Raw genomic sequence first — 115343 nt, forward strand, 5'->3', positions numbered from 1 at the left:
GCCGCAATACCAAATAAAAATACAATAGATGAAAATTGTATACCTCTCAAGAAAAATTTCTCTGCACTTGATGGATTATTAATTGAAACAGGTGCTGCATTAAAATGTCTTGCTCATTATACCCTTAACCAAATTCAAGCACAGCATGTAAGAATGGGAAATTCAATCCTTTTATATAATCAAAACATGTCAACGAGTGATACTGATATCTGTGTAACCTATAAAGCTCAACTGCTTGCTATAGGCACTATTGATCAAAACCAATTCAAGCCAAAAAAAATTTTTACCACTTTATAAATTCCTGTCCTAAAATAGCTTCAAAAAATAGTTTCTATAATCAACACATAAGATAAATTCATCCTCATTACTTCGCATTCAAATGTACACTTTAAAAGATTATTGGCCTGTAAAACCTCTAATGAATCATCAACTGTGATTATGTTGTAATATTGTTATGCTGCTCAATTACGCGCACTCTTGTATCACTGGGTACATTAATCGATTAAGATATTATGCACTTTTGTGCATCAGCTTTTGTAGCATAATGATGATAACAATAATAATCCTTCCCATGTTAGTAACATTTTGCTCAGGAAGATCTTTAAGGTTCTCTCACAAGGACTAGCATTTTGATTTTCTTTCTTGTATAAAATGGTCAGAGTGAGTGAGAATCTCTGCTCCTCTTGTGACCTAACGACCCCTGCTGAACGACATCTCGGCTACGGGTGATTTTGTTTCTTCATTGTTTGAAAGGATTATATGATGTCGATTACAGCTGAACGTAAACAAGAGCTTATTACAGAATACGCAACCAAAGCTGGTGATACAGGATCACCAGAAGTGCAAGTTGCTGTTCTTTCTGAGCGCATTTCTAATTTGACCAATCACTTCAAATCTCATAAAAAAGATAACCATTCTCGCCGTGGTCTTTTAAAGATGGTTTCTCAACGTCGTCGCCTTCTTGATTACCTCAAAGAAATTAATCATAATCGTTACCAGGTGCTTATCGAAAAACTAGACCTACGCCGTTAAAAAAGTGGATGTATATTTTTGTTTTACAAAAGCTACTCTCTTGATTTCAGTTTATTGCTTTCAGCCGAAAGCTAAAAATTGTCATATGGCAAGGTTACCAATAATCTCGTGTTTAAATCGTAATGTGCTTCTTCCCTTGTGAAAAACAAAAGCATTTTGTTGATTTTGCCCACTGCTTTAAAAACATAACATACAGAATTCAGAATATGTGCACCGAGTAATGTGAACACCTGGCCATTAAGGATAAAAAATGTTTAAAACCCATAAGGTAGAAATTGAGTGGGCCGGTCGGCCTCTCATCATCGAAACAGGAAAAGTTGCACGCCAAGCTGATGGTGCAGTTGTCGCTACCTACGGCGAAACGGTAGTTTTAGCAACTGTTGTTTCGGCTAAATCTCCAAAACCAGATCAAGACTTTTTTCCACTCACCGTTAACTATCAAGAAAAAACTTATGCTGTTGGCAAAATACCTGGTGGTTATTTTAAACGTGAAAATCGTCCGAGTGAAAATGAAACTTTAATTTCACGTTTAATTGATCGTCCGATCCGTCCTCTCTTTGTCGATGATTATAAAAACGACACGCAAGTTATTGTTTCCGTTATACAGCATGACTTAGAAAATAATCCTGATATCCTTTCTATGATTGCAGCTTCTGCTGCATTGACCTTATCAGGAATTCCTTTCATGGGTCCTATTGCTGGTGCTCGCGTTGGCTATTGTAATGGGCACTATGTTCTCAATCCTACTCTTGATGAAATGCCCGAATCAAAACTTGATCTTGTGGTTGCTGGAACAGAGAATGCTGTCTTAATGGTTGAATCAGAAGCACATGAATTATCTGAAGAAATCATGTTGGGTGCAGTCACATTTGGTCAAAAAGGCTTTCAACCAGTAATTGATGCAATCATTCAGCTTGCTGAAGTTGCTGCAAAAGAACCACGCAAGTTTATCCCCGAAGACTTTTCTAACCTAGAAAAAACTATGCTTGAAATGATCGAAAAAGATCTACGAAAAGCTTATACAATTACCGATAAACAACAACGTTATGATGCGATTGATGCCATCAAAACAGAAGTCCTCAACAAGTTGGCGCCAGAAATGGAAGTAAATTGCGAGCTAACTGCAGACAAAATCGCAACTGTTTTCAAACGGTTACAGGCAAGAATTGTTCGCTGGAATATTCTTGACACTGGAAAACGCATTGATGGACGCGATCTTTCGACCGTACGTCCAATTCAGTCAGAAGTTGGTATTTTACCTCGTACACATGGATCAGCATTATTTACCCGCGGAGAAACACAAGCGCTTGTTGTGGCGACATTAGGAACCAGTGAAGATGAACAATATGTCGATTCATTAACAGGTGTATGTAAAGAAACATTCTTACTCCATTACAATTTTCCACCCTTTTCGGTAGGTGAAACAGGACGTCTTTCTTCTCCTGGTCGCCGTGAAATTGGTCACGGTAAACTGGCATGGCGTGCTATTCATCCTATGTTGCCAACAAAAGAAGCTTTCCCCTACACTATTCGTACTGTATCGGAAATTACTGAATCAAATGGGTCTTCTTCAATGGCAACTGTTTGCGGCACTTCACTCGCGCTCATGGATGCTGGTGTTCCTTTAGCACGTCCTGTTGCTGGTATTGCAATGGGTTTGATTAAAGAAGGTGAACGCTTTGTTATTCTTTCCGATATTTTAGGTGATGAAGATCATCTTGGTGATATGGACTTCAAAGTAGCAGGTACAAAAAATGGTATCACTTCCTTGCAAATGGATATAAAAATTGATGGTATCACTGAAGATATTATGAAAATTGCTCTTGAGCAGGCTAAAGATGGCCGACACCATATTCTCAACGAAATGGCAAAAGCCTTAACCGATGCGCGTACTGAGCTCAGTGAATTTTCTCCGCGTATTGAAATGATGAGCATTCCTGTAGAAAAAATCCGCGAAGTTATTGGCTCTGGTGGTAAAGTCATCCGAGAAATTGTTGAACAAACTGGAGCAAAAATTAACATTGAAGATGATGGAACGATTAAAATTGCTTCTCCCGATACTAAATCCATTGAAGCTGCTAAAAGTTGGATTCATTCAATCATTGATGAACCTGAAGTCGGTACCATCTATCAAGGAACAGTTGTCAAAACTACAGAATTTGGTGCATTTGTAAACTTTTTTGGTTCACATGATGGGCTCGTTCATATTTCTCAGCTCGCATCGAAACGCGTTGCAAAAACAACCGATGTCGTTAAAGAAGGAGATAAGGTTTGGGTTCAATTAATGGGTTTTGATGAGCGCGGTAAAATCCGGTTATCGATGAAAATTGTCGACCAACACACTGGAAAAGAAATACCCCAGGATGACTTGATAAAAACAGAAAAAGAACAAAATCCTGATGAAAAGAATAAATCTGAAAAAAAGCGTCATAATAGGAAAAAAGAAGATTGATCTTCTTTTTTATCATAAAGTAGAACGCCCGTTTACAATGTTGGAATAATATTGCTCTTTGAAAGAGTTAAATATGTCACTGTTTTTGCCCTTTAAAAACTATGACCTCTCTCTCCCTAACCCAGACCAATGTTGGTTGGGTTTTGGTATCACTGAAGTCCCTGACAGACAATGGATACCAAATCTTGAAATTATAACTTCTTGGCGCCCAGATTTTTTAAAATTTATCGACGCAAAATTTTGTTGCTACCCCCAAATAAACAAAAATTGCACATATTATGATGGTGGGCTTCTACACCTAAATAAATATCGTTGTTTTAATCAAAACTGTTTTCTTGATTTGCTAACACATGTCAAACCAGGGGGATGGATTGTTATCAATGGAAAAAAGACCTCTGGTGCAGCCTCAATGATGAAATGGATTCAAAAAATTATTCCTATCAGCAATAAATTATCCAAAAATCATGGTCTTGTATTTTGGCTTCAAGTGCCGCAACAAATAAATCAAGACAATATCCAACATTTGCGCTTATTTCCGCTTAGTTTTGACAATAAATTTCAAACTACTTCTGGTATGTTTTCTCATGGTCGTATTGATCCAGGATCTGCTATGCTGGTACGTCATATGCCAAAAGTTATTTCTGGAAAAATGGCTGATTTTGGTGCTGGCTGGGGCTTTCTTTCTTATTCTGCTCTTGAAATGAGTAAAAGCTTAACAGCACTCGATCTTTATGAAGCAGACTATAATGCTTTAGAAGCAGCCAAACAGCATATAAAGCATATTACAAATCCTATCCCGATTAATTTTTATTGGCATGATATTGTTCATGAACCTATCGTAGACCTTTACGATACCATTATTTCAAATCCACCATTTCACACACCATGCACGACAGATATTTCATTAGGGAAGCATTTCATCACAAATGCTGCAAAATATCTAAAACCGGGAGGTCGGTTTCTTCTTGTTGCAAACCATCACCTCCCTTATGAAATATTGTTAAAAAGCCTTTTCCGCACAATTTTTATACATGAAGAAGCAAATGGCTTCAAAGTTATCGAAGCACGCCGATAAACAAATCATCGCGCCTAAAGAATAAAACGAGAAAGATCGACATCAGAAGCAAGTTCACCTACAGATTGTCTGACATAAGTAGCATCTACTTTAAATGAGGTACCGGCTTTATCAGGTGCTGTAAAAGAAATTTCATCTAAAACGCGTTCCATCACTGTTTGCAAACGACGGGCTCCAATGTTTTCAATCCTTGCATTTAAATCAACAGCAATATCAGCTAAAGTATCAATAGCATCGTCAGTAATTTCTAAATGCACATCTTCTGTTGCCATTAAAGCAATATATTGCTTAATCAAACTGGCCTCAGGCTCAGTAAGAATACGCCGTAAATCTTCTTTCGTTAAAGCATTTAACTCCACACGAATAGGCAAACGACCTTGCAGCTCTGGCAATAAATCAGATGGCTTAGATACGTGAAATGCACCAGAAGCAATGAAGAGAATGTGATCTGTTTTTATCTGCCCATATTTGGTAGCAACTATTGTTCCTTCAACCAAAGGCAAAAGATCTCGTTGCACTCCCTCACGCGAGATAGCAGCACCAGCTCCGCTATCTTGAGTCGCAATTTTGTCAATTTCATCAATAAAAACAATCCCATCATTTTCAGTAATGGACAATGCTTCTTGAATAATTTGATCTTGATCAAGAAGCTTTTCAGATTCATCATCAATTAATGGTTTGAAAGCATCCTTTACTGTTGTTTTACGTATTTTTGTACGACCACCAATCTTACCAAAAATATCTGACAAATTCATAATGCCCATTTGTGCACCTGGCATACCAGGAATATCAAAAGTTGGTGCACTATTACTGCTATTATTAGCTACTTCAATCTCAATTTCTTTGTCATCCAATTCGCCTGCACGCAATTTCTGACGAAAACTGTCACGTGTAGCAGGACTTGCCGTTTTCCCAACAAGAGCCTCTAAAACCCGCTCTTCAGCATTAATATGCGCTCTTTCTTGCACCTCATCGCGTTTTTTTTCACGCACAAGAGAAATTGCTATTTCAACAAGATCACGAATAATCTGTTCAACATCACGTCCGACATAACCAACTTCTGTAAATTTAGTAGCTTCTACTTTCACAAAAGGCGCCCCAGCAAGTTTCGCCAATCGACGTGCTATCTCTGTTTTACCGACTCCTGTTGGTCCTATCATCAAAATATTTTTTGGCATCACTTCTTCACGTATCTGCCCTTCAAGTTGTTGTCGGCGCCACCGATTGCGCAATGCAATAGCAACAGAACGCTTCGCATCCTTTTGGCCGATAATAAAACGATCAAGTTCAGAAACAATTTCACGAGGGGAAAACACAACGCACATTTAAATAACTTTCTCCAAAGAAGATGACTCTGTATCCAATGTTTCAATGGTAAAATTGTCATTGGTATAAACACAAATTTCAGCAGCAATATTCATGGCTTTACGTGCAATAGCTTCTGCATCTAAATCCATATCCATAAGTGCCCGCGCAGCTGACAGAGCAAAATTACCCCCAGAACCAATCGCCATAATCCCATCTCTGGGTTCTAACACATCACCAAGACCTGTTAAAACTAAGGTTGTTTTTTTATCAGCTACAAGCATCATTGCCTCAAGACGACGCAAATAGCGATCAGTACGCCAATCTTTTGCAAGTTCTACACATGCACGCATAAGCTGATCAGGATACTGATCAAGCTTCATTCCTAATCGTTCTAACAATGTGAAAGCATCAGCTGTAGCCCCTGCAAAACCAGCAATAACTGTTCCATCTTTCCCAAGACGACGCACTTTTCGTGCATTGTTTTTCATAATTGTTTGCCCAAGCGAAACCTGACCATCACCAGCTATAACAACTTTGCTACCTTTTCGTACAGTGATAATAGTTGTCCCATACATTGTATCAGGTTTATGTTCTTTCATAAACTACTCCTTAATATTACTTCCCTTCATTAGATATAAAATCTAACCACCAATGTCTCTATTTAAGAACATACACTAAAAAACACAAAGACTAAGCATCTCTCAATTTATTTGAATCAGAGACAATGACATAATTGTTGTTCATTCAAATTATTGCCAAATAACTCTTGTCAACAGCATGTATTGCTAACAGGAAAATTATGAGAAAGATAGCAATAGAAACATTGGATGGAACAATTGAAATGGCAACGGATAGCTGCGGAAAAATGCAGCCAATTGTAACCTCAGATGCACTAATTAATAATATTCCTGGTTTTAAAAATATTGCTTATATTCATGCGTAAACACTAATACAATTGCCAAGTGAATTTCTATCTTTTAAGGTCCTTTTTGATACAATAGAGTGGGCAACACAAAAAATCAAGGCTGGTGCAGATGGTATTGTTTTAACACACTGATACATTAGATAAAGACAGCTTTCTTCTTTCTCTTTATTGGAATAAACTTGAACCTCTCGTGTAACTGGTGCTATGCGTACACCCATTGACGCAAGTGCTTACGGCCCTGCTAACCTTTTGGTTGCGATTGACCAACGAAGCCGTAACAAAAGTGTCTTAGTTGTGATGAATGACACAATTCATTCACCTTACTGGGTACAGAAAAGCCATACCATCAAAGTAGAAATATTTCAATCAGGTCCAGCAGGAACTTTAGGAATAATTTTAGAAGGAAATTTTTTTACTTTAATACCCAATTTTTCCCAACAACTTTCGAGCGTCCTCACAATCATGACTACCAAGTAGCACTCTTATATTCCTTTTTATCGTCTGACACAAACCTCATAAAATTTTGTCTCGAAAGCAGACATTATGCAGGTCTCGTTATAGCTGGTTTCAGTTCAAGTCATTGCAATTTTCAAGAAGCCGATATTGTACGACACTATGCCCCTAAAATACCAACCATCATCGCGAACTGCTCTCATGATGGCTCAACTACCCGTACAACCTACGGCTACAAAAAAGGTTCAGAAATCGATATGATTGCTTCTGGTGTTCTGATGTCTGGCTAGTTATCAGCATTAAAAGTGCGTTTATTTTTATGGGCTTTTTGGGCACAAGGTTTATCGAAAGAATAAATTAGTATACATTGAAATGATTGAACTATCAGCTAAACAATATATTAAAAGAAAATGGGCTCAATAAAAGCTTTTTGAAAAAATAAGAACCGTCTTTTCATTTCCAATTATTGCCACTATCAAAACAACACCTCGGCAAAAGAAATTCTTAGCCAATAACAATGATTGAGATCTCTATGTCAAAAATTGATCAAGAAGATGACCTGATCCGGTGCATGTATGAGAAATATTCTCCTTATAAAGTCTTCACTGCACAAGAATGGTCTCAATTTCGCGCAGATACACCACTGACTTTAACCTTTGATGAAATTAAAAATTTACGATCACTTGATGATCCTGTCGACCTTGAAGAAGTGCAACGCATTTACCTCTCTTTGGCGCGTTTGCTATCATATCATGTTGAAACCATACAGAATCTATTCCAAAAGCATCAACAATTTTTACATCAAGAAAAGACAAAAAAAAATCCCTTTATCATTGGTATTTCTGGCTCTGTTGCAGTAGGAAAATCAACAACTGCACGTATTCTGCAAGAACTTCTGAAACGTTGGGCATTCAATCTGAAAGTCGATTTAGTCACGACTGATGGTTTTCTCTATCCTAATGCTGTATTGCAGAAAAAAAATCGCATGAATCGTAAAGGATTTCCTGATTCTTACGACATTAAAAAATTATTGCATTTTCTTTCTGCTATAAAAGCCGGCATTAGCAAGGTCAGTGCACCACTTTATTCACATATAACCTATGATGTATTAGAAGACCAAGAGGTTATCATTGACCGTCCTGATATTTTAATTGTTGAAGGTGTCAATGTGCTTCAAGTCAATCGTTTTCCTAATGATAAAAGAATTGTGCCTTTTGTATCAGATTTTTTTGATTTTTCGATCTATGTGGATGCTGAAACAGATATGATTCGCCACTGGTATCTGGAACGTTTCAAACGTTTACGTAAAACAGCTTTTCAAAATTCTGAATCCTATTTTTATAGTTACACACTATTAAGTGAAGAAGAAGCTTTAAAAATTGCTGAAAATATTTGGCGTACAATTAATCTAAAAAATTTACAAGAAAACATATTGCCAACACGATCCCGAGCTGACCTCATTCTACGAAAGGGAAAAAACCATTTAGTCGAATATGTCGCACTTCGAAAACTATAAAGGCCGAAAAATATGCAGCAATACCAAATCAACTTTACTTCAAAACGTGCGGACAACAGCTGTCCTATCTTCTTAGTGCGCCCAAAAAATCTTAATGATTTATCATTTAGTTCATCAACAACTGCGTGGATGAAAGTTAATGATTTTACTGGAAAAACAGGACAAATATTATTTGTGCCTCATGAAACAGGAACATTAAAAAAAGTTTTATTTGGGCTTGGCAATGATGAAGAGCCTTTCATCACTGGACTTATTGCGAAACACCTGCCCACGGGCCATTGGCATTTAGAAGGAATGGCAGCAAATGAAATGAATAGCTATCTGGGATTAGCCTTAGGAAGCTATCAATTTAACCGTTATCACCAAAACCCCTCTTCCAAACAATTATCAATCCATGTCAATAATGTCATTAATCTCGACGAACTCAAACGCATTTTTGAAACTGTCTTTTTTGTTCGTGATCTCATTAATTGCCCTGCAAATGATATGAATCCTGAAACCCTGGAAACAGTAACACGCCAACTGGGAAAAATCTACAATGCTCATGTGACAAGCATTTGTGGAGATGAGCTTTTAACACAAAATTTTCCAATGATTCATGCCGTAGGACGAGCAAGCAATATCGCACCACGACTCATTGAACTACAGTGGGGACAAGAAAATCACCCAAAAATAACATTAGTTGGTAAAGGTGTAACTTTTGATACTGGAGGATTGGACATTAAATCAGCCAACAACATGCTGCTCATGAAAAAAGATATGGGGGGAGGAGCACATGTTTTAGGACTAGCTAAACTTATCATGGATGCACAACTGCCTGTTCGTTTACAAATTTTGATTCCAGCTGTTGAAAACGCAATTTCTGCTAATGCCTTCCGACCAGGCGATATTCTTCAAAGTCGTAAAGGTTTAAGTGTTGAAGTTGGCAATACAGATGCTGAAGGTCGACTTGTTCTTGCTGATGCACTCACTTATGGTGATGAAAAAAGCCCTCAATTTATGATTTGCATGGCAACTTTAACAGGAGCTGCTCGCGTAGCATTAGGTCCAGACCTTCCTGCATTTTATTGTCACGATCCCCTATGGGCACAGGAGATTTCTCAATCTGCTCACTCTGTTGCTGATCCTCTTTGGCAAATGCCTTTTTGGAAGCCTTATAAGGAGAAATTATCATCACAGATTGCTGATCTCAATAACACAACGGGTGACAGCTTCGCTGGCTCTATAACTGCTGCTTTATTTCTTAACTATTTTGTTGAAAAAGCTGAACATTTTGCTCATTTTGATCTTTTTGGGTGGGTGCCAAAAGAAAAACCAGGCTATCCTGCTGGTGGCACAGCACAAGCTATACGCGCTCTTTATGAACTTTTTAAAAATAAACTATAAGATAAATGATTTATCAAAACCTAAAATTATATAAAATCAAAGTAATATTGTAATCCTGCCTTTAAAAGAAATGATAACATAACATTTATATCAAAAAAACATCAACATAACTTACTGTTCTGTTTTTTAAAAATGAAAGGTAACTTAGATGGAACATAAAGATCCGCGGTTATACGCATTCAGAGATGATCTTGCAGACCAACGCCTTGAGCAAGAAGTCACTGCCAAACGCTTCGTTCAAGGAGAAAAAAAGCGTGTTGGTGTAACTGTTGCTGGTTTGTTCAAAGATAAAAGTACAACAAGCGAAATGCAAACGGAGTGTCTTTTCGGGGAGGAGCTCTTGATATTTGAACAAGGGAAAACTCGGTCATGGGGTCAGTCGCTCAAAGATGGCTATGTAGGTTACATTGATACACAAGCTCTTGAGACACCAACAACAAAACAAACGCACATCGTTTCTGTGCCGCGAACCTTTCAGTATTCACAAGCTGAACTACGCAGCCCTGTAAAAAGAACTTTATCGATGGGAAGCAAGGTAAGTGTTGTTGATGAAGTTGAAGTCCGTGATACACTCTATTCTGTTCTTGAAGATGGAACGGCTATTATTTCCCGACATCTTCGATCCATTGAACATATATATGTATATGAAGATTATGTTGCCGTTGCACAAACCCTTATCCGTACGCCTTACCTTTGGGGTGGTGTTAGTGGCTTTGGAATTGATTGCTCAGGACTTGTTCAACTATCTATGATGATGGCTGGTCACACAGTTTTACGTGATGCTGACATGCAGCAAAAAACTATAGGAAAACAACTCTCAGAAAATGAAAATCTTCAACGAGGCGATTTAATTTTTTGGCAAGGCCATGTCGCTATCATGTTTGATTATCAAAATATCATTCATGCCAATGGTAACTCGATGTATGTTACAATCGAGCCTTTAGAAGAAGTAATCGCACGTATTGCCAAAAAAAATAGATATCCTATAGCAAAACGCCGTCCATTTTAAAAAAATACCATCAATATCGTTTATGACATCTCACATTATCAGACTGTTCCGAATCATCAGAGTCATGCGGTATGTTTTTACTTTCTTATATGCAAAAAAGCGTAGCTTTTTTTCATTGATACATCTGTTAACATAAAATTGAATCAAATATTTTATGTTATAGGTATATAATATCGAAAACCTTACATCTCTGCAGTTTTCATAAGAAAAAAACATGCATGACGATTATAATAAATTTTTGTTGATTCAATTTGCCAATTATTTATACCTCTTTAACTAGCTGTATGCTATAGCTTGAGTTAACTTTTAAGTATGCCTTCCAAATCTTATAACTACATATCTATATAAATAAAGACAATAAAGAGGTTTAAAAGTGAAAACTGCTCTCTTGTTTCGTTTTTTCGTACTCCTAACATGTGTGTTCATGATAGGAGGATTTTTATTCACTTCCCTTACCTTCTCATATGCAGAGGTTTTGAATAACAATGTGGGCCCTAGTGGTCTGCCACTCCCGCGATTTGTTTCAATCAAACCTGCTCGTGTTAATGTCCGCGTCGGACCCGGTAGCAACTACGCCATTGTCTTTACGTACCAAAAGAAAGGCTTACCTATTGAAATTATTCAAGAATATGATCAATGGCGTAAAATTCGTGATGCCGAAGGTGACGAAGGATGGGTTTATCAATCACTTTTATCGGGGAAACGAACTGCTATAACCATTCCCTGGCAAAAAGATAAAACAAAAAGGCTTATGTTACGCAAAACGCCAACAGATAATGCACCACTTGTTGCAGAAGTAGAACCTAATATTATCGGGAATATTCGTCAATGCAATGGACACTGGTGTGAATTGAGTATTGGTAAAGCCCGTGGATGGCTTCATCAAACCCAATTATGGGGGATTTATCCTGGTGAAAAAATTAAAAATTAACAAATTGTCCTAACAACCATTATGTTGAGTTTTTATCTCTTATCAAACGGACCTATTCCTGATCATCAGGTTAGATTTTGGGTTTTAACCGAATGATCAAATCAACATGCACAATTTCCATATCTTCAGGTGGTTGAGGTAGATTCTCAATAATAGGAGATCCTTCTACATTATAAGGAATATCAAGAATACGATTTTCGCCTTCAATGTAGAAATGATAATGATCAGATGTATTGGTATCAAACCAAGTTTTTGAACCTTCTACGGCAATAATCCGTAATAAACCGGCTTCAGTAAATTGATGAAGCGTATTATAAACAGTTGCTAAAGACACGGGTACGCCTGATCTAAGTGCTTCTTCATATAATTCCTCAGCAGCAATATGGCGATTGCCTTGAAAAAAAATCATATGAGCAAGCTCCAATCGTTGGCGTGTTAATCGCAAACCATTTTTACGTAAATGCTCTTCCAATTCAGATAAAGAATGATAATTCACAACTTTCTCACGGATATTTTTTTACCAAATTCTAAATTGTTTTATCCATTGACATATTATAAACTCCATCACATCTATATTTAATAGGTCTGAAATTCAATAAAATAAGGAGAGTACAAAATATGCACTTTTCGTTTTATGCAAAAATAGCCTTTCAAGTGTAAGATGCATAAAAAAAGATCTTTTGTCATTTTAAAATAGCATAAATCATTTCCTTCTCTTTAAAATTTGCTCTAAAAAGCAAGTTGATACGAAGCGCAGACAAAATTACGTAAATAAAGGGAATAACAATGGCTGAAAGAAAGTCCTGCTACACTTATGAAGAGCTTCTGAGCTGCGCTCGCGGCGAAATGTTTGGTAAGGGTAATGCTCAACTACCTGCTCCACCAATGTTGATGATTCATCGAATCACTCAAATCAATGAGACTGGTGGTGAATATGATAAAGGAATGGTTCGTGCAGAATTTGACATCACGCCAGATCTATGGTTTTTTGCCTGTCATTTCATTGGCGATCCTGTTATGCCAGGATGTCTTGGTTTAGATGCGATGTGGCAATTAACGGGTTTTTTTCTTGGTTGGTTGGGCGAAAAAGGAAAAGGGCGCGCTATATCAACGGGCGAAGTAAAATTATCGGGCATGGTAACTCCGAAAATTCAGCTGCTTGAATATGGAATAGATTTTAAACGTATTCGACGTGGAAATTTAGTCTTAGGAATCACAGATGGATGGGTAAAGGCAGATGGAGAAGCCATTTATAAAGCCAATGATTTGCGTGTTGCTCTATTTAAAGAAGATTGAGCATTATTTCAATCAGACAGAACATTGTGTCACTCTGTATGAAACAAGGAGATGTAAATGCATCGTGTTGTTGTAACAGGAATGGGAATCGTCTCAGCGATTGGGAATGGAATACAGGATGTTTTAGCTAGTTTGCGCGCAGCAAAATCTGGAATTTCCTACGCACCAGAATATGCCGAATTAGGATTCCGTAGTCATGTCTATGCTAAACCAAATATCGATATAGAAGCATTTGTTGATCGACGAGCTATGCGTTTTCATGGCCGTGGAACGGCATGGAATCACATTGCCATGAACCAAGCAATTGTTGACGCAGGTTTAGAACCTCACGAAGTTTCTAATGAGCATACCGGTATTATTATGGGCTCTGGAGGGCCTTCAACGCAATCAATTGTTGAGGCTGCTGATATTACACGCCAAAAAGGTCCAAAACGTGTTGGTCCTTTTGCTGTACCTAAAGCAATGAGTTCTACAGCTGCAGCAACTCTTGCAACTTTTTTTAAAATCAAAGGAGTCAATTATTCAATTTCTTCAGCTTGCGCTACATCCAGTCACTGCATTGGTAATGCTTATGAACTAATACAGTATGGAAAACAAAAACGTATCTTTGCAGGTGGCTGTGAAGATCTAGATTGGACATTATCTGTTTTATTTGATGCCATGGGTGCTATGTCTAGCAGATATAATGATGCACCAGACAAAGCTTCACGTGCCTACGACATGAATCGTGATGGATTTGTCATTGCTGGCGGAGCAGGTGTTTTGGTTCTTGAAGAGTTAGAAATCGCTAAAGCACGCGGTGCAAAAATCTACGGTGAGATTGTTGGTTATGGTGCTACATCAGATGGGCATGATATGGTTTCTCCATCTGGAGAAGGAGCAGAGCGGTGCATGCGCATGGCGCTCGCAACCGTAAATAATAAAATTGATTATATCAATCCTCATGCAACAGCAACACCTGTTGGTGATCCCCCTGAGATAGAAGCAATTCGCCGTGTCTTTGGAACAGGTGACCAGTGTCCTCCGATTTCCGCTACAAAATCTCTAACTGGTCATTCTTTAGGTGCAGCGGGTGTTCAAGAAGCAATTTATACACTGTTAATGATGAATCATAATTTCATTTGCGAAAGCGCACATATTGAAAAGCTTGATCCTGCTTTTTCAGATATGCCAATTATCCGTAAACGCTCTGATCATCAAGAACTTAATACCGTATTATCAAATACATTTGGCTTTGGCGGTACTAATGCAACGCTTGTTTTCCAGCGCTATGCATGAGTAGAAATTTTTAGATGACTGCAAAACATAGTCTTACGGAGAATAATATGAAAGGTTTGATGAAAGGCAAGCGTGGCCTTATTATGGGAGTTGCCAATGATCATTCAATTGCTTGGGGTATTGCATGTCAATTAGCTGAAGCTGGTGCTGAGTTGGCATTTACCTATCAGGGAGATGCTTTTGGAAAACGTGTCCAGCCACTAGCAGAAAAACTTGGTTGCAAATTATTATTTGAGTGTGATGTTGAGAAAATTGAAACCGTTGACCATGTTTTTAAGTGCCTTGAAAAAGAATGGAAAACTATTGACTTTGTTGTCCATGCCATTGGTTTTTCCGATAAAGCACAACTAAAAAGGCGCTATGTTGATGTTACAACGCGTGAAAATTTTGAACGCACAATGGTAATATCAGCTTATTCCTTCACTGAAGTTGCGCAATATGCTAGTAAGCTCATGCTTCATGGTGGTGCACTCCTAACACTGACATATGGAGCCTCGCAACAAGTTGTTCCAAATTATAATGTTATGGGTATTGCTAAAGCTGCATTAGAAGCTATGGTACGTTATTTAGCAGCAGATTTTGGTCCCCAAAATATCCGCGTTAATGCAATTTCAGCTGGTCCTGTGCGAACCTTAGCAGGTAATGGCATTGCAGCCGCACGAGCAATTTTTTCATATCAGCGTCGTAATTCACCACTACGCCGTACTGTAGATATCAATGAAATCGGGAAATCTGCTCTTTATTTGCTTTCTGATTTATCATCAGGTGTTACAGGTGAAATCCATTATGTTGATTCAGGATATAATATTATGTCTACGCCAACGCTTGAAGAATTAAAGCAAAGCGAAGAATCTCAGGAAGAATAAGAATAAATGATTCATAACATCGGAACATCGCCAAGAATTTTTATTTTAAAAACTCTTCAAGACTTTAAAAATATTTTGAATATGACTCCATACTAAGCAGAGTCATCTCTATATCTTTAAAATTAAAATATCTTATTCCTTGAAAGACAACGAATCCTCTAGTAACGTATTAACAGCTCTCTGACCCGTTTGGTAGTTGTCCTCTTGGCATTTCTATATCTGACGATTATTCCTTTAGCATCGGTGCATTTGGTAAACGATTTTCTGGCTCTTGCGTATCTAATGACTTTTCCTCTGGTATCTCTGCACTTGGAAACGACTCTTTAGGTGTCGTTACATCCATTTCTAATATCTCTGGCTCAACAATACGCCCTGATCCTCCCATCATATTATAGTTCAAATGAGAAATGGCCCACCAAGTACCCCCGATAATAATAGTGACACACGTCACTGCAAACCACAAAGCTACAAAATTCCATTTCGCATCTGGACCAGAATTCAAGTGCAAAAAGAAAATAATCTGCACGATAATCTGAATAATGGCCATACCGATAAGATAGATAACCTTTGTGCTAATTGCCCACCCTTCCAGCATACCGTACATCACAGGTATAAAAGAGCAAAAAGTGAAAATTACAGCCAGAATAAATCCAACTAAATAAGAGCGAATACTTGGATCATGTGTCTCGTTATGCTCACTCATTATAATGCTCCTAACAAATAAACCATCGTGAAAACACCTATCCAAACAATATCAAGCATATGCCAAAAAATTGAAAGGCATGATAAGCGTGTTTTATTATCTTGATCTAAACCGTTACGACGCAAATGAATAAACATCACAACCATCCAAAGCAGACCAGCACTCACATGAAGACCATGCATACCGACCAAAGAAAAAAATGCAGACCAATAAGCGGATAGAACTTCTCGTCCAAAAATTTGCTTACCTGTTTCAAGATCGATCCCAGCATAAGCAGTAGAATCATAATAGTATACTTCATGCAAAAGTTCATGAAATTCGTAAATTTCCATTCCAATAAAGATCAATCCAAGGACAAAGGTAACAGCCATCCATAAACGCACACCAGCAAGATTACACTTATGAACTTGTATCATCACAAATCCATAAGTCAGTGATGACAGCAATAAAATAGTGGTTTCAGCCAAAACAAAATTTAAATTAATAAATTCACTGCCAGCCTTTCCTCCGCCATAAGCAGCAGAAAATACAGCAAAACTGGAAAAGAGTGTTGAAAAAGCAACCAAATCCGACAGAATATAAACCCAAAATCCAAATATCATTGCCGAACTATCGTCGTGATGATGCTCATGCGGATGATTATCATGCATTGTTGTCACACTCATGCTTTTACTCCTTGTTCTTTAAGAACAGCTGTGAAAATATCTTCCGTTTTTTGCACCTCCTCAGCAGGGATATAATAACCATGATGATTACCTAATAATGAACGACACATAATCGTGGCAATAAAGCCAACGAGCCCAATCACCTCAAGCCACCAAATATGCCAAACCAGAGAAAAAGCAGCAATTAATGAGAAGAATGATGCTATAATTCCAGCCGATGTATTTGCAGGCATATGAATTTTTGAAAACCCACTTGTTGGACGCTGATAACCTCTCTTTTTCATATCCCAATAAGCGTCCTCAGCGTGCACTGTTGGAATAATTGCAAAATTATAGTCAGGAGGAGGTGAAGAAACAGACCATTCAAGCGTACGCGCATCACCCCAAGGATCATTAATAACTACTGGTAAGCGCCCTTTATGTTTAACACCATACCAAATTGCCAAAACAATTTGCAACACGAGACAGAGAATACCAACAAGGATAACACAAGCACCCAGTGCAGCAATAATAAACATCGGCTGCCAACCAGGTTCAATGTAATGTTGCAGACGACGCGTAGCGCCCATTAAACCGAGAATATAAACTGGGAAAAAAGCTAAATAAAAACCAATAAACCAGCACCAAAAAGATGCAATCCCCAAAGCGCGATTTGGTTTAACACCAAAAACTTTTGGAAACCAGAAAGCTAACCCACCCAAATAAGCAAAGACAACACCTCCAATAATTGTATGGTGGAAATGTGCTATCAAAAACAGAGAATTATGAAATTGCCAATCAGCTGGCACAATTGACATCAAAACGCCGGTTAATCCACCACCAACAAATGTAAATATCATTCCTATGCACCAAAGCATCGGAGGTTCAAAGCGAATCCGCCCCTTATACATTGTGAACAGCCAATTAAAAATTTTCACACCGGTTGGGATCGAAATAATCATGGTCGCAATACCAAAGAAGGTATTTACAGCTTCACCACCTCCCATTGTAAAGAAGTGATGTCCCCAAACAAGAAGCGAAAGAACCAAAATAACGACAATCGCCCAAACCATTGAGGCATAACCAAAAAGACGTTTTGAAGAAAAAGTTGGCACAATCTCAGAAATAATTCCAAAAGCAGGAATAACCAAAACATAAACCTCAGGGTGACCAAAAATCCAAACATAATTAATCCACACCATTGGATTACCACCAGCTGTATTGGTAAAAAAATTCATACCTAAATAACGGTCACCTGCCAATAATAGGAACGCCACAGCTAAAACAGGATAAATAACCACAATAAGAATATTACTAACGAAAGCACCCCAACAAAAAACAGGCATTTTTAGCATGGTCATCCCAGGAGCACGCATTTTAATTATAGTTGCTATCAAATTAACTGATCCCATAGTCGTCCCAATACCAGCAAGCTGAAGCGACCATAAATAATAATCTACCCCTGTATCCGGGCTATTTTGCAATCCCGAGAAGGGCGGATACATAAGCCATCCCCCCCGACCGAAATTGCCAATACCAAGCGATACGTTAATTAATATCGCTGCGGCAACTGTAATCCAGAATCCGAAATTATTTGCAAATGGAAATGCAACATCACGAGCACCAATTTGAAGCGGTATAAGATAATTGAAAAGACCAAATAAAATTGGTGTTGCCATGAAGAAAATCATAATAACACCATGAGCTGAAAAAATTTGATCAAAATGATCTGGAGGTAAATAACCTGATTTTTCACTCCCAAGTGCCAAAGCTTGATGTGTCCGCATCATAATTGCATCAGCAAAACCACGAAACAGCATGATAATGCCAAGAACGACATACATAATACCTATACGTTTATGATCAACTGTTGTGACCCAATTTCGCCAAAATACACCCCACCAACCAAGCACTGTTAAAGCAACAACAACGGATATACCACCGAGAACAATTGCAATACATGTATAAAGAACAATCGGCTCATGTGTCAGTGCATGAAAAGCACCTGCTGTAGGATCTGTGAGTCTTCCAAACATTTTTCAGCCCAATAAAAATAATTTCAGTTTAAAAAACCCTTCTTTTAAAAAGGGTTTTTACTCAATTAATAATCCCTAAATAGCATCCGGGTCAAAAACAGAACAAAGGGCACCCCAAAGTGTCTGAGCAGCAGCACGCTTCATTAAGTCCTCATTACATATCGTATTTTCGTCAACACACCGATTAACAATCCGATAATAAAGCCGTTTCTCAACAGGTGCAAAATAACGCACTTCAGCATCCTTTTCTTTTGCGGTAATATCATTCATACGAGGCGCAATAGCAAGCTGACGATAAGACATACGATCAAGCTTTTGACCATTATCTCGAACCTTGGTCACCCAATTATTGAAATCCTCCAAGGACACAGAATGCCAATGGAAACGCATATGTGAAAAACCATCACCGCTATAATTTGCTGAATTTCCATTGAATATTCCTTTTTCATCAGCAACTAAATGCAATTTAGAATTCATCTGCGGCATAGCATAAAGAACAGTACCAAGTTTTGGTACCCAGAAAGCATTAAGAGAACTTTCTGACGTTAACTGTAGTAACACCTGACGATCTTTCGGTGCATAAATCTCATTAATCGATGCAATACCGTATTCCGGATAAATAAATAACCACTTCCAATCTAAAGCTACAGCATTAACTTGCAAGGGCTTTTCCTCACCAGAAACTTCCACTGGAAGAGGATTTGAGGGTTCAAGCCTATAAGTATAATAAGCTGTTAAAGCACCTAGAATCACTATGATCGCAATTGGAACACCCCACATAAAAGCTTCAACTTTATTTGAATGCCCCCAATCAGGCAAATAATCTGCTTTCGTATTCGAAGCACGATATTTTATTGCCAAAACAATCACTGCAAACATCACAGGAAGAACAACGCAAAGCATAACAAAAACGCATATAGCAATCAAAATAAGCTGTTGGCGCGCAACATATCCCGCCGGCTGAAGAACATCGATCTTGCAACCAGATAAAAGCAACCCTACTCCCAAAATTGTGAGCACCTCTATCTGTTTAACAAAGCTTCTCATCTTACCTGTCCCATTATATGCATTGGAAATTACCGAAAACAATTATGGCATTATTATAGGCATACTTTATTTATTCAACAAAAAGTTATCAAAAATTCTAAATACTTACATTAACAGTGTTTGATTGCTTCTTTTTTATACCCATACCTAAGTTGTTTAGCGATATATTCAAGAGCGAACAAATATCCTTCATGACCACATCCAACAATGACAGCGTCTGCACTTGCAGAAACGTAAGAATGATGACGAAAAGCTTCACGTCGATAAACATTCGATAAATGAACCTCAACTATGGGCCCTGAAAACATATTTAATGCATCAAAAATCGCAATAGATGTATGACCATAAGCAGCTGGATTAATAATTAACCCAGCACTCATATCAATTGCTTCTTGTACCCACTCCACTAATTGACCTTCACAATTAGTTTGATGACATTGCACTATCAATTCAAGCTTTTTTGCATAATCTTGGCAAGATCTTTCAATATATTCCAAAGTTTCAGTGCCATAAATTTCTGGTTCACGTTTACCCAAAAAATTTAAATTAGGGCCATTTAAAATCGTTATAACCGTGGACATGATAAGCCTCTTCTTTTTCAATTATCAGCCTATATAACTTAAGTGCGTATCTATTCTTTTAACAAAGCTCCACCTTCAATTTCAAAAAATTCTGCTTGCCCTTTCAAGGAATCAAAGAAAATACGATCTGTCCCTGTCATAAATGTTTGACCACCTAGATCATCAAGAATATCGAATAAAGCAGCACGCCGATAAAAATCAAGATGAGCAGCCATCTCATCAAGAAGAAAGATAGGCGCCATATTCGACATTACACCTGTTAGATGCGCATGACACAAAACTAAGCCTGTTAACAAAGCTTTTTGTTCACCTGTTGAACATAATGATGCAGCTATATTTTTATCGGCATAAAAAACTTGCAAATCTGTGCGATGTGGTCCTTCCAGTGTCCGTCCAGCAGCACGATCCATTGCACGATTGCGACGCAATCGGTCTAAAAATTCCTCTTCAACATCTACTGCTGACATCTTCCTTAGAGCTTTCTCCAAAGAACCATCAATTTGTAAAAAAGCTCTTGGAAAAGGTATAGATTCTGACATTTGCACACACATATCATTCAAGAGCTGAACAACATCAATCCGTGCTGCTGCAATAGCTGTCGCAAGTTCAGCCATCTGCATTTCTAAAGCATTAAACCAAGCACGATCCTCATTTCCATCTGCAAATAAACGATTCCGTGCGCGCATAACCTTATCATAATCAGATACACGCCGACCATGCAAGGAATCAATAGCCAAAACCATACGATCCAAAAAACGGCGTCGATCGAGTGTAGGTCCTATAAAAAGCCCATCCATAGAAGGAGTTAATGCGCTAATATGACAATAATCTGTCAAACAATCACACGCTTCATTCTCGCCATTGATGTGTAACTTGCGATTACTACCACCAGCCTCTAAAGCTGTACCAATACTCACTTCACCATAGAGAGCACATTGAAGGCGAGCGAACACAACAAACCCGGCTCCCTCATCCCTAGAACAGCTGACATCAGAATAAGCTGCACGCCGTAAACCACGACCAGGAGCAAGAAAAGACAGTGCCTCTAGTAAATTGGTTTTACCCGCACCGTTACGACCAGTAAAAACAACATTCCGGCTTGAAAAATTAACATTTAAAAAGTGATAATTGCGATAATGCGCTAACTTCAGCTGTGTCACTGCCACTTTATGCACATGGCCAGCACTGCATTGCAAAACACATCATCCTTAAACACGAATAGGCATTAGCACATAAAGCGCATTTGCATCATGATTATCACGAATCAGCGCTGGCGCTCCAGCTTCATCCAACATAAAAACTATCTCTTCACCTGAAAGCTGCGCAGCAATATCCAGGAGATATCGTGAATTAAAGCCTATCTCAAGCGGATCAGACGCATAATCTGCAACCAATTGATCCTCTGCACTCCCTGAATCAGGGTTATTCACCATAAATCTTAACTGTCCATTTTTAATCGTCAACTTCACTGCACGTCCACGATCACTTGAAATCGTAGAAACACGATCAACAGCAGAAGAAAAATCCTGCCGATTTACAGTCAATTTTTTATCATTTCCAAGAGGAATAACGCGTTGATATTCTGGAAATGTTCCATCAATTAATTTTGATGTCAAAACCACAGACCCTACAGAAAAACGAATTTTTGTTTCTGAAAGCTCTATACACACATGATTATCAGCTTCCTCTGAAAGAAGCCTTTGTAATTCTCCCACAGTTTTACGAGGAATAATAACACCTGGCATACCTTCGGATCCCGAAGGAGCTTCCATATCAATTTGCGCTAAACGATGACCATCAGTAGCAACTAAACGCAATTTCAAAGCACCATCATCAACAATATGAAAATAAATACCATTAAGGTAATAACGTGTTTCTTCAGTAGAAATAGCAAATTGTGTACAATCAAGAAGATGCTTTAAATCTGATGCGAATAAAGAAAAACGAAAATTAAACTGACCTGGAAGGGATTCAGGAAAATCCATTTTAGGAAATCCTTGAAGCCGAAAATTAGAAAAACCAGAAATAACAGACATTGTGTTTGGGTGGGCTGCATCAACAGCTAATATAATCTCGTTACCATCAGGCAGCTTACGAACAATATCATAAAGCAAATGCGCTGGAACAGTGATTCCCCCTGTTTTCTCAATGTGAGGAACTGAAAATTCCGTAATTTCTAAATCAAGATCTGTTGCTTTTAAGCGCATACCATCACTATCTGCATCAATGAGTACATTCGACAAAATAGGAACAGTATTACGACGTTCAACCACACGGTGAACACAGCCAAGAGACTTTAAAAATTGATTGCGATCAATTGTAACGTGCATAAAAATCCCCGTTGATCATTGACTTCATAACTTTAGAAACTTGCTAAACTAAGAGTCTTTGATTCACTTAAAAGAATCACAAGTCAAATTTTATTCAATCTCTTTTAAAATAGCAATAAAGCACTGCATAAGCAAAAATAGTTAATCTCATCAACTTTCTTCATTCTCCTATTAAAGTTATCAACGCTATACAGTCTGCTCTCCAATTAATCGTTTAAGCAATTCAAGCTCTTTGGCTAAAGTCTGATCATCACAAACCAAATCTTCAATTTTACGTACTGCATGCAAGACTGTTGTATGATCACGTCCTCCAAAACGACGCCCAATTTCAGGCAATGAACGAGGTGTTAACATTTTTGCCAAATACATTGCTACTTGTCTTGGCTTAACAATCGTACGAGTACGACGATTAGATAATAAATCCTGCTTAGAAACATTATAATGGCGCGCAACAGTACGCTGAATTTCTTCAATTCGAATTCGCCTTAACTCACTTGAACGGGTCAAATGGCCTAATAATTCATCAACCCGCTGCAATGACAAATCAGTTTCAAAAGACTGACGAAACAATAATTGATTGAATGCTCCTTCAATATCACGACCTGATCCTAAAACCGTTTTAGCAATATACTCCAAAATATCGTCAGAAATCGCAATCATATTATCATCTTGTTGCGCTATCTTTAATCGTCGGCGTAACATTTCCAAACGCATTTCATAATCCGGTGCTTCAATCTCAAGAGCAACCCCTCCTTGAAGACGAGATCTAACCCGAAGATCCAACGATTCTAATTCTGCTGGCGGACGATCTGCTGCAACCACAACCTGTTTTGCACTATTAAGCAACATATTGAGTAAATGACAAAATTCATGCTGAATCGACTTTCCTTGTAAAAATTGCATATCATCAATAATCAAAAGATCAATATCACGAAGCTGTTCTTTAAAAGACAAAGCATCATTATCGCGAATCGCTGTTGCAAAACGCCACATAAAATATTCAGCCGTCAAATAAATAACCCGCGTAGGCGTCAAACGCTTTAAAGCAGCGGCAGCAATAGCCTGCAATAAATGAGTCTTTCCCAAACCAACAGACGCATGAATAAAAAGAGGATTAAATCGCAAAGCACTTTTATGCCCTTCAGCAATCGAACGCGCCGCTGCTAATGCAACACGATTAGAAGCCCCTTCAACGAAACTGTCAAAAGTATAGCGAGAATCAAGTGGTGAACCAAAAACCCCCGCTTGCGTATTCCTTGCTGAACTCTCTGTGTAATTCTCAACCAAAGGTGAAGTGTTTGATTCCTCCAACATAGGAAGAACAGGATTACCATTCGTTCTGCACACAACGTTTTTCGCAACACGCTTCATATCACGAACAATAACTTCAACACGAAGAATCGCAGAATTTTCTTGCTTCCACAAACTGGTTAAAAGAGAGCCATAATGATTATTAATCCAAGAACGTAAAAATGCTGTAGGAACAGAAAGTTTCACGAGATTACGATTATATTCGGAAAGCTTCAAACGGCCAAACCAACTGGTATAAGCTTCAATACCAACCTGCGTTTTCAACTGCGCCATCACACGTGCAAAAGCAGCTGCCCCTTCCTCTTCTGAAATAACCGGATATTCCACAGAGGCATTTGCACTAACTGGCTTACTGATATCCATCATTTTATTTATCATTTCCTCCGTCGATAAGATATCCACTGAAACTCTTTTTAAGGAACTAGCTTTAGAACTCAATTTATCCACCATTTTTCATCTCGATAAAAACCATACTCCTACCTTGCTAAACAAAGAAATTGAATAGCAGAGCAGAACGCCCTTCCCCAATAAGACTTCTCATCCTCCCCCAGGATATCACCCTCACGGCTTCATTGATAAATGATGACCAATAAATTTATCTCACACTGATCATACGATACGTTTTTCCATACGGAAATATATCAATAAAGGAAACTCAAAAACCAAACATAAAGCCTACTTAAATCAAAGATTTACACAACCATAGATTAAAAAATTTTCTACTCAACACCATAATACTGAGCTGACATAAATCTTGTGCATTTTCAATTTCCACAAAAACCATACAAAACAGCAGAGGTAAAATGCAAGAGGTCAAAATAAAATCAAAAGACCAAAAAAATCCGCAATAAATTTATAACTTTATAAAAGGATGAGAAAACTTATTGATTCAATTAACTTTTTTTTACACAAAATTTACCAATAATAAAAAATCCGCTTATGTTAAAAAAAATAAAAAAAAGCTTGACAAAAAAAGACTCTATTAAAATCCACAATGCTTGTGGATAACTATCTGAATCTCATAAATTTAGTATATTTTTCAATGGTTTATAGACACTTAGCAACATAACCCAGCAGTCAATAAAAAAAGCCAGTGCCTGCCATGAGGTACTGGCTTTTCATATCAAATGAAAAAAAGCTCTAGGCGCTGAGTGCTTTCAAACGTTTTACCAAACGTGATACTTTCCGTGCTGCAGTATTTTTATGCAAAACCCCTTTGGAAACTGCGCGCATAATTTCAGGTTCACAATTTCTAAATGCCGTTTCTGCAGATGCCTTATCACCCCCAGCCAAAGCATCATTAAACTTACGAATAAAGGTGCGAACGCGAGAACGGCGGGCCTTATTAACTTGCGTGCGTGCTGCGATCTTACTCACTGCCTTTTTAGCCGAAGGTGTATTCGCCATAAATGAATCTCTCTTTTTTTACTCATCGGTAAAATGAGTCTAAGCCACATCATATTATCGAAATAAATAATAATTAAGCTATAAAGCTATCTTCTAACTTATAACGTAACCTTAAGGTTGACGTCAATTAAATTCTCAAAAACTAAGAGTAAAATTAAAGTGTTTTTACCACAATTTTATCAAGCTCTTAAACAGATATGCTGTGTTTAAACCGCTAATTGACGCAAAACATACTGCAAAATGCCACCATGATGCAAATAATCTAACTCATCTTCAGTATCGATACGGCACAACAAGGGCATAATTTTTACTGTTCCATCCATAAAAGTGATTGTAGCTGTAGTCTTTTGACGAGGTTTCAAATCATTGATTCCCTCAATCGTTACTTGTTCATCTCCTTTTAAGCCAAACGACTGCCAACTTGCACCTTCTTCAAACATAAAGGGAACAATACCCATACCAACAAGATTAGACCGATGAATACGCTCAAAAGATTGAGCAATCACAGCCTTTATACCAAGAAGATTAGCGCCCTTAGCTGCCCAATCACGAGATGACCCATTGCCATATTCAATACCCGCAAAAACAACAAGTGGAACTCCGTTCTGCCTATATGCCATTGCTGCATCATAAATTGTTGTTTCCTGCTTTGATGGATAATGAATTGTATACCCCCCTTCACGACCATTTTCTCCTAGCATAAAGTTACGAATGCGAATATTGGCAAAAGTTCCACGCATCATAACTTCGTGATTCCCACGACGCGTTCCGTATTGATTAAAATCAGTGACTTTAACACCGTTGTCAGTCAAATATTTTCCGGCAGGGGAATCAAGCTTTATCGAACCCGCAGGGGAAATGTGATCAGTTGTAATTTTATCACCAAACAAACCCAAGATTCGTGCATTTTTAATATCTGCTAATGCACTAGGAACTTTTTGCATATCCTCAAAATAAGGGGGATTACGCACATAAGTTGACTGATCATCCCAGGAATAAGTTACACCAGAAGGAACCTGAACTTTTTGCCAATTTTCATCCCCCTTAAACACATCAGCATATTTCTCAACAAAAATCTCACGCGTAACATTTTGTTCGATAAATTCCTGTACTTCTTCAGAAGTTGGCCAAATATCTTTTAAATAGACCGGTTGACCGTCTGAACCTTCACCAAGAGGCTCCTTAGTTAAATCTCTACACACTGTTCCTGCTAAAGCATGGGCGACAACCAACGGTGGCGAAGCCAAATAATTTGCTTGCACATCAGGCGACACACGTCCCTCGAAGTTGCGGTTACCTGAAAGAACTGCTGCAGCAATTAAACTATTATCATTAATCGTTCTAGAAATGGCTGAATGCAAAGGACCGGAATTTCCAATACATGTTGTGCATCCAAACCCTACTAAATTAAATCCTAAAATATCTAAATCTTTTTGAAGACCTGAACTAAGAAGATAAGCCTCTACCACTTGTGAACCAGGTGCTAAAGACGTTTTAACCCATGGTTTACTTTTAAGACCTTTTGCAACAGCATTACGCGCCAAAAGACCCGCGGCAATAAGAACACTAGGATTTGACGTATTCGTACAAGAAGTAATTGCAGCAATCACAACATCCCCATGACCAAGATCATAGTGTTCATTCTCAACCCTATAACGATCATTGTGACCACTAACTTTCTTATAATCATCAACTAAGGCCATGCTAAAATCCTGCCCCACATTTTCCAATGCAATACGTCCTTCAGGACGCTTGGGGCCAGCCATAGAGGGCACAACGCTTCGCATATCTAATTCAATTGTATCACTAAAAACAGGATCAGCTGTGCTTTCATCATGCCACATCCCTTGTGCCTTAGAATAAGCTTCTACCAAAGCAATTCGATGTTCATCGCGCCCTGTCATATTGAGATAACGCACTGTTTCTTTATCAATGGGGAAAAAACCACACGTCGCTCCATACTCAGGTGCCATATTTGCAATCGTTGCGCGATCCGCTAGGGTCATATGCTCTAAACCAGGACCAAAAAATTCAACAAATTTACCAACGACACCCTTCTTACGTAGAATTTGCGTAACCATCAAAACTAAATCAGTAGCAGTTACACCTTCCTTCAATTTTCCTGTCAAACGGAAACCGATGACTTCAGGTAACAACATTGAAACCGGCTGTCCTAACATTGCCGCCTCCGCTTCAATACCACCAACACCCCAGCCTAAAACACCTAAACCATTAATCATCGTTGTATGCGAATCGGTTCCCACACACGTGTCAGGATAAACTGTCTGACAATCATTCTCATCCTTTATCCACACACATTGCGCCAAATACTCCAAATTGACCTGATGACAAATCCCTGTTCTTGGAGGAACAACACGAAAATTTTGAAAAGCCTTCTGTCCCCACTTAAGAAAACGATAACGTTCGCCATTACGTTCATATTCGCGCTCAATATTTTGACTAAACGCCTTCGGATTCCCAAAATGATCAACGATAATTGAATGATCAACAACGAGATCAACAGGAATAAGAGGATTGATTTTGTTAGCATCACCCCCAAGATTAACCATAGCATCACGCATTGCAGAAAGATCAACAACTGCAGGAACACCAGTAAAGTCTTGCATTAAAACGCGTGCAGGGCGATAAGCAATCTCTGCACCAGCACGACCTTTATCACTTAACCATTTAGCAATATTGAGGATATCCTCTTTCTTGACTGTGCGACCATCTTCAAATCGTAATAAATTTTCAAGAAGAACTTTCATCGAAAATGGCAAACGGGAAGCATTTTCAAGTCCATTTTTTTCCGCTTCAATTAAGCTATAATAAATATATTCTTTGCCATCAAAATTTAAAATTTTGCGACAATTAAAACTATCAACTTGAGACATGATTATTCACCCTCATACTATCAAATCACTTGCTTCCCAGAAGGAATAATACAAACACGAGCCAAGTCGCAACTTAAATGCGAGTATAACTTTTCCGCTATCCATTCCCCGTCTTCTTATTAGCAAATTTGGAGATTAACCTCAAAATCTGTTTCACATGAACCATTAATGTAGTGCATACTTTATAGAATTATTCTTAGAACTATTCTAGATACAATTGCACAAAAAATATGTTTTTTGCTTTATAACGCAATAAGAACTACAGAAACGAAGGAGAAAACAAGCAATCCATGATGTTATTGAGCAAAAATTTAGCAGCATATAGAAATGAAAAAATTCTCTTTCAAAGCCTTTCTTTTTGTTTATCCACGCAACAACTCATGACAATCACAGGTCCAAATGGCATTGGAAAATCTACATTGCTACGAATCATTGTCGGTCTTCTTAAAGCTTCTGAAGGTCATGTCGTGCTTCAAGACCAAAAACAAATATACCCTGTAGCAGCTGCATGCCATTATCTTAGTACCCAAAATGCCATGAAAGCTTTTTTATCAGTTATCGACAATCTGAAATTTTGGGCAGAATTTTATGGTCAAAATCTTTGCCAACCTTATGAAGCCCTTGCAGAAGTTGGCCTTGCCGATCTTGGACATTTACCCTTCAACGTTTTATCAACTGGTCAAAAAAGACGCGTAGCTATCGCTCGCCTTTTATTATCTTATCGCCCTCTTTGGATTTTAGATGAACCAATATCTGGGATGGATAGTTATGCTCAAGCTATCTGCGCTAATCTTTTTCAACATCATCTCAACCGAGGCGGAATGATTATAGCGGTAACCCATACGCCTCTTGGTCTTCCTGAAAACCATATAATTGCTCTAGAGAATTTTTTACCTTCCCAGGAGAACGTAGAATGAAAGCTTTATTCTGGCGCGATCTCAAACTAACCTTAGCTCCACAAAATTCTTTATTAACAGGGCTTTTGTTTTTCATTGCCATCATTATGATGACCCCTTTTGCTATAGGGTCAGATCCAGACATTCTTGCACGAATAGGCCCAGGCATGTTGTGGCTTGGAGCTCTTTTCGCAGGACTCCTCAACCTTAATAAACTGTTTCAAACTGACCGTGATGATGGAAATCTCGACCAATTTATCCTCTTTGACCAAAGGCAAAGCTTAGCATTAATTGTTTTTACCAAATGCCTTGCGCATTGGTTGGGAACCATGCTGCCCATCATTTTTGTGACTCCTATTTTAGCATTCATGTTCTATTTGGATATGACGACAATTTTTGTGACAATGCTTACCCTTTTATGCGGGACACCTGCTATCATTTTTATTGGCTCTATCGGTGCGGCATTAGCAATATCACTTTCACACAGTACTATCCTTATTTTTATCATCATTTTACCATGGACAATTCCAATATTGATCTTTGGCATTGCAACTGCCACAGCTCCAACAACACAAAATGTTTCTTTTTTTACTGCCTTGGCTCTTCTTATAGCTTTTTCACTCTTTTTTAGTGTATTTAGTTCTTTTGTAACAGCGATAACACTTAAATATTTATCAGAGTAATAAAAAAAATTGCCGCGAAACCAAAGTCTGCCTATTATAAAATCTATGGATAAATTATCGCACAATAAAAACACGAAATTGACCTTCGCAAATTCAACCCGTTTCATGCAGGTCAGCAGAACTATTTTGCCTTGGTTAGCTAGTATCACAGTGTTTTTGCTTATTCTAGGTCTAACTTTGGTTATACATTCTCCTCATGATTATCAACAGGGAATTACTGTCAGAATTATGTATATTCACGCACCATTTGCGTGGTTATCAACATTCTGTTACATCATGATGAGCGTCGCCGCACTCAGCAGCTTAGTTTGGGGTCATCACCTCGCTAGTATAGCCCTTAAATGTGCTGCACCTATTGGAACAATCTTTACAGCCTTGGCTTTAATGACAGGAGTTCTTTGGGGGCGTCCTACATGGGGAACATGGTGGGTATGGGATGCTAGACTGACATCAGTTTTGATCCTATTTTTTATCTACATCGCTATTGTCATGCTCTCGCGTGCTTTTCATAACCAGGTCAAAGCTGCATATGCTATAGCAATTCTGACACTCGTTGGATCCGTCAATATCCCCATTATCAAATTTTCTGTCAGTTGGTGGAATACACTCCATCAACCGGCATCATTATTACGTGCAGGAGGCACAACAATTGACAGTCCCATGTTATGGCCATTGATAACAATGACTCTTTGTTTTATTTTTTTGTTCATTATATTGCATTTACTGGCTATGCAAAATGAAATCACTTACCGTTATATACAAACACTTCAAAATAAAGCAGCCGACCGCACTCAGAACTAGGACACTTCGTTATGCTCGACCTCAATAACATCCAAAATCAACATTTGGAAAATTTTTCCCAACGCATTGATCGTCTCCTCGGTACCCTTCATCATGAACAGATTGTTGTCTTAAGCTATGTACTTTCTGCAATAATTCTTCTCTGTCTCATTGGACATATTATTTGTAAGAGTACACACCAAAAAAAGATCCTGCAACAACTGCAAACAAAAGAGCTGGTTTGGAAAGAAAAATACAATGAAAATCGCTCCATCCAAATCTAGAAAAAAAATGTCTTGGCTTGTTTTATTGAGCCTTTTTGGACCATTCTTGCTATTTCTCCTTCTGATCACATTTTTTTTTAGCTCTATAGATAAAAAAAATCTCTATGATGCCTCTTTCATTCCGAACGCATTCATTGGAAAACCAGCTCCTAAAATTCACCTTCCTTTATTAAATAATGAGAATTATTTAAATTCAGAAGAATTTAAAGGGCGCGTAACGTTGGTTAATTTTTGGGGATCTTGGTGTCCATCCTGCCGCCAAGAACACCCCATTCTCATGGAAATCGCAAAAGATCAACGTTTTGATCTTATTGGAATTAATTATAAGGATAATAAAGATAACGCCCAACGTTTTTTAAATAATTTTGGTAACCCTTTTAAATATGTTGGCTTTGACGCTTCAGGGTATACAGCTATCAACTGGGGCATATATGGATCACCGGAAATTTTTGTTTTAAACAAAGACAGCGTTATTATCGCTACACATATTGGCCCTTTAACATGGCAAATTTATCAGCAAAAAATCCTACCCAAAATTGAACAAGCCATAGCAACTATACAAAAATCGTCCAATGACACACCACTCATATTACCCAAATGAACTGTTAAAAATCGAACAAAGTAGAAATTCCGCTTTGATTTAAATTATGTATGCTTAAAAATATATGTCTATTTTTCTTGTTACACTCAAAACCTACTCGTTTTGTTGAAGAAAAGTTTCTCATCTTCATTTCAATAAGAAGCTTAAATAATGAAAATAACCGCATCTTCTCAAAGAAAGAAAACTTATATCCACAAAATTAAAACTTAATTATGCAATCTGATGTTCAACTCAAAATATATTGCGAGCATTACACTCTTGCTCGCCGTCTTTCTGAAATTGGTTGAAATGCTATCTTAGCATGAAAAGCACAATAAGGACTGCCTTCCCCGGAGTCAGCACCACAAAAATGAAAATCCGATAATAAAGGATCCCCAACCGGCCATCTACATGTATTCTCACTCAGTTGCAAAAGATTAAGATGACGCGCCATAGGAACAACGACTTTTGATGTTGCAGAAACATCATCTTTTGCTGTGTCATGCGTCATAAGATCTACTTTTAAAGCTGTTGTTCTAACACTACAAGACGGAGAAATTTCTGGTGTTACCGATGGTGTAACACGATGCACTCTAGATACTGACGGCACTATATCAGCGGTAAGTGTTTTTTGCGTACGCGACACTAGTTGCACTGTTTTAACACGTCCTGGTAATTTTAACCGATGTACTTTACCAATTACAGCATTCCTGCTAACCTCACCCAACTGAGCAGCGATTTGACTTGCGCTTAAACCTTCACTCCAAAGCTTCCTAAGCAGTTCAACGCGCTCATGTGTCCAACTCATACCAGAACTCCATTCCGATCATTCCATCGAGGTACATCCAAAAGCACCCCAAATGTATTAACCATATTTAAACAGTTTAATGAAGTATTCTAATACTTTGAAACAAAGCACTCGAAACTTCATTGAACCCGTGGAATTTGCAAACGGATACACAATCTCGTTTGCTAACTTAGACTACAATGTCTAACAACTCTATGACAAGGGCCTTTCCTTCTTGAAGTGTGCTTTTAAGATGTTTTCCCCAACTTGCAGATTAATATTATAAATAAATCTTTGTATTTATTTCAACTCTTGTATGCAAATACAGATTATTGAAAGCTTTTATTAATTAACGCGATAGTCTATCATTAATGCAGCGTTGTTTTATTTATTATAAACAGTGCTCAGAAAAAGGAAATAATGATGAGCATAACCTCTAGGCAGTCACTTTATAATAGCTTTAATCGACGTAATTTACATTTTACACAAGGCGATGGTGTATGGCTTATTTCTGATAAAGGAGAGCGTTACCTTGATTTTACATCTGGCATTGCTGTCAATGTCTTAGGATATGGTCACCAAAAACTGATTCATGCTCTTAAAACACAAAGTGAAAAACTCTGGCACATTTCTAATCTTTTTCAATCCCCTGAACAAGAGGCTCTTGCTATGCGTCTTTGTGCAAATAGCTTTGCTGATAAGGTTTTTTTCTGTAATTCTGGTGCTGAAACACTGGAATGTGCATTTAAAACTGCTCGCCGTTATTATTATACCCTAGGTCAACCAACACGTGTTGAAATCATTACTTTTGAAGGTGCATTTCACGGTCGTACACTTGCAACGCTTGCAGCTAGTGGACAAAAAAAATATCTTGAAGGCTTTGGTCCTAAAGCTGGTGGCTTTGTTCAAGTTCCCTTTAATGACGAAAAAGCTTTACGTAATGCCATTAATAACAATACAGCAGCCATCCTTATTGAACCCATTCAAGGAGAAGGAGGATTGCGGACAGTCCCTCATGAAACTTTAAAGTTTTTACGCAACCTATGTAATGAGAATGATCTGTTATTAATTTTGGATGAAATCCAAACCGGAATAGGACGAACAGGAAAATTGTTCGCTTATGAATGGAGTAATATCACTCCCGATATTCTTACCCTTGCAAAGGGACTAGGAGGAGGCTTTCCATTAGGAGCCTGTCTTGCAACAGATAAAGCTGCAAAATGCATGATACCAGGAACTCATGGCTCAACTTTTGGAGGTAATCTTCTTGGCATGGCTGTTAGCAATAGCGTCCTTGATATTGTCTTAGAACCAGGATTCCTTGATCATGTTCAACACGTAGCAAATAAACTAAAACAAGGACTTTCAACCCTTCTTGATACTTATCCTGACGTAATCAACGCGATTCAAGGAACAGGCCTTATGATAGGTGTTCAATGTGTAGTTCCTCAACAAGAGCTAATCACCGCATTAGAAAATGAACATATTCTAAGCGTTGGTACGAGTAAAAATGTCGTACGCTTTTTGCCCCCTCTTATAATAACTGAAGACGAAGTATGTGAAGGCCTGCATCGTATTGAAAAAGCAATTGCTCATCTTTCGCAAACTAACAAAGAAAGACAAATATAATATCATGACACATGCTCCTCGTCACTTCACCGACTTATCTATTTTAACTCCACAAACAGCACGAGCTCTTATCGATTACGCCAAAATCCTCAAAAAAACTTTTAAAGAAGGAAAAGCTTCAAAACCCTTTGTGGGAAAAACACTGGCAATGATTTTTGAAAAACCATCAACACGCACCCGAGTTTCATTTGATGTTGGTATGCGTCAACTTGGTGGGGACACGCTTATGTTAACAGGTTCAGAGATGCAACTTGGCCACAGTGAAACTATCGCTGATACAGCACGCGTATTATCGCGTTTTGTAGATATTATCTTATTGCGTACTGCAGCACATCACCGAATGCTTGAATTAGCGCAATATGCCCAAGTTCCTGTTATTAATGCCCTTACAGATGACACACACCCTTGCCAAATTTTGGCGGATATTCTTACTTATGAAGAACATCGTGGCCCCATTGCCGGCAAAATATTCGCTTGGGTCGGAGATGGCAACAATGTTCTCCATTCTTTGATTGAAGCAACAGTTCTTTTTGATTTTCACTTACGCTTTGCGACACCACAGGGGAGTGAACCACAAGCACGATATGTCAACTGGGCACGTGAACAAGGCGCTCATATTACATACACCCATAATCCGCAAGAAACCGTCGAAAATGTTGATTGCATCATCACTGACACGTGGATTTCTATGGGGCAAGAATTTCGTGCTCGCAATCACTCGATTTTTCAACCCTATCAAGTTAATGAAGCCTTAATGAAATTAGCGAAACCTAATGCTCTTTTTATGCATTGCCTTCCTGCTCACCGTGGCGAAGAAGTTGTAGATTCCGTAATCGATGGGCCACATTCTGTTGTATTTGATGAAGCTGAAAATCGTCTTCACACTCAAAAATCAATTCTTTCTTGGTGTTTACAAGATGCATTCTTCTCCACACAATAATTTGTCAAAACAAAACATAAAAAAGATATGAATAAAAAATCTGACCAGACTAAAAATGACATCTATTTTAATGACATTGACCTAAATAGAGAGGACGCTGTCATTCCCTTTCAAGTTGAAGGACTTGATATCCGTGGACGAGTTGTACAACTCGGAGAAATTTTAAACTCTATCCTTATACAACATCAATATCCTGAACCTGTCTCATATCTTTTAGCAGAAGTTTTAGTTTTAACCGTTCTCCTCGGCACATCACTTAAATTTGAAGGCAAACTTATTTTACAAACCCATTCCGATGGGCCAGTAAATATGTTGGTATGCGATTTTACTGCCCCTTCCAATCTACGAGGTTATGCTCGTTTTGATGAAGAACGCTTAAAACAAGCAATCATTGACAATCAAACATCTTCAGAAATACTTCTTGGGAAAGGCACTTTGGCCCTTACTATTGACCAAGGAGCCCACACGCAACGCTATCAAGGAATTGTTGCATTAGATGGATCAAATTTACAAAAAGTTGCTTGTACTTATTTTAACCAATCAGAACAAATTTCGACCGATGTCCGTTTAGCAGTCGCCACATTAATTCATCGTAATCAACAAAGACAAACGAAGAAAAGTTGGCGAGCAGGAGGTATTTTAACGCAACTCCTACCTCAAGCATCCTCTCATCAAAAAATACAAGAAGTCAAAACCCACGCCCAACTTGAAGACCAATGGCAAGAAGTTAAGGCACTTATGGAAACCATTGAAAATGCAGAACTTTCTGACCCTCAAGTGGGAACTGGACGATTATTATTCCGCCTCTTTCACGAACAAGGTGTCAAAGTTTTTAAAGCCCTTCCCATCGTAGCTAAATGTTCTTGTTCCCGCAAGAAAATTAAAGAAATATTAGATGGATTTTCTTCAGAAGAACGAATTCAAATAACAAAAAATGAAAAGATTTCTGTTACATGTGAATTTTGCTCAACAATTCATCATTTCAAACTACAAGAACTGTCTGAAATAAAAACGTAAAAATAATTTTCTGTGATAACAAACTTTGTTCTCTCATTGAAAAATAGCAAAAAAAGTACGGAATTTTGCACCTTTTCGGAGCATGAATATCAATGCTGTCTTTAATCTCTGCACTCAACCTACTACATGCCTATAAAATAAAAATAACTCATTAGTGTTACCTTAAATAAGAAATCAAGAGGAAACTTTAGAATTGGTTACAGATTAATCCCATGAAAATTTGTAGTTTTCCTATCGCTCACAAATATATCAAATTATTTTCATTGAAATGGATAGAACAAAATAATTTGTACTATATGAATCGAAAGAAACAAAACTGTAATATAAAAATCACCACCTTTTATACCCTACAGCGTCTCTTCAAAATATTCCCCGAAAGCATCATACTCAATGCAACTGATATCAAAAGCATTATGCCCTTTAGATAGAACGACGCAGCCAAACATAAAGCGCACCCCGACCACCATGCTGGGGACTAGCTTGCTCAAATGCATAAACATAGCATCGAAAAACCGTCGTTGATAACCAATGAGGAACAAACCGATACAAAGCACCATCACTCCCATGTGATCGGCCTTTTCCTGTTATAACCAAAACATGACTCAATCCACGCCGCTGAGAAGACTGAAGAAATTCTTTTAAAGAAAAATAAGCCTCATCTTGTACAAGACCATGGAGATCAATCCGTGCTTCGATAGGACGATGACCTCTTGCAATTTTACGATATATTGCGCGATTGAAATGCTGTATTTTTTCTGTTTGCGCAACCATCTCTTTTCTTCCCTTAACCATCGTTGATCTTTGTTGAGGTTCTTGAAAGAGTGGAACAACTTGTGTCACTTGTAATTTTTTATTTTCGATATTCTCAATATCTTTTTGCACGGAAGAAGAGAAATCTCTATGAAGAGGTGTAACAGTCTGACAAATCTTTTCCCACAACAAACGATCTTGTGCAATCAATGGCTTTAAGTTTTTCTTCCCATTCATTTCTAGCCACTTGATCTTCCAACTTTATTGGATCTTATTCAAAACACCAAATAAACGCAAAATTATTTTAACTTTCATCTTCCGTTGCAAAAAGCTTCCAATTTGGATTTTTCGATACACTGTCACGAACAAAAGTCCAAACATCTCTAATTTCTACAATAGTCTCAGGATCACCATCTATACGCTCTTCTTGCTCATTATAAGTCACAGAAATAATCTCACTGACAATACGCACGGTGAGCAACTCTTCTCTTTTTTGCATTCCTGCTGAAATAAATTCAACCTTATTAATCCCAACAAAAGTAAATTGAATTCTTTCATTTCTTTTTTCGCGCTGTTCAATAGCCTCACAAAAACTTTCAAAAACATTTTGAGAAAGAAGTTCTTTAAGCTGATCGCGATTGCCTTGCGCAAAAGCTGTCATGATCATTTCATAGGCAACTTGAACACCATTTATGAAAAACTGAGGAGAAAAACTAGAATCAGCCTGACGAATAGCCCGCAAACCATCATTCAATGCGCTTCCTTTTGGTGCAATTGCATCAATATCGCTAAAATCACCCTTTTGCGCATTAATTTGCTGAGGAAATGAAACAATATCACCTGTTGTATCTGTTTCAACCTGTTTTGTAGAATGACCAGAATAAGGATTGAAAGGAGGTCTTTCAAAACCAGTACGTTTACCTAATACATTACGTAATTGTACAAAAACAATAACCATAACAACAAGAGCAATCACAAATACAACATCAAATCCCATGATTGTCGTCAATCTCCAAACCTAAAAATGATCCATAAAAACATTGCAATCAATAACATCTATCAATACACATGTAAAATAAGTTAATTTGCCATTCAAAATAGTGTTAATCAAATCGTATTTATGCTTCCCTGTTTAAGTTAAAACAATAATGCTTATATAAATTCTTTCTATGTAAAATATTGAGAAGGGAATTTTCGTGTGACAAAATTTTATCATATAAAACCCCGCTTTTTACTGGTTATTGTCCTTTGCGCTCTTTTTGTTGAAATTGCTGGTTTTATCCTTGTTGGAAAGGAAATTGGGGTTTTAGCAACTTTGAGTTTAATCTTTTTAACAATGATAAGTGGAAGCATTTTACTCCGTATTTATGGCGTTAACCTCCTTAAAAATATACAACGTGGTCTTATTCAAGGGCATATGCCAACGCATAATATAAGCGATGAAGCTTTTATTCTTATTGGTGCAATTTTACTTATTATTCCTGGTTTTGTAAGCGATATTATAGGAATATTACTTCTTATAAAATCAGTACGCACTTGTGCTCAATCCTTCCTCTCATTATTAAATAATAAAATCAACGCTAATGCTAAAACAACGTCTCAAAATAAATTTGAAAATATAATTGAACTTAATGCAGAAAATTATCAAAGCTATAATGCGAAAGAATCTCCTTGGCATAAAAGCAATGATAATCATTCAAAAAACTTAACAGATACAAAAAAATAATAAAGATAATGAGGACGTTTCTTGCAACCTCTTGCAAGGCATGATAACCAATTTGTTTTTAGAGTTAGAACAAATTATCTAAGATAATGAAAGGTTTTTTAATATGGCTCAAGGTAGTGAAATAAATAATGACAATGAAAAACCTATTTTCGCTGTATTGACTCAATATTTGAAAGATCTCTCATTTGAGAATCCAAACGCTCCTCGGTCATTGCGTCCGCGAGAAAAATCACCCAAAATTGACATCAATATTAACGTTGATGCTAATCCAGTTGGTGATGATAATTACGATGTTGTCTTATCACTTTCAGTCAAAGCCGGTGATGATAATGATATATTGTTTCATGTAGAACTAGTTTATGGTGGTGTTTTCCATATTCAAAATATCCCACAAGAACACATTATGCCGCTGGTTTTTATTGAGTGTCCCCGTCTTTTATTTCCTTTTGTACGGCAAATTATATCTGATGCAACTCAAAATGGTGGCTTTCCACCTCTGTGGATCGATCCGATTGATTTTGTAACTCTATTTCAACGACGTATTGCTGCAGAACAAAAAGATAAACCTACACAATCATCCTAACAATCTTTTCGCACAATCATGTGTACTCTGCTGTTTCTTCTCTTGTCATTGGTAAGATCATAAAATTAGATATTTTTGCTTTTAAAGCAAGATTTACCGAGAATATGGGTAATACCATATTTATAAAATCTATATTGCATCCATTCAAAAGCTCATAATAGCTGCTTCATCAATAAGCTTGGAACATTGTGTTAATCATTTAAGGTAATGATTAGCCAAACTTCATAAAATGAATGCCCCCTGTTAATCTGCATTAAAAGATACTGCTACATCGCCTCTATAGAAGCTCCATTTATATAAAAAATAACAACACCTTTAAAATTCCATAGCCTTCTTGTTGTTTACAAAGCTGAAATTTTGGAATGCTTACAATATTTTTTATTCCTGATAATCCTAATCCATTGATAAAAGAAATTATCTCTTCAATGATCTCAGAAATTTTTTAGCACGACCAAGAGTATCTTAACCTGTTTTTTATTTCTGATGCTTAATAAACATGACGATAAACACCACCTATCATAAAAATGGATCACGCCTAGCATTCAAATCACGTTTATAAGCTTCTAAATTATTAATATTCTTTTTGGCAACACCACTTTCCATAGCTGCATTGGCTACTGCAGCTGAAACAACTGGAAGCAAACGAGGATCAAATGGAACGGGTATGATATAATCCGGACCAAATTTCAATCGACGGCCATTATAAGCTTCCATAACGCTCTCCGGCACTTCCTCACATGCCAAATCTGCAATAGCTTTTGCTGCAGCAATTTTCATGTGTTCATTAATAATTGTCGCACGGACATCAAGTACACCACGAAACATATATGGAAAACAAAGAACATTATTAATCTGATTAGGATAATCTGATCGACCTGTTGCTATGATAGCATCATCACGCACTTGCATAACCTCTTCCGGTGTGATTTCTGGATCAGGATTAGCCATAGAAAAAATAATTGGCCGAGGAGCCATTGACTTTACTAGTTTTCCGGTTAACGCGCCTTTCACTGAAACCCCAAAAAATATATCAGCACCCTCCATTGCTTCAGCGAGAGTGCGTTTATCTGTTTTAGTAGCATGAGCAGATTTCCAAGGATTCATACCCTCTTCACGACCTTCATACACAATCCCCTTCGTATCACATAATAGGATATTTTCAGGTCGGAAACCAATCTCCTTAAGCAATTGAATACAAGCAATACCTGCAGACCCTGCACCATTGCAAACCAACCGCGTATTCTCTATATTGCGTCCGGTTAAACGCAAAGCATTTATCATACCAGCAACTGCAACAATTGCCGTTCCATGCTGATCATCGTGAAAAACAGGAATATTCATTATCTCACATAAACGATTTTCAATAATGAAACAGTCAGGTGCTTTAATATCTTCAAGATTAATACCACCAAAAGATGGCTCCAAATGACGCACTAAATTGACAAAACTTTCTGTATCATTCGTATCAACTTCTAAATCAATGGCATCAACATCAGCAAAGCGCTTAAAAAGCACTGCTTTTCCTTCCATCACTGGTTTAGATGCCAAAGCACCCAAATTTCCTAAACCTAAAATAGCTGTTCCGTTTGATATAACAGCAACAAGATTACCTTTGGCTGTATAATCATAAGCCAGCTCAGGATTTTGAGCAATTGCTTTAACAGGCACAGCAACCCCTGGCGAATAAGCAAGTGCCAAATCATGCTGCGTTTTCATAGATTTTGTTGCAACAATTTCAAGCTTTCCAGGTTGACCATAACTATGAAAATCAAGAGCTTTTTGTTCATCTTCACTATAAACCGCTTTATAGGTTTTATAATCTTGCTCATCTTTTTTCATTTTACTTATTTTTCTCCCAAAATAGTACAAATCTTGCTTGGCTTATGGGTTCAACTATTTGATTTTAAATTTGATTCATAGTCCAGAAACCGTTATGCTTATTCTTTAACAGGTAATTTACCATATCTTTTCATTCACAAATAATGAAGATATGGACTGAAGTAAATAAAAAAGACGTATTGAAAGGGATAAGTGCAGAAAAATGGAAAAAGGGACGGAACATAAAAGTAACGTAACTCTACAGCCTTCCACCTCATCTAGCGCACACCAAGAACGTCTTACCCCCATGATGGAGCAATATATAGAAATCAAAGCAGTCAATAATGATTGCCTGCTTTTTTATCGTATGGGTGATTTCTATGAATTATTTTTCAGTGACGCAATTATCGCTTCTCAAGCTTTAGGAATTACACTTACAACACGCGGCAAACACTTAGGTAAAGATATCCCCATGTGTGGTGTTCCTGTTCATTCAGCTGATGATTATTTGCAAAAACTCATCGCCTGTGGTTACCGCGTTGCTGTATGTGAACAAATGGAAAATCCCACAGAAGCAAAAAAACGTAGCTCAAAATCAATCGTTCAACGTGAAGTTGTTCGCCTTATTACACCTGGAACCATAACGGAAGAAAAACTCCTTGATCCAACACGCGCAAATTACCTAATGACACTTGCCCGCATCAAAACTAATGATAAAGAAGAATTTGCTTTGTCTTGGATTGATATTTCCACTGGCATATTTCGTGTTACAGAAAGTCATCATGAAAAACTTCTAACAGATATCATGCGCGTAGACCCGCAAGAAGTGATAGTGGCCGATTCATTGTTGCATGACAAATCTCTGAAATCACTTTTTAATGTTCTTGGTCATCTCATCTCACCTCAACCAGCTACTCTTTTCGATACAATCACCGCTGAACATGATATTTGCAATTATTTCAAATTATCAACCCTTGAAGGCGTTGCTGATTATTCACGCTCTGAATTTTCAGCTATTGCTGCTGCTATTCGTTATATTGAAAAAACACAAATCACCCACCGTCCCCCTCTCATGCGTCCCGAACGCCAAAATGAAAAAGCGACTCTCTTCATTGATGCGGCTACCAGGCTTAACCTCGAACTTATTCGAACCACATCTGGCCAACGCGATGGAAGCTTATTAAAAACCATTGACCGCACAGTTACAGGAGGTGGTTCACGTCTTCTTGCTGATCGCTTAATTTCTCCTTTAACATCTCCTGAAGCTATTGATAAACGTCTTGATTCAATTTCCTTTTTCTTGCGTAATACTTCTCTTTCAGAAGCTGCCCATCTTATTTTGAAAGGGGGACCAGATATGTCACGTGCCGTTTCACGTTTGGCTCTTGGTCGAGGAGAACCACGTGATATCGCTACAATTCGGCGTGGTTTTGAAATTATTAGTGAACTAAATCAGCTACTCAATAATAAATTGCTTCCCCAAGAAATAAGTGATGTGCAAGAAGTGTTTTCACACTTACCTACTGCCTTGCATACGCGTCTCAATCAAGCATTGGCTGATGATCTTCCACTTCTTAAGCGTGACGGAGGATTTATTCGCCCTAATTATCACCAAGAGCTGGATAAAACGCGCAGTTTACGTGATGAATCACGCCGTATCATTGCGGAACTTCAAGCACGATATGCTAAAGAAACGGACATTAAAACACTTAAAATCAAGCATAATAATGTTTTAGGTTACTTCATTGAAGTTACAGCCTTACAAGCATCTACACTCACAAATAATCCACAAGCAAAAGCGCGTTTTATTCACCGACAAACAATGGCAAATGCTATGCGCTTTACGACGACAGAGCTTGCTGAACTTGAAAGTCGTATTGCCCATGCAGCGAATCACGCTATAATGCTTGAGCTTGAAATCTTCGATATGCTTGTAAATGAAATTATCGCACAAGCTGATTTCATTCGTAAAGTTTCCGAAGCACTTTCTGTTTTAGATGTATCCGTTGCTTTAGCGTATTTAGCTGAAGAACAAGGATATTGTCGTCCAATCATTGATAATTCTCTAACCTTTCGCATCACTGCAGGACGCCATCCTGTCGTAGAGCAAGCATTACGAAAACAAGCAATAGAACCATTTGTTGCCAATGACTGTAATCTCTCTGCAAAAAACAATCACCAATATGCAGCAATCTGGTTGTTGACAGGTCCAAATATGGGAGGAAAATCAACATTTTTGCGACAAAATGCCCTTATTGCTATTATGGCACAAATGGGCTCATTTGTGCCAGCTAGTTCGGCCCATATCGGTGTTGTTGATCGTTTATTTAGCCGTGTCGGCGCTTCTGATGATCTTGCACGAGGGCGCTCAACCTTTATGATGGAAATGGTTGAAACAGCAACTATTCTTAATCATGCAAGTAGCCACTCTCTTGTGATTCTCGACGAGATCGGACGCGGTACATCAACTTTTGATGGTCTCTCAATTGCTTGGGCGACTGTTGAATATCTTCACGAAGTTAACCATTGTCGTGCCATTCTCGCCACGCATTTTCACGAAATGACAGCACTCACCAAGACACTCGACCGCCTTCATAATGTAACCATGAAAGTCAAAAATTGGGAGGGTAATGTCATCTTTCTTCACGAAATAACTGAAGGAGCTGCTGACCGATCTTATGGAGTACAAGTTGCAAAGCTTGCTGGACTTCCTGAAGAAGTTATTACCCGTGCAACAGACGTTCTCCATCAATTAGAACAAAGCGAAATGGCTGAAAAAGGGCACAAATTAATTGATGACTTACCTCTATTTAATCTTCAAACAATATCCACTACACATAAAAAAACAGATAAATATGATGTAATTAAAGAAGCTTTAAAAAATATCCATCCTGATGAGCTTTCACCTAAAGATGCTTTAGAAGAACTTTATCGTCTTAAAAAACTTGAAAAAGAATCACCTCTTTAAGAAAAATTTAATAGCTATTATACAGCGCTTGTTAATCAGTACATAAACCTAATTTCAAATGTTTATGCTACAGAGAAAAATATACTGATATTTTTGGTGGAGCTAAGCGGGATTGAACCGCTGACCTCTTGCATGCCATGCAAGCGCTCTCCCAGCTGAGCTATAGCCCCACAAAAAGCAGCTTCTCTCTCAAAAACAAAATAAAGCATAAAAGAAGTTCTTAGAACGAGAAAAGCCGAAGATCAAGAAGAATTCGTCTTCAATAAAAAGAATACAAAATTCTCTTGCCTTTCTTAAACATCATCATCACTAGGAACACCATTACCAAGGATATCGGTCATATCGTCATCCTCATCTTTTTCATCATGAGACAAAAACGTATCTTTATCATCCCCAAGATCCACATCTTCATCCACTAAATCAGGAAGATCATCATCTTTAGAATCGTCAACACCTTCTTCAAGTAACATAAAGGCAGATTTTTCAAGCGCTGTATCAAGCTCCTCAGTATCAGCGTCTTCTTCACTATTTGCCTCAGCGGCTACAACCTCAAAATAAGATCGCGGATAAGAAATCCCTGTATAAGGTGACACTATAGGATCACGATTAAGATCATAAAACTTCTTTCCCGTTTCTGGGTCAACACGCTTAGTTCCAAGTTCTTTATTTGCCATGGACCGTGCCTCTTCGGTTAGCTATTTAAATGACAAGTTTTTTACGGTGCTTAAGCGAAAAACGATGTGTTTGTCAAAGATAAATGCATTATTCTGCACGGATTTTCTCATGACGCTTATCACAGTATGTGCTAACAAGCACCTAATTCTGTCAAATTTAGATAAAATCGATATAGTTTCCATGCAAAATGCAATACCAGCAACCGCTCAAAAATCAACTGCTCTTTCTGGAAAAATTAAAATACCAGGTGATAAATCAATCTCTCATCGATCTCTTATATTGGGAGGATTAGCAAATGGTGAAACACATATTCATGGACTTCTTGAAAGTGATGACATTTTGCATACAGCTGCGGCCATGCAAGCGATGGGTGCTCATATTCATAAAGAAAACGGTATCTGGATTATTCGCGGAACTGGTAATGGCTGCCTATTGCAAGCACAACAACCTTTAAATTTTGGTAATTCTGCAACAGGAGCCCGCTTAATCATGGGAATGGTTAGTTCCTATCACATGAAAACAACTTTTATAGGCGACGCTTCTTTATCCAAACGTCCGATGGAGCGTATTCTCAATCCACTGCGTTTAATGGGTACCAACATTGAAGCAACATCGAACCATTTTCCTTTAACACTCTATGGCCCCAAAATGGCTAATCCAATCTGCTACCGTCTGCCTATAGCCTCTGCCCAAGTTAAATCAGCAATCCTCCTTGCTAGTCTGAATACAGCTGGCATTACAACCGTTATTGAACCCATTCTTACTCGGGATCATACAGAAAAAATATTAGAATTATTTGGTGCTAAACTTGATATAGAAACAAATAAAGAAGGCACGCGTTTCATCCATATGCACGGCCAGCCACATCTTACTGGACAAAGTATTGATATCCCAGGCGACCCCTCATCTGCTGCTTTTCTACTCATTGCTGCTCTTCTTATTGAAGATTCCGATATCACAATTGAAAATGTTCTTATAAATAGCTCTAGAATCGGTCTTATCCAAACATTGTGGGAAATGGGAGCAAATATCGAATTTTTAAACCAACGCCAAAAAGATAGAGAGAATATTGCTGATCTGCGTGTTAGATCATCAGCATTAAAAGGTGTTACTGTACCAAAAGAACGAGCGCCCTCAATGATTGATGAATATCCTGCTTTAGCAGTAGCAGCAGCCTTTGCTGAAGGTAAGACGACTATGCTCGGAATTGAAGAACTGCGTGTTAAAGAATCAGACCGGCTTTCCATCATTGCGCAAGGATTAAAAATTAACCATGTAGATTGCGAAAAGGGTGTAGATTTTCTCATTGTCCATGGACAAAACTCACCCAAAGGTCTAGGTGGTGGATGCATCACAACACATCTTGATCATCGTATTGCAATGTGCTTTCTTGTTTTTGGGATGGTATCAGAAAAACCTGTTACTATTGACGATAGACGGGTAATTGCGACCAGCTTTCCAGCATTTATTCCCTTAATGAACCAGCTTGGAGGCAAAATTCATTGAATCCTTTTGTCATTGCAATTGATGGCCCAGCTGCTTCTGGTAAAGGAACTTTAGCACGCAAAATTGCTGCTCATTATCATTTTCACCATTTGGATACTGGCCTTACCTATCGTAGCGTTGCTTACGCACTTTTACAACAAGGATTGACTTATGATGATGAAAAAAGTGCCATTGCACATGCAAAAAAACTTGATCTTAACATTTTAAATCCAAATCTTCTCAATGCTCATGCAATTGGCGAAGCCGCTTCAAAAATAGCAACTATGCCAGCTATACGAGAAATCCTTGTCGCTAAACAACGCGATTTTATCAAAATTCCTCCAGGAAGTGTGCTTGATGGCCGCGACATTGGCACCGTTGTTTGTCCCGATGCAGATATAAAATTTTATGTTGTGGCTAATATTCAAATACGCGCAAAGCGCCGTTATCAAGAAATTTTAAAAAGAGGAGAACAAGCCGATTATCAAGGAATCCTTGCTGATTTAAAACAACGCGATGAACGTGATATGACTCGTCAACAAAGTCCTCTTAAATCAGCAGAAAACGCCCACTTGCTTGATACATCCGAATTGAGTATAGAAGAAGCATTTGCAACTGCTTGTACCTTGATTGATCCTCTCATAAAAGCCCGAGCAGCTCTGTAGAATCATCAAGGTGATTTCCATATATCTAGCGCTAATTTTTTTCCCGTTTATAAGAAAAAAATCATGGAATGATCCTATATCAACACTAACCCAGCGCTAATGCCTTTTGTAATAAAGGTATGTATCAGGAGTTTTTATGTCACAATACAATCCCAGGGTAGAGGATTTTGAAGCCCTTTTAATGGAATCTTTCCAAACCAACGACCTCAATGAAGGATCTGTTGTTAAAGGTCGTATCATTGCAATCGAAAAAGACATGGCCATTATTGATGCTGGTCTTAAGGTAGAAGGACGTATTCCTCTTAAGGAATTTGGTAGCAAAGGTAAAGACGGTTCGTTGCAAATCGGCGATGAAGTTGAAGTTTACATTGATCGCATTGAAAATGCGATGGGTGAAGCTGTTCTATCACGTGAAAAAGCACGTCGTGAAGAAAGTTGGTTCCGTCTTGAGGAAAAATTCAATGCAGGTGTACGTGTGGATGGAGTCATCTTCAGCCAAGTAAAAGGTGGCTTTACTGTTGACCTTGATGGTGCTGTTGCCTTTTTACCTCGTAGCCAAGTTGACATTCGCCCTATCCGTGATGTTGCCCCTTTAATGCACAATCCACAATCGTTTGAAATTTTGAAAATGGATCGTCGTCGTGGTAATATTGTTGTCTCACGCCGTACCATCTTAGAAGAAAGTCGTGCTGAACAGCGTTCAGAAATTGTTCAAAACCTTGAAGAAAACCAAATCGTTGAAGGCGTGGTTAAAAATATCACTGATTATGGTGCCTTTATTGATCTTGGTGGAATCGATGGCCTTTTGCATGTTACTGACATGGCATGGCGACGTGTTAGCCACCCCTCTGAGATCTTGACGATCGGTCAAACGATTAAAGTTCAGATTATTCGTATCAATCAAGACACACATCGTATCTCTCTTGGAATGAAACAACTTGAAAATGATCCGTGGAATAGCATTAGCGAAAAATATCCAGTGGGTAAAAAAATCACTGGTTCTGTCACCAATATCACAGATTACGGTTGTTTTGTTGAGATCGAACCAGGAATCGAAGGACTGATCCACGTTTCTGAAATGAGCTGGACGAAGAAAAACGTTCATCCTGGAAAACTCCTTTCTACATCACAAGAAGTAGAAGTTGCTGTTCTTGAAGTTGATCCTTCTAAACGGCGAATTTCCCTTGGTCTTAAGCAAGCATCCGAAAATCCATGGGTAGCTTTCTCCAATAATTTCCCTATAAATTCGCAAGTTGAAGGGGAAGTCAAAAATAAGACAGAATTTGGTCTCTTCATCGGACTTGAAGGTGATGTTGATGGTATGGTTCATCTTTCTGATCTTGATTGGAATCGTCCTGGTGAACAAGTCATTGAGACTTATAACAAAGGTGACATCGTTAAAGCTGTTGTCCTTGATGTTGACGTTGAAAAAGAACGTATCTCTTTAGGAATTAAACAGCTTTCCTCTGATAAAGTTGGAGAAGCAGCAGCTTCTGGTGAACTACGTAAAGGTGCTGTCGTTACCTGTGAAGTTATTGGAATCAATGACAATGGTATTGATATAAAATTGGTTAACCACAATCTAGAAACAACCATCCGTCGAACTGATTTGGCACGTGATCGTGATGAACAACGCACTGAACGTTTCTCTATTGGACAGAAAGTTGATGCCTGTATTACTGCATTTGATAAAAAAACGCGTAAGTTTTCAGCATCCATTAAAGCCTTAGAAATTGCGGAAGGGAAAGAAGCTGTTGCTCAATATGGTTCAACAGATTCAGGAGCTTCCCTTGGTGATATTCTCGGTGCTGCATTAAAAAAGCAAGAACAAAATTAATCATTAATCATTAAAAATGAAGACCGCCTATTGTTGGGTGGTCTTTTTTTATCCATCAATGAAACATCTTTTAAGATTTCAATTATTTGTCTGGTGATACAATTTCAAACACTTTTGGACAAAAAATTATTTTTTCTATGAACCGTTCATTATTAGGATAAAATACTAAAAATCTATTGAATAAAAAGGAAGATTGTATCTTTGAATAACAAAAATATTATGGTGCTCAAACAATTGTGCATGAAATGGCTCTTTTCCCGACAAATAAAGATCGGTTCTCTTTCTCAAACCAACTTTCCTATTCGTTCGACTTATAAATCGCAGGAAGAACTCTATAAATTAGGCCATGATATGGCCTTTGGACAAGAAATTTTACTTCCCGAATATGAAGAAAAAAACTACTTTCGTGAACGATTGGTTGAAAATTCTAAACTCATTCTCCACGCCTTTCGCACCAGTGATGTTGCAGCCAGAAACAACGAGACAATTGCACCTTCTGCTCAATGGCTCATCGATAATTATTATACCATCGACAAAACCATACAACAACTACGCTGTAACTTATCTAAATCATTCATAAAACAGCTTCCTTCTTATGAAAAAAAAACAGAAATTCCACGTATTTTTGCCTTAGCCTGGCTTTATATCGCCCATACAGATAGCATAATTTCACAAGAAACACTTACGGCTATAGTCAATGGCTTTCAAAAAGTTTGTCATTTAAAAATTGGCGAATTGTGGGCTCTACCCTCTATTATTCGTATGATTTTAATTGAAAATGTTCGCCGTCTTTCATCGCATATTGAACATGCTCAGCATATGCGCCATTGTGCCAATCAAGCAGCCGATAAAATTGCTCTCGCAAAAGATAAAAAAGATGAAGCTAGATTATATACTCTTTTCACTTTTTATGAAAAGTTAATCACTGATTCGACCTTTTCAGCCCATTTATTTTATCGTCTTCGGGGTTCCTCTATTGATTTAACAACAGCATTAACATGGCTCGAAAAAAATTTGTATCGTCATGGCAGTAGCCCAGAAATTACAACAGCCAATGAACATACCCGTCAAGCAGCAGACGGTGTCACCATGGGCAATATTATTCGTTCTCTCAAAACTATTGATGACATTGACTGGACAGTATGGTTTGAAACTGTCAGCTCTGTAGACCTTGTTTTGCGTGAAAACAGTGACTTTTCTGAAATTGATTCTCACTCACGTAATGCCTATCGAAAAGTGATAGAAAAAATTGCACGTCATTCGCCTCTGAGTGAACTAGATGTCACACTTAAAGCTGTAGAGATGACACAAACCTCTCTTGAATATATTTCTCATCAAAACAGTTCCTCCGTTGAAAAGCATTGCTCTATTGGGTGGTATCTTGTCGATGATGGACGCCATATTTTTGAAAAAGCTTGCGGATATAATCCATCCTTTCTCACGAAGTGGATGCGCATCTACAGCCGTTTACAGACAGGAATGATTGCAATCCCTGTCTCTATTTTAACGTTTGCTCTTTTGCTTGCAATTTATGCTTTCTTACGAACCTCTGGCCTCACACTATCCATGACTCTTCTTTTCACCATGTTAGCGCTTTTTCCTGCTATGGATGCTGCTTTTTCTTTCTTCAACACTGTTGTTTCATGGTTTATTCCACCGAACCAACTGATTGGTTATGAATATAAAGAGGGTATTCCTAAACACGCACGCACAATGGTTGTTGTTCCCACTTTGATAACATCACGCGATTATATTGATGAACAAATACGCAATCTTGAAGTCCATTATCTTTCTAACCCACAAGGTGCTATTCATTTTGCACTTATCACAGACTGGGTAGATTCCCCACAAGAAGAAACGCAAGAAGATCTTGATCTTCTATCTTATGCGCAGAAAAATATTGCTAAACTTAACCATCGCTACCACAAAGATGACACCCCCTTATTTTTTCTTTTACATCGCCGACGGCTTTATAATCCCAGTGAAAAATGCTGGATGGGGTGGGAACGTAAGCGCGGCAAACTTCATGAACTTAATCTTTTATTACGAGGGAATCAAAATACCAGTTTTTATCCTTCAGATCCTCATCTTCCCATGGATTGTCGCTTCGTTATGACACTGGATTCGGATACGAGTCTGACCCCTGAAAGCGTTGCTAAATTAGTTGGTAAACTTAACTATCCACTTAATCATCCTGTTTTTGATCCTAAACATAAAACAGTTGTAAAAGGCTATAGTATTTTACAACCCCGTGTTACACCTTCTCTCATAGCAGAAGAGGGAACATCTATTCTACAACGTGTTTTTTCTACCAATCGTGGTCTTGATCCTTATGTCTTTGCTGTTTCTGATATCTACCAAGATCTATTGAGAGAAGGCACTTTTACCGGAAAAGGTCTTTATTATATTGATGCATTTGAACAAGCACTGGCTGGCAAAATCAAAGAAAATGCTGTTCTCAGTCATGATCTTTTAGAAGGTGGCTATGCACGTGCTGCGCTAGTTAGCGATGTAGAAGTAATTGAAGACTATCCTACAGCTTATAATGTTAATGTTGCTCGCCATCATCGTTGGACACGCGGTGATTGGCAATTATTGCCTTATCTCTTTAAGAATCGTCACATTAACCTTATAACACGCTGGAAAATGCAGGATAATCTGCGCCGCTCTCTTACACCACTCATGTGGCTAATCGCTACAATTATAGGATGGTTTATTCTACCATTAAAGACAGCAACTATTTGGCAAACATTCTTGCTACTCAGTCTATTCGTTTCCCCGATTTTAGGAATGTTTCGATCACTTACACCGCCTGGTATTGAATATTCTTTACGCGGACAAATCCAATCAATTGTGAGTAGCATTGTTTCTACGATAGCCAATATACTCCTCAAAACAGCATTTATAGCCCATTCAGCTTATTTTATGACCGACGCGATCATCCGCACGCTTTACCGTATGCTCATTTCAAAAGACCATCTCCTTGAATGGAAAACATCGGCTGCAACAAAATCAATCCCGAACAGTCTAAAATTTTATACCCTGACAATGTGGCCAGCATCACTTATTGGTTTTTTCGCCGTAGCATTGCCCGTATCTTTGCATAATTCAACAAGCTTTATTGCTTTTCCTTTTGGCTTAGCATGGTTCTTTTCACCCTTTATTGCATGGTTTGTGAGCCAACCAAAAACATTTCAGGATACTCTGACACTATCTTCAGAAGATAAAAGAACTCTACGGCTTATTGGACGAAGGACATGGCTGTATTATGCAACCTTTGTTAACGAGCGTAATAACTATTTGCCCCCTGATAACTTTCAAGAGGATCCAAAACCGCTTATTGCCCAGCGCACATCGCCTACGAATATTGGAGTTTATCTTCTTTCTACTATTGCTGCCCATGATTTTGGTTGGATTAACTTTAATGAGACGCTTATACGTATTGAACGTACATTGAGTACCCTTGAAAAAATGGAAAAATTTCAAGGTCATCTCTATAATTGGTATGAAACAGATACTCTCAAACCTCTATCACCAACTTATGTTTCAACCGTTGATTCCGGAAATCTTGCTGGTCATTTAGTTACGCTTTCTTCAGCCTTAAATGAATGGGCTGAAATCCCCAGCATTTTTACACAGAATAATCTGTTAGGCTTATTGGATGTTAATGATATTCTTGAGGACACCTTAAAAGAAATTCCCAATAATCAAGAAAATTTACACTCTTTACGTCACCAAATCGAAGAGCGAGTCATCAATTTTCATACTGCCGTCAGTACTCTCATAGAAAAATCAGAAAAAATAACTGATTCTCTTCTCAGCCTATTGCCTATTGCCCACAATATCGGGCATCTAACAAATCAACTTGATCAAGAAATTCAAACAGTACAATCTGCTCATGCACTATCTTGGGCCAAATACCTTATTGAGACCTGCGAAGCCCATAATCACAAAACTACTGAGCGCTATGATACCGAAAAATTGTGTCAAAAACTCAATATCTTAGCTGCAAAGGCACGGCAAATAGCTTTTGATATGAAATTTGATTTTTTGGAACGGCCTGAACGACAACTCTTATCCATCGGCTATCGTGTTCAAGACAATAAACTCGATGAAAGCTGTTATGACCTCTTAGCTTCAGAAGCACGCCTTTCAAGCCTTTTTGCTATTGCTAAAGGTGATATTAAATTCAAACATTGGTTTCATCTCGGCCGATTTCTTATCCCAATTGGTTGGAAAGGTGCTTTATTATCATGGTCGGGATCCATGTTTGAATATCTTATGCCTTCTCTCGTTATGCATGAACCTTTAGGGTCAATACTCAATCAAACTAACCGATTAATTATCCATCATCAAATGCAATACGCTCGTAAACGGAAACTTCCGTGGGGTATTTCAGAAGCTGCATTTAATGCTCGTGATCACTTAATGAATTACCAATATTCTAATTTTGGTGCTCCGGGCCTTGGGCTTCAGCGTGGCCTATCACGTAATGCTGTCATTGCTCCTTATGCCAGCCTTTTGGCCGCACAATATATGCCAACCCAAGCTGTAACAAATTTAAAACGCTTGCGTAATCTTGGAGCTTTAGGAACTTATGGTTATTATGACTCTATTGATTTTACTCCTTCACGTGTGAAAAAAGGAGAAAAATATGCCATTGTACGCAATTATTATGCACACCACCATGGCATGTCCATTCTTGCTATCAACAATATCATTTTTGAAGAACGGATGCGCAATCGTTTTCACCGTGATCCAGCGATTAAAGCTGTACAATTGTTATTACAAGAAAAAGCACCACACCAAATTCCCGTCATTCACGCCAAAGTTGCCAATCCTATGCGCAATGATTTTGAGAAATTTGATGATACCTCTACACGCATTATTACGAATCCGCTTCTCAAGCCCCGTGCAACTTTGCTCTTATCGAATGGTGCTTATTTCACAATGTTAACAGCCAACGGCTCAGGTTATAGCCGCTGGTATAACTATAATATCACGCGCTTTATCCCTGATTCTACAGAAGATCAACAAGGCATTTTATTCTTCCTACGTGATATACATAATAAACGTTGGTGGTCTCTCACGGGTGAACCAACACGCGTTGTTGATGAAGAAATGATTAGCATTTTTACAGATGAAAAAGCTGAATATACGAAAACAGTTAATGGAATCAAATCAACACTTGAATGCCTTGTTGCCTCCGAAGGTGATGGTGAAAGTAGACGCCTCCAACTTATCAATACAACGAACAAAGATCGCTTCATTGAAATTACTTCTTACGGTGAATTAGCACTTGCAACAGTAGAGACTGATTGTGCTCATCCTGTTTTCTCACGCATGTTTATAGAAACAGAAATCACTGATTCAGGGAGAACAATTTTTGCCAAAAGGCGCAAACGTGCTCCTGATGAGCCTGATATTCATATTGCTCATTTTGTTATGGATACCTCTGGTATGATCCAAAAAGCAGAAGCTGAAACTGACCGCCGCCTTTTTATCGGCCGTGGTCGATCTCTTCATCGCCCAGCGGCCTTTGATAAAAATTCTCATTTCAGTGGTAATCAAGGCTGCGTTCTTGATCCAATCATTTCTATCCGTTGCTATGTAAAAATTCCAGCACATGAAAAAGTAGAACTCATCTTTTGGACTTTCGCAGCTCATGCAAAAGAAAGATTGCATGAGCATATTGAACATTATCGGCAACCCAATATGTTTCAAAGAGAATTCGCAATGGCATGGACACGCTCGCAAGTTGCATTATATCAGAGCAACATCCATCCCAAAGAAGCTATGACTTATCAGAAATATGCAACACCCCTTATTTATCCTGAGAGAACATGGCGTCTTCCTCCTGAAATATTAGCAAACACTCTTGGAAAACAATCTGATCTTTGGCCAATGTCTATTTCAGGAGACTATCCTATCTGCCTTCTCAGATTAGATAATGAAACAGGTATAACTGTATTACGCGAACTCCTAAAAGCTCATGAATATTGGCGTATACGTGGATTAATCGTTGATCTCGTTATCCTGAATGAGCAGGCAATTTCCTATATACAAGATACTCAACGCGCTATTGAATGGGCATGTGAATCCTACCGTCACCATCTCAACGAAAAAAATGAGCGCCAACATATCTTCACTCTTCAGCGTGACCAAATAAGTGAACAAAGTTTCAAAACACTCCTTGCATCAGCGCGTATTATCCTTCACGCTCAGAATGGATCTTTGTCTGAACAGCTCAAGCGTATGGAAAATATTGATTCTGATCGAACATTACGTAAGAGTGATCTAAAATCAAGTCAGCAACTCAACCACAGCAAGCACAACAAAAAAAAGCAAACAACCTTATTATCTGAGAAAAATGATTTTTCTTCTCCTGGCCTCGTCAGCCAACAAAAGTCATCATACTCTCCTGTCCATGGTGAAGATCTCAAATATTGGAATGGTTATGGTGGTTTTAACTCTCTTAACCATTACGTGGTGCGCCTTAATGGATGCACTACCACACCACATCCATGGATTAACGTGATTGCCAATCACAGCTTCGGCTTTCATGTATCAGCCGAGGGAACAATTTTTACCTGGGCTAACAATAGCCGCGATTATCAACTCACTCCCTGGACTAATGACCCCGTCTCTAACTGTCCTGGAGAAGCGCTTTATCTCATTGACCGTCTATCTTTAAAATGCTTTTCGCCAGTTTCTGCTGTTGAATGTGATGATAACGTTGTCTATGAAGCTTGCCATGGTTTTGGATTTTCAACTTTTAAATCTATACATTCAGATATCGAACTAGAACTGACTCACACACTTCATCGCGAAAAGCCAATTCGACTTTCCCGCCTTACCATCAAAAATAAAGGGAAAAAACCACGCAATCTACGCCTTTATAACTATGTCGAATGGGTTTTGGGTAATGTCCGTACAAAATATGCCCCTTTTATTATTCCTTATCATGATCCCAAACGTGGTGCACATTTTGTTCAAAATCCTTATCACCTCGAAAAGTCCCAACACGTTACTTTTTTATCAGCATCCCAATTGCCAACCAGCTTTACTACGGATCGCACAGAATTCATCGGTTCAACAGGAACAGTTCAACATCCCTGCGCTATCCGTAAAGCTGAAGCGCTTTCAAATACAGTTGAAGCAGGCTGCGACCCCTGTTCAGTATTAGCATATGATATTGATTTGCTGCCAGGTCAAACAAAAGAAATCATATTCTATCTTGGCAGTGCTGACACTATGCAAGAAGCCAAAAAATTATTAGACCAAATTTCTATGGATGATTTTCAAGCTCTTCTTGCAGAACAAGTAGAAAACTGGAACGATTTTTTCGCCCCGCTACAAGTTAAAACGCCGGATTCTTCTTTTGATCTCATGGTCAATCATTGGCTCCCTTATCAAATTTACGGATGCCGTATGATAGCTCGTGCAGCTTTTTACCAAGCCAGCGGTGCATTCGGATTCCGCGACCAATTGCAAGATAGCTTATCTCTGTTATTGCTTGAACCACACCTGGCACGTGAACAATTGTTAAACGCGGCAGCCCACCAATTTTTAGAGGGTGATGTGCAGCATTGGTGGATTCCTCATACCAATGCTGGTGTTCGCACGCTCATTTCTGATGATATCATCTGGCTTGCTTATGGAACAGCTCATTATGTCAATACAACTGGCGAATATGCATTCCTTGATATCCCCATTGCCTTCATTGAGGGAGATACTCTGAAAGCTGAGCAACACGATGCTTATTTTCAATCGATGCAATCTTCAAAAACTGCAACACTTTATGAACATTGTGCTTTAGCTTTAGATCTTGCTATCGAGCGCTCTGGTCAACATGGTCTCCCGCTCATTTTAGGGGGTGATTGGAATGATGGCATGAATTTGGTTGGAATTGAAGGAAAAGGTGAAAGCATTTGGCTTGGATGGTTTCTTGGAGCCACTTTACAACAATTTATTCCCCTCGCTAAAAACCGTGGTGACAAAAAACACTATAAAGCTTGGAGTCTATACCTTAAACGTTTAACAGAAGCTCTAGAAAAGAATGGTTGGGATGGTGCTTGGTATCGACGTGCTTATTTTGACAATGGAATGCCCCTTGGTGCTCAAACAAATGTTGAATGCCAAATTGATAGCATTACCCAATCTTGGGCTGTCATTTCTAAAATAGCCCCTCCTCATCGTCAAAAACAAGCAATGGCATCAATGCTTGACCATCTTTATGATGAAAAAGGCAATCTTTTACGTCTCTTCTGGCCACCTTTTAATGAAACTACCCTTAATCCAGGATATATTAAAGGTTATCCACCAGGCGTTCGAGAAAATGGTGGTCAATATACCCATAGTGCTATTTGGAGCATTATAGCGCTTGCTGAAATAGGTGAAATAGACAAAGCTTACACCCTACTTTCGATGATAAATCCAATAACCCATGGCCAAAATCCTGAAATATATCGTGTTGAACCTTATGTCATGGCTGCAGATATTTACGCTATTGAGCCATACCGTGGACAAGGCGGCTGGACATGGTATACAGGCTCAGCAGGTTGGTTCTATCACGCAGCAACACAAACTATTCTTGGGATTCACCGTCAGGCTAATCAATTATTTTTACGCCCACACTTACCTTCTTTTTGGCCTGAATATAAAGCAACAATAAAGATTCATGATGCCCTTTATACAATTAAAGTCAAAAGAACAAAAAAAGATAGCCTCAGTATTAATGGCAAAGAATACAACATTGATACAGGTATAGAACTTGAAAAAACAGGTCACTATGAAATCATACGTACCCTCAAATCTTGAGTATCATACAAAACAATCAGATTGTTTTATTATAGAATTATTATACTTCTTTCATTGCTTATGATAACACACATTGAGTATGCAATAATTTTAGACTTCATCATCTTTGAAAGAAAAAATATTATGAATCATACTGACATTGCTAAACGTGTTTACAACCATACCTGGAAACTTGATCCTATTGTTCGTTCGCTTCTTGATACAGATTTTTATAAGCTCCTTATGTTACAGATGATTTGGGGACTTTACCCCGATGTTAATGTTACTTTTTCACTTATCAATCGCAATAAAGCCATTCGTCTTGCCGACGATATCGATGAAAGTGAGCTACGCGCCCAGCTTGATCACGCCCTTAGCTTGCGCTTTACTAAAAAAGAAATAATTTGGCTTGCCGGCAATACATTTTACGGCCAAAAGAAAATTTTTAAACCAGATTTCCTTCATTGGCTTGAAAATTTCCAACTGCCTGACTATGAATTATCCCGTAAAGATGGCCAATATATACTCCATTTTCATGGCTCATGGGCTTACAGCTCCATGTGGGAAATCCCTGCTTTAACGATTATCAGCGAATTACGTTCTCGTGCTGCTATGAAAAATCTTGGTCGTTTTGCACTTGATGTCCTTTACGCTCGTGCTAAAACAAAAATGTGGAGCAAAATTGAACGTCTAAAAAAACTTCCTGATATTAAAATATCTGACTTTGGAACCAGGCGTCGTCATTCCTTTTTATGGCAACGTTGGTGTGTTGAAGCTTTAAAAGAAGGAATTGGCGCTTCTTTTACTGGAACATCCAATGTTCTTCTGGCCATGGATACAGATTTAGAAGCACTTGGCACAAATGCACATGAATTACCTATGGTTATTGCTGCTCTTACCAATAATGATGATGATTTGCGCAAAGCACCTTATCAAGTTCTGCAAGATTGGAATCGCTACTATGAAGGAAATCTCTTAATTGTTTTACCGGATACTTTTGGTACAGAAGCATTTTTACGAAATGCACCAAAATGGGTAGCGGATTGGACAGGATTTAGACCTGACAGTGCTCCACCTATTGAAGGAGGTGAGCGCATTATCCAATGGTGGCAAGAACAAGGGAAAAAACCACAGGAAAAATTGTTGATTTTTTCTGATGCCCTTGATGTAGATACAATTGAAAAAACCTATCACCACTTCCATGGGAAAGTGCGCATGATTTTTGGATGGGGTACTAACCTTACCAATGATTTCTCAAACTGCGCTTCTCAAGAAATCGCAGATCTTGACGTTACTTCTCTTGTCTGCAAAGTTACCAGCGCGAATGGTCGGCCAGCTGTAAAACTCTCAGATAATCCTGAAAAAACTATTGGAAATCCTCAAGAAATACAACGTTATCTGAATTTCTTTAGTCATTAAATAGGCAAATAACCACTACTTAAATATTATCCATCAAAGAGTACACCTTGATAAAATGGAAAAATATAAAATAGTTTACACACTATGCTGGTTATTTCAAAATTTCCAGGCAATCAAAATCAATTTAGAAAGTTAAAAAAAGCTGCATGATAAATTAATGCAGCTTTTTAATTACGATGCAGTATTTGGGATGAAAAAACCGCACCCATCCACCAAGCATTAGGAGGAAAATAACCTGGTCTAGTGATTTATATTAAGGAAAACAAGAACTAGAAACAACAGACAAAAACGCATAGTTGCCATGCTCAGGTTCGCTAAACTCAAATATCCCAAACCATTCTTCCAAAAAAGGAAGGAATATACAACAGGAATGAAATTAAATAATTACTGAAGAAAAAAAGGCTGCATAAACAAATTATAATGCAGCCTTTTATCACGATTACGAATGTAGTACTTAGGAGGAAAAATACTGCATTCATCTACCAGACTTTAGGAGGAAACAGCCCGGTGTTTTATATTTAAGGGAGATAAGCATTATAACAATAGACAAAAATGCATGGCTATCATGCGCAGGTTTATTATAGTTACATATCCTGCACCATTCTCCGACAAAAAAAGATCGATACAAAAATAACAATAAAAATTAGTGTTAAAACCAATACAATTGTTGAAGCAGAATCAGAACCAATAAATAAGCTCAGATAAATTCCTAGAAAACTAGAAAAAGCCGCAATAAATATAGCGACCCAAACCATAGAAAAAAACCGCTTAGTAACAAGATACGCAATAGCTCCCGGTGCAATTAACAAAGAAACAACGAGAATAATGCCAACTGCTTTTAAAGCCGCAACAATAGTCAAAGAAATTAATGTTAAAAGGGTATAATGAAGCACCGATACCCGCAATCCTATGGCACGTCCTTGAACTGAATCAAAAATATACAGCATAAAATCGCGCCATTTTGTTCCCAAAATCAAAGTGACAACCATAGCAATTATTGCTGTCTGGATAATATCAAGCCAGTTCACACCCAAAAGATTTCCAAATAAAATATGATTCAAATCTAAATGACTATGAATTGTTGTGGCTAAAACAAGCCCCAAACCAAACATAGATGAAAAAACAACACCCATAACCGTATCCTGTTTAATACGACTATTGCTCCCTAAAAAACCTGTGACAATGGCACACACCATGCCAGCGATAAAAGCGCCACAAGTAATTAAAATCATTGTAATATTAGCTGGGCGCACATGCTGAAACCAAGAAAACGGCAAAAAAGACAAAAGCGCTATCACCCACGGTGTCATTATATAGCCAATAACAACACCAGGAAAAACGGCATGAGAAATTGCATCTCCTAAAAGCGCCCATCCTTTCAAAATAAGAAAACAAGAAAGCATAGCCATTGGAATAGCAATAATAATAGTAATTATTATACCCTTAATCATAAAAGAAAACTGAAAAGGAAGGAGTAACTGATCAATCATGATATTAACACATCTTTTTTGCTTCTCTTATGCGTAAGCGCGCAGCAATAAAACCATATTTAGGAGAAAAAATAAAAGCTATCATAAATAAAAACGCTTGAAAAAGCACAACAACGCCACCAGTTTGTGCATTCAAAAAATAACTAACATAAACGCCAAGCATACTTGTTAGTGTTCCAATCACCACCGCAATCATCAGAAGATTTATAAAACGATCACTTAAAAGATAAGCCGTTGCTCCTGGTGTCACCACAAGACAAATAACTAAAAAAGCTCCAACCGTCTGCATAGCCGCAATCGTGCAAGCAGCAAGCAATGTAAAAAAGAGAAGTTTAAGCAACTTTACATTCAACCCAATGGCACGTGCATGATTTTCATCAAATAAAGAAACCAATAAATCTTTCCACTTTAAGAGCAATATAAAGAGAGAAATAAAACTAATAAAAGCTAACTGTATAATATCTGACGAACTGACTGCTAAAATATTCCCAAGAACAATTGTATTAATATTAACAGCCATTGGTTTTAGTGACTTAAGAAATAATCCAAGAGCAAAAAAAGAGGAAAAAATTAAACCAATAATGGTATCTTCTTTTAACTTTGTTCGATGATGAAAAAATAACATCACCACTGCAGCTAACCCACCAGAAAAAAAAGCACCAAGAGAAAAAGGTAATCCTAAAAGATAAGCTCCAGCTACCCCAGGTACGATCGAATGGGATAACGCATCCCCAATCAGAGACCAACCTTTCAACATCAAAAAGGCAGAAAGGAAAGCACAAACGCACCCAACCAACCCTGAAACCCACATTGCATTAACCATATATTGGTAGCTAAATGGCTCAAGCAACCAAGCAATCATGACAGAGGTTCCAGCTTTTGATTGCTGCTATCAAGAAACGTAGGATTTTTGTTCTCTGTAGCACTATGACTTTTTTTTGCATCCTGGAAATTAAAAATATGATGTCGCAAAGTACCATCAAAAGTTTTTTCAAGATTTTCCTGAGTAAAAACCTTCTCTGTTGGCCCACAAGCCAAAACAGTTCCCTTTATTAAAATTGTGCGATCACAAAATTCAGGAATAGAACCTAGATTGTGCGTAGAAACCAATATGACAGCACCTTCTTTACGCAAATCTTCTAACAAAGCGATGATTTTATCTTCTGTTTTAATATCAACCCCTGTAAATGGCTCGTCTAGTAAAATAGCTTTTGCCTGCTGTGCAAGAGCACGTGCCAAAAAAACACGCTTTTTCTGCCCGCCAGAAAGCTCACCAATTTGACGTTTTGCAAAAGCCAACATATCAACACGTTCCAACGCAACACGAACAGCTTCATGATCTTGCTTTCTCACATAACGAAAGAAATTCATGTGACCATATCGCCCCATCAAAACAACGTCTTCAACGAGTACAGGAAAATTCCAATCCACATCCTCACTCTGGGGAACATAAGCAATAAGATTTTTCTTCAAAGCCCTCTCAACCGGCAAACCAAAAACACGAATTTTCCCCTTTGAAGGGCACACAAATCCCATTATTGTTTTAAATAACGTTGACTTCCCTGAGCCATTAACCCCAACAAGCGCGGAAATAGAACTCTTTGGGCTTTCAAAACTCACTTCACGCAAAGCTGTATGCCCATTGCGATAAGTCACATTGATCCCTTGAGCAAATATTCCAGGCTCAATCTCAGACTTAATCATTGACTTTTAAACCCATCTGATAAAGCATGAGCAATACGCGCACTCGTAACACGTAATAAATCAATATAAGTAGGGACTTCACCATCTTCCTCACTTAGTGAATCGACATAAAGAACACCGCCATATTTAGCCTCTGTTTCTTTGGCAACCTGCTTAGCAGGTGCATCAGAAATAGTGCTTTCAGAAAAAACCGCTTGAATATTATATTTGCGAACCATATCAATAACATGTTTCACCTGCTGCGGCGTTCCCTGCTGATCAGCGTTAATTGGCCACAAATAAAGTTCTTTCAAACCAAAATCACGGGCCAAATAGCTAAATGCACCCTCACTGGTTACAAGCCAGCGTTTGTCTTCTGGTAAGGTTTCTAATTCAGTTTTGATTGGATCAATGCTTGAGCGGATCTTCTGCTTATAGATTTCGGCATTTTTTTCATAAATAGCCGCATTTTTAGGATCATATTTTACAAAAGCATCGCAAATATTATCAACGTAAATTAAAGCTGAAATCGGTGACATCCATGCATGAGGATTTGGTTTACCATTATAAGGCCCTTCGCCAATTTTAATAGGTTCAACACCTTTTGAAACGACAACACTTGGAACATTCTCAATATTTTGAAAAAACTTTTCAAACCAAAGTTCTAAATCTAATCCATTCCACAATATAAGATTAGCTCCCTGCGCACGCATAAGATCATGTGGTGTAGGTTGATATTCGTGAATTTCAGCACCTGGTTTAGTGATCGATTCAACATCAGCAATGTCACCTGCCACATTACGCGCCATATCAGCAATAATCGTAAAGGTTGTCACAGCCTTAAATTTATTAGCACTCAAAGCTAAACCTGGAATTAAAAAGATTGTGCTTAAAAAAATTGTGGTAAAAAACGCTTTTATTTTCATTGATTTCTCTCTATTGCAAATGATTTGCATTTAAATTTATAAATAGCAGCTAATATACATTGTTGCAATAGAAAGCTATTCTTTAAATAATAGCTTTTAAATTACCTGAAAAAATATTTATGATTTTAATAAGTTCTTATCAGTATGAAAAAATTTAAGCCCTTAATACTTATTTCTTAAATGCTTAAAAATAATAGAGAGCTCTTGAAAATGCTCCCTATTCATAAAATAACCAATTTTAAAAATAATCAGCTCTGCAAATTACACTAATTAACCACGCAAACATGCACCTGTCATTTTGGTAACATTGTCTACCACTTTTGATGCAAGAACTTCGAGATCTTCATCTGTCAAAGTTCGTTCAACAGGTTGTATTGCAACTTCAATCGCGACAGATTTTTTATCTTCACCAAGCATTAAATCTTCAAAAAGATCAAAAATTTGCACTGAATGAATAAGCTTTTTATCTGCTGCACTCGCAGCACGAATAATCAGAAAAGATGAAACTGTTTTATCAACTACAAACGCAAAATCACGCCGTACCATTTGGAAAGGAGATGCCTTTAAAGCAGGACGGATTTTTGTTACCTTTTTCTTTGGTTCAGGAATTCGATCAAGGAAAATTTCAAAACCACATAAACAACCATTAACATCTAATGTTTCTAGCGTATCAGGATGAAAAGTCCCAAAAAAACCAAGAATGATCTTTGGTCCAAGTTTAATAATACCTGAACAACCAGGATGATACCAATTAGGTGCTCCAACCTCAATCTGTACCTTGCTCACATCCACACCGCACGCTGTTAAAACAGCAAATGCATCTGCTTTGGCATCAAAAACATCAACTACTTTGGCATTTCCAGCCCAAAAGCGCCCAGCCCCTTCAAATTTCTCTGTTTCACGACGAATACCAGCAGCAACGCACTGTTGTTTATCCGGTGTATCACCTTCATAAATATTTGAGATTTCAAACAAAGCAAGATCTACAAAACCACGATCAGCATTTCGCTGTGCAGCCATAAGCAAACCAGGTAAAAGAGACGGACGCATAACCGACATATCTGCTGCAATAGGATTTGCTAATTTTAGCTGCGCTTGCCCCCCTCCAAAAGCACACGATTGACTTTCAGAAATAAATGACCAAGTTACAGCCTCCATCATACCCCGACATGCTAAAGCCCAACGAGCAGAACGTGAGCAAACCTGCGAAAATGTTAGAATTTTATTCTTTACCTCTACAAAATTTTCCAACGGCATAGGCTCAATCTTATCCAACCCATAAATCCTCATGACCTCTTCTACTAAATCAGCCTTACCAACAATATCTGAGCGCCATGTTGGTACTGTAACCGTAACGACATCTCCTTCTCCTGCAACGCTAAATCCAAGCTGTGTCAAAATAGTTACAGCTTGTCCATGATCGATTTCTAAATTAGTTAAACGCTTAATTTCAGAAAATGGAAAAACAATTTGTCTAGTTTTTGGCTTCTGATACCCAATAACCCGCATCATCGATGCTTCACCACCACAAAGACGCAAAGCCAATTCTGTTGCAATTTCAAGCCCTGATTTCATAAAAGCGGGATCAACACTTCGTTCAAAACGATAACGTGCATCACTCATCAATCCAAGGGCTCGACCCGTTTGTGTAATATTTTGTGAATCCCAAAGTGCAGATTCAATAATGACACGGTGTGTCATTTCATCACAGCTTGTTCTTTCACCCCCCATAATACCAGCAATAGAAACAACACCTTCATCATCTGCAATTACACAATTTTGCGGTCCTAAATTATAGATTTTGCCATTAAGTGCTTGGAGTTGTTCTCCTTTAAAACCACGACGGACTTTTAAAGCCCCTTTTACCTTATCCGCATCAAATACATGCAGTGGACGACCAAGATCAAAAGTCATATAATTGGTCATATCAACCAGTGCATTAATTGGTCTCAAACCAATTGCAATTAAGCGTTGTTGCATCCATTGTGGCGATGTACTATTTTTTACACTGCGCACTTCACACCAAGCAAAACCTAAACATAATGATGCACCAGATGAAAAATCTAAAGAAACCTGAGTTGATGTTTCAAAAGAGCCTGTCAACTGTGGCAAAGGTAATTCTTTCAATCGCCCAATTCCAGCTGCCGCTAAATCACGAGCAATTCCACGAACGCCAGTACAATCAGAACGATTAGGTGTTAAACCAACATCAATAACCGGATCATCTAATCCTGCATAGGTTGCAAATTGTGCCCCAATAGGAGCATCTTCGGGAAGTTCAATAATTCCATCATGCATATCTGGAAGCTTTAGCTCTTCCTGTGAACACATCATACCAAAGCTTTCAACACCACGGATTTTACCAACAGATAATGTAATATCCAACCCAGGAACATAAGTGCCTGGCAACGCAAGCACACTAACAAGCCCAACACGCGCGTTTTTTGCTCCACAAACAACTTGTATAGGTGTACCAGCCCCCATATCTACAGACAAAATTTGTAATTTATCGGCACCAGGATGCTTAGTAGCTGTTAAAACCTTTGCAATAACAAAACCTTCTAAAGAAGCACAATCAACATGGTCAACTTCAAGACCAATTGCCGTTAATTTATCACAAATTTCATCCAAAGATGCATTTGTCTCTAAGTGATCCTTTAACCAGGACAATGTAAATTTCATTTTAAAACCTCACATGAAAACTGTTACAAGATCACACATTGCCCAAACGAGCAAAAAGGGTGGGTATATCAAAACAGCGAAAGCCATAATGATCTAACCAACGCAGATCAGCATCAAAAAAAGCACGTAAATCAGGCATGCCGTATTTTAACATAGCAATACGATCAATACCCATGCCCCACGCAAATCCTTGATATTCATCTGGGTCAAAACCAACATTCTTTAAAACCTGAGGATGCACCATACCACACCCTAAAATTTCTAACCAATCATGCCCTTCTCCAAATTTCACTTCTGAACCAGAACGATCACATTGAATATCGACTTCCATGGATGGTTCAGTAAAAGGAAAAAAAGACGGACGAAAACGCATCTTCACTGATGACACTTCAAAAAAGGCTTTACAAAAAGTCTCTTGAATCCACATCATCTGGGCAATGTTAGAAGTTTTATCAATCACCAATCCTTCCACTTGATGAAACATCGGTGAATGCGTTGCATCGGAATCCATACGGTAGGTTTTTCCAGGAATAATAATACGTATTGGTGCCTGTTTTTTTTCCATTACGCGAATTTGCACTGGCGATGTATGCGTGCGCAGCACCTTCCGATCCCCTGTTGCATCTTTACCAAAAAAGAAGGTATCATGCATTTCCCGTGCTGGATGACCTTCAGGAAAATTCAACGCAGTAAAATTATAATAATCTGTTTCAATATCTGGCCCCTCTGCAATAGAAAAACCCATATCCGCATAAATAGCTATGAGCTCATCAATAACTTGCGAAATAGGATGGATGCGACCTCGCTCCATAGGTGAAGAGCGAACAGGTAAAGTCACATCCACCATCTCTTGGGAAAGGCGCAAAGCCGTTGCCTGGCGTTTAAAAATATCACGCTTTTGCGCTAATAATTCTAAAACAACTTTTTTTAACCCATTAAGTGCTGGCCCAACTTTATGACGCTCATCAGTGCTCATATTTCCCAATGCTTTTAATCGTTCAGAAATGCTGCCTTTTTTGCCTAACACTGCAATACGTACGGCTTCAAGTTCTTGTTCATTGCACGCAGCTTCTAAAGCTAAAAAAATTTCCTGTTCTAGACGCTCAATATCGCTCATATCCCTGCCTATTATTTCAACAAAAAAAGCCCGCACCAGCAACAACCAGCGCGGGATCCCAAAAATGAATGCTTTAAGAAAACGCGACTAGCTTACTTAACAGCTCCTTCGAAAGCATTAGGCGTTGTATCTTTCAAATATTCTAAAGCCTTCTTTGCAGAAGCTACCAAAGCAGAAAATGCTACAGGTTCATGAATAGCGATATCAGAAAGAACCTTACGGTCAATCTCAATACCAGCTTTCGATAAACCATCAATGAAGCGTCCATACGTCAAACCTTCCATACGAACCGCTGCATTGATCCGCTGAATCCACAGAGCACGGAAGGTACGTTTTCTGTTTTTGCGATCACGGTAAGCATATTGCTTTGAACGATCAACTGCTGCCTTAGCTGCACGAATAGTATTTTTACGACGACCGTAAAAACCTTCAGCCTGCTTTAAAACTTTTTTGTGCTTAGCGTGAGCTGTCACACCTCTTTTTACACGTGCCATGTGATAATCTCCTAAAAATCAAAAACGCAAAGCTTAAAGCCCATTCGGCAAATAACACTGAATGACTTTTTTAGCATCGGGTTCAGCGAGAATCATTGTTCCACGTGCATCACGAATAAACTTATTAGAACGCTTAATCATGCCATGACGCTTACCTGCAGCGGCCACCTTAATTTTACCTGTCGCAGTGATTTTAAACCGCTTCTTAGCGGATGATTTGGTCTTCATTTTGGGCATTTTGCTACTCCATATATCTAAATTTAATCAAGCTGACCAAAGCTTGAATAAGCACTTGAACAGCCACGGCATGCCCTGCCGGGCGGATCGAAATCCTCTTTATAAGCTAGTATATATAAAATAGCAATATCTACTGAAAAAAAACTGGTGCCCCATTGCCTTTAATTTCAACCAAAGGCGCTGGAATTACATTTGTTTTGATTGCTGCTTTGCAAAGATCCGCGATGATGCACTGTGTGCATTGTACTTTACGTGCCTTGCAAATATAACGGCCATGCAAAACAAGCCAATGATGCGCATAACGCATATAACAAGATGGAATAATCTTCTCCAACTTTTCTTCAACCATTTCTGGTTTTGTGCCTGGCGCCAAACCAAGGCGGTTTCCAAGACGAAAAATATGCGTATCTACAGCTATAGTAGGCTGACTAAAAGCAACATTTAAAATGACATTAGCTGTCTTGCGCCCTACACCAGGAAGTGCCATCAGTGCTTCACGATTGTCAGGTACGTGACCACCATATTGATCAATCAAAAGACAGCAAAGTGCATAAATATTGCGAGCTTTTGCACGCCAAAGACCAATGGCACGGATATGATGTGCAATTCCTTTTTCCCCTAATGCAACCATTTTTTCTGGTCTATCAGCAAGACGAAATAATTTTTGCGTCACTTTGTTAACACCAGCATCTGTAGCTTGAGCTGAAAGAACAACAGCTACCAAAAGAGTAAAAACATTGGTATATGTAAGATCACTTTCAGGCGTGGGACGCTGAATAGAAAAGCGACGAAATATTTCTGAAATTTCATCTTCTCTATATAATGTTTTAGTAATGTCTTGCACCTTTAGTGATTTTATTCTTTTTTCAGCCATTGAATTTCTATCGTCTTACTTGGAAATATCACGCACTTTTGCTATCAAAAACTGCACTTAATCTCAGTTATTGCTACATGCATTACTTTTGTCACTCTATAACATTATCGACAGAAAATATGGAAAATTCTCAAAAATACGCAATGATGCAATATTTTCATAATCCTCTAGCGTTGCCCACACACTCTTAATTGCTGATCGTAAAGTATAGCTGTTTTCTCCATATTCTGCGCTGCTCTTATTGCTTTCGCATTTCCAAGACCTCTGCTGCGCACATAAGCACCATGCCCCATATAATAATTTAAGTAAAGATTATAGGCATCATGATGCTTAACACCATTCCGCTGAACACTTTGACGATGATACCAAGCAACAAAATCAGCGGCATCAGAAAAATTAGTACGCCTTGCAAAAGACTGTCCTGTAGAGCGAAGATAGGCTTCCCATGTACCATCAAGCGCTTGTGAATAACCATAAGCTGTTGAAGAGCGCTTCCATGGAATAAAACCCAAAAGTTTCGTACGTGGAGGACGTGCATTATGACGAAAATTTGACTCCATACGAATCGTCGCAAGAATAATGGGCATTGGAATCCCATAACGCGTTTCTGCTTTTTTAGACGCTTTTCTCCAATTTTCAAAAAAACCATCTTTTTGAGCTAGAACAGCGCAAGCATTATTTGTGTGCATAGGAGGTTTTGTTGAACAACCACCCAAAAGAAAAACGTATACTCCCAAAAATAAAAAGCGCCGCATCATTCTTGTTCCTTTTGTCAATCGGTAAAAAGAAGTATCGATACTCAGAAACTCTCATTAACCAATCAAATGATTAAAATATACTTTATTGAGAGCTTTTTTATTCTTCATCAATCGAATGCAATAATTTTCGACTGTGCATGAGTTGTCACCGATGTTGAAAGAGGATCATCCTCCTTTAATTCAAAGGCTTCAATACGGTTAGCACGTTTCATAATTTTCGAAGATGATGTTAAAATCGCCTCAATATCGTCACTTGTTTTGTAAAAATGCTTCTGTAAAGCACGGACACGTACATCCATTCTTTCAAAATCTTCTATCAATTTAGCTACTTCTGACTGAATTAAGTGCGCTTGTTCCCGCATTTTTGCATCTTTCATAATAGTTTGTACAACTTGAACAGATAACATCAACAAAGATGGTGATACAATGATAACATGCGCCCGATTAGCTTTTTGCACCAATGGCTCAAACTCTTCATAAATTGTTGCAAAAATTGATTCCGATGGCACAAAAAGAAAAGCTGTATCATGTGTTTCACCAGGAATTAAATATTTCTGTGCAATATCGCGAATATGGACATCCATATCGGTGCGAAATTGGCGTTCAGCTTCTTGACGTTGTTGAGACGATGAAGCTTTCTGTATTGCATTCCAAGCTTCTAAAGGAAATTTAGCATCAATAACAAGATCTGGTGCCTTATTGGGCATATGAATGAGACAATCTGGTCGCTTTCCATTTGAAAGAATCGCTTGAAAAACATAAGCATTAGCTGGCAAAGCATCAGCAATAATTGCTTCCATCCGTCCCTGACCAAAAATGCCGCGCGTTTGCTTATTATTTAAAATAGCTTGCAATTGAATAACCTGCCCTGTAAGCGATTGAATATTATTTTGCGCTGCATCAATAACTGCTAAACGTTCTTGTAAGCGAGTCAAATTCTCATGAGTAGACTGTGTCTGTACCTGAAGGGTTTGGCCTAAATTGGTTGTCATTCCATTGAGCCTCTCACAAATAGACTGATTCAACTCTACTTGTCTTTGACCAAAGATTTCTGCTATTGTTTGCATACGTCCTTGCATTTCAGCCTGTGTTTTCAGCAACGTAGCCATCTGCATTTGCGTTTCACGAGCACGTTCAGCTACTTCACTTTCCAACAGTGCCTTTTTTCGATAAGAATGTATGATAACAAAGAGTCCTATGCCAATTAATAAAGGCATAGCCATAAATTCACTCCAATGATCACCAGAAGATATGAAAGAAAAAAACGAATCAAACATAAAAAGAAATATAGCGGTTTTATTGTAAAAAAACCTATGAAACAGTTCGATTAAATATTGACCCATTATAAACCATTGATTAAATTATAACCATGCCAATAAAACCTTTAGTTATTTTACCTGACCCCATTCTCCGTGAAATTTCAAAACCTATCGAGCATATTGATTCCACTATTCAAAAACTTGCTGATGACATGTTGGAAACCATGTATAATGCTCAAGGAATTGGCCTTGCTGCGATCCAAATTGGTATCCCGTTGCGTATGTTGGTTATAGATATTGTTGGACCAGATATTCCCAAAGATCCGCTTATTGTTATCAATCCAGAAATCTTATGGTTGTCGAATGAGCGCAATATTTGCAAAGAGGGCTGCCTCTCTATTCCTGGATATTCTGCAAAAGTTGAGCGCCCTAAACGCCTTTGTATTCGTTATAGAAATCGCGAAGGGAAACAAAAAGAAATTGAAGCAGATAATATTTTGGCCACTTGTCTTCAACACGAAATTGATCATTTGAACGGCTGTCTCTTTATTGATCACCTTTCAAAGATTAAACGTAATATGGTGATACGCAAATTTGAAAAACGAGCAAAAGAAAATAATATAAAGAAAGAAATTTTGTAAATGGCATTGCGACTAAGTTTTATGGGAACACCTGATTTTGCTGTTCCTGTTTTACATGCTTTGTTAAACGCAGGTCATGATATTGTAGCTGTTTATAGCCAACCTCCACGCCCAGCAGGACGGCGAGGTCTTCAACTAATTTCTTCACCTGTTCAAAATGCCGCAGAAGCAAAATCCATTCCTGTTTTTACCCCTCAAAGTCTTAAAACAGATGAAGAGCAAGCACGATTTGCAGCCCTATCGATCGATGCTGCTGTCGTTGTTGCTTATGGAATACTTCTACCAAAAGCTATCCTCGAAGCACCACGTTTTGGTTGTTTTAATGCCCATGCTTCATTATTACCACGCTGGCGTGGTGCAGCACCTATTCAGCGTGCAATTATGGCTGGTGACAAAGAAACTGGCATGATGATTATGCAAATGAATGAGGGGCTTGACACAGGACCCATTGCTTTGTCTCGTTCTATTGCTATCACTGAAAATATCACCACGGCTGAACTGTCAGACAAACTTTCACATATGGGAGCAGAACTCATCGTAGAAGCTTTATCTGCTCTTGAAAAAGGTCAACTTACATTGACCCCGCAATCACTCGAAGGCGTATCTTATGCCTCCAAAATTAAAAAAGAAGAAACCCAAATTGATTGGACAAAATCGGCAAAAGTTATTCACAAACATATCTGCGCGCTCTCTCCCTATCCTGGTTGCTGGTGCACAATGACTATCGGTGGCAAGCCAGAACGGGTAAAAATTCTTGGCAGTCGCTTAGTCACAGGAGATTCTCTTGGAATCGGTCGAATAGAAGCTAAACATTTGATTATCCATTGTGGACAAGGACGAATAGAAATAACTCACCTCCAAAGAGCCGGTAGTAGAATTCTTGATAGCACAACATTTTTGCGTGGTGCTAATATTTCTGCAGTTTTCTGATATGGCACGTTTTAAACTTACCCTTGAATATGATGGTTCAAATTACGCTGGCTGGCAACGCCAAGCAGAACTTCGCACCGTACAAGGTGCTGTTGAACAAGCTATTTTTCACTTTAGCGGCCAACAACTTACCATTACGACAGCAGGCAGAACCGATGCTGGTGTACATGCTACCGGGCAAGTTGCTCATGTTGATTTTGAAAAAGACTGGCATGTGAATACGATACATAATGCGCTTAACACTTATTTACGGAAACAAGGCGACAATATTGCTATCTTAAATGTAGAAAATATCCCCGATAGCTTTGATGCGCGATTATCTGCAGTTAAACGTCATTATCTTTTTAAAATTCTCAACCGTCGTGCACCGCCAGCTTTAAATGCCAAACGCGTATGGTGGCTACCGAGACCTCTGAATGCTGATGCGATGCATAAAGCCGCACAAAAACTTGTAGGAAAACATGATTTTACAACTTTCCGATCAGTACACTGCCAAGCTAAAAGTCCTATTCGCACTCTTGAATGTCTAGATGTTCAAAGAGAAGGAGAAGAAATTTTTCTTTATGCACGAGCCCGCTCTTTTCTTCATCATCAAATCCGTTCATTTGCGGGAAGCCTCATGGAAATTGGTATAGGACGCTGGACAGCTCAAGATCTTGAAAAAGCCCTCCATGCTAAAGATCGCGCACGCTGTGGCATGGTTGCACCTTCTTCAGGCCTTTATTTGACACAAGTTGATTATTAGCACATCTTAGAAAATTTATTCTCAAACTGTCATTAAGCAAGCTGATAAAAAGAACGAATTTCTTCAAACGCTTCTGCTGCTGTATTAACAAATGTCAATAAATCTATGTCCGTAGGAGAAATCATTCCTTGTTCAGATAAATAATCAAAATTGATAAGATTTTTCCAAAATTTCTTACCGAACATTAAAATTGGAACCTTTTGCATACGTCTTGTTTGCATAAGAGTTAAAGCTTCAAAAAGCTCATCCAAAGTCCCAAATCCCCCTGGGAAAACAGCCAAAGCTTTCGCCCGTATTAAAAAATGTGTTTTGCGCATTGTCAAATAATGAAAATTAAAACACAAATGCGGAGATACGTAAATATTGGGTATTTGCTCATGAGGTAAAACAACATTCAAACCTATTGTTGGAGCATCAACATCAACAGCACCACGATTTCCCGCTTCCATGACCCCAGGCCCTCCCCCCGTGACAATCACAAATTCGCGATATCCTGTAGTAGCAGAATAGCACGAACATAAACGTGCAAACTCTCTTGCTTCATCATAATATTGTGACATTGTTTGCAAATTTTTCTTTTGCGTTTCATTTTTTGCTGTCCAAGCATCTTGCCCAGGTTCAGGAATTCTAGCCCCACCAAATATAACAACTGTTGATTCAATATCACATTCCTGAAGCACTATTTCTGGCTTTAAAAATTCAAGGCTAATACGTTGTGAACGCAATTCAGGGCGCTTCATAAACTCTTGATCTACATAAGCTAAACGATACGTTAACGAACGCATTTGTGGTGTATTAGACAACTTTATTACCTATTCTTTCATTGTTGCAGATGGAAAAACTCCTTTTTTATCTTTTTTTTATAGCCTTTTCTATACCTTTGTCTTGATCTTGCAGCATTTTTGAATCCTTCTATTGACCACATACACTATAGATCATAATAACACAGATACGATACTTTCAACTTATTTAACGGAACTTTGGTATGACCGATTTGATACAACTTAAAATGATTATTGAAAAAGCATTTAATAATCACGATTCTCTTAACACAGCGACAAAAGGAGAAATCCGTGACAGTGTTGAGCATACCCTAAACATTTTAGATAAAGGTGAAATTCGTGTCGCAGAACGCCAAGAAAACGGCCAATGGCATGTTCATGAATGGTTGAAAAAAGCAGTTCTTATGTCCTTTCGGCTTAATCCTATGCATATAATTTCTGGTGGTGCAAATAAATCATTTTGGTGGGATAAAATACCTTCAAAATTTTCTGGTTGGCAGGAAACTGATTTTAAAAAAGCTAATTTTCGCTCAGTTCCTGGAGCCATTGTACGCCGTTCTGCTTATATAGCATCCAATGTCATCTTGATGCCATCCTTTGTTAATCTTGGTGCTTATGTAGATGAGGGAACGATGATTGATACGTGGGCAACTGTTGGTTCTTGCGCACAAATTGGTAAACATGTTCACCTTTCTGGTGGCGTAGGCATTGGAGGTGTTTTAGAGCCACTACAAGCAAGTCCAACAATTATTGAAGATCATTGTTTTATCGGTGCACGTTCTGAAGTTGTTGAAGGATGTATTATCCGTGAAGGTTCTGTTTTAGGCATGGGAGTCTTTATTGGAAAATCTACAAAAATTATCGACCGATCAACAGGTGAAGTGTTTATAGGTGAAGTGCCAGCTTATTCAGTTGTCGTTCCAGGTTCTCTCCCTGGAAAACCATTACCAAATGGTGAAGCAGGTCCCAACCTTTACTGCGCTGTTATTGTTAAACGAGTTGATCAAAAAACGCGAGAAAAAACATCGATTAATGATCTCTTGCGTGACTAAAAAACCCTCAAATACCTAAGCAATGAGCAGTACAGTAAGCAGTGAACCAATAAGGTAAAAAGGGAATATTTCCTATTTTTTGACTATTTATCCATTTTCAGTGCTTGAATAAAAGCTGACTGCGGAATTGTCACCTTTCCGAACTGGCGCATACGTTTTTTCCCCTCTTTTTGCTTTTCTAACAGTTTGCGTTTACGGGTAACATCACCACCATAACATTTTGCTGTCACATCTTTGCGCAACGCGCGAATTGTTTCACGTGCAATAATTTTACCACCAATGGCTGCTTGAATTGGAATTTGAAAAATATGTTGTGGAATAAGATCTTTTAGTTTTTCACACATAGAACGCCCACGTTTTTCTGCTATGCTGCGGTGTACTAGCATCGACAATGCATCAATCGGTTCTCCATTAATCAAAATAGACATTTTGACCAAATCCCCTTCAGCATAATCTGTCATCTGGTAATCAAAAGAAGCATATCCTTTCGAAAGCGACTTTAAACGGTCATAAAAATCGAACACCACCTCATTTAAGGGTAAATCATAGGTTACCATAGCGCGCGTCCCAACATAGCTCAAACTAACTTGTAACCCACGTCGTTCTTGGCAAAGTGCTAAAACTGATCCCAAATAATCATCAGGTGTCATAATTGTTGCACGAATCCATGGTTCTTCAATGGAAGAAATTTTAACAATATCAGGCATATCAGCTGGATTATGCAATTCCTTAATAGAACCGTTATTCATATTCATGCGATAAACAACTGAAGGCGCTGTCGCAATTAAATCCAAATTAAATTCGCGTTCTAACCGTTCTTGAATAATCTCAAGATGAAGTAACCCCAAAAAGCCACAACGAAAACCAAAACCCAAAGCCGCTGATGTTTCCATCTCAAAAGAAAAGCTAGCGTCATTTAAACGCAACTTTCCCATGGCGATACGTAAATCCTCAAAATGGGCTGCATCAACTGGAAAAAGACCACAAAAAACAACCGGCTGAACAGGTTTAAAACCTGGTAACATTTCTTCACAAGCGCATCGCTCTTCAGTGATTGTATCCCCAACACGTGTATCAGCAACTTCACGAATAGAAGCCGTAATAAAACCAATCTCTCCTGGCCCTAATTCATCAACCTGAATCATTTTTGGAGTAAACACTCCAATCCGTTCAATTGGATATTTTGCGCCTGTACCCATCATGCGGATAATTTGGCCTTTTTTCAAGATACCATCAATCACGCGCACCAAAACAATAACACCAAGATAAGCATCATACCAGCTATCAACCAACATCGCCTTTAAAGGTTTGGTAACATCACCAGTGCTAGGAGGTGGCAATTGCATTACAATTGCTTCTAAGACATCAATAACCCCTAAACCTGTCTTTGCTGATATTTCTACTGCTTCAGATGCATCAATGCCGATCACATCTTCGATTTGCTTTTTCACACGCTCAGGTTCTGCAGCAGGAAGATCCACCTTATTGAGAACAACAACTAACTCATGATTCTTATCAATAGCTTGGTAAACATTTGCTAACGTTTGTGCTTCCACCCCTTGGCTAGCATCCACCACCAGCAATGACCCCTCACAAGCTGCCAATGAACGTGATACTTCATAAGCAAAATCAACATGGCCAGGTGTATCAATAAGATTTAAGATGTATATTTCACCATTTTTTGCTTCATAGTGCAAGCGTACTGTTTGCGCTTTAATCGTAATGCCACGTTCACGCTCAATATCCATAGAATCAAGGACTTGATCTTTCATCTCTCGTGTCTCAAGGCCTCCTGTCATTTGAATTAAACGATCAGCCAAAGTTGATTTTCCGTGGTCAATGTGAGCCACAATGGAGAAATTACGGATATAATTACGATCTATTGTCATAGAGGGCGATTTAGCAAAGAATAACACAAAACGCAAAGACCAATTAAATCCCTCTTAAGAGCCTTGCAAAAAATATCAAAAAAATTCACTAATAAAATTGCCTTATTTTAACTTTTTACTCTTTATTAGAGCTTATAGATCTTTTAAAATGTCATACACTGACTTTTTTCAGGAAACATCATCGTACAAAAGAATAACCTAAAAACAAGAAACCTAATCGATCTTTTTGACCATTTTATCTTTTTTACACCATTGTGAAGGTTGTAACTCTGATACTATGATCCCAATCAGAATAAGCAAACCACCTAATAAAGCAGAAGCAGATAAACGCTCACCCGCTAAACGCCCAACAATACCAGCCCACACAGGTTCGCCTGCATAAATAAGTGTTGCACGAGTAGGCGAAATAGATTTCTGTGCCCAATTCATTGTTAATTGAATCACTGCACTCATAAGAGCTAACGCTATACCTATACTGAACCACACCCATGAAAATTCAGGAATAGTTTCATCCATCAAAGGCATACAGAAAAATGAAAAAAGACCTCCAAAAAATAACTGTACAACCGTTATACGCCGACTATCTACTCTTCCTGCGAAAAAACCTATCAGAATAATTTCTACAGCAATTGCTATAGCTCCTAACAGAGTAAGAATTTCGCCTATTGAAAAATTAATACCTTGTATTCCTTGCCCAGAAACAAGCATAAGCCCGACAAAAGCGAAAAGAATACCCACCCACCTCGCTACATGTGGGTTTTTTTTAAAAAAAATCCATTGCAATACTGGTACCACCGGCACATAAAGCGCCGTAATAAAAGCTGACTGACTACTGATAATCGTCTGAAGCCCTGCTGTTTGTAAAACATAACCAAGAAACATTCCCAGACCAATACACATACCAGCAAAAATTTCATAAATGGTTATGCCTTTCATCGATCGCCAAAAAATCATCCCAGAGATAAGTGCCGCAACCATAAAACGAAATCCTACAAAAAAAAGAGGACCGCTATAACGTACCGCAATATGAATGATTAAAAATGTAACACCCCAAAGCATTGTTGCGGCACACAAAGCTAATTCTTGCTTACTTAATAAAGGGTATTCAAACTGTTTTATTCTGACCATGAAAAGCTCCACCCTTAAACTTACCCTTACATATTACAAAACGATAAGCGTTCCAGCTCCATGCTCGGTAAATAACTCCAACAAAACAGGATGGGAGGTTTTGCCATTCAAAACAACCACACCTTCTACACCATTTTGAATAGCTTTAATACAGGTTTCAACTTTTGGAATCATACCACCTGAAATTGTTCCATCTTTGATGAGATTTTTAGCTTCAGCAATTGTTAATTCTTTTAAAACCTTCCCCTCTTTATCCAGAACACCAGGCACATCTGTTAAAAACAAAAGGCGTTTAGCTTCCAAAGCTCCAGCAATTGCTCCTGCAAAAATATCAGCATTAATATTATAAGTTTTGCCATCACGGCCCGGAGCGATAGGAGCAATAACCGGAATCATTTCAGAACACGCTAAAAAATCTAGCAATGTTCGATCAATTTCAACAGGCTCACCAACAAATCCCAAGTCTAGAACACGTTCACTATTCGAATTAGGATCGATTACCGTTTTATGCACCTTTTCAGCAAAAACCATATTACCATCCTTGCCGCAAAGTCCAATCGCCCATTCACCTTCAGCATTAATAAGCGCTACAATTTCTTTATTAATTGATCCTGCCAAAACCATTTCAACGACTTCAACGATCTTTTCATCCGTCACGCGTAAACCACTTTCAAACCGTGATTCGATCCCCATTTTCTTTAAAGTTTCAGCAATTCGTGGACCACCACCATGAACGACAATAGGATTAACGCCAGATTGCTTCAATAAAGCAATATCACGTGCAAACGCCTGCCCTAAAGCGAGATTGCCCATAGCATGTCCGCCATATTTTATAACGACCGTTTCATTTTCATATTTTTGCATATAAGGTAAAGCAGATGACAAAAATGCCGCTTGTTTTTCCAAAACATCTACATCATTATTTGCAACATTATCCATCAAAAGAACCTCTTTATTATTTTTTCCTTCTCTTAAAGGAATTTAGGAAAATAAAAACAGATTTTAAAATAAACTTCTCTTTACTCAACCTACGACAATCATCAATTTTTCCTTAAAGCCGTTCCCTAAACACTCTTGAGATCAGACACAAGAAATTTCTTTCTTCATACTAATTGATACTGAAGAACTTTCAGGAAATATAGAATATCACTATCCGATAATCTTTTATAAGCAAAAAATACGAAAGAATTTTGGAGAAACAGTGCACAATTAGCAAACGAATATGCACCATATAATACGAAATATATGATACCGAGCATTCATTGTTGCGCTTATTCAATTAACTCATGCTATTTGCAAATCCCCCAACATACTCTATGACATCTCCTATTAAATAATATAGTCAAGCGTTTTTATATTTTCTGTTCCCCACTTAAAAATTTAATGACTTTTTTGAAGAAAAATTTGCTTGTCTATTTGATAGAATATTCTGACAAATCTTTTTTCAATCACTATTGTGTATTTTTTATCACTTTCCTAAATTCACATAGATTCATTAATGCTGACTAGAAATATTTTCAAAAAATTCTTTCATACGCGAAAAAAAACCATGTGATTGTGGTGAATTTTCATGATTTGAAAGCTTATCAAATTGTTGTAACAATTCGCGTTGCTCTTGCGTCAATTTCTGTGGTGTCTCAATGGTAATATGAATGTAAAGATCACCTCTTGCCTGTTGGCGCAATATAGGCATTCCTTTACCTTTAAGGCGGAATTGACGTCCATTTTGTGTTCCTTCTGGGACTTTAACCCGTGATTGAATACCTTCAAGATCAGCAACCTCAAACTCTCCTCCTAAAGCAGCTGTAGTCATTGAAATAGGAACGCGGCAATGAAGATCTGCTCCATCTCGTTGAAAAAATTCATGCGGCTTAATGGAAAGAAAAATATACAAATCACCCGCAGGGCCACCACGACTACCTGGATCACCTTCACCAGAAAGACGAATACGAGTCCCATCTTCAATACCCACTGGAACACTCACACGCAACGAACGTGTTTTTTCCACGCGCCTTGTCCCATGACATTTCAAACACGGATCTGTAATAATTTCGCCACGACCATGGCATTTTGAACATGTCCGTTCAATAGAAAAAAATCCCTGCGCAGCGCGTACACGTCCAGTTCCATGGCAAATTCCACAAGTTTGTGGCTCATAACCTTTTTTTGCACCTGATCCTTCACAAGCATCACACATAATCAAACTTGGAATATTAATTTGCACAGTTTTTCCTGCAAAGGCTTCTTCCAATGTCACTTCCATATTATAACTTAGATCCGCACCACGTTCACGGCCATTACTCCGTTTCCGGTGCCCACCCCCCATAACTTCGCCAAAGAAATCTTCAAAAATATCAGCAAACCCACCACTTGCAGAAAATCCACTGCCAAATGGGCTAGCTCCTCCACGACTATTGTTGTCAAAAGCCGCATGACCAAACCTATCATATGCAGCCCGCTTCTGAGGATCTTTCAGAATTTCATAAGCTTCACCAATTTCCTTGAATTTCTGTTCTGCTTCTTTATCCCCTGGATTACGATCAGGATGATATTGCATTGCAAGTTTGCGAAAAGCAGATTTCAGCTTTTTATCATCACATTCACGTGTTACGCCAAGAACTGCATAATAATCGACTTTCATCATATATTCCTGATAAATTTTCCGTTATTCATTTCATGAATAATATTTGTTTCAATGTATATTTCATCAGCAACAGAATGACAACTGCTCCCCAACAATAAGCCCAGCCTGTGAAACATGAGGCTGGGCTTATTAACCTATCAATCCATTGGTTTCAACTATTTCTTTTTATCATCAATTTCTTCGAAATCAGCATCAACTACATCATCATTTGTTGAACCTACTGTAGAATCAGCCTCTGCAGATGCATTAGAAGCCTCATACATAGCTTGTCCGAGCTTCATACTGACTTCTGCTAATTTCTGCATTTTTGCTTTCACTTCTTCAGAATTGTCCCCATCAAGAACAGCTTTCAAATCTGCTATTGCTGCTTCAATCTGACCTTTATCTTCAGCCAATACCTTATCGCCATATTCAGTTAATGACTTTTCAGTTGAATGAATGAGGGCTTCTGCCTGATTTTTGGCTTCAACACTTTCACGACGCTTTTTATCCTCAGCAGCGTGTGATTCTGCATCTTTAACCATATTTTCAATATCAGCATCACTTAAACCGCCTGATGCCTGAATACGAATCTGATGCTCCTTACCAGTGCCTTTATCCTTAGCCGAAACATTCACAATACCATTTGCGTCAATATCAAAAGTAACCTCAATTTGAGGAACGCCACGCGGTGCTGGTGGAATACCAACAAGGTCAAATTGAGCCAATAATTTGTTATCATTGGCCATTTCGCGTTCACCTTGGAAAACACGAATAGTTACTGCATTCTGATTGTCATCAGCTGTCGAAAAAGTTTGAGATTTCTTAGTCGGAATAGTGGTATTACGTTCAATTAAACGTGTAAATACCCCTCCTAACGTTTCAATACCTAAAGAGAGAGGCGTAACATCCAGAAGCAAAACATCTTTTACGTCACCCTGCAAAACTCCACCCTGAATTGCTGCACCCATAGCTACAACTTCATCAGGATTGACGCCCTTGTGGGGATCTTTACCGAAGAAGTTTTGCACTACTTCTTGAATCTTAGGCATGCGAGTCATACCACCCACCAAAACAACCTCGTCAATCTCACCAGCGCGTAATCCTGCATCTTTCAATGCAGCTTTACAAGGTTTGATCGTGCGCTGAACCAAATCGTCAACGAGAGATTCAAATTTTGCTCGGGTTAATTTCATCGTTAAGTGCTTAGGACCAGACTGATCAGCAGTTATAAACGGCAAATTAACTTCAGTTTGCTGTGAAGAAGAAAGCTCAATCTTTGCTTTTTCTGCTGCTTCTTTCAAACGCTGTAAAGCCAATTTATCATTTTTGAGATCAATTCCTTGTTCTTTCTTAAACTCATCGGCAAAATAGCTCACCAAGCACATGTCAAAATCTTCACCACCTAAGAACGTATCCCCATTGGTTGACTTAACCTCAAAAACACCATCTCCAATTTCAAGCACAGAAATATCAAACGTACCACCACCAAGATCGTACACAGCAATAGTTTTGCCATCCTTCTTATCCAAACCATAAGCCAAAGCAGCAGCTGTAGGCTCATTGATGATTCGTAACACTTCAAGCCCAGCAATTTTACCGGCATCTTTGGTCGCCTGACGCTGTGCATCATTGAAATAAGCAGGAACAGTAATAACAGCTTGCTCAACCTTTTCACCAAGATAAGATTCTGCTGTTTCTTTCATCTTTTGCAAAATCATTGCTGAAATTTGCGATGGAGAATATTTTTTACCGTTTTCTTCAACCCATGCGTCACCATTGTCACCTTTAACAATTTTGTAAGGTACAAGCGCTTTATCTTTCTCAACCATGGGATCATCAAAGCGGCGTCCAATCAAACGCTTAACTGCAAAAACTGTTCCCTCAGGATTAGTAACTGCCTGTCGTTTAGCAGGTTGCCCCACAAGTCGTTCACCGCTATCAGTAAAAGCAACAACAGAAGGTGTTGTCCGTGCTCCTTCTGAATTTTCAATAACCTTTGCATTTTTGCCATCCATGACAGCAACACAAGAGTTGGTCGTCCCCAAATCAATACCAATTACTTTTGCCATATTTTAATCTCCATTCAGCAAGCTGTCTAAATCTTTATCAAGCATCTTTCCAAGACAGCTCCTTATTATTCAACGCTCATATTTGACTCCAAATCACATACAACAATTTGAGAATCACAACGAGTCTTTTTTGGTATATAAGAACAGCCTTTCATCCCTACAAGAGAATAACAAAAGAAACATTCCTAAAATGAAAATTTTCTTTTAAAATAAGTATTTCTACTGCTTTAAACACCATAGATACAGATATTATATCATATCTTACCTTAAATTTTCACGAAAATGTAAATACATCATAAGTATTGAAAAAATAAAACTATTATTTAGTTTTTTATTTGTATTTTATATTTCAAAATTACAAAAAATATTTAAATAATACCTTTATTAAAGTATATTTTTAAAACAATAAAATTATAAAAATATTATATATATTTATAATTTATACTAATCAACAATCTTTATATTCATTAATTAATAAATACAGAAAATTCTGCATTTATTGTAGTATTAAACACACATTTTTAAGAAAAAATGAACTGCCTATTCTTAATGAATTTTCTTAACTATTTTAATTTTTTAAGCCAATATAATTTGAACAATACCATCTTTCATGCTTATATAATCAAAGGCTTAGTTCAAAATACAAGAAAGCATTGATGAAAGTAAGTTCAATGCATAAGGATTCAGTCAACTACAACATTTATTGTTTGCAGAATGGAAAATTTTATGTCTACACCGATTGCTCACGCACAATATGCACTCAAAAAGTTTATCACCAATATTGGGTGTATTGTTCTTATCTCTGTTTTTGTAACTTTACCCATAACCGCAAACGCTCACCAGTATAAAACTGGTGATATAGAAATCGTGCATCCTTGGATACGTGCAACGTTAAAGGGGACAAAAATCAGCAGTGGTTATTTTCACATTATTAACCACGGAAATACCCCCGATCGACTCATCTCTGTTGAAACAAATGGAGTAAAAACAACAGAAATTCACTCTATAGCAATTAATAATGATATTATGCAAATGAAACACCTTACCAATGGTATTGAAATTCCAGGATCTGGCGAAATTAAACTGAAACCTGGTGGTGATCATATAATGTTCATAGGACTTTCACAACCATTCCAAAAAGGTGACAAAATTAACGCAAAGCTGACATTTGAAAAAGCTGGTGTCATTGATATTTACTTTAATGTAGATGCTTCATATAATTATCCACCCCCTATGACACACTGAAAAATATAGGAAAATTCTATATTCTCCCTTGGCTTAAGCATAGATTAAAATGAGCAGTTTACTATTATAAAAAAGCTTGTTCACTGATTTGTTAAGCTTGGGCACATTTCAGACATGCACAAAATTTTTCTAAGATCAAGTTTCGTCAAGAAAATTTAATGTAAAGCTCTCATATTCAAAATTGTCTCTTTCAGTTTAATGATTGGCCAAAATCAACCATTTTAACAAAATAAAAACCCATTCATCTTCTTTCATGGGATGGTGACCTTTTGGTCTTATCATCACAATACTTTCTCTCACTATTTTTAATATATAGGTAGATTTTATCAACTTGAACTTATTGAAAATAATTCCATCTACTTCTTAGATGAAAACTACGGTAAATTTCGACAAGAAAACATCACAATAGAATTTTCTAATTTGTACAGGAATCTTAAATTAGCAAAAAACATTACAAATTTGCAAAATAAAATAGCTTTTCACTGTGAAAATAAAAGACTTTTGACTCTGCCACAATTTGCACCATATTTGTTTTGCAAAAAAAATGTAAATCTCCATATAATTTAATGTGGTCAACGTCTTATTAAAGAAACAGAGAGGTTCAAAAAACCATGAAGAATACTCCAACAGTCACCCAAACGATTGTACTTGTTGATGATGACCGCAATATTTTGACATCCTTATCTTTTGCACTTGAAACAGAAGGGTATCACGTTGAAAGCTACACAAATGGAGTATCTGCACTTAAATCTTTAACACTGCATCCTCCACATTTGGCTATTTTTGATATTAAAATGCCACGTATGGACGGTATGGAACTTCTGCGTCGACTACGCCAAAAATCTGATATTCCAGTTATCTTTCTTACCTCTAAAGATGATGAAATCGACGAACTTTTTGGCCTCAAAATGGGAGCGGATGATTTTATTACCAAACCCTTCTCTCAACGTCTTCTCATCGAGAGAGTCAAAGCTATTTTGCGCCGTTTCAACATTCGTAACCAACCGGTACCAACAGGTGTATCCCCTACCTCTTCCTTTAAACGAGGAGACCTGGTAATGGATCAAGAACGCCACACCTGCACATGGAAAGATAGACCTGTCATCTTAACGGTCACAGAATTTTTGATTCTTCAAACTTTAGCACAACGTCCAGGAGTAGTTAAAAGTCGTGATGCTTTAATGGATGCGGCCTATAACGATCAAGTCTATGTAGATGATCGCACTATCGATAGTCACATTAAGCGTTTACGTAAAAAATTTAAACAAGTGGATGATGATTTTGCAATGATTGAAACACTTTATGGTGTAGGTTATCGTTTTCATGAAGTGTAAAACCATTTCACTGAAAAAGCTTGCATAACAATGAAACTAATGAAAAAGAATATTCAGCCAAGTACTCTTACAAATGAAACGCTAAGTGTTCTTCCTCCAACACGCTTTTTTATACTAGTTGATTTACATCAGCGAATACAGCACCTTTTTAAAAAATTATTTCTTTCCAGCCTTACACGCCGTATTGTCATTTTAAACCTTGCTGCTCTTGGTATCCTGGTTACAAGTATTTTATATCTTAATCAATTTCGTGATGGTTTAATTGAAGCGAAAATTGAAAGTTTGCGTACTCAAGGGGAAATTATTGCTGGAGCTATCGCTGCTTCTGCAACAATAGATACAAATTCTATTTTAATTGATCCTCAAAAGCTTCTAGAGTTACAAATTGGAGAAAGTGTTGCTCCAACACCTCAATCAACAGATACTTGGGATTTCCCTATTAATCCTGAACAAATTGTACCATTGTTACGCCGACTCATCGCACCCGAAACAACAAGAGCGCGTATCTATGACCGTGATGCTACTTTGCTTCTTGATTCACGCGTTCTTTATTCTAGTGGCAAAGTTTTCAGCTATGATTTACCACCTATTGAAACCAAAAAAACCTTATGGAAATCTCTATGTTCATGGTTTTCAAATACACTTTATGGCAATGGTCTTGCCCTTGATAGAGAGCAAGCCAAAAGTTACATCGATATCCACCCGGAAGTTTACCAAGCATTAAATGGCTCTTCCGCAACCGCTAAACGACGTAACAGACAAGGCCAATTAATCGTTTCAGTTGCTGTTCCTGTTCAGCGTTATCGTGCAGTCGTGGGTGCTCTTCTTCTTTCAACCCTTGGTTCAGATATTGATGATATCGTAAAAGGTGAAAGACTCATAATTTTTAAAGTTTTTGCGATCGTTGGGAGTGTTCTTTTAGTACTTTCTCTATTTTTAGCGCATACAATTGCTCATCCATTGAGCAAACTATCTGCTTCTGCCAATCGTGTACGTTATGGTAACAACAAACGAGTAGAAATTCCTGATTTTTCCGAACGTGAAGATGAAATTGGTCATCTTTCAACCTCTATACGTGATATGACAAATGCTCTTTACATGCGCATTGAAGCCATTGAACGTTTTGCTGCAGATGTGAGCCATGAGCTAAAAAATCCTCTCACTTCGCTACAAAGCGCTATCGAGACGCTACCACTGACCAAAAATAAAGCAACACAGGAAACATTGCTTAAAATTATTCAACATGATATCCGCCGTCTTGATCGTTTAATTACTGATATTTCTGATGCTTCGCGGTTAGATGCAGAACTTGCTCGTGAAACTGCACAAACCGTTGATATGAATCTACTTTTAGAAAATCTCATTTACGCTGTTCGTGAAGTATATTCTAGTCAACAAACAATCGATATCAATCTTAATATCGTCCCCCGTCCTCATAATAAGCATTATTTTGTTTTAGGACATGAATTACGGTTAAGTCAGGTTATTTCTAATCTCCTTGCGAATGCACGTTCCTTCGTTCCTCATGATAACGGAAAAATCTGGATTACTATGACAGCTAAAGTTTCCACTCTTATTTTAACAGTTGAAGATAATGGTCCTGGTATTAGTTCAGAGAATATTGATCATATTTTTGAACGTTTTTATACTGACCGACCAAATGAAGACACATTTGGACAAAATTCAGGACTGGGTCTTTTTATTAGTCGGCAAATTATTGAAGCTCATAATGGAACACTCACCGCTGAAAATATTATTGATCCCACCCTTGAAAATAGCAAAATTGGTGCACGATTTATCATTATGCTTCCCCTTGCAAAGGTAAATTCTCTAAGCGAAGCAAAAAACAGAACAACAAGGTGAAAAACTACACCACATTCCTTTCAACGGGAAGAGAAAAGTCTATCAGCAGGGCAAGCTTCTACGCGACCCCTCTAAAATTTATCAACTATCAAAATAAACACCCTTAATAGCATAAAAGTCAACACCAATGCAGCTTCACACTAAAAATGCTTTATTTATTGATATTTTTATGCTGAATTGGCCTCAGTAGAATTTTCTTTAGGCCCCCCCTTAGCCACACCAACCATTGCTGGGCGCAAAACACGCTCACCAATGATATAACCGGCTTGAACAACCTGCTGTACAGTATTATCTGGAACATCAGAATTGGAAATTTCAAACATTGCCTGATGAAAATTAGGATCAAATCTTTGCCCTTCTGGACAAATTTTCTTAACTCCATGATGTTCTAAAGCGGCCATCATCGCACGTTCAGTCATTTCCACACCTTCAGCTAACATTTTTAAATTTATATCACTTTCACGTGCATCCGTTGGAATAGCTTCTAAAGCACGATTAAGATTATCAGAGACAGACAACATATCACGAGCAAAATTGGCAATTGAATAAATTTTTGCATCAGCTACATCACGTATCGTACGACGTCGAAGATTTTCCATATCTGCAGCAAGACGCAAAAGTTGATCCTTCAGCTCTTTATTTTCATCCTGTAAAGTGGCTAAAAGATCCGTAGACTCATTTCCTTCTTCTTCAATGTCTGTGCACACCTCTTCTTTTCCTTTGTGCATTTTTAAAAGCTCATCAGCAGCCTGTTTAAGGGTATCATGATCAGCTGGATTTTTTAAATCGCAATTTTCAAATGAAGCGTCAGTAAATTTGTTTTTTTCATCAAACATAAAAGTTGCATTCCTTTATAAGGTTTATTGCTCTTGATATCGAAATTTTGTCATCAAAAATCAAGAAGTATTTGTGCATCTCAACACGAATGAATATCTATCAACAAAATGTCTAACACATACACTAACGCAGTAAAGACATAAACTGAGCTATATAATTAACTATAGGCACAATGCTTCACAATTAAGCCGTTTTGACCCCACTAACGCTTAGAGCACCCACCCTTGCTCGTGCATCACAATAAGACATTACCACTAAACGAAGAATCAGAAAGTGAAAATAACTTATTTTCTAAATTAATAAAAATACGCGCTCCTAAACCGTCATCTGCCAAATTAAGGAGCTATGCCATACTTTCACGTATTTCAAAATCATCAAATAAATATCTCAACCGCTCTAAATCCTCTTCTTGCCTTTATGTACTCAAGCAAATTGCTCTGCCTACAAACGATACAATGCATTTTATGATCTGCCTCTTGTCCTCCCTAAAGAATTAACCCGGTCTCAACAAAATGATGAAACAATTCATCAAGAGCTGCCCGTGTTTTTTAAGCATGAGCACGCCAATTTTTATTTTAGCTTCACTGGAGTGTATGACCCTGAATGTGGACATTGAGAAAATTTTTTGCTTTCGTTAATTGTGCATAACCAACTTCTTTGATGTATGTATCAATATTTTCGCGCTCTTCAATGGGTAAATCATTCACTTCCGTAAATGCATCAACAAAAATCGTAATCCTGATTGTGTTGGCATTTATCCTACAAATACATGAGGTGATAGATTAAACTCAGATGCTCAAAACCACTTACCGCATTACGAATCGTCGCAGACGATAAGGTTTTTGTAAAAGTTGTGAAAAATTACGCAATCCTACAGGTTCACCATCATTAAGATAAACTTCAAACACTATGAAAAATATCAAGAGAACGCTCATCAAATCCTTTTAATTTATCAGCAATAGATGTTTATTTTACCACTCTTGCGTCACCGTTGAAAAATATCTTCCTCTTACATAATTTTTTCTAAAATCTAGTTACCTAAATCAGTCTGAGAAACATATTATACATTAGTATTGTAAAAGTACCATTGCCAAGAAAAAAGTAATTTATGTATTTTTTCAATCACTACTCTTTAATCAAACTCAAACACTTGCTTTTGAATGATATATCAAAAAATTTGCAAAGGAATAACATTTATAAAATTTTATAATGTTCACATTTTATAACTGTTTGCACTCCGTCGCAAACACAGAAAATATATGCTCCACAACAAAATCTTTAAAAATCCTTTTGATACAAAATTCTTACGATTTCTACAAAAAATACCCGTTATTGATTTTAATTATAATAATTTATAAACATCAAACCGACTAACGCTGATATGACAGTATATAAAACTCTTGTAAATGTTAAGGAAACTACTAAAGATGAGCTTTCAGTAACGCTACATTTTTCATTTTATCAAACTGGTATTGCCAAGCGTTTTACCCTGTCAAAACAAACCTCTTTACTCAAATAAACAATGAATTCCTCATTTTAGGAGAAATGGGCATGAGAAGTATAATTGGTAAAAAACTCGTCATTGCTACACATAATACCGGTAAATTACACGAAATCACCACATTAGTTGCCCCTTGCAATTTAACAATACAATCAGCAGCAGAGCTTAACCTCCCTGAACCAAAAGAAACAGGAACAACATTCGAAGAAAATGCTTATATCAAAGCCTTTGCAGCTGCAAAAGCCACAGGACTTCCTGCTCTCTCTGATGATTCAGGCATGGAAATTGATGCGCTAGACAAGGCCCCAGGAGTTTATACAGCTAATTGGGCTATGCAACCCGATGGTACGCGTGATTTTTCAAAAGCTATGCAAAAAGTAGAAAATGAACTGCAAAAAATCGGAGCCGTTGAAAAAAATCAAAGAAAAGGCCGATTTGTATCTGTCATCTGTGTTGCATGGCCTGACGGCTATGCGGATTATTTTCGTGGTAGCATTGATGGCACATTCATTTGGCCACCACGCGGAAATAACGGTTTTGGCTTTGATCCCATTTTTTTACCAGATGGGTATGACAATAGCTTTGGAGAAATGTCAACAGAGCAAAAACATGGTTGGCAACTCAATAATGAGATACCTCTTTCACATCGCGCACGTGCTTTCAAGCTTTTTGCAGAGAGTCTTTTGGTAGTTTCATGATTGAACCTTTTGGTATTTACATCCATTGGCCCTTTTGTACTGCTAAATGTCCTTATTGTGATTTCAATTCACACGTTCGCGTCAAGGGTGTAAATCAACCACGTTTTGTCAAAGCTTTTGAACGCGAAATGACAACACAATATCATGAGATAGGCCCACGTCATATTACCAGTATTTTTATCGGAGGAGGCACTCCTTCCCTGATGACTCCTTACACAGTCGATGCCTTATTACAATCTGTTGCCAAAAACTGGACAATTGATGATAAAATCGAAATTACCCTTGAAGCCAATCCTTCCAGTGTGGAAGCAGAGCGCTTTCATGGCTACCGTACAGCAGGAGTTAACCGTTTATCTTTAGGTGTACAAGCACTCAATGATAAAGCACTGCAACAACTTGGCCGTCTCCACGATGTTAAACAGGCCCTTCATGCTATTAATTTAGCACGCAAAATCTTTCCACGTCTCTCCTTTGATCTTATTTATGCTCGCCCTGAGCAAACGCTCAAACAATGGAAAGATGAACTTCTAAAAGCCATTGATCTGGCAGCAGACCATCTTTCCCTTTATCAACTCACCATTGAAAAAGGAACCACCTTTAAGCGGCTTCATGCTGAAGGAAAACTTATCCTCCCCGAGCCAGAATTAGCAGCAGACCTTTATAATTTTACTCAAGAAATAACGACACTGCACGGCCTTCCAGCCTATGAAATTTCAAATCATGCAATTTCTGGTGCAGAATCGCGTCATAATCTTCTTTATTGGCGTTATCACGAATATGCAGGTTTTGGCCCAGGTGCACATGGACGCTTTACGAAACATTCCCTTACCCTTTCAGAAAGGCCTTCATCTCAACAGACACGTCATGTGACAATTAATGAAAAACATCCCGAACGTTGGCTCAAATTGGTAGACACACAGGGTCATGGTTGCATTGAAACAGAAGAATTAACAGGAGAGCAGCAAGCTGATGAAATGCTGCTTATGGGTTTGCGTCTTTCAGAAGGCTTTGATCTTACACGTTATGAAACTTTAAGCACCAAAAGCATATCATCAGAAAAACTCACTAATTTACAACAACAAGGATTAATAGAAATGATTGATAACCAGCGCTTAAAAGTGACGAAGACAGGGCGCATCCTGCTTGACCATATCATCAGCCAACTCGCTCATTAAAATTTCCAAAATTGCAGCCTACCATTCATTGTACCCGTAGAGTAATCACTTTTTTTACGCAAAAAAATCAATGATAAAACGTTCATAAATAACCGTGAGACTTTCCATAGCATCAAGAGTGACACATTCATCTACCATATGCATTGTGTGCCCTGGCAAACCAAATTCAACAACTGGACAGTAATCTTTAATAAACCGCGCATCGGAAGTACCACCAGAAGTTGAACATTCTGGCCTTTTTCCTGTCACTGTTTCAATAGCATTCGACAATATTTCAATTAAGTGATCATTTTTGATCAAGAAAACACTGCCTAAATTTTGTATCCATTCAAGCTGATAATAGGGGTATTGATTGCTATTATTTTCCGAATACACCAAAGCAAGACGCTTTTCAATTTCGGCAATCAGCGCCTCCTTTGTCCAAAGATCATTGTAGCGAATATTAAAACGAATTACTGTTTGCGCTGGAATAATATTGGTAGCAGAATTTCCTGTATCAATAGTTGTCAATTCCAGATTGCTTGCTTGAAAATTCTTTGTTCCTTGGTCCAAAGCAGTCTCTGTCAACGCTTGAATCAGTTTATGTGCTAAAGGCAATGGGTTAGCCGCGCGCTCAGGAAACGCAACATGTCCCTGCTGACCTTTAACTGTAATGATGCCAGAAATTGATCCCCGACGACCAATCTTAATCATATCACCAACATGTTTTACACTCGTTGGTTCACCGACAATGGCTGCATTCCATTTTTCGCCTTTTTGTGCTGCCCATTTTAGAAGTTTTACTGTACCATTAATAGCAGGACCTTCTTCATCGCCTGTAATCAAAAGACTCACAGCCCCTTTTATAGGTTGTTTTTTAAGGACTCGGGCCAGTGCTGCAATAAAACAAGCTATTGCGCCCTTCATATCAACAGCACCTCGCCCATATATTTTACCCTGATGAATTATCCCCTCAAAAGGAGGATACATCCAATTATCTAATTCACCAGGTGGCACGACATCACTATGGCCAGCAAACATAAGATGCGGCCCCTTATTCCCCATCTTCGCATATAAATTTTCAACATCTGCTGTATTTTTATCTGAAAAAATGGGACGCTCAACACTCAATCCCATTTTTCTTAAAAACTGTTCCAAAATCGATAAAGCGCCAGCTTCATTAGGTGTAATAGAGGGGCAACGAATAAGCGCCTGTAACAACTGGACAGGATCTGTAAAGACAGGCATAAAATTCTTCCAATCTGAACTAAGAATTGTAAAATGTTAAGATGAATTATAAAAAAGATAAAGTAAAAACATTGTAAAACCTCAAAAAATGCCCCTGCATATTATCCATTATCAGTGAAAATTGATCTTATGCAATGTATAACCATTTTTCTTCAACCAAGCGTGATACATTTTATAACCAGAGCAAAGTCTTTCACAAAGGGTCCAAAATTTCTCTCCATGATTCATTTCGATAAGGTGAGCGACCTCATGTGCTACAACATATTCAACAACTTCTTTTGGTGCCATAATAAGGCGCCATGAAAAAGAGAAACGCCCATCTGTTGAACAAGATCCCCAACGGCTTTTTGTATCTTTATAATGGATTGATTTGACCTTGCGCCCTACCTTATATGCATAATGAGCTACCAACGGCGTTATTGTGATCTCAGCCTGTTTTTTCAAAAAATCCGCAACACGCCTTGGTAAATATTCTAATTGACTATAGATGATGATTTGCGGTTTTTGTTCTTCATTACCTGAAACAACTTCAACGACCCCACGTCCTTCTTTACGTGTTACGATGTGTGAAACACCCAATAAGGGAATCGTTGCACCTTCTTTAATATGCAAATTTTCGCAAGAAATGGATAAACGAGCAAGGCGTTCTTCAATCCAAGACTGATGCTTTTCAATAAAATGCTGCACGGCACAAGAACTTACCGCCGGCGGTATTGTCAGGCTAATCTTCTGCCCACTTGCATCAATACGCAACGTAAAACGGCATGCTCTTCGGTGTTCTCGCACCCATAAAGGGACAATGCGATCACAGAAAATAAAATTCCGTTCATAAACTGCCATACATCACGTCTTTAATAATAAAATCAATGTTTTTGATAATAAATGAAGCTCGCTTTTATTCTGCGTGAATCTGATCAATCAATGACATCAATATTTTTTCAAAGCAATTCAAATCTTGCGGACGTGAAAACCGGTGATCTGCATCACGAACAAGTGTCAATGTTACATTATTTAAAGGTAAATAATCAAGTAAACCTAATGTATGTTGATAAGGAACCTCTTCATCATGCATCCCTTGTAAAATATGAATTGGACATCCAATATCAATACACCCTTTCATAACCCTGTTGTTTCGCCCATCCTCAATCAATGCTTTTGTAAATGGTGTTGGTTCCAAACCATAAGCTGAAGGCCATTCAAAATAACCTTTTTCTTCCAAAGCCTTCCATTCTTCTGTACCCAAAGCCGGTTCAATCAAATTTTGCGTAAAATCAGGAGCAGGGGCAATCAACACCATACCAGCTAGTGCCTTTTTTTTCTCTGCCAACATCATAGCGAGTTTTATGGCGATCCATCCTCCCATAGAGGAACCAATCAAAATTTGTGGTCCCTCACAATAAGCTTCAAACACAGCTAAACTTTCTTTCACCCAACGTGAAATGGTTCCTTGAAAAAAATCCCCTTCAGATTCTCCATGGCCAGAATAATCAAAACGTAAACAAGATAAATCATTTTTTTGAGCAAAAGCATCAACAGTCATCGCTTTGCTCCCCAGCATATCAGATCGATAACCAGATAACCAAACTACCCCTGGAGAACGATTACCTTTGCGATGACGTACAGCAAGAGCTGTATTATCAAACGAAAAAAATTGGCAAAGAATATTTTGATCCATTATTATCTTTCCTTGAATAAGATACCTTGTTAATTAAAAACTACTATCCTTAAAAAAATAAATCAAAAGCATTTATCAAAAGCCTGAAAAAAGCATCAATTCTAGTTGTTTTTCCAGACATAATTGTATATTAAAATCTTCGTTAATTAATCAAAATTAAGGAGCATAAATCATTCGCCGGCCATTTAAAATGACGCCTAATCAAAAAGATGGGCCACGTTCAAATCAAGAAATTCGGGTTCCTTGCATTCAACTTATTAACGATGAGGGGCAAAATCAAGGAATAGTTTCGACACAAGAAGCACTCGCTATGGCTGCAAATGTCGGGCTTGATCTCGTTGAGATCGTACCAAATGCAGAACCTCCTGTATGTAAGATTATTGATCTAGGTAAGCTAAAATATCAAAATCAGAAAAAAGCAGCTGAAACGCGTAAAAAGCAAAAAATCATCGAGGTCAAAGAAATCAAAGTGCGACCGAATGTTGATGTCCATGATTATGGAGTTAAGCTTAAAGCTATTCATCGTTTTATTGAGCATGGCAATAAAGTAAAAATTACTTTGCGTTTCCGTGGTCGTGAAATGGCACACCAAGATCTTGGAATAAAGCTTCTTGAACGAATAAAAGAAGATATAAGCGAAATTGCTAAAATCGAATCTGAGCCAAAACTTGAAAATCGTCAGATGATGATGGTGATCGTACCTAAATAATCCATAATTCAAAAAGCGCATTGTATAAACCTCATTTAGCATGCAAACGCATAGTCTTAAAATAACATGCTCTCTAAAGTGTTTGAGTAGTTTTTGAGAATTAATTAATCGATGCACAAAATTTCTTTATACAAAGCGCTTTTTGTTTGCTAGAAAAGTTAAATCTTTTCCATAGAGGATATCCAATCTTGTCTAGAATAATGATAGGAGATATAAGGCTTTATGGTAAAAAAACAAACATCCTCTTTCGATAAGCATCTTATCATCCGCCTTTTGCGAGAAAATTTTCAAAAACATGTGCACTGGTACAGTGCTGCGATTGTTTCAATGATTATCATTGCCTTAACCACTGCAACTAGTGCGTGGATCATGCGCGATGTTGTCAATCATATCATTGATGCAAAAAATTTTAACGTAATTGTTCTCACTTCCGGTGCTATTGCTTTTATTTTTACTCTTAAAGGAATTGCAACCTTTGCTCAAACTTATTTTCTCAGCAAAGCAGGCAATAGTATTGTTGCTGAACAACAACGCAAAATTTACGCCAGACTTATGCAACAAGGAGTTGCCTTTTACTATAATAATACCTCATCTGATCTTCTTATTCGTGTAACCCATAACGCGACAGAAGCCCGTATTGTCATTGACACAATTATCACAACTTTTGTGCGTGACTTACTTTCTGTTATTGGGCTCCTATTTGTTATGTTCATTCAAAATTTCACATTAATGACTATTAGTTTAACTGTTGGACCATTAGCATTTTTAGGGGTTCGAACGGCTTTAAAGCGTGTGCGCAACCTTATGGAGAAAGAACTTCACTCGCTTGGTGAAATTATTAAAGTCATGCAAGAAACTGCTATCGGTATTCAAGTGATTAAAGCTTTTTCGCTAGAAGAATTGATGAAAAAACGCATGAATGAAGCCATTAGTGATGTCGAACAAAAAGCAAATAGTATCTCAACACTTGAAGCTGCAACAAGTCCTATTATGGAAACACTCGCTGGTATCGCAATCGCTGTTGTTATTTGTTTTTCTGGTTACCTTGCAAACCAACATGCAGGTGTTCAAGGTGAACTAATGTCTTTTATTGTAGCTTTACTTTTAGCTTATGAACCTGCCAAAAGATTAGCGAATGTTCGTGTTAAAATTGAATCTGGTTTGGTGAGTATCCGAACAATGTTCGAAATACTCGACTACCCCTTAACTATTATAGAACATAAAGAGGCTAAAAACCTTAATAAAACGCAATATTCTATTCGCTTCGAACACGTTTCTTTTGCTTATATAGACGGTCAGGAAGTGCTCAATGATATCAATCTGGAAATAGAAGCAGGAAAAATGACAGCATTGGTAGGGCCATCTGGTTCAGGAAAATCAACCCTTATTAATCTCATTATGCGCCTTTATGACCCTACACAGGGACATATATTCATCGGTAATCAAGATATCCGCCACATCACATTTCATTCCCTTCGTAATCTCATATCTTATGTAGGACAGGATACTTTTTTATTCCAAGGAACTATCAAATATAACATCGGACTTGGCAAAGAAGGAGCCAGTAACGACGATATTATAAAAGCAGCAAAAGCAGCCAATGCCCATGATTTTATTATGGATTTTCCGAATGGTTATGATACACAAATAGGTGACAATGGTAATAATCTTTCAGGTGGACAAAGACAACGTATCGCTATTGCCCGAGCAATGCTTCATGATGGCGAAATCTTGATTCTTGATGAAGCAACAAGCGCTTTGGATTCACACGCTGAAGCACAAATCAATGAAGCACTTCATCGCCTCACCAAGGGACGTACAACAATTGTCATCGCCCATCGCCTTTCAACGATTGCCCATGCTCATAAAACTATTGTGATACAAAGTGGACAATTGGTTGAGCAAGGAACTCAGTCAGAATTACTAAAAAAGAAAAACAGTCTTTACAAAAAGCTGCACGATATTCAATTTAAAGAGCAAGAATTGTAAGTGATCCTCCTTTTAAATATGATCTTTAATAATCCTTCTCATAGAATAGACCAAAACTAGAGTTCTTTTCATTGCCTATAGCAGTTTTCACTTTGAAACGGCGTGAAATATCCAAATTAACTGTTCCTTTTGTTGCCCCATCCGGTCCTGCTTCAAAACCTAAGTAAATATTATCACGGATATAGCGTCCAATACGTAAACCTGTATTCCCTTTTTCATCAACAACAATATCAAGATCATCAAGATCAATTTTATTACGTAAAGCGCTTAATAAAGATGCGTTAGTCGCACCTGCAAGTTCAGCTACAGCAGTGGCAAGTTGAGCAATTTGAAAGGCCGATAATTCGCTAAGAGAACGGTTAAAAATTAAACGCGCCAAAACCTCATCCTGCGGCAAAACAGGCTGTGAAGTAAATTTAATATCGAGATTATCAATAGTTCCGCTCACCGTTACCATAACATTAACATCAGCATTATCACTGTTGGTCACAAAATAAACAGTAGGGCTAAGATAACCATTAAAGTTTACTCGCCCTTGATCAAAACTGAGACGTCGTGAAAGAATATCAAAACGTCCACGTATCATCTGTAACTCACCAACTGGATATACGTCATGCAATGGACCAGTTAAATTAATATATCCTCCCAATTCAGCATCTAAACCTCGGCCACGTACAAAAAACTGATTACGAGCCTTAATTTTCATATCCAAATGTATAAGAGAGGAAGATTGTTCAGAAACATTGTGATTTTGGCTATCAATTTTAATATTGGCATATTCAAGCGTTTTTCGAATTGGCGTAGTCAAATTTTTCTGTTTAATATTAAAAAATGTATTATTTCGAAAATGATCAGGAATAAAAATTTCAGCCTTTTCAACGGTAATATCACCACCAACAACAAGATCATCATGTAAAACACGACCAGTTACTGTCATTTCACCTGTTAGGGTTGCCAGAATAGACCCATTATTATAATTGGCACGATTGAGCTTAATCACTAAGTCTGTTTGCAAATCATTAGAAATACGACCTGTAGCAGAAATAGCTCCCCCACTAGATGAAGTAGCATGGGCGTGCTCTAGAATCATATGATTGCCATTTAATTTACCCTCAAGTGTTATATTGCGCAGTCCCAAATTTGTTTGTGAATCGGAAAAATTACCATGAATTACAGAAATTTGACCCACCAATTGTGGTTGCGACAAAACACCATTAATAGTCGCGTCAACTTTTGCTGTTCCTGTTATATGTGCCCCACGCTCAGCCAAAAATTGATCAATAAAAACGAGAGGCATTGTTCCTTTAATATTCAATCCTATTCCCGCATCATATAAAGAAACATACCCTTTTACAGCAAAATCCAATTCCTTAGATCCGGTCGCTATCAGATGGTCAATATGAAGTATTGATTGTTCATAGGAACCATGAGTATCTATATTAACCGATACACTCCTCTTATGTGCTGTAGAATTAAAAATTAAATCATGACCTAAAAATTCAAAATGCGCAGATGGATCTTTTAATGTTCCTCTAATATCGATCTTGCCTGTTACCACTCCTCCAAAGGTTTGATTGTTCATCAAACCATTGGCAAAATGCGCAGGTAAGTTTTTTAAATGAACATGTAAATCAAGCTTGTTGCTCTTTAAAGCTACAGTCCCTTGTGTCTGTGCTTGCAACCCCTCTCCTAATAAATTTGAGTTCACAGTAAGGATTCCACCAATCATTTTCCCCGTAGCAGAAAGCACAAAAGGTGTTATTTTTTTCTCCTTGAGAGCAGCAATGGTTAAGCCCTGACCTTTGACATCATAGGTCACATCAGGCTTTTCCAAATGACCGCTCATCACAACTGTCCCTGTCAAAGTTCCATCAGCACCAAGATCAGGTTTCCACAGATTGGCTAAAGCAACAGGGATAGCATTCATTGAGAACTGTAAATCAAGAGTATCTTGCAAATTTCCTGCAAGCATAATCTTGCCTTCATTGATAGCAAATTCTAACTTGCCCATTGTCATCCCGTCTTCATTAAAAATAATTGCAACCGGTTTGAGTAATGTTGCATGAAAATCGGATTGCTCCACATTTACAGTTTCAAGTTGAATTTTTTTCTTCACACCTTCTGGCAACCCTTTTGTCACTATAGAGCCAGAAAGCTTTGCATCCGCATCATTATGCAACATTGCCTGAACATGAAAAGCTGTCTGCCCATGACTGCCATTGGCATAAGCACTTAAATGATTAACCATCATCAACGGTGTCTGAACTTGCTCTGCATTAACAAAGCCTTTAACTTGAATCGTACCAAAAGGATCGAATATATCCGCTTGTATCTCTAACTTTTTGATTTCATTTTTTGCAAATATTAAATGATCAATATTGGCTCTTAGATTGATGCTTTGTTTACCATTTTGTTCATCAAAAACAACATCCCCTTTCACATCTCCGCTACCTTCTTGTAAGACCAGTGCAGAAATTATTGAAATGTCATCAGCATCAATATGCAACGCTCCCTTCATAAAGCCTTTAAGCGTTCGCGCAAGACTACCTGTTATACTTGCATAACCTCCTTTAATATCAATATCCTGAAATTTCCAAAAGTGATCAGAATTGTTAAAAGCAACAGATAATTGCAGTGGTTTCTCAGCAAAAGTTCCCTTTCCTTTTACAAAACCATTGAAGTAGGAAATAGCAGGTGATGTATTATCTATAAGTGCATTGATATTCAGGGTTGCATTTTGCAGTTTTTTACCTACAAAAAGCGCTTCAGAAACATCAACATGCGTGCTAATCGTTATGAAATTATTGTGCCCTCTAGCAGCACCCTTTATTGTAACCGCTCCCCCCAATCTTGGATCTAAAATGGCAAGATCGGATATTTGAGCAGAAAAATCCATCTCAGCGTTTAAATTTGAAAAATGACCATCAGCTCTTACATTTGCGTGTTGATTTTTTAAGTGTAAATGACGGACAATCACACCTTTCGTATTCCGAATAACAGCAGCTGAAACAACAAGATTCCCCTGCATAAAACGATCAACTGCCTCTACTCCCATTTTCACTGTATTAGTAGTCCCTGATAGTTCAAGATTAAAAACACCACCAATTAAATTTATGGTTCCCCTCGCTTCAATATCTGCACTACCAGAAAATGGTTGCCCACTTAAAAAACCAAATGGTGCAAGTGTTTTTGCTTTTAAACCAAGATCACCTTTAAAAACGAAACGATCTATTTCTCCTTTTAGCCCAACGGAAAAATCTTGAGCTGTAACACTAAAATCACGAATCAATATAGGCTTACCAGCAAAAATATCCGCATCCATCTTCACATAAATCGTTTGACTATTATCCGCAGACTCATCCCCAAAATTCACAACACCTTGAAGAGTACCATTAATCTGAATACCGACATGACGAGAAGCTACATCATCAAGATTTTCGCTTACTCCTCCCATATCAAAGACTGCATCATTAATATGAACATTTCCACTGCTTAAATGGTGAATGTGAAGCTGGCCTTTCCAAGCTTGTTGCCCTTCACCACCATAATCAATGGTTAAAGCAAGATTATCTGCACGCGCTTTTCCCTTTAACATTGGTAAACGGACAGATTCACCGTGTTTATTCAAGTCTATTTGGCCATCAACAAAAAGACGCCGTAAAAATCCATCAGCTGTTATTTCAGTGTTAGCAACAACGTTAATCACATCACCTTGAATCATCATATGATCAAGGCGCAGTGTACCTTCTTTTGTCATCACCGCTTCTGCTTTTAATGCAACATCAGACTCAAAAAAGCTGCGGTATTGTGCAGGTGTTAAAAGACCAATTTTTCCTGCTAATTCAGTAAAAAGACGGTAACCTTCTGAAACACTGGCAAGAACAATATTACCATTCAAAATAGATTGATGATCAGCTTCCAAACGAAGTGCAATATTCAAATCATCAAAAGTACCATCGCCTGTAACGACGAAATTGAGTGCAGGACGCTTATCAACACGAAGAATATTGGCTAAAATACCATTTTGGGGCTCATCAGTAGTAATACTAATCTTAGCTGTACGGCTGCTATTCAATAGCTTTGTTAGAATAGAAAAATGACCAGGCGCATCCAAACGATCAATCGCTATATCCGCATCAAAATCACCATTGACTAGGTTTACATGTCCTTTTAACGACACATCAGAAGAAAGACCAAAAAAATCTTGTTTAAAATTTATATGTTCTGCAACAAACGTATTGATGGAGATATCTATAGGTAATTCGGGTATGGAAAATTGGATAGAACTGAAGGAAGAAATTGATGAAGAATCTTGAGGTTTGCGTAAAAACGTAATCTGTTCCGCTGAAAGCTGATCAATCTGAACATGCCCTTTAAGCAAAGCTAGACGATTCCAATCTATCTTAGCATTGATAATTTCAAGCCAAACGCCTTGATGATCACTGACAGTAATAGCATCAACGGACGTCTTAGAAAACAGGATTCCTTGCACATTGTTCAAGCGAATTTGGCGATTAGGCGTTGAAAGTTTACGTTCAATAAAAGAAACAAACCAAAAATGGTTATCTACTGCTGCTTCAAGAGAAGATGAACGATCCCTCTGTATAAACATGAAAAAACTTATCACAAGAAGAAAAACACCAAATAAAATTCCCCCTAAATATAATATTTTTTTCATTAGAACGCCTGCCCTATCCCCACATAAATCCCTACGCGAGGATCACCTTTTTCCCGCTCAAGAGGCCAGGCTACATCAAACCGTACAGGACCAAGACCTGTCATATAACGTCCTCCAATACCCATTCCCCATTTGATTTTTTGTAAAAAACCAAAATTTGCTTTTTCTCCTACACGACCACCATCAACAAAACTGACAAGCCCTATATCATCATTCAAAGAAAAACGTAATTCCGCCGAACCTTCTATAAGTGAACGCCCGCCAATAATACTATTTTCTGTTTTAATACCAATATTATGATACGCGTAACCACGAACAGATCCACCCCCACCAGAGAAAAAAAGCATATCTGAAGGCAATAAAATCTTATCACTCCCGATGAGTGTGCCAAGCTTTGCCCGCATTGCAAAAATAAAACGATTTTTCGCGTCAAGCGCCCAATAAGAACGACCTTCTATTGCCATTTTTGTCATAAAATTGTTGAAGTTCATTTCGTAAAAAGGATTAAGGATCACTTCACTATACAAACCTTTTGTTGCATTAAGCTTATTGTCGCGGCTGTCATAAATTAAATCATTTTGTAACCCAATTATCGTGAAATTGCGGTTTCTAAGATAATTATCACGTAAATGACCTCTAGAAACAATCATAGAAACCCGTCCTGATAAATTATCGTTGACGATATGTGTAAGACTCAACTTTCCTTTAATGGCTGTTGTGATATAATTACCTGAGATGTCTCGTTGCACTTTTAGTTCTGCCCCCAAATCTGTATCAGGAGTGATAATACCAGGCTTAATAAACGTTACCCCCAAAAGATAATCGAAATTCTTTGGATGATAAGATTGCTCTTTATGACGACCAATACTGTTTATCTTGGTTTCAATTTTAAAACGTTCTGCATGACCAAAAAAATTACTATGGATCCAATAAATTTGACCACTACCACCATCTAATGTTGAATAGCTACCCCCCATGCCCAAACGTCTTAGCTTACGCTCTTCTACAACGACTGTAAGCGGTAAATGGCTATCAGAATTAATTGTATCTGCTTCACGCACATCGATAGAACGAAAAACATCAAGCCGTGCAAGTCGTTTATTCGCTTTGGCCAAAGCCTCAGAATCATATTGCTGCCCGAGCTTCAATCCTGTCATCCATACGACATACATTGGATCCATGTGTGGGGGTTCACTTACATTGCGCACATTTATCGAACCGTAATAAGCTTTTTGCTTAGGATCAACTACAATTTGCGCATCAATTATACGCCTAGCATGATCCGCAACGATATCACGACTGATAACATCTGCTTTCGCATAACCTTGCTGACGCCACCCTTCAATTGCCCATCTTTCTGCATTAAGAATAGTTTCTGATTTTGCCAAAGCACCAACTTTATAGCCTAAATCCTCAACTGAAATCATTCCACCTGTTTTATACTTTACAAACGGAGAAGCCTTATTGATGCGCACAGCATTAAAAACATATTGTGGACCCGCATCAACCGTAATGACAATAGTCGATTGATCGGGCAATTCAGCTATGGGAGATACATCAGCAACTTCCAATCCATTGATCTTAATACTAATAACACCACCATAATGCCCATTCGCATAAAAAGCAGATAGAATTTCCCTATAATTTGAACGAGCTTTTGCCAACAAACCTGCAGAACTAGAAACAGTTTTATCTTTATCCACAACAAGAGAAGAAACAGTTTTTACTATCTTCACGCCCTCTAGTGGTGCACCTGGCGGCGCAACAACATCAACTTTATAGGATTTTTGTGCACCACGCATGCCATCTGAAGGAGCATTTGACTTTTTTTCACCAAATAAATGAATGCCAAAAATTTCAAATGCTGCAAGCGACTGCGGAAAAGAAAAGACTAAACACAAACCTAAACACGCAGTGCGTAAGATTCCTGATTGCAACAAAACCTTTGCCCGACATATCATCAAATCAGATACTCTTAAACAAATACTTAGTACTGTTTTCCTTAAAATAACGCCAAAAGAGTAATATAAACATATCTATTTCGAGATTCTTACCCATTTTAATGGGAGTAATAGCACTGTCACCTACAATGTTTTTTCTCTTATGCTCAAAAACCTAACCCCTCATTAAACAAAATAGTCGTCTTTTTCTCTCTATAACATATTCACTGACTTAATCTAATATATATTTTTCGGCTGTATATATTAGTTAAATTTATACAAATTATAACGGCACCATAAAAAGCGTGCTTATTGCTTACATATAGATCTTTTTATCAAAAAAATATATAGACATTTCTTGATTTTTATAAGCAAATATGGTTGTTTCTTAACAATCATCAGGGGGGAAAATCAATTAATGATTGCCTGTGTTACGACAGTTGCTTTTCGTGGTTTAGAGGCAATCCCTGTTGATGTGCAGGTCATGATTTCTTCCGGAAAAATAGGAATGGCTATTGTTGGGTTAGCGGATAAAGCCATCGCAGAAAGCCGTGAACGTGTGCAAGCAGCTCTCTACGCTTGCGGACTTTCAATGCCTAACAAACGAGTTACCATTAATCTTGCTCCGGCTGATTTACCCAAAGAAGGATCGCATTATGATCTACCCATTGCTATCGGCTTAATGCTTGCTATGGAAGTTTTACCCTCCGAAATCATAAAAAACTACCTCATTTTAGGGGAATTATCACTGGATGGATCTATTACTGCTGTCAATGGTGTTTTACCAACTGCAATGACAGCTTTATCACTTGATAAAGGTCTAATTTGTCCTCGCCAATGCGGACCTGAAGCTGCATGGGTTAATGCAGATATGGACATCCTAGCACCCGATACTCTTCTTACGATAATTAATCATTTTAAAGGAATTCAAATTCAAAAACGACCACAACCGCGACAATACACAATCCAAACTGAACTACCAGACCTTTGCGAGATTAAAGGACAAAAAACCGCCAAACGTGCTTTAGAAGTTTGCGCAGCTGGGCGACATAACCTCCTGTTTGTAGGCCCTCCTGGAGCAGGAAAATCTATGTTAGCCCAATGTTTACCTTCTATTCTACCACCTCTTGATAGCCGTGAGCTTTTAGATGTCTCTTTAATTGCTTCTATTGTAGGGGAAACAGCCTATAATACCCTCTCACTTCACTGCCCTTTTCGTGCTCCACATCATTCTGCTTCTATGGCAGCAATGATTGGCGGTGGCCTTAAAGGACGACCAGGAGAAGTATCTCTCGCTCATAATGGCATTTTATTCCTTGATGAACTTCCTGAATTTGCTCCTCAAGTCCTCGATTCTCTTCGTCAACCTTTAGAGAGTGGAGAATGTATCATCGCCCGTGTTAATCATCATATTAGCTACCCCGCGCGTATCCAACTTATTGCTGCAATGAACCCATGCCGATGCGGAATGGCAGGTGAAAAAGGTTATGTTTGTGCCAAAGGGACACGTTGCCAAACCGATTATCAGGCTCGTATTTCTGGTCCCCTACTCGATCGAATTGATTTGCGCATTGATGTCCCTGCTTTAACAGCAATGGATCTTATGCAGCCAGAACAATCCGAAAAAAGTTGTAATGTTGCAAAACGCGTCGCACGAGCCCGTGCTATTCAAGCTAAACGGTTTGCTAAAATGGATCTTACCCATATTCGCACCAATGGTGATTGTCCTGCAAAAATTATTGAACAGATTGCCATCCCAGACCAAAATGCAGCTATCTTACTACGGGATGTTAGTGAAAAAATGCGCCTTTCTGCACGTGCTTATCATCGTATTCTCAAAGTTGCACGCACTATTGCTGATCTTGATGAAACGCAGCAACTTTCTCGTTATCATCTCGCAGAAGCTATTTCTTATAGATTGGGCAATGAAAGGCTAATAGCTCTCACCTAAACGGAATCTTTTATCAAAAAAATGAAATAATCAGAAAAATAAAACCCTGTAACAATGCCATCATGTTTTAAAAATTTCTGTATATTTAGTAAGTATATTTACTGATATTATTTTTCCCGCAATACCATTGTGGAGTAGTAAAATGCTATCATACTCTCTCAATTAAAATTACTAATCGTAAAAATACCAGAAAATCTTTTTGATTTTCTTCTAATCTAATAAACATAAAAAATAAGAAGATTGATATCATTTGTGTATGCACAAATCATTCCATTATTATAATTGGCAAATGTTGAACATCTGAGTGATATACGGTAAATGTCAATGTGATATTTCATCAATAACTTATTTGAACAATAAACCTAAAAAGAGCTAATAAACTATAAAACAGAAATGGATTGACTTATGAGTGATGAAACAACCTCACCGACATCTGGTGACTATGGTGCCGCTTCCATCAAGGTTCTCAAAGGTCTTGATGCTGTTCGTAAACGTCCTGGTATGTATATCGGTGATACCGACGACGGTTCAGGCTTACACCATATGGTTTATGAAGTCGTCGACAACGCTATTGATGAAGCATTAGCTGGCTACGCAACTTTTGTAAATGTCACGCTTCATGCCGATGGATCCTGTTCTGTTTGTGATAATGGACGAGGAATTCCAACTGATATTCATCCAACAGAACATGTATCAGCTGCTGAAGTGATCATGACGCAACTTCATGCTGGTGGAAAATTTGATCAAAATTCTTATAAAGTTTCAGGGGGGTTACACGGCGTTGGTGTCTCTGTTGTTAATGCACTATCGGTTTGGTTGCGATTGCGAATCAAACGTGATGGTAAAATTCATGAAATGTCGTTTACCCATGGAGTGGCTGATGCTCCACTCAAAGTCGTTGATCAATGTGGTACAGAAAGTGGCACAGAAATTAGCTTTTTACCAAGCTCCGAAACTTTTACCATGGTTAAATTTGATTTCGAAACATTAGAGCGGCGTCTTAGAGAATTAGCCTTTTTGAATTCTGGTATACACATTCTTCTCGTTAACCAACGCCATGCTGATGTTCAATCAGTAGAATTATGTTACGAAGGTGGATTAATTGAATTCATCAAATATATTGATCAATCAAAAAAACCATTAATTGATACACCGATTTACATTACAAGCGAAAAAGATGGGATTAGTGTAGATGTCGCTTTATGGTGGAACGATTCTTATCATGAAAAAGTATTGTGTTTCACCAATAATATTCCTCAACGTGATGGAGGAACCCATTTAGCAGGGTTCCGCAGTGCCTTAACACGTCAAATTAACGGTTATGCTGAATCCTCAGGCATTGCAAAAAAAGAAAAAGTTAATTTAACTGGCGACGATTGCCGTGAAGGACTGACAGCTATTCTTTCCGTTAAAGTTCCTGATCCAAAATTTTCTTCACAGACAAAGGATAAATTGGTTTCTTCTGAAGTCCGTCCAATTGTTGAAAATTTGGTAAATGAGGGACTTTCAGCATGGCTAGAAGAACATCCTAATGAAGCAAAAATTCTCATTAAAAAGGTTGTAGAAGCTGCTGCAGCGCGCGAAGCAGCACGCAAAGCACGTGAACTTACACGGCGAAAAGGAGCCCTCGATATCACTTCTTTACCAGGTAAACTTGCTGATTGTCAGGAACGTGATCCTACAAAATCAGAAATTTTTATCGTCGAGGGAGATTCAGCTGGTGGTTCAGCTAAAAGCGGACGTTCACGCCAAAATCAAGCAATTTTGCCTTTACGCGGTAAAATTCTTAATGTCGAACGAGCACGTTTCGACCGAATGCTTTCATCCGAAATGATTGGCACGCTTATTACTGCCCTTGGAACCTCTATTGGCAAGGATGAATTTTCACCTGATAAATTGCGTTATCACAAAATCATCATTATGACAGATGCAGATGTTGATGGTGCTCATATTCGCACCTTGCTTCTCACTTTCTTTTTCAGACAAATGCCTGAATTAATTGAACGTGGTCATCTTTATATTGCACAACCACCTCTTTATAAAGTATCACGTGGTAAATCCTTTCAGTACATTAAAAATGAAGCAGCATTTGAAGATTTCTTAATTGATAGTGGTTTGGAAGAAACAACATTAGAATTATCAAGTGGTGAGGTTTGTGCAGGCATTGATTTACGCCAACTCGTCCAAGATGCCCGTTTGTTACGCCAACTCTTAAATGGTCTCCATACCCGCTATGACCGCAATATCGTTGAGCAAGCAGCAATCGCTGGTGCTTTTAATCTTGAGACTTTTGCAGCATCAGAAACAGCACAAAAAATAGCGGATACGATAGCACAACGTCTTGATTTAATTGCTGATGATATGGAACGTAGTTGGAGCGGTCAATATACATCAGATGGAAGTTTACGCTTTGAACGCGTTCTGCGCGGAGTTAAAGATATGATTACTCTTGATGCAGGGCTTATAAGTTCAGCAGATGCACGCCAAATTGGTCAGATTGCCAAAAATCTCAAAGATATCTATCGTGATCCTCCTCTTTTGCGTCGCAAAGATAAATCAGAACGCATTTTTGGTCCCACGAGCTTATTGGAAAGTATTTTTATAAACGGTAAAAAAGGTATTACTTTACAGCGTTACAAAGGTCTTGGAGAAATGAATGCTGATCAGCTTTGGGAAACAACTCTTGATCCTGATGCGCGTTCTCTTTTACAAGTTAAAATCAATGACGCAACCGATGCAGATTCTCTCTTCTCCCAATTAATGGGTGATGAAGTTGAACCACGGCGAATTTTTATTCAAAAAAATGCCTTAAATGTTGCTAATCTTGATATCTAAGTGTGCTTTTTGTTTTAAGCTGTATCAACCGTGGTTGTTGAAATTATTTTCTCGTATTTGGCATTTTCTCTATCCTGCGTCTACGATAAAAGAAAAATAAGAAGGATCAAACACATGACAGCTGAAACAAAACGTGTAGGAGCTACAGGTGGCATGGAAAATTCTTTTGGCCTCACACAGGTTGATGAAACAAAAAAGCAGTCCATGGTTGATGATGTATTTCATTCTGTTGCTGAAAATTATGACAAAATGAATGACATCTTATCTCTTGGACTACACCGTATTTGGAAAAATTCCATGATTGCATGGCTAGCTCCACCAGCGATATCTGGCTGGAAAGCACTGGATGTCGCCGGGGGCACTGGTGATATCGCGTTTCGCATCCTCAACGCTTCACGCAAAAAAGCTCATACCACAGTACTTGATATTAATCATTCGATGCTTAACGTCGGCAAAAAACGTGCACAGATAAATGGTCTTGCCCCTTTTATTGACTTTGTTGAAGCAAATGCAGAACAACTCCCTTTTGCAGATCAGAATTTCGATGCCTACACGATTGCCTTTGGAATTCGCAATGTACCACATATTGATAAAGCTCTCTCTGAAGCTTTTCGTGTTTTAAAACCAGGGGGACGTTTTTTATGTTTAGAATTTTCAAACGTTGAAATGCCTCTGCTTGACAAGCTTTATGACCTTTGGTCTTTTCATGCTATTCCTAAACTTGGTCAGCTAATTGCAGGAAATAGTGATGCTTATCGCTATTTGGTTGAATCCATTCGTATGTTTCCTAAACAAGATGATTTTGCATGTATGATCAGTCATGCAGGTTTCTCACGGGTATCTTATCGCAATTTCACGGGCGCCATTGCAGCTCTGCATTCAGGTTGGAAAATCTAAATAATGGCGCGAATTTCCACTTATTTCCAAATTATACATGCAGGATGGGTTTTAACACGTGAAGGAGTTATAAGTGCTCTCCCCAGTGATAGCCTGCAAGGCTTTCCAGCTTTCTGTCATCGTATAGCCAGTATTTTAGCGCGAAGCAAAACAAAAAAGAAGCGCCGAACTGAAAATATCTCATATGCCATAAATAAACTTGGCCCCTCTTATATCAAATTGTGTCAATTTCTTGCAACCCGACCTGATATTGTTGGACACGATATTGCAACAGAATTGTCACAACTCCAGGATCGTGTTCAAATATTTCCTTGCACTGCAGCCATTTCCCAAATTGAAAATTCACTTGGCCGCTCTATCAATGATTTATTCCTAAATTTTCATCCACCGATTGCGGCTGCTTCTATTGCTCAAGTCCATCCAGCTGAATATTATGATGAAATGGGGAATAGAAAAAAATGTGCTGTTAAAGTTATTCGCCCTAAGATCAGAATACGTTTTGCTAAAGACCTTAAAGGCTTTTATCTTATTGCCCATTTACAGGAACGTTACATACCTGCTTCCCGGCGCCTACGTCCTATTCGTATCGTTGACACGTTAGCACAAACCACACAGATGGAAATGGATTTACGCTTAGAGGCAGCAGCCATATCAGAAATGGCTGAAAATACTCAAAATGATGTAGGTTTTCGAGTTCCTGCTATTAATTGGGAACGAACAGGGCGTAATGTTTTAACAATGGAATGGATTGACGGCATAAAAATATCTGATATTCCAGCACTCAAAAAAGCTGGTTTTGATTTGAAAGCCTTAGCCGCTACACTCATTCAATCTTTTCTCCGTCATACTTTACGCGATGGTTTTTTTCATGCTGATATGCATCCTGGTAATTTGTTTGTGGATCAACAGGGATGTATTGTTGCTGTTGATTTAGGAATTACAGGACGACTTGGTAAAAAAGAAAGACATTTCCTTGCTGAAATTCTTTATGGTTTTATCACGCGCGACTATTATCGTGTAGCACAAGCACATTTTGCAGCAGGCTATGTACCAGCGCATCATAATATTGAAAGTTTTGCTCAAGCCAACCGAGCGATTGGTGAGCCCATTCATGGACAATCAGCGCAAAGCATTTCCATGGCTAAATTGCTCACACTCTTATTTGAAGTTACTGAATTATTTGACATGCAAACAAGACCTGAATTGTTGTTGCTACAAAAGACCATGGTTGTTGTTGAAGGGATTGCCCGTACGTTGGATCCAAATTTTAATATGTGGAAAGCTTCTGAACCTATTGTCAAAGAGTGGATTAGCAAAAATTTAGGGCCTGTAGGACTTGTAAAAGATTTAAATGAAGGAGCACAAGCACTGCTTTCATTAGTACGTCAAACGCCGCAATTAGTACAAAATTTTGAGCGTATAGAAGAAGGCTTAAGCCAAATGACAAAAACAGGGCTTTATCTTTCCCCTCTTACTCTCAAACAGCTTGCTTTTGAACAAAAACGCATTAATCATTATAGTCGTTATAGTCTATTCATCATTGCTCTTTGTTGTATTCTTTCAACCTGTTTGCTTTTTTTTCATTTTGTCTAACCTGCTTAACATGCTAAAAAAATGTAGCATATGAAATCGTTGAAATTATTTTATTTCTTAGATGCATTTTATGTTTAGTATGACCATTCACAGTCTTTGCATCGAAAGCCAGAGAATTTTTATGCGTATGCACGCTACGAAAAAGGGATTTCTATGTCTATGAAAAAAGAAACTCATTACCTGCTCAGTACCATCAAAGGATCATCCATATCAAAAAATCAAGAAGGTATCGCAGAGATGCGATCACTGCAATCAAAATCGATTCTTCTTATTATTGGTGGTGGTATTGCATCCTATAAAAGTCTTGATTTGATCCGTCGTTTACAGGAACGTGGAGCGCACTTGAATGTTATTATGACACAAGCAGCGCAAAAATTTATTACCCCTTTAGCTGTTGAAACCTTGAGCCATGGTAATGTGTATTGTGATTTATTTTCATCTGAAAAAGAATTCGACATTAGCCATATTCGATTAGCACGTCATGCTGATTTAATTATTTTAGCACCAGCCACTGCCAACCGTATTGCAAAAATAGCCAACGGCATAGCAGATGACTTAGCTAATTGTATTCTTTTGGCAGCACGCTGCCCGCTTTTAATTGCACCAGCTATGAATCCAGCTATGTGGACACATCCCGCAACCATGCGCAACATTGCCAGATTGCAAGCAGATGGAATGCATATGGTGGGACCAGAAAACGGTGAAATGGCCGAACGCGATGAAAGTGGTTATGGGCGAATGAGTGAACCCTTAACTATTGTAGCCTCAGCAGAAACTCTTTTACGTGTGAAAAAAAAACCTCTTGTCAACCGTCATTTCATTGTGACTTCTGGCCCTACCCATGAACACATCGATCCGGTACGTTATCTTGCTAATCGCTCATCAGGCAAACAAGGCCATGCCATTGCAGAAGCCTTGGCTCACTTAGGTGCCATAGTAACACTTATTTGCGGTCCTGTTAATCTTCCTGATCCTCAAGGAGTAAAAACTATTCACGTTGAAACAGCCTTGCAAATGTTACAGGCTGTTCAAGCAGCTTTGCCTGCTGATGGTGCTATTTTTGCTGCTGCTGTGTGTGACTGGCGAAGCCAAACGCACTCTTTTAAAAAGATCAAAAAGAAAGCAAATACAACACCACTATCCTTACATATGGTCGAAAATCCTGATATTTTGGCAACAATCGGTCATGCCCTCAACCGCCCTCCACTCGTGATTGGTTTTGCAGCTGAAACATGTGATATCATCATCAATGCGAAGGAAAAATGTATCCAGAAAAAAGCAGATTTTATTCTTGCTAATGACATTTCTCTCCATGCTGATGGTACAAGCGTTATGGGTTCTGATACAAATACAATATGTCTCATCAGCAAAGACAATATTGAACAATGGCCACGTATGAGTAAACGACAAGTAGCCCAAAAATTGACTGACGTTATCATATCATTTTTTGACTCTTCTGCTCTCACTGATTAAGAAAAACAGAACTTTTTTGTTTTAAATGAAAACAAATAATCTTCAGAAATTTGATGCAACCCAAATAAACACATCTTACATACAGCCTAAAAGGACTTTTTATAAAAATTAAGAAATTTCTTCTCATTTTAAGAATTAGCGATTATTCCTGTTATATTTGATGACGAAATTGGGCCATCTTCTTAGTGATCGCAAACTAAAAATCACTTTCATTCGTCAATAAAGGAGTAAAAATTACACTCAATAAAACTTTAAAATTATTTTGCATTTTTCATTATGTAAAATTTAAGCTAATTCATATAATTAACAAAATAATTAAAAATTAAAAAATTATATAAAATCTTCCATAATTCATCTCTTGTTTTTTACTCTTTTCTTCTTATTTACCCATTTATGATTTTTTCTGCCGCCCACTATGCCTTACAGCGCCTTTTTACTAAACAATATCGTTCTATCCTCTTGAAAATTTTAGGACTTACTTGTGCTTGTCTTATAGCCCTATGGCTATCGGTATATAAACTTTTTATAGTTTATTTTTGGCCTTGGACTATCCATTTTTTTCCTGATTTTCCAGATTTAGCAGGATGGCTAGGACTAAGTATGCTTATCATTTTTAATGTCGGCCTCGTTTTCCTTATGGCCTTTTTGATTGCTCCTATTACAGCTATGATGGGCAGTTTTTTTATTGATGATGCAGCTGAAATTATTGAAAGAGAAGATTATCCAAATGAACCTATAGGGCAAGCTATGTCCTTTAGCTGTTCTCTTGTTCTTTCACTAAAATTTGTTCTTTTAAGCCTTTTAGGAAATGGAATCGCTCTTATATTGTTTTTCGTACCAGGTATCAATTTGATCGCTTTTTATGTTATTAATGGCTATCTATTTGGTCGTGAATATTTTTTATTTGCTGCTTATCGTTTTCAATCCGAAAAAGAAGCTCATACCTTCTTACGCACCCACTGGATAACAGTATTTGGTGCAGGTTTGTTAATCGCATTTTTTGTTTCTATTCCCATTTTAAATTTAGCAACACCACTTTTCGCAGCTGCCTTCATGACATATCTACACAAAATGCTCTTCTGTTATATCCCCGTGCCCGTTTCATCGAAATAACAACTATCAGATAAATCAATTTAGAAGCATTTTCTTAAAAAACTCTCTCAACCTTAATACAGTTTTGCAACATTAGAAATATTTGTTAACAAGTTGCAATAGACAATTTGAATTGCGTTGAAACCATTAATGCTGCAATTAAAGCTGTACATATATTGATAAAAGAATTAAATGAAGCATCCATACGGCTAGCAACTAGCAAAATGAACCCAACCGTTCAGTCCTATATTCCTTTGAACCATACAAAACGTAAAATTTTAAGGAGAGACTACAAAAATGAACTGGATTACAAATTACGTTCGTCCTAAAATTAATTCCATATTAGGTCGTCGTGAAATTCCAGAAAATTTGTGGATCAAAGATCCTACCAATGGCGAAATGATTTTCCATAAAGATCTGGAAGCTAATCAATATGTGATTCCTGCTTCTGGTCATCACATGCGTATTAGCACCAAAAACCGTCTCATGCATTTTTTTGATGATGGTGTATATACACCGATTGAAAATCCAAAAGTGGTAACAGACCCATTAAAATTCCGTGATACAAAACGCTATATTGACCGATTAAAAGAGTATCGCGCCAAGCTTGGTGTTGACGATAATATTTTAAGTGCACGAGGCACCATTGAAGGTTTATCAATCATTGCTACCGTTCAAGATTTTTCCTTCATGGGTGGATCGCTTGGTATGGCATCAGGAGAAGCTATCATCGAAGCTTTTCATACTGCCATTGCAGACAAATGCCCTTTAGTTCTTTTTGCTGCTTCAGGAGGAGCTCGAATGCAAGAAGGAATATTATCCCTCATGCAAATGCCTCGTACAACAGTAGCAATTGAAATGATGAAAGAAGAAAAGCTTCCCTATATTGTAGTGCTGACTAATCCTACAACCGGTGGTGTAACCGCTTCATATGCCATGCTTGGTGATGTTCACATTGCTGAACCTGGCGCCATGATTGGTTTTGCAGGCCCACGTGTTATTCAACAAACGATTCGAGAAACTTTACCAGAAGGTTTCCAAAGCAGTGAATATCTTCTTAAGCACGGCATGGTTGATATGGTCGTGTCGCGTTTGGATATGAAAGCTACAATTGCAAAGCTTTTACGCCTGATGATGAAATTTCCGGCAGCGCATGAACCTTCTCATGCATTCTCCAAAGACTCTCAAATAAAGATTTCTAAAACAAAAGCCGCTTAAATTATGGAAAAAAGCCATGTGCAAAAGGTGGTTGATGATCTACTGGGGCTATCCCCAAAAAAACTGGATCTTTCCTTAGATCGTATTATCCGCCTCTTAAAGCATCTTGGTAACCCACATTTAAAGCTTACCCCTACTATTATCCATATTGCTGGAACAAATGGTAAAGGATCGGCTTCAGCAATCTGTCGTGCTCTTTTAGAAAGTGCAGGCTACTGCGTTCATGTATACAGCTCACCACATTTGGTAAATTGGAATGAACGCTGTCGACTAGGCCAAATAGGAAGTGGCCAACTTATTACAGATAATCAACTGCTTGATATCATTCGTCACACCATAAAAGTGAATCGTCAAGAGCCAATTAGCGTTTTTGAAATTTTTACTGCTGCAGCCTTTACTCTATTTAGCACCCATCCAGCTGATGCAATCATTTTAGAAGTTGGATTAGGAGGGCGTTTTGATGCAACCAATGTTATTAAAAATCCAGCTGTATCCCTTATTATGCCTATTGACTATGACCATGAAATTTTTCTAGGCAACACAATTGCGCAAATTGCCTTTGAAAAAGGGGGAATCATCAAACCAAAAATTCCTGTTGTAATTGGCAAACAAAACCATGATGTTACTCTTTCTGTTTTACGTAGCCTTATTGACAAAAACAAAGCACCTTACTCTATTTTTGACCAAGACTACCAAAGCTATGAAGAACATGGACGTATGGTATTTCAAAATAACCATGGTTTAATGGATCTATCACTTCCTAACCTTATCGGTGCGCACCAAATTGCCAATGCTGGTGCTGCTATTGAAGCAGTTTACCAAGCAGGTTTTCAACTTTCGGAACAAGTCATCAACCAAGCTTTACGCAATCTTTACTGGCCAGCACGCATGCAGCATCTGACCCATGGCCAATTGGTTAATCAACTTCCTCCCCGTACAGATTTATGGCTCGATGGTGGCCACAATCCTGCTGCTGGTAAAGCTGTTGCAGCAGAATTTACTCGATGGAAAAAAAAATCAAACCGCCCCATTGTTATGATCGCTAGTATGCTCAAAACTAAAGATAATGTCGGTTATTTTCGTCCTTTCAAAAATCTTGTCAATGAAGTCTATACAATCCCTTTAACCTCTAGCGACGCAGGTCTCTGTCCAAAAATTTTAGCAAAATTAGCACAAAAAGCAGGCCTCATTGCTAACCCACAAGCGGATCTTCAAGAAGCCCTTCATAAA

The 115343-nt window shown here is 38.1% G+C and carries 85 protein-coding genes, 1 tRNA gene and 4 pseudogenes (2 of these 90 running past the window's edge); 47 read left to right on the plus strand and 43 right to left on the minus strand.

Annotated elements, in window-relative coordinates; genetic code table 11:
• The 4 genes from truB to H710_RS00485 form a co-directional block, all read left to right on the plus strand.
• Positions 1–297 carry the final stretch of a tRNA pseudouridine(55) synthase TruB gene (gene truB, locus H710_RS00470; protein ID WP_041848901.1) on the plus strand. Its footprint begins 666 nt before the window's first position, so only the last 297 of its 963 coding nucleotides appear in the window; its start codon lies off the left edge, out of view; its stop codon occupies positions 295–297.
• A gap of 465 nt (positions 298–762) precedes the next feature.
• A complete protein-coding gene (rpsO, locus tag H710_RS00475) occupies positions 763–1032 on the plus strand; it encodes a 30S ribosomal protein S15 (RefSeq protein ID WP_041848902.1) in 270 nt (89 codons plus the stop codon).
• A gap of 250 nt (positions 1033–1282) precedes the next feature.
• The gene (gene pnp, locus H710_RS00480; protein ID WP_041848903.1) at positions 1283–3484 is read left to right on the plus strand and encodes a polyribonucleotide nucleotidyltransferase; all 2202 of its coding nucleotides are present in this window, start codon (positions 1283–1285) and stop codon (positions 3482–3484) included.
• A 73-nt stretch (positions 3485–3557) separates the two neighbouring features.
• The gene (locus tag H710_RS00485; RefSeq protein ID WP_041848904.1) at positions 3558–4559 is read left to right on the plus strand and encodes a class I SAM-dependent methyltransferase; all 1002 of its coding nucleotides are present in this window, start codon (positions 3558–3560) and stop codon (positions 4557–4559) included.
• Positions 4560–4573: 14 nt separating this feature from the next.
• Here H710_RS00485 and hslU read toward each other — a convergent pair whose 3' ends face one another.
• Positions 4574–5884, minus strand: coding sequence for an ATP-dependent protease ATPase subunit HslU (gene hslU, locus H710_RS00490; RefSeq protein ID WP_041848905.1), 1311 nt, complete (start codon positions 5882–5884; stop codon positions 4574–4576).
• Entirely contained in the window at positions 5885–6466 is a 582-nt protein-coding gene (gene hslV, locus H710_RS00495) for an ATP-dependent protease subunit HslV (protein ID WP_041848906.1), read from the minus strand.
• Positions 6467–6666: 200 nt separating this feature from the next.
• Here hslV and H710_RS00500 point away from each other — a divergent pair.
• From H710_RS00500 to H710_RS00520, 5 genes and pseudogenes are all read left to right on the plus strand, one after another.
• A pseudogene (locus H710_RS00500) lies at positions 6667–7601 on the plus strand (asparaginase domain-containing protein).
• Between the two features lie 215 nt (positions 7602–7816).
• Complete coding sequence (gene coaA / locus H710_RS00505) at positions 7817–8761, plus strand: type I pantothenate kinase (protein ID WP_196295842.1); 945 nt, start codon at positions 7817–7819, stop codon at positions 8759–8761.
• A 12-nt stretch (positions 8762–8773) separates the two neighbouring features.
• Entirely contained in the window at positions 8774–10147 is a 1374-nt protein-coding gene (locus tag H710_RS00510; protein WP_041848908.1) for a leucyl aminopeptidase family protein, read from the plus strand.
• A gap of 148 nt (positions 10148–10295) precedes the next feature.
• The gene (locus tag H710_RS00515) at positions 10296–11156 is read left to right on the plus strand and encodes an NlpC/P60 family protein (protein ID WP_041848909.1); all 861 of its coding nucleotides are present in this window, start codon (positions 10296–10298) and stop codon (positions 11154–11156) included.
• A 424-nt stretch (positions 11157–11580) separates the two neighbouring features.
• Complete coding sequence (locus H710_RS00520) at positions 11581–12087, plus strand: SH3 domain-containing protein (protein ID WP_414946125.1); 507 nt, start codon at positions 11581–11583, stop codon at positions 12085–12087.
• A gap of 70 nt (positions 12088–12157) precedes the next feature.
• Here H710_RS00520 and irr read toward each other — a convergent pair whose 3' ends face one another.
• Complete coding sequence (gene irr, locus H710_RS00525) at positions 12158–12598, minus strand: Fur family transcriptional regulator Irr (protein ID WP_052472855.1); 441 nt, start codon at positions 12596–12598, stop codon at positions 12158–12160.
• 275 nt (positions 12599–12873) lie between these two features.
• Here irr and fabA point away from each other — a divergent pair, with 275 nt between their 5' ends.
• From fabA to fabI, 3 genes are read left to right on the plus strand one after another with little or no spacing between them, the layout of a single operon-like run.
• Positions 12874–13383 (plus strand): 3-hydroxyacyl-[acyl-carrier-protein] dehydratase FabA, encoded by a 510-nt coding sequence (gene fabA / locus H710_RS00530; RefSeq protein WP_041848912.1) that lies wholly within the window; start codon positions 12874–12876, stop codon positions 13381–13383.
• Positions 13384–13440: 57 nt separating this feature from the next.
• Positions 13441–14661, plus strand: coding sequence for a beta-ketoacyl-ACP synthase I (gene fabB, locus H710_RS00535; protein ID WP_041848913.1), 1221 nt, complete (start codon positions 13441–13443; stop codon positions 14659–14661).
• 47 nt (positions 14662–14708) lie between these two features.
• Complete coding sequence (fabI, locus tag H710_RS00540; RefSeq protein ID WP_041848914.1) at positions 14709–15527, plus strand: enoyl-ACP reductase FabI; 819 nt, start codon at positions 14709–14711, stop codon at positions 15525–15527.
• A gap of 226 nt (positions 15528–15753) precedes the next feature.
• On the opposite strand, the gene cyoD is transcribed toward fabI, so the two are convergent.
• The 10 genes from cyoD to acnA all read right to left on the minus strand — a co-directional run bounded on the left by cyoD (position 15754) and on the right by acnA (position 28480).
• Entirely contained in the window at positions 15754–16230 is a 477-nt protein-coding gene (cyoD, locus tag H710_RS00545; RefSeq protein WP_041848915.1) for a cytochrome o ubiquinol oxidase subunit IV, read from the minus strand.
• Positions 16230–16895 carry a cytochrome (ubi)quinol oxidase subunit III gene (locus tag H710_RS00550; protein WP_041848916.1) on the minus strand — a complete coding sequence of 222 codons (666 nt, stop codon included), beginning with the start codon at positions 16893–16895 and terminating at the stop codon, positions 16230–16232. The genes cyoD and H710_RS00550 overlap by 1 nt, the downstream gene beginning before the upstream one ends.
• Entirely contained in the window at positions 16892–18910 is a 2019-nt protein-coding gene (gene cyoB, locus H710_RS00555; RefSeq protein WP_041848917.1) for a cytochrome o ubiquinol oxidase subunit I, read from the minus strand. Before cyoB ends, H710_RS00550 begins: the two co-directional genes overlap by 4 nt.
• Positions 18911–18985: 75 nt before the next feature.
• Positions 18986–19957 carry a ubiquinol oxidase subunit II gene (cyoA, locus tag H710_RS00560; RefSeq protein WP_041848918.1) on the minus strand — a complete coding sequence of 324 codons (972 nt, stop codon included), beginning with the start codon at positions 19955–19957 and terminating at the stop codon, positions 18986–18988.
• A 110-nt stretch (positions 19958–20067) separates the two neighbouring features.
• Entirely contained in the window at positions 20068–20538 is a 471-nt protein-coding gene (gene aroQ / locus H710_RS00565) for a type II 3-dehydroquinate dehydratase (RefSeq protein WP_041848919.1), read from the minus strand.
• Between the two features lie 50 nt (positions 20539–20588).
• Positions 20589–21734, minus strand: a complete 1146-nt coding sequence (gene recF, locus H710_RS00570) for a DNA replication/repair protein RecF (protein WP_041848920.1) — start codon at positions 21732–21734, stop codon at positions 20589–20591.
• A gap of 12 nt (positions 21735–21746) precedes the next feature.
• Positions 21747–22868, minus strand: coding sequence for a DNA polymerase III subunit beta (dnaN, locus tag H710_RS00575; protein WP_041848921.1), 1122 nt, complete (start codon positions 22866–22868; stop codon positions 21747–21749).
• 186 nt (positions 22869–23054) lie between these two features.
• Positions 23055–24629: a chromosomal replication initiator protein DnaA gene (gene dnaA, locus H710_RS00580; RefSeq protein ID WP_041848922.1), complete on the minus strand. Its 1575-nt coding sequence runs from the start codon at positions 24627–24629 to the stop codon at positions 23055–23057.
• Positions 24630–25319: 690 nt separating this feature from the next.
• The gene (rpsT, locus tag H710_RS00585; protein ID WP_041848923.1) at positions 25320–25586 is read right to left on the minus strand and encodes a 30S ribosomal protein S20; all 267 of its coding nucleotides are present in this window, start codon (positions 25584–25586) and stop codon (positions 25320–25322) included.
• 206 nt (positions 25587–25792) lie between these two features.
• Positions 25793–28480, minus strand: coding sequence for an aconitate hydratase AcnA (acnA, locus tag H710_RS00590; RefSeq protein ID WP_041848924.1), 2688 nt, complete (start codon positions 28478–28480; stop codon positions 25793–25795).
• Between the two features lie 290 nt (positions 28481–28770).
• Between acnA and ccmA the strand changes: the two genes are divergently transcribed.
• Genes ccmA through H710_RS00615 form a run of 5 tightly spaced genes read left to right on the plus strand, consistent with a single transcriptional unit; the run spans position 28771 to position 31724 of the window.
• Positions 28771–29397 (plus strand): heme ABC exporter ATP-binding protein CcmA, encoded by a 627-nt coding sequence (gene ccmA, locus H710_RS00595; protein ID WP_041848925.1) that lies wholly within the window; start codon positions 28771–28773, stop codon positions 29395–29397.
• Positions 29394–30059 carry a heme exporter protein CcmB gene (ccmB, locus tag H710_RS00600; protein ID WP_041848926.1) on the plus strand — a complete coding sequence of 222 codons (666 nt, stop codon included), beginning with the start codon at positions 29394–29396 and terminating at the stop codon, positions 30057–30059. Before ccmA ends, ccmB begins: the two co-directional genes overlap by 4 nt.
• Before the next feature lie 45 nt (positions 30060–30104).
• Positions 30105–30860, plus strand: a complete 756-nt coding sequence (locus H710_RS00605; RefSeq protein WP_041848927.1) for a heme ABC transporter permease — start codon at positions 30105–30107, stop codon at positions 30858–30860.
• A gap of 11 nt (positions 30861–30871) precedes the next feature.
• Positions 30872–31123, plus strand: a complete 252-nt coding sequence (ccmD, locus tag H710_RS00610) for a heme exporter protein CcmD (protein WP_041848928.1) — start codon at positions 30872–30874, stop codon at positions 31121–31123.
• Positions 31098–31724: a DsbE family thiol:disulfide interchange protein gene (locus tag H710_RS00615; RefSeq protein ID WP_041848929.1), complete on the plus strand. Its 627-nt coding sequence runs from the start codon at positions 31098–31100 to the stop codon at positions 31722–31724. The genes ccmD and H710_RS00615 overlap by 26 nt, the downstream gene beginning before the upstream one ends.
• A gap of 250 nt (positions 31725–31974) precedes the next feature.
• Here H710_RS00615 and H710_RS00620 read toward each other — a convergent pair whose 3' ends face one another.
• The gene (locus H710_RS00620) at positions 31975–32511 is read right to left on the minus strand and encodes a GcrA family cell cycle regulator (protein WP_041848930.1); all 537 of its coding nucleotides are present in this window, start codon (positions 32509–32511) and stop codon (positions 31975–31977) included.
• Positions 32512–32913: 402 nt separating this feature from the next.
• On the opposite strand from H710_RS00620, the gene H710_RS00625 reads away from it, so the two are divergent.
• From H710_RS00625 to H710_RS00635, 3 genes are read left to right on the plus strand one after another with little or no spacing between them, the layout of a single operon-like run.
• Positions 32914–34119, plus strand: coding sequence for an aspartate aminotransferase family protein (locus H710_RS00625; protein WP_041848931.1), 1206 nt, complete (start codon positions 32914–32916; stop codon positions 34117–34119).
• Between the two features lie 4 nt (positions 34120–34123).
• The gene (argF, locus tag H710_RS00630; RefSeq protein WP_041848932.1) at positions 34124–35059 is read left to right on the plus strand and encodes an ornithine carbamoyltransferase; all 936 of its coding nucleotides are present in this window, start codon (positions 34124–34126) and stop codon (positions 35057–35059) included.
• 27 nt (positions 35060–35086) lie between these two features.
• Positions 35087–36076 carry an Hsp33 family molecular chaperone gene (locus tag H710_RS00635; RefSeq protein WP_041848933.1) on the plus strand — a complete coding sequence of 330 codons (990 nt, stop codon included), beginning with the start codon at positions 35087–35089 and terminating at the stop codon, positions 36074–36076.
• A gap of 420 nt (positions 36077–36496) precedes the next feature.
• On the opposite strand, the pseudogene H710_RS00645 reads toward H710_RS00635, so the two are convergent.
• Positions 36497–37085 (minus strand): annotated as a pseudogene (locus H710_RS00645) (Smr/MutS family protein).
• Between the two features lie 45 nt (positions 37086–37130).
• A complete protein-coding gene (locus H710_RS00650) occupies positions 37131–37823 on the minus strand; it encodes a Tim44/TimA family putative adaptor protein (RefSeq protein WP_041848936.1) in 693 nt (230 codons plus the stop codon).
• Between the two features lie 201 nt (positions 37824–38024).
• On the opposite strand from H710_RS00650, the gene H710_RS00655 reads away from it, so the two are divergent.
• The gene (locus H710_RS00655; protein ID WP_041848937.1) at positions 38025–38552 is read left to right on the plus strand and encodes an FxsA family protein; all 528 of its coding nucleotides are present in this window, start codon (positions 38025–38027) and stop codon (positions 38550–38552) included.
• 103 nt (positions 38553–38655) lie between these two features.
• Complete coding sequence (gene secB, locus H710_RS00660) at positions 38656–39135, plus strand: protein-export chaperone SecB (RefSeq protein WP_041848938.1); 480 nt, start codon at positions 38656–38658, stop codon at positions 39133–39135.
• A 525-nt stretch (positions 39136–39660) separates the two neighbouring features.
• Here the strand turns inward: secB and H710_RS00665 are convergent.
• Positions 39661–40974, minus strand: a pseudogene (locus H710_RS00665) (malic enzyme-like NAD(P)-binding protein); the annotation flags it as partial.
• 202 nt (positions 40975–41176) lie between these two features.
• On the opposite strand from H710_RS00665, the gene mutS reads away from it, so the two are divergent.
• The gene (mutS, locus tag H710_RS00670; RefSeq protein ID WP_041848939.1) at positions 41177–43921 is read left to right on the plus strand and encodes a DNA mismatch repair protein MutS; all 2745 of its coding nucleotides are present in this window, start codon (positions 41177–41179) and stop codon (positions 43919–43921) included.
• Between the two features lie 94 nt (positions 43922–44015).
• On the opposite strand, the gene H710_RS00675 is transcribed toward mutS, so the two are convergent.
• Both H710_RS00675 and H710_RS00680 read right to left on the minus strand, forming a co-directional pair.
• A tRNA-Ala gene (locus tag H710_RS00675) sits at positions 44016–44091 on the minus strand.
• Positions 44092–44214: 123 nt separating this feature from the next.
• A complete protein-coding gene (locus H710_RS00680) occupies positions 44215–44595 on the minus strand; it encodes a TIGR02300 family protein (RefSeq protein ID WP_041848940.1) in 381 nt (126 codons plus the stop codon).
• A 181-nt stretch (positions 44596–44776) separates the two neighbouring features.
• Between H710_RS00680 and aroA the strand changes: the two genes are divergently transcribed.
• The 5 genes from aroA (at position 44777) to pncB (ending at position 58801) form a co-directional block, all read left to right on the plus strand.
• Entirely contained in the window at positions 44777–46102 is a 1326-nt protein-coding gene (gene aroA / locus H710_RS00685) for a 3-phosphoshikimate 1-carboxyvinyltransferase (RefSeq protein WP_041848941.1), read from the plus strand.
• Positions 46099–46746, plus strand: a complete 648-nt coding sequence (gene cmk, locus H710_RS00690; RefSeq protein WP_041848942.1) for a (d)CMP kinase — start codon at positions 46099–46101, stop codon at positions 46744–46746. The genes aroA and cmk overlap by 4 nt, the downstream gene beginning before the upstream one ends.
• Positions 46747–46882: 136 nt before the next feature.
• Positions 46883–48583: a 30S ribosomal protein S1 gene (rpsA, locus tag H710_RS00695; RefSeq protein WP_041848943.1), complete on the plus strand. Its 1701-nt coding sequence runs from the start codon at positions 46883–46885 to the stop codon at positions 48581–48583.
• A gap of 240 nt (positions 48584–48823) precedes the next feature.
• Positions 48824–57403, plus strand: a complete 8580-nt coding sequence (locus H710_RS00700) for a GH36-type glycosyl hydrolase domain-containing protein (protein ID WP_196295843.1) — start codon at positions 48824–48826, stop codon at positions 57401–57403.
• Between the two features lie 123 nt (positions 57404–57526).
• On the plus strand, positions 57527–58801 hold the full coding sequence (gene pncB, locus H710_RS00705) for a nicotinate phosphoribosyltransferase (protein WP_041848945.1): 1275 nt from the start codon (positions 57527–57529) through the stop codon (positions 58799–58801).
• Positions 58802–59385: 584 nt separating this feature from the next.
• On the opposite strand, the gene H710_RS00710 is transcribed toward pncB, so the two are convergent.
• The 11 genes from H710_RS00710 to H710_RS00760 all read right to left on the minus strand — a co-directional run bounded on the left by H710_RS00710 (position 59386) and on the right by H710_RS00760 (position 70285).
• Positions 59386–60291: a metal ABC transporter permease gene (locus H710_RS00710; protein ID WP_041848946.1), complete on the minus strand. Its 906-nt coding sequence runs from the start codon at positions 60289–60291 to the stop codon at positions 59386–59388.
• A gap of 4 nt (positions 60292–60295) precedes the next feature.
• On the minus strand, positions 60296–61153 hold the full coding sequence (locus tag H710_RS00715; RefSeq protein ID WP_041848947.1) for a metal ABC transporter permease: 858 nt from the start codon (positions 61151–61153) through the stop codon (positions 60296–60298).
• A complete protein-coding gene (locus tag H710_RS00720) occupies positions 61150–61995 on the minus strand; it encodes a manganese/iron ABC transporter ATP-binding protein (RefSeq protein ID WP_041848948.1) in 846 nt (281 codons plus the stop codon). The genes H710_RS00715 and H710_RS00720 overlap by 4 nt, the downstream gene beginning before the upstream one ends.
• Positions 61992–62900 (minus strand): metal ABC transporter substrate-binding protein, encoded by a 909-nt coding sequence (locus H710_RS00725; protein WP_041848949.1) that lies wholly within the window; start codon positions 62898–62900, stop codon positions 61992–61994. Before H710_RS00725 ends, H710_RS00720 begins: the two co-directional genes overlap by 4 nt.
• Positions 62901–63170: 270 nt before the next feature.
• Positions 63171–65582 carry a phenylalanine--tRNA ligase subunit beta gene (gene pheT / locus H710_RS00730; protein ID WP_041848950.1) on the minus strand — a complete coding sequence of 804 codons (2412 nt, stop codon included), beginning with the start codon at positions 65580–65582 and terminating at the stop codon, positions 63171–63173.
• A 31-nt stretch (positions 65583–65613) separates the two neighbouring features.
• Complete coding sequence (pheS, locus tag H710_RS00735; protein WP_041848951.1) at positions 65614–66699, minus strand: phenylalanine--tRNA ligase subunit alpha; 1086 nt, start codon at positions 66697–66699, stop codon at positions 65614–65616.
• A gap of 92 nt (positions 66700–66791) precedes the next feature.
• Positions 66792–67193 carry a 50S ribosomal protein L20 gene (rplT, locus tag H710_RS00740; RefSeq protein ID WP_041848952.1) on the minus strand — a complete coding sequence of 134 codons (402 nt, stop codon included), beginning with the start codon at positions 67191–67193 and terminating at the stop codon, positions 66792–66794.
• Between the two features lie 33 nt (positions 67194–67226).
• A complete protein-coding gene (gene rpmI / locus H710_RS00745) occupies positions 67227–67430 on the minus strand; it encodes a 50S ribosomal protein L35 (protein ID WP_041848953.1) in 204 nt (67 codons plus the stop codon).
• Between the two features lie 130 nt (positions 67431–67560).
• Positions 67561–68304 carry an endonuclease III gene (nth, locus tag H710_RS00750; RefSeq protein WP_041848954.1) on the minus strand — a complete coding sequence of 248 codons (744 nt, stop codon included), beginning with the start codon at positions 68302–68304 and terminating at the stop codon, positions 67561–67563.
• Positions 68305–68471: 167 nt separating this feature from the next.
• Positions 68472–69059 (minus strand): membrane protein, encoded by a 588-nt coding sequence (locus H710_RS00755; RefSeq protein WP_041848955.1) that lies wholly within the window; start codon positions 69057–69059, stop codon positions 68472–68474.
• Between the two features lie 110 nt (positions 69060–69169).
• The gene (locus tag H710_RS00760; protein WP_414946099.1) at positions 69170–70285 is read right to left on the minus strand and encodes a DNA recombination protein RmuC; all 1116 of its coding nucleotides are present in this window, start codon (positions 70283–70285) and stop codon (positions 69170–69172) included.
• Positions 70286–70431: 146 nt separating this feature from the next.
• On the opposite strand from H710_RS00760, the gene def reads away from it, so the two are divergent.
• From def to truA, 3 genes are read left to right on the plus strand one after another with little or no spacing between them, the layout of a single operon-like run.
• A complete protein-coding gene (gene def / locus H710_RS00765) occupies positions 70432–70962 on the plus strand; it encodes a peptide deformylase (RefSeq protein ID WP_041848957.1) in 531 nt (176 codons plus the stop codon).
• Positions 70963–71892 (plus strand): methionyl-tRNA formyltransferase, encoded by a 930-nt coding sequence (fmt, locus tag H710_RS00770; protein WP_041848958.1) that lies wholly within the window; start codon positions 70963–70965, stop codon positions 71890–71892.
• Between the two features lies 1 nt (position 71893).
• The gene (gene truA, locus H710_RS00775; RefSeq protein WP_041848959.1) at positions 71894–72637 is read left to right on the plus strand and encodes a tRNA pseudouridine(38-40) synthase TruA; all 744 of its coding nucleotides are present in this window, start codon (positions 71894–71896) and stop codon (positions 72635–72637) included.
• 32 nt (positions 72638–72669) lie between these two features.
• Here the strand turns inward: truA and H710_RS00780 are convergent, their stop codons facing one another.
• On the minus strand, positions 72670–73422 hold the full coding sequence (locus H710_RS00780) for an LOG family protein (RefSeq protein WP_080772742.1): 753 nt from the start codon (positions 73420–73422) through the stop codon (positions 72670–72672).
• Between the two features lie 200 nt (positions 73423–73622).
• Here H710_RS00780 and dapD point away from each other — a divergent pair, with 200 nt between their 5' ends.
• Positions 73623–74471 carry a 2,3,4,5-tetrahydropyridine-2,6-dicarboxylate N-succinyltransferase gene (dapD, locus tag H710_RS00785; protein WP_041848960.1) on the plus strand — a complete coding sequence of 283 codons (849 nt, stop codon included), beginning with the start codon at positions 73623–73625 and terminating at the stop codon, positions 74469–74471.
• 83 nt (positions 74472–74554) lie between these two features.
• On the opposite strand, the gene lepA is transcribed toward dapD, so the two are convergent.
• The 5 genes from lepA to dnaK form a co-directional block, all read right to left on the minus strand.
• A complete protein-coding gene (gene lepA, locus H710_RS00790; RefSeq protein ID WP_041849189.1) occupies positions 74555–76360 on the minus strand; it encodes a translation elongation factor 4 in 1806 nt (601 codons plus the stop codon).
• Between the two features lie 213 nt (positions 76361–76573).
• Positions 76574–77488 carry a DMT family transporter gene (locus H710_RS00795; RefSeq protein WP_041848961.1) on the minus strand — a complete coding sequence of 305 codons (915 nt, stop codon included), beginning with the start codon at positions 77486–77488 and terminating at the stop codon, positions 76574–76576.
• Between the two features lie 33 nt (positions 77489–77521).
• The gene (gene argB / locus H710_RS00800) at positions 77522–78427 is read right to left on the minus strand and encodes an acetylglutamate kinase (RefSeq protein WP_041848962.1); all 906 of its coding nucleotides are present in this window, start codon (positions 78425–78427) and stop codon (positions 77522–77524) included.
• 556 nt (positions 78428–78983) lie between these two features.
• Entirely contained in the window at positions 78984–80129 is a 1146-nt protein-coding gene (dnaJ, locus tag H710_RS00805) for a molecular chaperone DnaJ (protein WP_041848963.1), read from the minus strand.
• A gap of 158 nt (positions 80130–80287) precedes the next feature.
• Positions 80288–82183: a molecular chaperone DnaK gene (gene dnaK / locus H710_RS00810; protein ID WP_041848964.1), complete on the minus strand. Its 1896-nt coding sequence runs from the start codon at positions 82181–82183 to the stop codon at positions 80288–80290.
• Between the two features lie 726 nt (positions 82184–82909).
• Here dnaK and H710_RS00815 point away from each other — a divergent pair.
• The 3 genes from H710_RS00815 (at position 82910) to H710_RS00825 (ending at position 86625) form a co-directional block, all read left to right on the plus strand.
• Complete coding sequence (locus H710_RS00815; protein WP_080772743.1) at positions 82910–83428, plus strand: copper chaperone PCu(A)C; 519 nt, start codon at positions 82910–82912, stop codon at positions 83426–83428.
• Positions 83429–84039: 611 nt separating this feature from the next.
• Entirely contained in the window at positions 84040–84762 is a 723-nt protein-coding gene (locus tag H710_RS00820) for a response regulator transcription factor (RefSeq protein WP_041848966.1), read from the plus strand.
• Positions 84763–84801: 39 nt separating this feature from the next.
• The gene (locus tag H710_RS00825) at positions 84802–86625 is read left to right on the plus strand and encodes a sensor histidine kinase (RefSeq protein WP_041849190.1); all 1824 of its coding nucleotides are present in this window, start codon (positions 84802–84804) and stop codon (positions 86623–86625) included.
• Positions 86626–86792: 167 nt separating this feature from the next.
• Here H710_RS00825 and grpE read toward each other — a convergent pair whose 3' ends face one another.
• Positions 86793–87461, minus strand: a complete 669-nt coding sequence (gene grpE, locus H710_RS00830; protein ID WP_041848967.1) for a nucleotide exchange factor GrpE — start codon at positions 87459–87461, stop codon at positions 86793–86795.
• A gap of 124 nt (positions 87462–87585) precedes the next feature.
• Positions 87586–88355: pseudogene (locus tag H710_RS06320) on the minus strand (hypothetical protein); the annotation flags it as partial.
• Between the two features lie 658 nt (positions 88356–89013).
• Here H710_RS06320 and rdgB point away from each other — a divergent pair.
• Positions 89014–89661: an RdgB/HAM1 family non-canonical purine NTP pyrophosphatase gene (gene rdgB, locus H710_RS00835; RefSeq protein WP_041848968.1), complete on the plus strand. Its 648-nt coding sequence runs from the start codon at positions 89014–89016 to the stop codon at positions 89659–89661.
• A complete protein-coding gene (gene hemW / locus H710_RS00840; RefSeq protein WP_041848969.1) occupies positions 89658–90836 on the plus strand; it encodes a radical SAM family heme chaperone HemW in 1179 nt (392 codons plus the stop codon). The genes rdgB and hemW overlap by 4 nt, the downstream gene beginning before the upstream one ends.
• A gap of 54 nt (positions 90837–90890) precedes the next feature.
• Here hemW and dapE read toward each other — a convergent pair whose 3' ends face one another.
• The 3 genes from dapE to H710_RS00855 all read right to left on the minus strand — a co-directional run bounded on the left by dapE (position 90891) and on the right by H710_RS00855 (position 93738).
• Complete coding sequence (dapE, locus tag H710_RS00845; RefSeq protein ID WP_041848970.1) at positions 90891–92063, minus strand: succinyl-diaminopimelate desuccinylase; 1173 nt, start codon at positions 92061–92063, stop codon at positions 90891–90893.
• A 111-nt stretch (positions 92064–92174) separates the two neighbouring features.
• A complete protein-coding gene (locus H710_RS00850) occupies positions 92175–92903 on the minus strand; it encodes a M48 family metallopeptidase (RefSeq protein ID WP_041848971.1) in 729 nt (242 codons plus the stop codon).
• Between the two features lie 55 nt (positions 92904–92958).
• The gene (locus H710_RS00855) at positions 92959–93738 is read right to left on the minus strand and encodes an alpha/beta hydrolase (RefSeq protein WP_041848972.1); all 780 of its coding nucleotides are present in this window, start codon (positions 93736–93738) and stop codon (positions 92959–92961) included.
• A gap of 190 nt (positions 93739–93928) precedes the next feature.
• On the opposite strand from H710_RS00855, the gene infC reads away from it, so the two are divergent.
• Positions 93929–94447 carry a translation initiation factor IF-3 gene (gene infC, locus H710_RS00860; RefSeq protein WP_041848973.1) on the plus strand — a complete coding sequence of 173 codons (519 nt, stop codon included), beginning with the start codon at positions 93929–93931 and terminating at the stop codon, positions 94445–94447.
• A 222-nt stretch (positions 94448–94669) separates the two neighbouring features.
• Positions 94670–96436 (plus strand): ABC transporter ATP-binding protein, encoded by a 1767-nt coding sequence (locus H710_RS00865; protein ID WP_041848974.1) that lies wholly within the window; start codon positions 94670–94672, stop codon positions 96434–96436.
• A gap of 25 nt (positions 96437–96461) precedes the next feature.
• On the opposite strand, the gene H710_RS00870 is transcribed toward H710_RS00865, so the two are convergent.
• Complete coding sequence (locus H710_RS00870) at positions 96462–101114, minus strand: translocation/assembly module TamB domain-containing protein (protein ID WP_041848975.1); 4653 nt, start codon at positions 101112–101114, stop codon at positions 96462–96464.
• Complete coding sequence (locus H710_RS00875) at positions 101114–103075, minus strand: autotransporter assembly complex protein TamA (RefSeq protein WP_041848976.1); 1962 nt, start codon at positions 103073–103075, stop codon at positions 101114–101116. Before H710_RS00875 ends, H710_RS00870 begins: the two co-directional genes overlap by 1 nt.
• 397 nt (positions 103076–103472) lie before the next feature.
• Here H710_RS00875 and H710_RS00880 point away from each other — a divergent pair, with 397 nt between their 5' ends.
• The 8 genes from H710_RS00880 to H710_RS00915 all read left to right on the plus strand — a co-directional run.
• A complete protein-coding gene (locus H710_RS00880) occupies positions 103473–105005 on the plus strand; it encodes a YifB family Mg chelatase-like AAA ATPase (protein ID WP_041848977.1) in 1533 nt (510 codons plus the stop codon).
• 405 nt (positions 105006–105410) lie between these two features.
• Positions 105411–107840, plus strand: coding sequence for a DNA topoisomerase (ATP-hydrolyzing) subunit B (gene gyrB / locus H710_RS00885; protein ID WP_041848978.1), 2430 nt, complete (start codon positions 105411–105413; stop codon positions 107838–107840).
• Between the two features lie 114 nt (positions 107841–107954).
• Complete coding sequence (ubiE, locus tag H710_RS00890; RefSeq protein WP_041848979.1) at positions 107955–108737, plus strand: bifunctional demethylmenaquinone methyltransferase/2-methoxy-6-polyprenyl-1,4-benzoquinol methylase UbiE; 783 nt, start codon at positions 107955–107957, stop codon at positions 108735–108737.
• 3 nt (positions 108738–108740) lie between these two features.
• Complete coding sequence (gene ubiB, locus H710_RS00895) at positions 108741–110330, plus strand: 2-polyprenylphenol 6-hydroxylase (RefSeq protein ID WP_041848980.1); 1590 nt, start codon at positions 108741–108743, stop codon at positions 110328–110330.
• Positions 110331–110483: 153 nt separating this feature from the next.
• Entirely contained in the window at positions 110484–111803 is a 1320-nt protein-coding gene (gene coaBC / locus H710_RS00900; protein ID WP_414946103.1) for a bifunctional phosphopantothenoylcysteine decarboxylase/phosphopantothenate--cysteine ligase CoaBC, read from the plus strand.
• A gap of 393 nt (positions 111804–112196) precedes the next feature.
• Complete coding sequence (locus tag H710_RS00905) at positions 112197–112916, plus strand: sulfate transporter family protein (protein ID WP_041848981.1); 720 nt, start codon at positions 112197–112199, stop codon at positions 112914–112916.
• Positions 112917–113192: 276 nt separating this feature from the next.
• Complete coding sequence (accD, locus tag H710_RS00910; protein WP_041848982.1) at positions 113193–114113, plus strand: acetyl-CoA carboxylase, carboxyltransferase subunit beta; 921 nt, start codon at positions 113193–113195, stop codon at positions 114111–114113.
• A gap of 3 nt (positions 114114–114116) precedes the next feature.
• A protein-coding gene (locus tag H710_RS00915) for a bifunctional folylpolyglutamate synthase/dihydrofolate synthase (RefSeq protein WP_041848983.1) crosses the window boundary here: on the plus strand, positions 114117–115343 show its 5' portion. 96 nt of this gene lie beyond the right edge of the window; 1227 of the gene's 1323 nt are visible here — the first part of the coding sequence; the start codon lies at positions 114117–114119; the stop codon falls past the right edge of the window.

The sequence above is a fragment of the Bartonella bacilliformis Ver097 genome (genome assembly GCF_000709795.1).
Taxonomy (GTDB): domain Bacteria; phylum Pseudomonadota; class Alphaproteobacteria; order Rhizobiales; family Rhizobiaceae; genus Bartonella; species Bartonella bacilliformis_A.

Bases quoted from the DNA above. Each gene is read 5' to 3' on its own strand.
- truA (WP_041848959.1), top strand. From the start codon at position 71,894: ATGGCACGTTTTAAACTTACCCTTGAATATGATGGTTCAAATTACGCT.
- ubiE (WP_041848979.1), top strand. From the start codon at position 107,955: ATGACAGCTGAAACAAAACGTGTAGGAGCTACAGGTGGCATGGAAAAT.
- H710_RS00815 (WP_080772743.1), top strand. From the start codon at position 82,910: ATGTCTACACCGATTGCTCACGCACAATATGCACTCAAAAAGTTTATC.
- H710_RS00710 (WP_041848946.1), bottom strand. From the start codon at position 60,291: ATGATTGATCAGTTACTCCTTCCTTTTCAGTTTTCTTTTATGATTAAG.
- H710_RS00605 (WP_041848927.1), top strand. From the start codon at position 30,105: ATGGATAAATTATCGCACAATAAAAACACGAAATTGACCTTCGCAAAT.
- rpmI (WP_041848953.1), bottom strand. From the start codon at position 67,430: ATGCCCAAAATGAAGACCAAATCATCCGCTAAGAAGCGGTTTAAAATC.
- dapD (WP_041848960.1), top strand. From the start codon at position 73,623: ATGACCGATTTGATACAACTTAAAATGATTATTGAAAAAGCATTTAAT.
- lepA (WP_041849189.1), bottom strand. From the start codon at position 76,360: ATGACAATAGATCGTAATTATATCCGTAATTTCTCCATTGTGGCTCAC.
- ubiB (WP_041848980.1), top strand. From the start codon at position 108,741: ATGGCGCGAATTTCCACTTATTTCCAAATTATACATGCAGGATGGGTT.
- H710_RS00875 (WP_041848976.1), bottom strand. From the start codon at position 103,075: ATGATATGTCGGGCAAAGGTTTTGTTGCAATCAGGAATCTTACGCACT.
- H710_RS00795 (WP_041848961.1), bottom strand. From the start codon at position 77,488: ATGGTCAGAATAAAACAGTTTGAATACCCTTTATTAAGTAAGCAAGAA.
- fmt (WP_041848958.1), top strand. From the start codon at position 70,963: ATGGCATTGCGACTAAGTTTTATGGGAACACCTGATTTTGCTGTTCCT.
- argF (WP_041848932.1), top strand. From the start codon at position 34,124: ATGACACATGCTCCTCGTCACTTCACCGACTTATCTATTTTAACTCCA.
- coaBC (WP_414946103.1), top strand. From the start codon at position 110,484: ATGTCTATGAAAAAAGAAACTCATTACCTGCTCAGTACCATCAAAGGA.
- ccmD (WP_041848928.1), top strand. From the start codon at position 30,872: ATGCTCGACCTCAATAACATCCAAAATCAACATTTGGAAAATTTTTCC.
- rpsA (WP_041848943.1), top strand. From the start codon at position 46,883: ATGTCACAATACAATCCCAGGGTAGAGGATTTTGAAGCCCTTTTAATG.
- pncB (WP_041848945.1), top strand. From the start codon at position 57,527: ATGAATCATACTGACATTGCTAAACGTGTTTACAACCATACCTGGAAA.
- H710_RS00635 (WP_041848933.1), top strand. From the start codon at position 35,087: ATGAATAAAAAATCTGACCAGACTAAAAATGACATCTATTTTAATGAC.
- pnp (WP_041848903.1), top strand. From the start codon at position 1,283: ATGTTTAAAACCCATAAGGTAGAAATTGAGTGGGCCGGTCGGCCTCTC.
- H710_RS00905 (WP_041848981.1), top strand. From the start codon at position 112,197: ATGATTTTTTCTGCCGCCCACTATGCCTTACAGCGCCTTTTTACTAAA.
- H710_RS00760 (WP_414946099.1), bottom strand. From the start codon at position 70,285: ATGGCTATGCCTTTATTAATTGGCATAGGACTCTTTGTTATCATACAT.
- dnaJ (WP_041848963.1), bottom strand. From the start codon at position 80,129: ATGAAAGTCGATTATTATGCAGTTCTTGGCGTAACACGTGAATGTGAT.
- fabA (WP_041848912.1), top strand. From the start codon at position 12,874: ATGGCTGAAAGAAAGTCCTGCTACACTTATGAAGAGCTTCTGAGCTGC.
- ccmB (WP_041848926.1), top strand. From the start codon at position 29,394: ATGAAAGCTTTATTCTGGCGCGATCTCAAACTAACCTTAGCTCCACAA.
- H710_RS00755 (WP_041848955.1), bottom strand. From the start codon at position 69,059: ATGCGGCGCTTTTTATTTTTGGGAGTATACGTTTTTCTTTTGGGTGGT.
- H710_RS00825 (WP_041849190.1), top strand. From the start codon at position 84,802: ATGAAAAAGAATATTCAGCCAAGTACTCTTACAAATGAAACGCTAAGT.
- fabI (WP_041848914.1), top strand. From the start codon at position 14,709: ATGAAAGGTTTGATGAAAGGCAAGCGTGGCCTTATTATGGGAGTTGCC.
- hemW (WP_041848969.1), top strand. From the start codon at position 89,658: ATGATTGAACCTTTTGGTATTTACATCCATTGGCCCTTTTGTACTGCT.
- H710_RS00550 (WP_041848916.1), bottom strand. From the start codon at position 16,895: ATGAGTGTGACAACAATGCATGATAATCATCCGCATGAGCATCATCAC.
- argB (WP_041848962.1), bottom strand. From the start codon at position 78,427: ATGGATAATGTTGCAAATAATGATGTAGATGTTTTGGAAAAACAAGCG.
- H710_RS00615 (WP_041848929.1), top strand. From the start codon at position 31,098: ATGAAAATCGCTCCATCCAAATCTAGAAAAAAAATGTCTTGGCTTGTT.
- H710_RS00625 (WP_041848931.1), top strand. From the start codon at position 32,914: ATGAGCATAACCTCTAGGCAGTCACTTTATAATAGCTTTAATCGACGT.
- accD (WP_041848982.1), top strand. From the start codon at position 113,193: ATGAACTGGATTACAAATTACGTTCGTCCTAAAATTAATTCCATATTA.
- fabB (WP_041848913.1), top strand. From the start codon at position 13,441: ATGCATCGTGTTGTTGTAACAGGAATGGGAATCGTCTCAGCGATTGGG.
- aroQ (WP_041848919.1), bottom strand. From the start codon at position 20,538: ATGTCCACGGTTATAACGATTTTAAATGGCCCTAATTTAAATTTTTTG.
- H710_RS00515 (WP_041848909.1), top strand. From the start codon at position 10,296: ATGGAACATAAAGATCCGCGGTTATACGCATTCAGAGATGATCTTGCA.
- rpsT (WP_041848923.1), bottom strand. From the start codon at position 25,586: ATGGCGAATACACCTTCGGCTAAAAAGGCAGTGAGTAAGATCGCAGCA.
- dapE (WP_041848970.1), bottom strand. From the start codon at position 92,063: ATGCCTGTCTTTACAGATCCTGTCCAGTTGTTACAGGCGCTTATTCGT.
- dnaK (WP_041848964.1), bottom strand. From the start codon at position 82,183: ATGGCAAAAGTAATTGGTATTGATTTGGGGACGACCAACTCTTGTGTT.
- H710_RS00850 (WP_041848971.1), bottom strand. From the start codon at position 92,903: ATGGCAGTTTATGAACGGAATTTTATTTTCTGTGATCGCATTGTCCCT.
- cyoB (WP_041848917.1), bottom strand. From the start codon at position 18,910: ATGTTTGGAAGACTCACAGATCCTACAGCAGGTGCTTTTCATGCACTG.
- cyoA (WP_041848918.1), bottom strand. From the start codon at position 19,957: ATGAGAAGCTTTGTTAAACAGATAGAGGTGCTCACAATTTTGGGAGTA.
- gyrB (WP_041848978.1), top strand. From the start codon at position 105,411: ATGAGTGATGAAACAACCTCACCGACATCTGGTGACTATGGTGCCGCT.
- H710_RS00520 (WP_414946125.1), top strand. From the start codon at position 11,581: ATGATAGGAGGATTTTTATTCACTTCCCTTACCTTCTCATATGCAGAG.
- H710_RS00725 (WP_041848949.1), bottom strand. From the start codon at position 62,900: ATGAAAATAAAAGCGTTTTTTACCACAATTTTTTTAAGCACAATCTTT.
- H710_RS00510 (WP_041848908.1), top strand. From the start codon at position 8,774: ATGCAGCAATACCAAATCAACTTTACTTCAAAACGTGCGGACAACAGC.
- H710_RS00820 (WP_041848966.1), top strand. From the start codon at position 84,040: ATGAAGAATACTCCAACAGTCACCCAAACGATTGTACTTGTTGATGAT.
- infC (WP_041848973.1), top strand. From the start codon at position 93,929: ATGACGCCTAATCAAAAAGATGGGCCACGTTCAAATCAAGAAATTCGG.
- pheS (WP_041848951.1), bottom strand. From the start codon at position 66,699: ATGAGCGATATTGAGCGTCTAGAACAGGAAATTTTTTTAGCTTTAGAA.
- ccmA (WP_041848925.1), top strand. From the start codon at position 28,771: ATGATGTTATTGAGCAAAAATTTAGCAGCATATAGAAATGAAAAAATT.
- rplT (WP_041848952.1), bottom strand. From the start codon at position 67,193: ATGGCACGTGTAAAAAGAGGTGTGACAGCTCACGCTAAGCACAAAAAA.
- H710_RS00780 (WP_080772742.1), bottom strand. From the start codon at position 73,422: ATGCGTTCGTTAACGTATCGTTTAGCTTATGTAGATCAAGAGTTTATG.
- H710_RS00880 (WP_041848977.1), top strand. From the start codon at position 103,473: ATGATTGCCTGTGTTACGACAGTTGCTTTTCGTGGTTTAGAGGCAATC.
- H710_RS00680 (WP_041848940.1), bottom strand. From the start codon at position 44,595: ATGGCAAATAAAGAACTTGGAACTAAGCGTGTTGACCCAGAAACGGGA.
- rdgB (WP_041848968.1), top strand. From the start codon at position 89,014: ATGAGAAGTATAATTGGTAAAAAACTCGTCATTGCTACACATAATACC.
- H710_RS00485 (WP_041848904.1), top strand. From the start codon at position 3,558: ATGTCACTGTTTTTGCCCTTTAAAAACTATGACCTCTCTCTCCCTAAC.
- H710_RS00650 (WP_041848936.1), bottom strand. From the start codon at position 37,823: ATGGGATTTGATGTTGTATTTGTGATTGCTCTTGTTGTTATGGTTATT.
- dnaA (WP_041848922.1), bottom strand. From the start codon at position 24,629: ATGGTGGATAAATTGAGTTCTAAAGCTAGTTCCTTAAAAAGAGTTTCA.
- secB (WP_041848938.1), top strand. From the start codon at position 38,656: ATGGCTCAAGGTAGTGAAATAAATAATGACAATGAAAAACCTATTTTC.
- grpE (WP_041848967.1), bottom strand. From the start codon at position 87,461: ATGTTTGATGAAAAAAACAAATTTACTGACGCTTCATTTGAAAATTGC.
- hslU (WP_041848905.1), bottom strand. From the start codon at position 5,884: ATGTGCGTTGTGTTTTCCCCTCGTGAAATTGTTTCTGAACTTGATCGT.
- def (WP_041848957.1), top strand. From the start codon at position 70,432: ATGCCAATAAAACCTTTAGTTATTTTACCTGACCCCATTCTCCGTGAA.
- hslV (WP_041848906.1), bottom strand. From the start codon at position 6,466: ATGAAAGAACATAAACCTGATACAATGTATGGGACAACTATTATCACT.
- H710_RS00720 (WP_041848948.1), bottom strand. From the start codon at position 61,995: ATGATTAAGTCTGAGATTGAGCCTGGAATATTTGCTCAAGGGATCAAT.
- H710_RS00700 (WP_196295843.1), top strand. From the start codon at position 48,824: ATGAAATGGCTCTTTTCCCGACAAATAAAGATCGGTTCTCTTTCTCAA.
- H710_RS00855 (WP_041848972.1), bottom strand. From the start codon at position 93,738: ATGGATCAAAATATTCTTTGCCAATTTTTTTCGTTTGATAATACAGCT.
- mutS (WP_041848939.1), top strand. From the start codon at position 41,177: ATGGAAAAAGGGACGGAACATAAAAGTAACGTAACTCTACAGCCTTCC.
- coaA (WP_196295842.1), top strand. From the start codon at position 7,817: ATGTATGAGAAATATTCTCCTTATAAAGTCTTCACTGCACAAGAATGG.
- dnaN (WP_041848921.1), bottom strand. From the start codon at position 22,868: ATGCACGTTACAATTGATCGCAATCAATTTTTAAAGTCTCTTGGCTGT.
- rpsO (WP_041848902.1), top strand. From the start codon at position 763: ATGTCGATTACAGCTGAACGTAAACAAGAGCTTATTACAGAATACGCA.
- aroA (WP_041848941.1), top strand. From the start codon at position 44,777: ATGCAAAATGCAATACCAGCAACCGCTCAAAAATCAACTGCTCTTTCT.
- H710_RS00620 (WP_041848930.1), bottom strand. From the start codon at position 32,511: ATGAGTTGGACACATGAGCGCGTTGAACTGCTTAGGAAGCTTTGGAGT.
- nth (WP_041848954.1), bottom strand. From the start codon at position 68,304: ATGGCTGAAAAAAGAATAAAATCACTAAAGGTGCAAGACATTACTAAA.
- H710_RS00870 (WP_041848975.1), bottom strand. From the start codon at position 101,114: ATGAAAAAAATATTATATTTAGGGGGAATTTTATTTGGTGTTTTTCTT.
- H710_RS00715 (WP_041848947.1), bottom strand. From the start codon at position 61,153: ATGATTGCTTGGTTGCTTGAGCCATTTAGCTACCAATATATGGTTAAT.
- cyoD (WP_041848915.1), bottom strand. From the start codon at position 16,230: ATGAGTGAGCATAACGAGACACATGATCCAAGTATTCGCTCTTATTTA.
- H710_RS00865 (WP_041848974.1), top strand. From the start codon at position 94,670: ATGGTAAAAAAACAAACATCCTCTTTCGATAAGCATCTTATCATCCGC.
- pheT (WP_041848950.1), bottom strand. From the start codon at position 65,582: ATGAAATTTACATTGTCCTGGTTAAAGGATCACTTAGAGACAAATGCA.
- acnA (WP_041848924.1), bottom strand. From the start codon at position 28,480: ATGTCTCAAGTTGATAGTTTTAATTGTCGCAAAATTTTAAATTTTGAT.